Genomic DNA, 115,343 nt, shown 5'->3' with positions numbered 1-115,343 from the left:
TGACCTATAAATAGTAAAAAGCCTTGTCTTTTTACGACGAGGCTTTTTACTATCTTTTTTATATAATTTAATAGCTCATAATAGATGTTATGACATTTAAAGCCTGTTCCGAGTCCCCATAGAAATAGGCAAAAATCGCAATCATTACACCCGCAAGCATCACAGCAATGGCTACACGTATTGGTGAAATAGGTGCTTTTCCGCCTACTTTACCCGTTTGCCCATTTACCATAAACTGATAAACTTTGCTTTTATATTGGAAAGATGATAGCCAAATAGGCAACATAAGATATTTGTACGTAATATTATCATAAGTTGTTGAAAATTGAACATTCCTTACATGGTCTGCGCCACACTCAAAGCGAACTTTAGATGCAATTTGGGAACGAATATGGTCATGAATGTCTTGTTGGGCAATATTCCAACCATCTTGTAAACCTATACTATAACGCTCTGCTAAAAATCCAGATACATATTCTGGTTGATAGGATTTATTGTCTAATAAGTTAAATGGTTCGATTTTTCGCAACATATCATGGTCATAACGTGTTGATGCACTGACTAGTTGATCGTCTATAAATTCTTGGTAAAAACCTGAAGTCATATACCAATCGGTTTCGATTCTCGTTTCTCCATCTTTTTCTTTAATGACTCGGTCTATCCCATAACTTGCCGTATAATGAGAGCCTGTTTTCGTATCAAATGTCCAATAGGGTAGGTAGACTCCTTTAAAGGCATTTGGTTTTGCACTTATTTTTGCTGCACGTGGTGTAAAGATTCTTCTCTTTAACCACTTATGAAAGTTTACGCCTGCTTCCTTATCTGTAATTTGAAAAGTACAAACACCATTTGGTGCGAGTGTATTAACCGTTGAGGCTTCCATAACTTGATGAGAACCGCAATAAGGGCATGTGTCTGCTACTTGTAGTGCATCATAAACTGTTTCTGAACCACATTCACTACAACTAACAGTTTTCTTTTCAACTCCCCAGTCAAAATTCCCTCGTTTTTCAGCTGTATAAAAATCCATTTCTTGCGCAACTTGTTCTTTCTGGTCTTCTGGTTTTGCTATCTCTGTTTCATGACCACAATAGGGGCATGTTAGCTTACCGTTTTCCGGATTAAACTCGATGGATGCTCCGCAAGAAGGACATTCCGCATCAAAATCAATTTTTGCCTTTTTCAATTGTTCGGACATGCTTCTACCCTCCTATTGCTTATCTTGGTCATCAAATGGATCTCCACATTCTGGGCAGAATTTTGGTGGGTTGGTCGGGTCAGCTGGTTTCCAACCACATTTATCGCAAATATAGGTCGGTGTTCCTTGCGGTTTCTTTGTACCACAATTAGAGCAGAATTTACCTTTGTTTACAGTGCCACAAGTACAATGCCATCCTTCAGCAGTCGGTTTTGCTGTACCACAGTTCGAACAGAATTTCCCCGTGTTCTTTTGACCACATGCACAATTCCATGTATCAACAGATGGCTGATTTTGAGGTGCTTGTGGAGTGGTTTGGTTTTGTTGGGAAGCCATTTGATAAAGTTGACTAGCATTACCGCCACCAGCTTGTTGTGCCATGTTCATCCCCATGAAACCACCTAGAGCCCCATTTTCATTTTCAGCAGCTTTCATCATCGCTTCTGCTTGAGCACCTGTTAGTTGTGCAGCGCCCATTGAAGGATTTCTGAATACTGCATTCCTTTGGAGCTGTTTAATCATCGCTTCATCTTCTTCTGAAGCCTTTACAGAATTAATACCAAAGGTACCAACTGCAATTCCTCGTGATTCTAGCCATTTTTTTGATAGTACTTCATTTAGTGCTGACGCTAATTCTATCGTGTGTGCTGGAATTTCACTATAACGTACTCCAGATGCTGAAATTTTCGCAAATGCTGGTTGAAGAGCTGTCATTAACTCTGTTTTTAACTGACTGTCGATTTCGTCACGGTGATATTCACTTTGTATATTGCCGCAAACGTTTTTATAAAAAAGGAGCGGATTCACAATTCGATAAGAATATTCTCCGTGACATCTTATAGAAATATCAATATCTAATCCGATATTGCGGTCAATTACGCGGAAAGGAACTGGACTAGGGGTTCCGTATTTGTTACCCATGATTTCCTTCGTATTAAAAAAGTAAATACGTTGATCTTTTGGTGGTTCTCCGCCAAATGTAAAACGTTTACCGATTTCTTTAAATGTTTGGAGGATATTCTCTTTAAAATCCCCTTCATAGAATACAGTAGGCTCTGTTGAAATATCATATACATATTCACCAGGTTCTGAACTAACTTCAACAACTCTTCCTTGTTCGACAATCATCATGCATTGGCCTTCGTTGATAGCGATAATAGAGCCATTTGTGATGATGTTATCGTTACCTTTGTTTGAACCACGTTTTGTTTTACGCTTAACACCTTTAGTAACTAAAATTTCTTTGGATAATCCTTCACAGTAAAAATATTCGCGCCATTGATCTTCTAAAACGCCTTTTGCAGAGCCAACTCCTGCCTTTATCAATCCCATTCATAATCCCGTCCTTTTATGTAAATTAAAGTTGAAATATAATATATCCTTATTTTAGTACGATTAAGTAAAAATTAAGTTTCATTTTAATTCTATATTCTTGCATGTTGTATTTATTCATGTTTATAAAAAAAGCGTATACCAAATCTGGATACGCTTTTTACTACTAAGAAGAGATTATGCAATTTCTGATTTTAATCCAACGATAATTTTCCCCATATCTGTTATTAGTTTCACTTTAGGTTTACCGTTTCCATAAATGATTTTACGAGATTTTTGACCATAAATTTCAACTTTCCCCATATCCGTTTCTGCGCTGATACTACCATTTGTCATTTCTTGATCGGTAGATAATTGAATATGGCCCATATCTGTTTCTAAATGAAGTGAATGTTCAATTTTAGGTATGTACATTTCTATCCGTCCGTTGTCCGTTCTTGCATCAATTTCTCCAGCTAATGCTTCTAATTCAATCCGACCGTTATCTGTACGGAGTTTGGATGTATTGACATTGCTATTTGAAAACTCGATCCGACCGTTATCTGTTTCTGCATAAAGTGATGTGAAATGACATTGACTTCCCCATATCCGCCCATTATCAGTTTTAAATTCACCATCATTGGCTAAAACGTTATCTAATTCAATCCGTCCATTATCGGTTTCAAGCTTAACATTTTTTGATTGTAATTTTACTAGTTTGATAAAACCATTATTATTATGAACAGCTATATGATTGTATAACTTTTCAGGTATTTGTAATGTAACTGTCGCATCAGTGAATGCATTTACAGCAATTTTGAAAAACCAAAATTTACGGTGAAATCCCTCACGTTCAATATTCACATGGAGTACACCATCCAAATTCTTGACGTGGACATTCGTTTTTTCTTTCGAATCTATAATATTATAATAGAATTTATCGTCATTAGAAGGTTTAAGAATGACATTTGCGCCATCTGCCATTATTTTCACTTTCTGAAATTGCTCTGTATCAATTGGTTTCAGCTCTTCAGTTGGAACAAATTCTTCCTCAGAATAGGCTTTTAATAGTTCAGTTGCAATTTCTTCGGCAGGACCAAATGATGAAATGATTTCTTCAACACTTTTCCCTTCTTTTTTGCCGTTTTCAAAATAGTCTTTGAAATCTCGTATTATATCTTTTCGTTCCTTTGAATTTAGTTGTTTCAGTGCAATTTCAAGCTCTAGTAGATACTTTTTTTCGTTCATTAGTCATCCTCCTTAATAAGTTCCATTAACCCCTTTAATAAAAATGCATCCATTCTTTCTCCAAGTGCAGTAATTTGATAGTTTTCTTGGTAGACCTTCTAAGGGATCTTTGCAAATTTGTGATAAAGTAGTAAACTTCTTCTGTTAATCGCCTCAACAACAGAAAAACTGAACTAAACAAGTTCATATTCCTACATATCACCTTTGTCTAGTAATGCTAGTACACAGAGATCTAGTACTCTGTTCATTAATCAGTAGTATACTATTCGATATTATTCAATACAATAATACTTATCTCTTTTTATAGAAATTTCAAAATATTTAGTAGAAATTTATTCATTATAATAAAAAAAGCCCATGTTTACGTTTTTTCAAAACAAAGAACAAAGGCTTTAGTGGGTTAGGGGATGAATACATATTTATTTTCTAATCCATCTGTAAATCCTATTTCTAATTCGATTTTTTGATAATCGTCTCGTATATTAAATAGCGAAATAAGTTCTTCCTTTACATCGGAAGCGGGTGTTCCTTTATGGAGTTTAAGTTTAAGTAGTAATGGTTGGATTTTTGAAAAGGCCTCTTTTCCAATGATCTTCTTACTTGTTTGAGTATCTATCATTTCGGCTTCTATTCCAATTGATTTCTTTTCGTATACGATTTCGGTAGATTGGTTATTTTCGTAATTGATATTCAAGATAAATTTTTTGAACTGTAGTTCTTTACTTTCAAAGTTGTTGGATGACTTTGTATTATTAGATAGATTAACGGAATGATTATCTATAGCAGCTAACATTTGCTCTTTGTTTGTAGCATTTTCGTTGTTTTCACAACCTAACAATATGAATAATATGAATACTAAAGCCAGATAGTTTTTACTATTTATCAAGGAAACAGCTCCTTTCAGTTACTAAGCCTACTATTTCCTTTTCAAAATCGAATCATTCATTATTCAATAAAAATGCCTTAAAAACTGATTTAGAATCAATTTTTAAGGCATTGGTCATTAAGGGTGGAAAGTATATTCTTTTTCTACTCCATCAGCAAATTTAACATCAAGATCAATTTTCACATATTCTTCTTTAATATTAAAAACAGACAAAATTTCTTTTTTTACATCTTCATCAGTTGATTGCGAAGTGAAAGTTAGTTTTTTAAACAATGGTTCAAGTTCTGCATATGCTTCATTTCCTTCGATTTTTTGGTTTTTCAAATCATTTTTAACTGATGCTTCTGCTCCATCTTTTTCATTTTCATATTCCACTTTAAAGGATTGATTTCCTTTATAATCTACATCCAAATCAAATTCAGAAAACGCAAATGGTATATTATTCGGATCTTTTACAGACGAGTAATTATTATCACCAGATTGGTCTGCTTCAGTTGGCTTATTTGCGCCACTTTCTGATACTGGTGCGTTTTCACTTACATTTGTTGCATTATCATCAGTACCTTTACACCCAACTACCAATATTGACAAAAGCACTAACGTTAAAAAAATGTAGATTTTTTTCATATAAACAGCTCCTTTATTATAACTGTTTATAGTATTTCCAGAATTCATGGATTTTCTACACCAAATTTAAAATGAGTAATAATGTTTTCATCAAAATGACTACTTTGTATAGTTAAAATCCTGGTTAAAAGGTTTTAGGCGAATCATGACCTTCGCCTTTACTTCTTTTTTATAATTGATTGGTCCAAAGTCTCTGGAATCCATTGAATTATTCCGATTATCCCCCATTACAAAAATTTCACTTTCCCCAACTTTCACATCAAGATCTTTCGTCACCATTGGTTCTTTAATATATGGTTCGTCGATTTCTTTACCATTACGATAAAGTACATTGTCTTTAATCTGAATATGATCTCCGGGTAAACCAATTACTCGTTTTATGAACAAGTCATGACCTGCTACAATTTCTGCATCAAAACTCACGATATCATTATAATTAGGATCTCCGTAACTATATGCGAGCCGATTAGATAATAAATAATCTTCCTCGTGTAAACTGTTTTCCATACTATGTCCAATGACAATTTCAGGTGAGATGATAGCACGAAAGCTAATAACTAAACAAATCATGATCATGAATGTTAAGAAAAAATTCCGCAAGTCTTTCAATAATCCTGAAAATTTCTTCATTTTTCCGCCTAGTTTCTATATTGACTAATTTTTAATATAATAATCTATTTTTCAAAGTACTTTGTCAAACAATATTAAACAAAAAATAGAGTTGTTCGAACTCCATCAAAAAAGGGATACCTAAAATAGTATCCCTTTTACATGTTCATCTTACAATATTGCTGTTATTTCCACTCTTTTAATGTTTTTTCTAAAGTTACTTGGTTGGTCAATCGTTGGATTCCTTTAGATTCTTCCACAGCTTGTTCCATTTCTGATTGATAACGCTCTTTGTTGTTTTGTTTCTTTGCAATCACTGCTTCTATGCTGTGTTTCATCCAAGATTGATAAAATGGCTTATTTCGTGCAACTCCATATTTGCCAGCGAGTGCTTCTGCATAAGCTTGGTTATATGACTTTAACGGACCATTTTTCATGGAATCGGCAATTTTTTTAGCACCTGCGAAATCACCTAAACGAACTGCGCGTTGGAATTCATAATCCATGCGACCATCATGATTGTTTTTATTTTTTTTGATGAGTTTATCTAGTGCTTCTATTTCATCTTCTTTTGTTCCTTCTTTAATCGCTAATATATGTGCATATATAGGATTGCTTTTTTGGAAACGGACTTGACGTAAAATCGCATTTGTCTTTTTAGACGCAGTCATCGTATAAGCATAATAACCCACTACAGCGATTGCTAAAAAGATAAAGAACAGAAGCGAGTATGTTGTTGGAACATTAAGCCAAGTAAAAATCCCGCCAATACCTAGAATGATTACGTAAAATAATAAAAGTTTTAAAATATTCATTTCAATTCTCCAATACTATAAGAATGGTGGATAAACCATCTATTCTATCTTATCAATGACTTAAAAATTGAGCAATGAATAGGGTGCAAAACGGAATGCTTTTATTGTTATTTTGTTCATAATTCATACATACATATGATTATTAATGGAACCGTTTAGGAGGTATATAGATTAACAAGAAAAAGATAATTCTAATAGGTACGATTATATTAATAGTAAGCTGTTTTTCTTACTTGTTTAATTTTTTCTCCGAAAAAGAAAATATAACTCCCACGATTGCCGAAACAAAAGTAGCTACACAAAAGGACACTGGAAATATGGACGAAATGTTGAAGAAAATAACTAGCTCTAACTTCGAAGAGGACTTAAAAATTGCATTAAATCAACATGGTTATGATGCTGTACTTGCTGGCTATTCAATCTTTTCTTATGAAAATAAATCGGTATTACTTTATTTAAATAATACGAACGGAAATGAAAATATTAAATCGGAGATAAAGCAATTGGTGGATGAAGTATCAAATAATAATGGACTCGGTTTATTTAGAGTTGAGTTATCTTATAAAAAAAAATGATCAAGTCATTTTTAATCTTTTTCCTCATTTAAGGCCACTATAACAGTCATTAAGGTAGGAATGATAATAATAGAAGCAACTACACTCCAAATGACACCTTCTAATATTGCGTTATTCCCTTGTGCAATATGAATCGTTTCCCATACCAAAATAGCTAGCAATAAACTACTCATATTTTTAATAAAAGAAATCATTAATACACTTTGCTTTACTTCTTTTTCAATATTTGAATTTTTGATATCTATCGGAAAATAGTGCCAATCAGGATGTTTCTCCAAGATTTGAAGTGCAATCATGATCAAAAATGTAATCATCGGAAATAAAAACAACGTCCATTTCGATTCATACTGTAAGATTTCCATGCTCATCCCAAAGTATTTGGGTACTTCAGCAGGCAAACTAGACCAGTTAAATATTAAATACGCGCATGCTGCTACAAATAGACCCAATCCAATTGTATCCATGATATGCATAAGTGTCGTCTTTTGAAAGGAAAAAGCTGAATCTCGTTTCAAGTAAATCACACCTCTTGTTCATTTTTAAAAGAAAACAATTAGCCAATTACTTTTATCATGTGCCAAAAACACGCCTAATATGATTTTAATTTCCCATAAATTGTCCAGGAAATTGGACTTTATTCTTTTATCCTTCAAATCTCATTTCAATTCTTAGATATTCTTTTCATATCATGGTAAAATATGTTTCTATAAAGGAGGAATGATTGTTATGACAAACGAAACAGTAACACTAAATAATGGTGTACATATTCCAGCTGTTGGATACGGTACTTTTAGAGTAAAAGATAGTGATGAACTAGCTGAAATGGTGACGCTGGCTATTAAAGAAGGCTATCGCCATATTGATACAGCTCATATATACGGAAATGAAGAAAGTGTTGGGCGTGGTATCCAAAAAGCAATTGATGAAGGAATCGTAACGCGTGACGAATTATTTGTTACATCTAAAGTCTGGAATGATGGACTTTCATATGATGAAACCATTGCTGCTTATGAAGAAAGTATTCGTAAATTAGGTTTAGATTATCTAGATTTATATATTATCCATTGGCCAGGTCAAGATGATAATTACATTGAAGTATATAAAGCGCTTGAAGAACTCTATAACAGTAAACGTGTAAAAACAATTGGTGTAAGTAATTTTCATGTACATCATCTTGAAAAATTACTAGCAAATACAACAATCGTACCTGCCGTCAATCAAATCGAATTCCAACCACGCTTAACACAAGTAGAAGTTCGTGAATACTGTAAAAAACATGGCATTCAAGTAGAGGCTTGGTCACCACTTATGAATGGAGAAATTCTAAATGACCCTACACTCGTTGAAATTGCCGAAAAATATAACAAATCGACTGCTCAAGTTATTTTAAAATGGGATTTACAAAACGATGTTATTACAATTCCAAAATCAATGACACCTTCTCGTATTCGTGAAAATTTAGATATCTTTGATTTTACATTGACTGATGAAGATGTTGAAAAAATTTCTGCTTTAAATGAGGATTTCCATTATGGTGCTAATCCTGAAGTTTTCAATTTTAAATAATAAATAGAAAAATTAATTACTTGCTAGACTGTAGCTTAACTTTCTAAAAAGAGTTGCTACAGTCTTCTTGCATTTACCTATAATAGTGCTTTCGTTTTTAATACAAAAAGGCCCTTTAGACTAAGTAAATCCAAAGGGTAAGTATCGCATCTTTTTCTAAATACTTGGGTAGCTTAATAAAAATTTGTTATTTATCATTCTATTCTCTTCCAAATGCTTTCGTATCAATCTTTTTCTCATCAAGGAAGTCTTCTATTTTTTTCTGTTCCTTCCCATTTGCTATTTTAGAATTTTTAATTATTGCTCCAACGTTTATTTCTGGAAAGTCTCCATTATCATCTAGCATCTTATTGAGTTCATCAAGGGTCTCATTTACAGTAACAATATATCTGCTGATTCTTTTAGACTCTTCTAGATACCCTTCAGGTAATGTATTATTTAAAATATAGTCAGAAAAATTCTCATCATTTTCTTTTATAAGCTTGTTAATTTTGTCTAATTTCTCTCGTTCTTCTTTAGTTAATTCCTTTTCTTCATCAATAGCATCTTGAAATGGTTCACTAGCGTTTAATAATTCATCATGGCTATCTAGATAGGTTTTTATGCTTAATCTCATTTCCTCTTCATCAATTACACTATTTTGTTTATGAGAGGTAAAAATGGCACTGGGAATCTTTACATCCTGTATAGAAAGAACTTCATCATCTTCTGTAATGTCGATCTCAGTTACGCCCTCATGAGAACATGCACTTAATAAACATAAAATCAAGAAACTATAAAAAATCTTTCTAATAATAATCCATTCCCCTTTACTTTGTTTGTAAGAATCACACAAAAGACAACTTACTATAAATGATTGGTTATTTCTTTTGTTAGATTATGGACTCGCTTTAGATAGTAATTTCTTTTCTCGGAATCATTTATAAATGAGGTAAATAATATGGACAGCATTAAAGCCGTATCAAGTCTATAGATGCATTGTATGATTGCATTTGTATTTTGGATAATGTCTACATCTTTATATCCCTTTATAAATTCTTCTTCATTTAATTCTTTTGTTTCAAAAATCCTCATTAACTCCATAATTGGATTCCCTATAAATGAATTGTCCCAATCAATAATTGCATTAATCATTCCGTTTTCGCCTATTAGATTTGGTTGTCTAACATCAAGATGTAGTAAGCTGTTCTTTGTTTGAGCTGTATTCAGAATTTCTTCTAATTCTTGTGAGCTAGGAATGATAAAATTAGAATTTATTAGTTTGTTAAGTGAATCAACGCGTTCTGTTATTCTTTGTGAGACGATTTTACTTAACCTTTGCTCATTTTGATCTGCAATTGATAGTCCATGCAACGGAATTTTATGTATTTTAGATATGAGTTCCCCTATATCATAGGGAGGAATATCTTGACCATCTCCTGCTACAAAATCAGATACTATAAAGTTTATCTCTTTACTAAAATACAACTGATGAATTTTCGGTACGGGTATATGATACTTATGACAATGCTCGGATATGACTGCTTCTTTTTTTAATGAGATAATCCCACTTGAGTTCTTATCCATCATATTTTCTTCCAATCTCCAAGGCGTTCTTACTGCAAGTCTTCCTAAATTTTTCTCATGAATGAGGAATACGGCGTTTATAACACCACTACCTATTAAATTTATTTCTTCAATTTGCCAATTCAATTTATGGTTTAGAACATGTTTTATATCTACTCTTAACTTTTCTATTGTTTTAGTTGTTAATGCCATTGCACTAAACCCCTTTATTTTGCAATTAAGTTTTGCTCCAGAAGTAATTAGAATGTCCTCGTAGTTTTAAACTACTCTCTTACTATTCTACAAAAGACAACAAAAACCTTTCTTCCAATGCTTTTCTAGATCAAATTAAAAAGCCGAAAACAAATTGAATTTGTTTTCGGCCATTCGAATTGTAATAATTATTTTTGCTTTTCGACTACGTTTAAGCACCAAGTGAAGTTATCCCAAGCTGAATACCAGCCGTTGAAAAGTTCAGATGAATCATCCCAACGTACATCGAATTTCTTTTGTCCATCTACATCGACAATATACAATGCAAGAGTTTCGTCTGCTTTAGCAACAGCTAATTGCATACCGTTTTTGCTTTCCTCTTCAGTGAATGGTACATCCGAAATTGAACGTAGTTGTGCCTGTTCAAATACTTGTTTGTTAATGATTTTGTAATTCATAATAAACCTCCGATAAAACTTTCGCTTAAAATTTAGTTCCTACTTTATTTTATACCTAAAACTAGAACTATAATAGTATATCCTATTTTCACTCTACAATTAAAGAAATCATGAAAATAAATTGGATATTTCTATTAAAAATTTTGTGTTTTTAACTTTTTCTTGTCCATCAGTGCTAAATCCTAAGAAAACAGACATGAATGTGGTACAATAATGCACTAAATAGCGAAAGGGGTTTTTAATATGAAAGCACTTGTTTTCAATGAATTTGGAGATTCAACAGTTTTGCAATATACAGAAATTCCAAACCCTGAAATCCGACCAAATGAAGTCTTAGTTCGCACAAAAAGTATTGGGCTAAACTTTGCTGATATATATAGGAGAAAAGGAAATTATCATTTAGCTGGTGAACCACCTTTTATACTTGGTTATGAAGGTGCAGGTATTATTGAGGCAGTTGGCAAAAATGTATCACAAGTACAAGTCGGAGATCGTGTAGCATTCGCCGATGTACCTTTTGCAAATGCTGAACAAGTAGCAGTACCTTCTGAAAAGTTGATAGTATTACCTGAAGAAATCTCGTTCGACGTTGCAGCATCTATCCTTCTTCAAGGACTAACAGCTCACTATTTGACGAATGATAGTTATAAAGTGAAAGCAAATGATTCAGTAGTTATCCATGCAGCATCAGGCGGTGTTGGACAAAATTTAGTACAAATTGCAAAATTATATAATGCTAGAGTGATTGCCTTAACTTCTACAATGGAAAAAGGTAAGAAAGCGTTAGAAGTCGGTGCAGATATTGCTTTTACATATGATGAGGATTGGACACAATCTGTTATGAAATTCACAGATGGAAAAGGTGCAGATGTCGTTTACGATTCCGTTGGTTCCACTCTTGAAGATAGTTTTCAAGCAACTCGTATAGGCGGTACGGTCGTATTCTTTGGTATGTCTGGCGGTGACCCTGCCCCAATAGATCCTCGCATGCTGATGGATACTTCAAAAACACTGACAGGTGGAGATTTGTGGAATGTCCTTACTTCATTTGAAGAACGTCAAAAACGATCCAAACAATTATTCGATTGGATTATTTCAGGAAAACTTCAACTTCAATCCCCTACTGTCTTTCCCCTAGAAGAAGGTGCAAAAGCACATGATTTCCTTGAAAGCCGTAAGAGCACGGGAAAAATATTGTTAAAGCCATAATCTATTGTTAAAAGTCATATTGTAAATCTCGATATTAAATAACGAAAAGCCTAGGTCATTAAGAGACTTAGGCTTTTGTTATTCTATTAAAATCTAAAACACTTAATTAGTAGAAGTGGGAATATCTAATTTTCTCTAACAACGGTATGATTTGATCGTTTTCTTTATCATATTTCATATATAAATCGACTGTAGGTAATTCAAATAAATCAAAATCGATCACATTCAATCTCCCTTCCATCATTTCTTTATACACAATGGATTTAGGTAAAAATGCCATTCCTAAACCATCTCTCACAAATTGTTTTACGATGTAGCTTTGAGAAATTGACATGAAACGAACAGGATTTATATGTTTTTGCAATAACGGCTCGATTAATACCGCTTCTTTTAAATGTCCTGTAAATACGGGATACTTAGCAAATAAGTTTTCCAAGTCATAATAGCTCCCCGTTTCATCATCTTCGCGATCAGGAGGACAAACTAACTGCATGGGACTTGAAACGATTTTCTCCGCATGAATTGAACGATACATACTCTTTCCAATTCCAATGCCGATATGGGCGTTATTCGAAATCAGTTGCTCATCAATCATTTCTGATCCTTCAACAATGATACGAATATCAAACTCTGAATGCTCCATTAGAAATTGATAGATAATATGAGGTAAATTCGTCTCTGTTAATAAAGGTGATAAAACAACCGTTATTTCCGTTTTCTTTTGCTTTGAAAACAACTGTGTCATTCGTTTACAATCCTCTACTTTTTGTAGTATTTCCTTGGCTTGATTTAAAAAGAATTCCCCTTCCTCTGTTAAAGAAATTTTTGTATGCTCTCTTTTAAATAACTTTACTTGCAGACTTTCTTCTAACTGTTGAATATGTACAGTAATGCTCGGTTGAGAAATAAATAACGTTTCGGCTGCTTCTCGAAAATTCCCTGTTTCAGCTGCAACTACAAATGATTGAATCCATTTTAAGTCCATCCTACACCTCTGATTAAAAATATTAATCAAAACGATTTAATTTTATTAATTTTCTTAATATACAATCTATTTTATCATAAATAGTATAAAGTGAAACTTCAATCAAGAGGTGATTCCAACAACAAGAAATGATCTTTTACGGTCTGTTGGCAATTGTATGCCAATAAAAAAGGAAGAGGTGCTTAGAATGAATTCAATAAGCCAAGAATTTAATCGTTTTGCAGAGCATCAAGCGAAGACAAGTAGCCCGCTGTATTATTTCTGGAGTAAAAAAATTGCTCAAGATGTAGAGATGCTAAAAATGATAGCAAAGATTCCTGAAACACAGCCAAAGCCAAATCTGTTTTTTGGATCCGTTCAATATGTACTTTCCAACAAGGACGATGTATTAAAAAAATATGTACCATCCTTTACCGATAACCCTTTGCCAATTGAAGACAGTTACATCGCATTAAAAGAATTTGTAGAAAAATACCATACAGAGATTGCGCATCATTTTCATACAAAATACGTGCAAACAAACGAGGTCCGTCGTTGTACTTATTTATATCCTATTTTTAGTGAGATTGCACACAAAGTTCAAAAGCCATTAGTATTAGTTGAGATTGGTACTAGTGCTGGACTCTTATTGAATATCGATCAATATCATTATGAAATAAAGCAAGGAAATGAAACAATTCAATACGGAAATCCAACAAGTGAAGTGAATTTAAAATCCGAGAATCTTGGTAAACATATTGAAAATTGTCCGAACTTCCAAGTATCTGCACGATATGGTATTGATTTAAATATTATAAATTTAGATCATGAAGAGGATTATCTATGGATGCAATCACTTATTTGGCCAGAGCATGTTGAAAGACGTCAACTATTTCATCAATCAGCCAAAGTGAATCATGCTGTCAATAAAACATTACTAGAAGGAGATCTATTTACCATTCTTCCTTCAATTTTCCGTAATAGTACAGAAGAACAACAAATAGTCCTATTCCATACACATGTAGCCAATCAATTTTCTGAAGAATTAAAAGTAAACTATCAACAGCTACTGCTAGATTTAAGTAAAGAAAAGTCTATTTATCATGTATATAACAACATGTATGACACCGATTTACATGTAGATTATGTAGATGATGGGCATATCGAGCAAATTAAACTTTTACAAATGCCTGATGGACATGGGAAGTATTTTTATTGGTCATAGTATTCAATTTAACAGGAGGGTTTGTCCACATAGTGAATAGACCCCCTCAATTTAAATTTCCAGCATTATTATCTTGCTCCTGAAGCAATTTTGAAATGTAGATAAAACCGTAGAATGAAATGCCTGATAATCCCCATCCAATAATTTGCCTTATGATTATCCCTTTATCAAAAGCATCTACCCCGTATTTTTTAATAAGCCAAACCTTGATAGTCGCTAGTAGAACTTCCTTAAAAGTAAATCCGAAAGTAATCCACTTGAAAACTCGTAGTATTTTTTTCTGATAATATAATTTCTTCATTAATTTCCGATTATAGCCCTGCATCTCTACAAAATCGAGGGCAAAATATAAATAGAGTGGTCGATTTATAATGATAGTAGTAAAAGACAAAAAGCTTATGAAATAGGCGTAATATACATTATTCCATTGCAACTGCATAGCAGATCCCGAAAGAACATCTATCAATGTACCGACCACTAGATTGCTAATCATGAATAGGCCCAAAAAGTTTAGCTTTTTTAGAAGGATAAATCGAATAATACTATAGATGATTCCAGGCACAGAAGAAAGTAACATCGCATAATAATCACCGATATAGTTTCTACTAAAATGCCAAATCAATAACGGAAAACCAAAGTAAAATATCATATCAAATATAGGTATATTTTTTTGCAAAACTCCACCTCGCTATAAATAGTTATTAATTACATATTATCGTTTTTTGTATTTAATGGAAATAGATGAATATTAAAAAAGCATCTCAATTCAAAATACAAATTGAGACGCTTCGTTTTTTATAAAATTCCTTTAATAATTTTTCGATAATAACTAGATGTTAGAATCGCAAAGATTGAATAGAGTAGAATGTAGATGCCCATCGTCGTAAGTAATGGAACTACTAATTCTGTACCAAAGAAGTTCCAACCTGACTTAACAGCAAAATAGCTATGGCATAAGCCTAACAATAAAGGTAAACCGAAACTAAATAATTGTTTTCGATAAATCCCTCTCATCATTTCATCAGGTGAGAAGCCGATTTTTCGTAATGTTCTATAGGATTCGATTTCTTCTTCTGCTTCAGTCATTTGCTTAAAGTATAAGATACTTCCGGTTGCTAATAAGAAGGCAGATCCTAAAAATCCAGTGATAAAAATAAGTAGTCCCATATTTTCAAGAGATTGTTGATACATTTCTTTTTTAGGACTAACTTGAAGTAATGAAGTAACTCCATCTTTTTTGCCAATTTTAAATGTCCCATCATTTGTCGCTTTTTTGTATAAAGTAATGGCTTCTTTTAGTTGGTTTTCCTTTGGAATGTTATAACCCGTATAAGTTTTCCATAAAGTGCTTTTTTGAATTGATGGATCTTTTTTCAATTGGTTAAATAATTCATCTTGGATAATAATCGCAGGACTTCCGTAAGATATTTCCGCTGATATACTAGCTTTTTTCTCAATATCGATTAGTTTGAGTTTTTGCTTTGCTTTATCATGATAAAGGTTTTTCCTATTTTTAGAGGCATAAGATTTTTGAGGACGTCACTGTATCCTGTCAATACTGCCTCATCTTGCCCTAAGTGAAGCTTTGGAAATACTTTTTTTGCATCACTTTCTTTCATCACGATATTGTCCAAGGTAATATTAATTTGTGCTTCTTTACTTAAAGGCTTTTCTAGCAAAGTATTCGTATCAATTTGTACGTTTAATAGCTCAAATTGATATTTTTGAAAATGAATATTGTTAGATTTTAATGATTCTTCAAAGGTTTTTTCACCATTATGATTAAGAATCGCCAAATCATATGGCATATTTTGTTCTGTTTGAGAATCCGTTGAGTAATATGTGATATAAGATAGTGACAATATCGTTAATGCCATTGCAGTCATTAGAGTAATAATTGATAGTGATAATGTATTACTTTTCATACGATGCATAATTGGCGTTATTGCAAGTACATCGTTTAATGATAAATGCCCTCTTTTTGACATACGAATCATATTCATGATAAATGCGATGGAGTAGCGGAATACTAAGAATGTACCGATAATTACGCTTCCTAATATAAGTCCCATCTTCCTATACAAATCATTAGCAGAAATGGTTTTATCGATTGCGAAAAGAACAGTTGATAAATAGTAACCGTAACTGATTAGTCCAATCCCGATAATTCCTAAAATGATTTGGAAAAAATTCATCTTCTTCATCTTTTGGTCAGCTTTACTTGTCGCTTTAAATAAATCTAATAATGTAGTGCGATGAACCATCCACATCATTTGAAGTAATACGACGATAAATAATAGACCAAACACAAGCATTGTTTGGAACAAAGCTTCCGTTGAAAATTCGAGTTCGATTTCCCTTTTTGTATTAATCGCTTTTAAGAATAATAAGGCAAAAAATCGAGAAAAGAAAAATCCTATCAACATACCAATGGCTGATGCACCAACCCAAAGGATCAAGTTTTCAATCGTTAACATATATGAGATTGTTGGCTTTGGAATACCAATCATTTGATACAAACCAATTTCTTTACTACGTCTTTTCAAGAAGAGCTGGTTTGCATAGAAAACGAAGAAAAATACAATGACCAATAACAATACAGATCCTACTTTAAAGCCCATTTCAGCTTTTAAGCTAGAATAGGATAACTTCACAACAGCTGCATTATGCTGTAAGGTTACGAACGAAAAGTATAGAGCAGCACTAAAAATTAGTGCGAAAAAGTATAGATAGTAGTGTTTGATATTCTTTCGCATACTGCGTAATACAAGGGTACTAAGCTTCATAACCGTCACCGCCTAGAACGCCTTGCGTATTCATAATTTCTTGGAAAAATTGTGTGCGCGTTTTATCCCCTTTATAAACTTGAGTGAAGATTTGACCATCTTTTAGGAAAAGTACACGACTACAATAACTTGCAGCAACTGGATCATGCGTTACCATCATAATCGTTACATGATTGGCTTTGTTTAAAGTACTTAAGTTTTCAAGCAATGCTGAAGCTGATTTAGAATCAAGTGCACCTGTTGGTTCATCTGCAAACACAATACTTGGATGAATAATGAGTGCACGAGCTGCAGCTGTACGTTGCTTTTGACCACCTGATATTTCATTTGGATATTTTTTTAATAATTCTTGAATTCCTAATTGTGTTGCTAGTTGTTGACAACGAGATTCCGCTTCTTGTTTACTTGTCTTCCCTACGGATAAAGGTAACAGAATATTTTCCTTTACAGTCAAGGTATCAAGTAAATTATAATCTTGGAATATAAAACCCATTTCAGTTCGTCGAAAAGCTGATAATTGTTTTGATTTCATCTTTTGAAGTGATTGTCCATTTATTTCGACAATGCCTTCAGTTGGACGATCAATCGAGCAAAGTACATTCAATAAGGTAGTCTTACCAGATCCAGAAGGCCCCATAATCCCGACAAATTCCCCTGCTTCAACTTCTAAATCTATTCCTTTTAGTACTTCCTGAGCGAACAGTTTTTTACCATATATTTTTTTAATCTTACTAGCTTTTAATATGCTCATTTGATTCCCTCCTGCTTTTGTTAGTTATATTGTATAAAGAAATGGCAGCGGAATCGTTCGATTAACGTGACATTTTAACTGTGAACATGACATTTTTGTCACTTTGAGATCGTTTTGACGAACTCATCGGAATTTGGAAATGTTAATGTGAAATTACTACCCACATTCACTTTAGATTGTACTGCAATGGAAATCCCTAATTTTTTAGCTGCATTTTGTGCTAAATACAGTCCCATACCAGTTGATGCACTTTGTTTACGTCCCGTAGAGCCTGTAAATGCCTTTTGGAATATGCGTGGTACATCTGCAGGATCAATACCATCACCCGAATCTTGTATATGTAATTGTTGATGGCCCTCATCATCCTTTGTACCATAAATCGTAATGGTATCTCCTTTGTGACTATACTTCACGGCATTCGATAGAATTTGACGTATGATAAAAGATAGCCATTTTTGATCTGATAATATACTAACTTGAATATCATCTACATCGATTGCTAAGTTTTTGGCAAGACACCATGACATTAACTCTTTAATTTCTTTTGCCACCACTTTTTCTAAAGCTACTTTGTCTAATATCGTATCTTGTTCAATACTAGCAAGTCTTAACGTGTGTAAAGATTGGTCAAGTAAAAGGTGAATTCTTAGCCATTCAAGTTCTAATGATTTTCTCGTATCAATTGGTAAATCCTCTATGATTAACTTCATCGCTGTTAAAGGCGTCTTCACTTCATGAACCCATGCTAAATGCTGATCACGTTCTTCGGAAAATTGTATTGTTAACTCATTCTTATAACGTTCTAGTTCTAAGGTAGATTCGTTTAGTTTAGACATGAGCAACTCTTCGACACGATGGAAATTATTTGGCATATCAGCTATGTCTTTGACAAACTTCATCTCTTTAAAATATCGCCAAACAACGAACATTAAAAAGAAAAAGAGCAATGTAGCATTTAAATAAGTTGTAGAAACCTTCATAAACCCAACATCCAAATATAAAAGTAGGTTCATCCATAACATGCAAATAGCAAAAAATAGAATCCAGGAAAGTCTCTCTCTTAAAAATAACCAAATCAACTATTGCACATCCTTTGTAACAGCCATATACCCAAGACCTTTCTTCGTGACAATAACATCTTTCAAAGAAAGCTCCTCTAATTTACTTCTCAAGCGGTTAACATTTACTGTTAATGTATTATCATTAACAAACCGTTCGTCATCCCAAAGTTTTCGCATAAGCTCATCCCTAGAAACAATCTGATCCTTATGTTCTAAAAGGATTCGTAAGATGAACTGCTCGTTTTTGGTCAGCTCTATCGTTTTATTGTTTGTCATGATTGTACTCGTTGCATAATCAATTGTTGCACCATTCCAAAGTACATTCTCTATTTTTTCCTCTTTATAATCGTATGTACGGCGTAAAATAGCTTGTACCTTTGCTAGTAAGACATCCATATTAAATGGTTTTTGAATATAATCATCGGCTCCCATTTGCATAGCCATAACCATATCCATCGGTTGATCTCTTGATGACAAAAACAGGATAGGAACCTTTGATATTGCGCGTATTTCACGACACCAGTGGAATCCATCAAAAGCAGGTAATTGAATGTCTATAATAACTAGTTGTGGCTGAATAGTATGAAAAGTATTCATCACATTTTTAAAATCATCTGGCACCTCCACTTGCATATCCCATTGTAAAAAATGCTTTTGAATGATTTTTGAGATGGACTCATCATCTTCTATTAATAATAGTTTAAATGCCATATTAATGCTCCTTACTTATTATTTCTATCAATTATCATAACAAAACAATTAGAAGAGAGGGACATTTTTACAAAGTCACTACATATTTAGTTAGAATTTTTTCTAGACTGTACAACTATTGTTACAAAATATAAGAACATATATTCTGTTAAATTGTGGTTTTATGTTATAATATTGTAAGTTGAAATAGAAATGGGGAACGTAAATGTGTGTTGAAACAACGATAATTAATGAATTTAGTAAATATTCTTCTTGGCTAAATACATTAGAAGATATGGAAGAAACTTTATGGTCAAAACCTATAGCCAACGGTAAATGGTCTGTAAGTGAAATAATATCCCACATTATAAATTGGGATCAACATCTTTTATACGAAGTTATCCCTGCAGTTCAAAGTGGAAAGGGTATGGAATTTCCAGATTTTAATACCCATAATAAAACAGCGTCTAATTACGCTAAATCTGGCATATCAAAGTCAAAACTACTTGAAGAAGCAAAGAATACAAGGAAAAGACTTGTAAAGGAACTTAACGAACTTTCAAGCGAACTATTAAACAAATCAGTAACTTCAAACGGTGTAAGTCACTGTCCACATACTGGAACACCTTATTCACTTTTATATATTGTTAAGGAATTTATAGATCATGATCATCATCATAAAGGACAAATTATACAATTCCTAAAGAAAAACAACTTGGATTAATCAAGTTGTTTTCTTCAATTCCCTATTATGACTTCTAAAGTTGGATCATTTCTGAAATAAAAATTTATTTACTGCGCTATATCAAGTTCTAGGTAGATAAAAAGCACGAGCTCAGTACATTACTGACTCGTGCTCAAGGGGTATCTATTAAAAATATTATTTCTACTTTTATAAAATAAAGATTTTGATTAAATCATTTGATTTCGATGTAAGTTTGCTAGAATTCCGTCCCGCTCTACCAATTGATCATACTTACCACTTTCAGCGATACCATTTTTCGTCACAACAAATACTTGGTCTGCATTTCTAACTGTTGCTAGTCGGTGTGCAATTATAATCGTTGTGCGATTTTCAGAAAGCTCTTCAAGTGAGTGTTGAATGATTTTTTCTGTTTCAGTATCGAGTGCAGAAGTTGCCTCATCAAGGATTAGGATTGGTGGATTTTTTAGGAACATACGTGCAATCGCTAAACGTTGTTTTTGACCGCCTGATAATTTCACTCCACGCTCTCCAATTTCCGTTTCAAAACCTTGTGGCAACCCTTCTATCAATTCAAGTATATTAGCCTTACGTGCCGCTTCTTCGATTTCTTCGATTGAGGCATCTAACTTTCCATATGCAATGTTTTCTCGAACAGTACCTGTAAATAAGAAAACATCTTGTTGTACAATGCCGATATTTTCACGCAATGACCTTTGAGTCATCTTCTTAATATCAAGACCATCAATTGTAATGCCCCCACCTGTCACGTCATAAAAGCGTGGAATAAGGGAACAAATCGTCGTCTTACCAGCTCCTGATGGACCAACAAGCGCAACTGTTTGCCCTGCTTGAATCGAAAAATTGATATTTTGTAAAATAGGAAATTTGCCATCATAGCTAAAGTCAACTTCATGGAATGTAATATCCCCTGCTAATTGTTTAACAGCTATAGCATCCGGTTGATCTATCACATCAGGCTCTTCATTCAGCATATCTCGAAAACGTTTAAAGCCTGCCATCCCCTTTGGATACATTTCTAATAAAGCACTAATTTTATCAATCGGTTTTATCAATACATTTGTAAATAACACGAAACTAACGAGTTCACCATAAGTTAATGTACCTTTGAAGCTGTACCATGCCCCAACAATTAAAACGATTAGCGTTAATAGACGTGTTAAAAAGTAAATACTTGCATGTGTAGAAGCCATCACACGATAGGCAAATAATTTCGCATCTTTGAAAATACTATTTTGCTTTTCAAAGAGTTCCATTTCATGCGTCTCATTCGTAAACGATTTAACAACCCGAATCCCTGAAATACTGTCTTCTACCCGGCCATTAACATCAGCAATTTTACTGTACATCGTGGCCCAACCTTTGTTCATCAGCTTGTTACTTATAGAAATAACGAAAATTAGGATTGGCACCATTATTAAAACAATAAGTGCTAGTTGACTATTAATATTAAACATTAATAGAAATGCGCCAACAAACGTCATAATCGCAATAAAGAAATCCTCTGGGCCATGGTGAGCAAATTCCCCGATATCGAACAAATCATTCGTAATACGGCTCATAATATTACCTGTTTTCATATTATCAAAGAAGCGAAACGATTGCTTCTGCATATGATTAAATAGCTCTTGACGCATATCCGTTTCAATATAAATGCCAAGCTTATGTCCTAAATAATTGACGATATAATTTAATACGGTACTTAGTAAATATACTAAGAATAAGAGGAAACTAATTTTTGTGATTTCTCCCCATTCTCCTGTCGGTAATAGACTATCGATAAACCATTGTACCGCTACAGGGAATGCCAACTCTAAGATAGCAACAAAAATTGCGCTAAAAAAATCGATATAAAATAAGCGCTTATGTGGTTTGTAATATGAGAAAAATTGTTTCAGCATACAGATCCTTTCACGCCTATAGTAATCAACGATAAACATATAGGCTTGTTTATTTTTATGTAGCATCTTCCAGATTGTTCTTTGCATAATTCGCATTTTTCAATTACACATAATAAGCATAATTGCTAATATGCAGATTACGATAATTCAATAAAAAACGCAGCCAACGTTCTAGTCTAACTCATTAATGATAATATTTCTCAATTAAATATGTCAATAATATTTTATGGTTAGTATTGCTTTTTGTAAGTATATTTTGTATTAATTTCCCTTAGTGCCTATGTTTTTATTTTATATAGACTAGCGAGGCTTATAATTCTATGCAAAAATCTATAAAACTGTATTAATACAAAAAAGACAAAATTCATCTGTTACAAAAAAATCAAGAACTCAATTAGTTTGATAGAAATCCTTCTTATTCCTTCTATTACCTAGCTTTTAAGCTATGTCCATCAGACAAGACCAAAATAACCAAAAAGACTTTTAAAACCATAATATTGTAAACGTTTTCTTTTTCAGTATGATGTGAATAAGCGAGAAAATAACAGATAAATAGAGAAAGAAGGCGAAATAATGAAATTCAACTTTAGAAGTTTAACCTTTCAAGTAATTACAGCAATTATTATCGGTATTATTGTAGGGGCGATCTTCCCCGAATTAGGCGTTCAACTAAAAGTGTTAGCGGATATCTTTATTAAATTAATCAAAATGTTGATCGCACCAATTATATTCTTAACGGTTGTGATTGGTATTGGAAGTATGGGGAATTTAAAAAAGGTTGGTAAAATTGGTGGTAAAGCATTAATCTATTTTGAAGTGGTATCGACAATTGCTTTAGCTATTGGATTGGTTGTCGTTCATTTTGTAAACCCAGGTCATGGTTTGGATACTTCAGCTGCAAAAGGCGGCGATGTGTCTGCGTATACAACAGCAGCAGCTGAAACGGAGCAAGGACTTGTAGCATTTATCATGAATATCGTGCCTGATAATTTCTTCGGTTCTTTAGCAGCTGGTCAATTATTACCCGTCCTATTTTGTGCGATCCTTTTTGGTGTAGCGGCTGCTTCTCTTGGTGAAAGCGCAAAACCTGTTATTAAACTATTTGAACAAGTTTCGGAGATTTTCTTTAAAATTATTAATATGGTGATGAGACTTTCGCCTATCGGTGCATTTGGTGCCATGTCATACACAATTGGTAATTTTGGACTTGAATCCTTAAAATCACTTGGTCTATTAATGGCTGCTGTTTATATTACTATGTTCTTATTTATTGTTTTCATCCTTGGAGCAATTGCAAAATTCTATGGCTTTAACATTTTAAAATTTATCGCCTACATTAAAGATGAGATTTTCCTTGTTGTCGGAACTTCGTCTTCAGAGTCGGCACTTCCATCTATGATGAGAAAATTAGAGAATTACGGATGTTCTAAACAAGTGGTTGGTCTTGTGGTTCCAACTGGCTATTCTTTCAACCTTGATGGTACGTCTATCTATCTTTCAATGGCCGCGATGTTTATCGCACAAGCATATGATGTGCCAATGTCTATTTGGCAACAACTCACTTTACTTGGAATATTAATGTTAACTTCAAAAGGTGCTGCAGGGGTTACAGGTTCTGGTTTCATCACTTTAGCTGCGACATTAGCCGCTTTCCCGATGATTCCGGTAGAAGGTATCGCATTATTAATCGGTGTGGACCGCTTTATGTCTGAGGCACGTGCGGTTACTAATCTAATTGGTAACGGTGTTGCAACTGTTGTTATTTCGAAAAGTGAGAAAGAATTTGATCCTACTGGAGCACACAATAAGGTTGTTGATGAACCGGAAGTTAGTCCTTCAACAAGTCCAGAAATAACAGCATGATTTGCATGATAAAAACCGTTCTAGAAAGTGCTAGAACGGTTTTCTTATGGAATTCATCATATTTTCTTACCATGTAAACTTATACAATCGTTAAAATTTCTTTAAAATTATCAATGACATAGTTTGCTTTATTTAATTCCGTTTCTTGTGCAAAATCAAATCGAACACCAATGGATGTTAAATTATTGTCTAGAGCTGCTTTTATGTCCGAAGAACGGTCACCAATCACAAAACCTTCTGCAATCCCATTCTCACTTTTCACTAAATGCACAAGTTCTGATTTATTTCCTGATGGAATTACATCAATACTATAAAATCCATGTATAAAACGATTTAATCGAAACTGTTCCACAATTGCTTGTAAATATGGTATTTGCCCATTACTTGCTATGTATAAAGGGTATGTCTTTGATAATTGGGCTAATGTTTCTTCCACGCCTTCGTACAGAGCCCCATTCCCTTTCGTTATTTGTTGAATAAGTTCATCTAGAAACCACTGATTCGTATTGTTATGTACTTCCAAAGTATGTTGAGGACATAAAGTTTCCCACACAACGGGTAATGGGACCCCCATAATTTCACGATATTGATCTATCGGGGTTTTGTCGTGCCATAATTTTTTCATACGTAACTTTTCAAATGTAGCTTCAAGAGCAGGTTCTAATATTTTATTCGTCTGAAAAAGTGTACCATCCATATCAAAAATAAGAGAAGTAGTCATCTAAAATCTCCTTTGATTTTTTGTATTTTTACATAAAGAAATGTAATATAATAGAAAAGTAAAAATCTATATCGACCATGAAATGAGGTTATAAAATGTCTTCCAATCAACAATCTTCACAAAACTCATCTGAAAAGAAACAATATACGACTGAAGAAATGCTACAAGAAATTCAACGTCTAGCAGGCTTACTACAAAGATCCGATATTACAGAAGCTGAATATTTAAAGGAAAAAGAGAAATTGATCAATATGATGAAATAGAATCTCTTATAAATAACCAGGTTATGCTATTAACCTGGTTATTTTCTTTTAAGATGGTTTATTCAAAAGAGCTTTATATGTTACCCTACCCAATCTCGGTTTTTAATGGGAAACTTTAGTTTACATAATAAATTTATTTATAATATTTGGTAAATCTAATAAATCGTCCACCACATATTCTGCTTCTACATTGTTCCACTGAGTATTCTTCTTCCAAATGGCTATCATTCCAACATTTTTAGCTGCTTTTATATCATTTTCAAGATGGTCCCCAACATATACGCTTTCAAAAGCATTCACTTCTAGCTTTTGTAATGCCCTATGAAAAATTTCTGGATTAGGTTTTTTAATATTTTCCCACTCGGAAATTAAAATCGTATCCATAACTTTGTCCAAACCTAATGCAACGATATTATCCATCTGAAATTGACATTTGCCATTTGTAATAATGCCTAATTTATATTTTTGAGACTTCAAAAGATGTAACATCTTAAATAGATTAGGAAAAGCAATGCAATGATGATGAAAATTCTTTATATAATCATTTAACAATTCGTCAGCAGAAATATTTTGAATTTTAAATTCATCTACTAATTGCCTGTAAACTTGATCTTTCCATGTATAGCCATGATTATCTAATTCGATAAATCGATCTATATATAGTTGCTTAGGAATGTGATGAATGCAATTGCTGAATCGTTCATATTGATCGTTGATAAATGACATAAGGGACAAATCACGATTTAATAGCGTGCCATCAAAATCAAATAATATAGCTTTAATCAAATAGAACCTCCGAAGAAGGAACTCAATCCAAAATACTTAGTCAAAGGTACTTTTCGACCTTCTTTATCCCAATTATGATATTCCTTAAATAAAGCCTTCAGATCATGATTAGCATGCACTTCTACTAAATGCTTCACAGCAAGATAACTGCGCCAATAATCAAACATAATACTTGATAAATTACCTTTATATGTACTACTTCCAAAGTTATCTATTGATTGTTTTCCATATTGATCATTAAATGCTTCTACTAATTTCGTTTCTGCGTTCGTTATATCATTAAATTCTTTCTCATTTAACAGTATTTTACGAGGTAAGAAAAAACACATTCCCTCTTCGAACCAAATACTATCTTCTCGTTCATCTTCAAACTCATCCAAAAACAAATCTGAATGATGTGTTAGTTCGTGTGCTAATATGATAAATACTTGGTTTTCGGAAAAATTCTCGTAAAACTTTCGAACATTTGGAAGCTCTTTATTGTCTAATTGCTTTACAAGTATCTTCCTCCATGTTTCTATATCTGGTGACATATATATTAAGTTTTTATTTGTATAGGCAGGGATAGGTACTTCAGAGAACACTGTAGTTGCTAATTCTTCATTCGTCCATAAAATTCCCTTTGGTAAGTCCTTCAAAGCATATTCACTTTCAAGTATTTGTTGATATTCCTTTAATTTAATTGCAAATCGTTGTATTGTATCTTGGTATTTTTTATATTCTTCAATACTTTCAAATGCAAAGATATGTTTCATGATTATATTGCCCTCCGCAATGAATGAACATTCTAATTTTTTAGTTTATTAGTAATCTAAGTATCCAACAAAAAAACTCCAACGTTACTGTTACTATTCCTTTTCTAAATCTACACTTGGCGCTACTAAACGAATATTATTTTGCATTCTCCTCACTCCATATCTATTAGATGATAAATTACAAAATCTTAGTCATGTTATACCAAACTTCCCCACCATGCTCTGATTGAGAGATTCCGTTATTTACGTACCCGTGTTTTTCGTAAAATGGGATTAACCTTTCTAAGCATGTTAATGTAACAGCTTTGCGATTCTTACTCTTTGCATCTGTTTCAAGATGAGTTAATAATGCTGTTGCAATTCCTTTTTTTCGATGCATTGGATGTACAGCTAAACCTAATATACTTTGAACTCCACCCGTTTTTGGATTTTCTTTTGTTTCGCTAAATAAATCGTCTGTAATATAATCTCTTTCCATCACAGGACCATTAACAAAGCCAACGATTTCTCCATTGTCTTCAGCTACAAAAAAGCTATCTGGAATCATACGAATTCGATTGACAAAAGCAACCTCTGTTGCAGCCTCTTCTTTTGTGAAGCTTAAGTTTTCGATTTCTATTAAACGGTCTAAATCTTCTATTGTTACTTGTCTAATATTCAAAGTTACATGCACCTCAAGTTGTTTTTTATCTATTGTCTATCAAAACCCACATTTTGTAAATAGATGAGTGAATTTCTTAATGAAAACGCAAAAAAACACCTAATCATCATCACTGACAATTAGGTGTTTCGAGTATTAGATTATAAAACTTTCTCTAAGAAGTCTCTTGCACGTTGTGTTGATGGGTTTTTGAAGAATTCTTGAGGAGCTGCATCTTCGATTAAATGGCCTCCATCTAAGAAGAATACACGGTCCGCTACTTCACGGGCAAAGCCCATTTCATGTGTAACGATTAGCATCGTCATACCTGTTTTTGTTAATGATTTCATAACATCTAGAACTTCTTTAACCATTTCTGGGTCAAGTGCTGATGTTGGTTCATCAAATAACATAATATCTGGTTCCATTGCTAACGCTCTTGCGATGGCAACACGTTGTTTTTGACCACCTGATAGACGGTTTGGATATTCGTCTTTTTTATCAAATAAGCCAACTTGTTTTAACAGTTCTCCACCACGTTTTTCAGCTTCAGCTTTAGATAATTTACTTACTTTCATAGGAGCATATGTTAAGTTCTCCATTACGGTTTTGTGTGGGAACAAATGGAAGTGTTGAAAAACCATACCGACTTTTTCGCGAACTTTCATCAAATTCGTTTTTTTCTCCGTGATATCTTGTCCGTTAATAATTATCTTACCGCTCGTTGGCATTTCTAGTAAGTTGATACATCTTAAAAAGGTAGATTTACCAGAACCAGAAGGACCAATGATTGCAATAACTTCGCCATCTTGAATTGTTGTTGAAATGCCTTTTAGCACATCGTTTTTGCCGTACGACTTGTGCAAATCTTGTACATTAATCACTGACTCTCATCCTTTTCTCAACTAATTTACCAGCATAAGATAAAATTAGTACGATAATATAGTAGATTACCCCTGCAATTAGCAATGGTTCTATATAGTGGAATGTTGCACCACCGACAATGTAGGCACGACGCATGACATCAAGAGCACCGATTACTGTTACAATTGCAGACTCTTTTGTTAATGAAATAAATTCATTCATAAGAGCTGGAATAATATTTTTTAATGCTTGTGGTAAGATAATATCTTTCATCATGCTAGCATAAGAGACACCTAGAGCTTGAGCTGCTTCGCTTTGCCCTTTATCAACTGCCATGATACCACCACGGATAATTTCTGAGATATAAGCTGCTGAATTTAATGAGAATGCTAGAATTGCAGCAGGCATAGGTTGAATATCAACATTTGGGAACATTTGTGGAATTCCCATGTAAATAATGATTAATTGTAAAACAAGTGGTGTACCACGGAATACGGAAGTATAAAAGTCAGCTAGCCATTTAAGTGGCTTAATGCCACTTAATTTGACTAGTGATAGTAAAACTCCAAGAATAAAACCGAGGACACACGCAATTGCAGCAATTTCTAATGTAACGACGATCCCTTTAAGAATATAGGGAATCGAAGGTATAATTGGCGTGAAATCCAAATTCATTTATAGAACCTCTTTCCCTTATTAATCGACTTTGAACCATTTAGCTTTCATTTTATCAATTTCTCCAGCGTCATCTAATTCTTTAACAGCTTTGTTGAATTCGTCAACTAATTTACTGTCTTTAGAGAAAGCAGCTGCTTTCTTTTGATTTTCAACGCCTTCAATGTTTGAGTATTTTAAATCATTATTTTGTTTCACATAGTTTTTAGCGACGATATCTTCAAGGACAATTGCATCAAGTCGACCAAGTTTTACTTCTTGGATTAGCTCAGGTACACGGTCACGAGTTTCAACTTTTACGCCATTCACTTTATCTTTAATAGCATTAGCTGTGTCTTCTTCAATAGAAGATACTTGAGCGCCAATTTTTTTACCTTTTAAATCGTCAATGCTTTTAAAAGTTGTGTCTTTTTTAGTAATGATAAAATCTTGTGTATCATAGTAAGAATCAGTAAAGTCTACTACTTTTGCACGTTCTTCGTTTGGTGTAATACCAGCCATTGCAAAGTCTATTTTTTTAGCTTGTACTGCTGGGATTAAACTGTTGAATTCCATATCTTGAATTTTTAGTTGGTATCCCATTTTCTTTGTGACTGCATTTGCTAAGTCTACATCAAAACCAATAATTTCATCTGATTTAGCAGAATCAATGTATTCAAATGGGGCAAAGTCTGCTGATGTTCCCATTACTAATACTTTTTTGTTTTGATTATCATTGTTATCTGTTGCAGTTTTATCAGAATTAGATCCACATCCAGCTAGTGAAAGTGATAATACAGCTGCTGCTGCAAATAACCATTTCTTTTTCATGTTGAAAAACTCCATTCTATTGTTGTTATATATATTCTTTCATTTGAGTGTTTTAAGTATCTGATTTTCATACGGGTATACTACAAATAATGAATATATATTAATTTAGTTTTATAAATATAATAACATAAATATTTTAAAACTAAAGTCCTTTTCATAATAATGTGCAATTTTTTTTGATTTATGTTTCACAAAAGTATAATTTATGTCGAAAAAATATCGTCTTTTATGAGATTTTTGTCGCATTTTCTTATTCCTCGGGTAATATTTTTAAAATATTTCCTGTACTTTTATCTCTTTTTATAGGTTAATACTTACATCTAAAGTAATGCTAGTCCCATCGTTTACCCAATTTATACTGTGCTAGCAAACATACCTCAATTATAAATAAACTGACAACAATATATTTTCCACCCTCAATAACAATTGTTCTTGCATTTCCCAATAAACTTATTGCCGGTAGATGGATTGTAAAGTTTACATACATACCAAAAGTAAAATTCCGAACCCATTGAGTTGGATGATAAATGAACAGAGCGTCCTTTATACCAAATTGTTGAATACGAAAAATACTTCGAGTTCCTTCTATACTTTCTACAATGAAAAACACAATCGTCACGAATATCCAATAATAGATGAGCCATTTCCCTGAAGAATTGAATGTTACTATTAATGCTAAACCGGTGATTGATAATCCACCATGTATCGTGCAATTTGTCATTTTCCAATTTAATATTACAGTCTTTAGCGTATTTTTCATCAAATAGAGACTGCGCCCGATCAACATTAAGCTAATCACATAAAATGTGGCACCAACAACGATCAATAAGAACGCAAATTCAATAGGAAATTCCGCTTTGAATATCGTTTCTCCTCCTATTACTAAAGATTGCGTTGATACACATGATAATACGATAACGCCATTCAATTTTTCTATAAATTTTGGTTTTCTTATATAAATTGAATAATTCCGTATAATAATTCCTAAATAAAACAACCAAATTAGAAAATCGATGATATAAAGTCCAATGCTTACAGTCGTTAAATGTGGAAAATGATAAGTTATATTCAATATGATGACGGATGTTGCTGCAACCCAAGTTCCTATTGTGAAACTGTTAATCGGATCTTTTAGATGATTGTTATAAAAAGCCCCCTTTTTTATATCCATTAATAATAACGAAATAATACATCCATAAGCACCAAATAATAGTATTGCCAAAGAAGTTTCAATTCGCTCATTATAAAAAGCGAATTTTTGAATTAAACCAATCTGCATAATTCCAAATGCCATTATGATTGCACCTGAATTTGTTGGAATTGAATGAACTCCTTTACGTATAAAGAGTTGTATTAATATCCAGGTATACAGAATGAAAAAAACGAAATAATACATTTAAACACGACCTTTTAAAAGTTACATCATTCATTATAGCGAAATATAATCATTTGTTAATCAGAAATTAAATATGCATAAAAAAACCCCTATTTCTCAATGTATTTCACATTAAGAAATAAGGGTTTGGGATTGTTACCTTCAGAATTATTTTACTTTAAACCATTTAGCTTTCAATTCGTCAACTTTTCCTTCTTTAGTAAGCTCATCCAATGCTTTGTTAAATTCAGCAGTTAACTTACTGTTTTCTGGGAATGCAGCTGCTTTTGATTGGTCTTCTTGGTCTTCAATTATATAGTAACCAAGTTCTTTATTTTGTTTTAAGTAGTTTTCAGCAACAATATCTTCTGTTACTAATGCGTCGATACGGCCTAATTTAACTTCTTGTATTAATTCTGGGACACGGTCACGACTTTCAAGTTTCACGCCTTTAATCTCTTTAGCTAATGATTTAGCTAAATCTTCTTGGATAGAAGAAGTTTGTGCGCCAATTTTTTTCCCTACTAAATCGGCATCTGATTTGATACCACTATCCTTTTTGACAACCATGTACTCTTTTGTATCGTAGTAAGATTTAGAGAAATCAACTACTTTATCACGATCTTTATTAGGTGTCATACCAGCTAATACGAAGTCCACTTTATCAGCTTGTAATGCCGGGATTAAACTATTAAATTCCATATCTTTTACTTGTAATTTATAACCCATTTTTTTAGTTGCTGCTTTGGCAAGGTCAATATCAAAACCGATAATATCGTCAGATACTTTTGCATCAATGTATTCAAATGGTGCATAATCTGCTGCTGTACCCATTACTAATACTTTTTCTTCTTTTGTATTATCTGCTGATTTGTCGGAACTGTTTGAACCACATCCTGCTAATGATAGTGATAATACTGCTGCTGCTGCGAATAACCATTTTTTCTTCATTTTCATGTTAAAAACTCCCTTATTTCAATTCTTCTTTGTATTTTTGTATAGCGTTATCTAACATTGTTAGTCCATCATCAATTTGTTCTTTTGTAACAGTAAGTGGTGGAATCATTCGGATTACTTCCCCTTCGTTCCCGCAAAGGTAGAAAAGCACCCCTTCTTCTAATGCTAAATCTAGGATTCTTTTTAAAGCTTTTCCGTCTCCAAGTCCAGTTTCTGCATCAATGACGTCGATTCCTATCATTAAACCTGTTGCACGAACTTCTCCGATACAATCGTATTTATCTTGGATTTTCTTAAGTTGTTCAACCGCATATGCTCCAACTTCTTTAGAGTTTTCAACAAGATGTTCTTCTTTGAAAACTTCGAGTGTAGTAAGTGCTACTGAACAAGCAATTGGATTTCCTCCAAATGTAGTACCATGAGAACCGATTGGCCATTTTTTCATTAGTTTGTGACTTGCGACTGTTGCACTTAGTGGAAGACCTGAGGCAATGCCTTTTGCGATGGCCATAATATCTGGTGTTACGCCAAATGTTTGGGCTGCAAACCATTCACCAGTTCGTCCAAAACCTGTTTGCACTTCATCAAAAATCAATAATATTCCATATTGATCACATATTTCACGGATTTTTTGTAACCATTCTTTTGGTGGAATGACATAACCACCCTCACCAAGAACAGGTTCTACAATTACCGCTGCCACTTCTTCTGGTGTTACTTGATGTTTGAATAATTGGTTAAAATCGTGTTCTAGCTTGTCCACTACATATTGAATTGGGTCTTGACCCATTGGTGCTTCTTTCACATTTGCATATGGTATTTGATAAGACAGATGTGATGGTTGCATAAATTTACGATATTTTGCTTTCGAAGTGGTTACACCAAGTGCACCCATTGAGCGTCCGTGGAAACAACCTGTAAAGGAAATCACATATGGACGTTGCGTTGTGAATTTAGCAAGTTTTAAAGCACCTTCAACGGCTTCCGTTCCACTATTTCCATAAAAGAAACAATCTAAATCTCCTGGAAGAATTTCACCAAGTTGTTTGGAAAGTTCTAAAATTGATTCATACATGATGACCCCAGATGGTCCATGGATCAATTGATCAGCAGCGTCTTTAATGCTTTGCACGATTTTAGGATGACGGTGTCCTGTATTAGCAACTGCAATTCCTGATGTAAAGTCTAAATATTTTTTACCGTCTGCCCCGTAGTAGTAACAACCTTCCTCTTTTACTACAGGTAAATTTGGGTGATCTTTAGCCATACTTGGTGCTAAATAATTCCCCATATTGTCATATAAATCGAGCCAACTTTCCATCGTAATTCCTCCAATAATTTTTTGAAAATAATTAATTTAATATTTATACATATATTATCATAAATATTAAAAAGGTAAATAGTTTTTTAAAAATAAATATATAAATTTCTTTGTTTTTTATAATTTTTAGGTATTTATATACCTCATTTTTCTCTAAATAGAAATATTTAGTTTAAATAAATTATGGATATTTGACAATTTCGAATAATTTCTATATTAAACACATATTCATTGTGAATTTTTATACAAAAAAACAGGATTGCTGATAATCTCAACAGTCCTGTTTTTTCTTTGAAATTAAAGTTACGCATTAAAAATCTTATTTATTTCCCTACAGTGAGTAGCATTTCACGGATTGTTTTACATGCAACTGCAGTGGAAGCGCCGGATGGATCATAAGATGGTGATAGTTCAACAACATCGGCTGCAACGATATTGTTTAGTTTTTGCAATTGTTGAATACCGTTTAATAATTCGTTATACGTAATCCCCCCTGGTTCTGGTGTTCCTGTACCTGGAAATGTTCCGGGATCAAGTACGTCTAAATCAATGGTTATATATATAGGAAGATTCTCTAATTTTTCTACAATTTTTCCCAAAGTATTGATTGTGAACCGCTCCATATAAGTATGTTCCTTCGCCCATTCGAATTCTTCTTTTAGACCTGAACGGATACCAAACTGAAAGATTCGTCCATCCCCTAAGAACTCATGACAACGTCTTATAATTGAGGCATGAGAGAGTTTTTCTCCCATATAGTCTTCACGTAAATCGGTATGTGCATCTATATGAATTACATGTAAATCTGGATACTTTTCATAGACTGCTTGAATAGTTGGATAACTTACTAAATGTTCTCCTCCAACCATGACGAATTTTTTGTCATCTGCAACAATTGAACGTGTATAAGATAAAATTGCATCCATTGTTTTTTGTGTATTTCCGAGCGGAAGTTCTACATCTCCACTATCATAAATCGCCATATCCTCTAAATCTCGCTCCAGATATGGTGAATATGTTTCTAAACCATATGAGTCTGGTCGAATTGCTTGCATGGCAAAACGTGTGCCTGGTCTAAAACTTGTCGTACCATCAAACGGAATACCGAAAAGTACAAGGTCTGATTCTTCATACTGATTGTCGCATCCTATGAATGTTGAAACATTTAATGATTTATGTTGCATTTATAATTTACTCCTTCATTTGCTTGATGGTATTCTTCTACTTTTCTTATTCTTTTACTACGGTTATATGATGTTCAAGCGCTGATTCTGTTAAAACATTTCCAAAAGTCTGAGAATAATAATGATACTGCTGAATGACATCCTCAGATATCAATTCCCCAGGAATAACAAGCGGAATGCCTGGAGGATAAATCATTAACAAATCAGCACTTATTTTACCAAGCGCCCTATCAATAGACATTAGTTCATGCTCAGCATAATGGGCATCTCTTGGACTTAACAATAGAATATTGGCATGTGTTGAGGTGACACTTGTAGAATAGATAGGTGTTTTTCTGCTATATAGTCGATCTATCTCTCGCAAAGCCCATACTAATTTTTTTAAAGAATTTTCATCATCTGCTGTTGTGATGACTGCCATAACGACATATCCTTCAGCAAGTTCCATTTGAATCTGGTATTTTTCTTTTAATAATGTGTAAACCTCAAAACCTGTTAATCCGCTATCATTTACACGTATTACAAGTTTCGTCCAATCATAGGATTGCATATTATGTTTTTTCACAAAATCTTTTTTCAGTATTTCAAAACAAGTATGTTGTTCGATTTCGTGGATGGCTCTCTCCACTAGTGGTTTTAATGCTTGATAGCGTTTATATCCATAAAGTGCAAGTTCATGTCTTGCAACATCTAAAGAACTCATAAGCAAATAATTCGCACTAGTTGTTTGGATCATGTTCAATGTTTTTTGCATAGTTTTCGCTGAAATACGCCCTTCATTTAAAAGCAAAATTGAACTTTGGGTTAATGAACCACCTGTTTTATGCATACTCATGGTGACGATATCAGCACCAGCAGTGATTGGATCTATTAGCTCCGGCATAAATGGTAAATGTGCCCCGTGTGCACTATCTACGATAACAGCTATATTGCGATCGTGTGCTAACTTGCAAATTGTTCGTAATTCGTTCATGGAGCCAAAATAGGTTGGATATGTAACTAAAATTGCTTTTGCCTCCGGATATGCAGAAAGTGTTTTTATGACATTTTCAACTGAAATGCCATGTGAAATGCCGAAATGTACATCCACTTCAGGTTCGATAAATACAGGTTTTGCCCCACTCAATATTAAGCCATTCATAACTGATTTATGACAATTTCGCGGTACGATTAATACATCATCTGGTTTACAAGTAGCTAATATCATCGCCAATATCCCTGATGTTGTACCATTTACTAAAAAGTATGCGTGGTCTGCACCGAAAGCATCTGCCGCAAGTTGTTGTGCTTCTTTTATGACTGATTGTGGATGGCTAAGAAGATCTAACTCTTTCATAGAGTTGACATCCATTTTCATCGTCATTTCACCAAGTATATTTTTTAAAGGACTAGCCTGTGCGCCCATTTTGTGTCCTGGAACATCAAAAGGTATTGTATTTCTATTGGCATAATGGACAAGCGCATCAAATAATGGCATTTTTTCTTGATCTTTCGGTAACTCACTCATACGTAGCTGTTCTTGAATGCTGTTCATTATTCAATACCCTCCTCAATTGATTTGTGAAGTAATCTTGAATAATGTACATTCGTTAGCTTTTTTATAGAATAATGCAATTTTTGAGTAGACCCTTTTTCAATAAAATGATTCCTTGGTAAATTAAAAACAGTCAATATTTATCACTCCTACTAAAAAATGTCATTTTTAGCATAGAAAAAAGCTCTCCAACCATTAGAAGGAAAGCTTCGATATAATATCAACTGCTTATCCTCTTATCGTTCACAAAACTTTGTACATTTTGCGCTCAGGTTGAGCCCCAACGTCTGATAAAATAATCAGACAGGTTTGCCACCGTATCCTAGACCCCTCGTCTCAACGGTTACTAATAAGAGCAACTTTATTTATGCTGAAGCTAATATTAATGGAATTTATACAAACTGTCAAACCCTTTTTATAAAAATTTCAAAAATTCTATTATTAATTATTTTATTTTTTCGCAATTTTTTAGAAACCTCTAAAACTGTATTATAAATATTCGGTTTGATGTTTCAATATATAACATCCCACGTTTTTAATGTAAAATCATCTTTTAAAATAATACAGTATAAATCATCTTTCAATCTCTGTACTATATGCAAGAAAGTGTTAAAAGTTTTCTTGAATAAATTACAAAAAGATGCAAATTCAATGATACTGAATCTGCATCTTTTTAGATTTATAACTTTATATAATTGGACAAATGATCCATTTCATAAAAATTTGTAAGAAATTTTTTTATTCTATCAAATATTGTACTTGATCTGCATAGGTTAAGTCAGATGGATTCCATTTTCTTAATTGGCAATCGACAACTGTATAAGGAATGCCCATTTTTTGAATAAATTCAGCAAATTTTTCATCTAACCATGGCGGAGTCCAAGCTCCAGAACGGCAAATATGAATTGCTGAAATCTTCTCCTTAGGCTGCAAATCATTTAGCTTTGGATATTCGATATGAAAGCGCTTATTCATTTGTTTAAAGTACTCAGGTTTTTCAGCAGTGTACGGTCCATAAACAATATGTGCCTCATCTACTTCATTGTTTTTTAACAATTTTCCGAGCCAGTTTGCGCAATTTAATTCAAAATCAAGTGATGGTAATCCTCCGTAGCCCAAATCTGAATGAGCATCGAAAAGGTAAACATCATCACAGTTAAACTCATGCGCGATTTTATAAGATAGTGCATGTGAGTCCGAAACATATACATGTATATGAGAGTCAAACTCGAAAATTTCTTTCATTTCGCGCCAAAAGTTGTCAACCTCATTAGAAAGCTCATATCGTTCTTGAATGTCTTTACCTTGTGCTTTCAATTGAAAGTAACGCTTATACCATAAATCGTTTATTGTTCTTTCATTTTCAATACATGATGAACCGTTTTGATTGTCTAAAGAAATAAAATAATCCCAATCTATTGATAATAAACTGTTTCCCATTATGACCACCTCTATTAAGTTAAATCACAGTTTATCTTAAAGTGTTCATAACATAATTGTAGTTCTACATAAATTTTATGTCAATTTATCCATTTACTATCGAAACTGAGGAAAACAAAACAGATGACCTAAATCTTTTTAGATCATCTGTTTATAATATGAAATGTGTATAAATTTTTAGATTAAGTAGGATGGGATTAGTCGTTGATGGTAATTTTATGTTCATAAAGCTCTCCTGGGAATTCAATGGATAGGAACGATAACAATGATCGGCTTAAATCACGTGGAATGCAAAAGTGGACATTATTGATATGGATATGTCTTCCCAGCTTATAAATACTTTCATAAAGAGAATCTTTAGAATGATGGTCTACCTGTTGCCCCATCTTAGAAACAGACTCCACAACATAATGCATATTATCCTTATAGATGTTGAGTTTTAACAAAGAACCACTTCCTTTTCAAATTTTCTATTTAAATTAAATTAAATAGTAATTATATTATATCATAAAGCAGCATAATTATGACACAAATAAGATTTTTGCATTATAACGTTCAAAATTAATTTGAAAGTAATCCTACAACTTTTACTTATAGGTATATCCAAATAAAGCAGGGAATCCCACCTTTAGCTTTTTAAAACATAGTAAGAAAAATTAAATCTACAGATACAAAGAGTACAAATCCAACATACTGGTTTGTACTTTTACTTTTGGCTATAATCGCGCATATCGTTCATAGACATCCTGCAAATTTTCACAACCAATTTTTTTGGCCTTTTCAATATAGAGACTCCAAAGTTCAGCCGTTAAGCGAGCGTCACCTAATGCATGGTGACGATTGATGATTGGAATATCATTATATGCACAAAAATCTTCTAGTTTAATCATATTTAGGTCACGCTCCACTATTTTAAACAAAAATGCTGTATCAACAATTCTATATTTAAAAGGTGTTCTAAAATAATGATTGCTTGCATATTTCATAAAACTTCTTTCATGATTCGCATGGTGAGCAACTAGTGTAGAATCTTTTACAAATTCGAGGAATTCAAGTAATACATTAGAAGCTGGAGGAGCAGCTTTAATGGCTTCGTCTGTAATTCCCGTTAGTTTCACGATTTCAGGTGGAATTTCTTTTTCTGTATACATGAGTGAATAGTATGTTTCATCTAGGAGAATTTGCGATCCATTCATCTTTACTGCACCGATGGATAATATTTCATCTCCCTTTTCGGGATAAAAGCCTGTTGTTTCGATATCGAAAACAACTACCTTTAGTTCAGTTAAAGGGATTCCTAACGCTTCTTCTGGCTGTATTTCTTTTTGCAATCCTCTTAAAAAGGCAATTTGTTGAGCGTTTTGCACTTCCCCTAATCCACCTGTATTACGTTTTCCTTGTATAGATCTTAGTAATTGCTGAAATGGTTCAAAAACCATATTTAACACCCTTTTTCAATAAGTTCGATTACTTCATCATGAATTCGAATTCCCGTTTTAAGAATTTGTTTAATCTGTTTTTTCTCCGCTTTACTAAGTCCTGCAATTTTTAGATAGTGCGTATCAAAATAATCATCAACTTTAAATAGTGAGAGTCGATACTTTAAAAGAAGTTCAAAATTGTCATTGCAGTTTCTTAATAAATTAGTATACTTTTCTTTTTTTACTAGTTCGGAAATACGTGATAATGTTGAAGTTTCGTAAATGCCTTCTTTAATCGCCAATATTCGAATGGCATTAACGTATGGTACAAAGGCAGAGTACTTTAAATCTATGCACCCTTGATATGGACCGTAACGTTCTACTAATATTTGCCCCAAAGGTCCAATTGTATTTTTTAGATGCATAATATTTGCCATAAACCGTTTTAAAAGATTAGGTTGTTCCAATTGATATTTGTAAACAACACTTTTCAACTGATTAATATATAGTGTTTCACCTACAAGAACTCTTGCATCATAAAAAATTTGCAAATACCGGATAGCTTCCCAACTTTCTGATTCCATCCATGTTAGTAATTGTTCTTTCCAACTTTTCAAAGATTTACACCAAAGCGGATTTGAACTCATGATGTAGCCTTTACAATACGGATAGCCAACTAATGCAAGACCATCTGAAAGTTCTTCTCCAAGAGACTTAAAATAGGTACGGCATTCTTCAGTATCTTCCACATAAATCATTCCGTGATCTTGATCACTGATAAAACCTTGTTCGAGCCTTCCCCCACTTCCAGTTATAAACCACGAAAAAGCACAAGGCGGCAATCCTTTTTGTAAATTAACGATTGCCACCTCTAATACTTTTTTCATAACCTGATCATGAAAAGCGTTCAGACCAGAAAGATCTTCCTTGTATTTAGAAATATTTTGTTCTTTCCAAATCTTAATCGATTTGTATGTTAACACCCCAGTGTCCAACAAAAGCACTTCCTTTTGTTAAGTAGCCTAGCTATTAAGCTTTTTACTTATGAACTAACATGAGTTTTACTAGCAACAACATTTGCTTCTTTCGATAATTTATCCATTTGTTCTGGATAACCATAGCTACCATGTTCACTAATGTCTAAGCCCATAATTTCTTCTTCTTCAGATACACGAATTCCTCCCATTACTTTCTTCATAACCCAAAGGATTGCGAATGAAACGACAAATGCGTATAATCCAGAAACAGCTACACCCATAAATTGAACACCTAGTTGGTCAAAACCACCACCGTAGAACAATCCAGGTTTACCAACTGAAGCAAGTTCTTTTGTCGCAAAGAATCCTGTTGATAATGTACCCCAAATACCAGGAATACCATGAACTGAAACAGCGAAGATTGGATCGTCGATTTTTCTTTTTTCTAAGAAACGTGCACCATAGAAAGTTAAAATACCAGCGATAAAACCAATTACGACTGAAGCCCATACATCAACGAATGCACATGACGCTGTAATCGCAACTAACCCTGCTAACGCACCATTTAAAATCGTTGGAATATCAGGTTTACCTAATACAAACCAAGAGATTAAAGTTGCTGCTACCGCACCTGCTCCTGCAGCTAAGTTCGTGTTAAGAGCTACAAATCCGAAGAATGCACCATCTACTGATACAGTACTACCAGCGTTAAATCCAAACCAACCAACCCAAAGGATTAGAACTGCTAATGCAGTATATACTTGGTTGTGACCCGCAATGTTATTTGATGAACCATCTTTGTTGAATTTACCAATACGTGGTTTTAATAGAATTGTTGCTGCAAGAGCTGCCATCGCACCTGTTAAGTGAACTACTGTAGAACCGGCAAAATCTTGTTTACCATGTTCTGCTAACCAACCGCCACCCCAGATCCAGTGAGCAATAACGGGATAAACTAAAATTCCAAAAAGAATGGTGAAGACTACATAAGCTGAAAACTTCGCACGTTCTGCGAAACCGCCAAGAGCAATTGTCACGGAAATTGCCGCAAATGCTAATTGGAATACAAAGAATACTGTTGTAGCAAGACCTCCTTCTTCAGGTTTAGCTAAATCACCTGAGTAGAAAAAGTCTGTCATACCTACTAAGAAGTTTGCGTTACCACCGAAGATCAATCCATAACTGAGTGCCCAAAATACTATTGATGCTAAACCAAAAGTGAAAATTGTTTTACCAGCTACGTGCCCCGCATTTTTCATTCTTGTGGAACCGGCTTCTAATAATATAAATCCACCAATCATAAAAATAACTAAAATTGCCGCTACCATCGTCCACAAGCTATTCATCAGATACATTGCATCCATGAACATCAACTCCATTTCTTATGTTATTTTTCTAAACAAATGCACGTTAGGTTTTATAACATGTTTGCTATTAATCTTAATTTTACACATAAATGATTAATAGTCAATACAATTTTCTGAATTTTTTAAAATAATGTAATGTTTTCTAACGCGATATTGCATAAAACGCTTTCATTATAAATTTTCAATATTTTGTATTTTATCTTTGCCATTCGCCTCAAATTTTGAATATATCTTTAAAGGTTTAGTGAATCGATAGTCATCTTATTATATATTTTAGAAGAAGACTAACTCTCTTTTTTCCTCATTAGAAGTCACATCTTTACGTTGGAATCAAAAGCACCTATTAGTTAAATAGGTGCTTTATAACATATTGCTGACAATCCGTACGCTTTTTTTATTTCACAATTACACTTTTCAAATCATCTGCTTCAGTAGGATGCGGCTTGTAATTTTCCACGTTACTTCTTGCACCTACTATAGGCGTTGAATGAACCAGCGGTAAAACAGGCACAATTTCACGTAAACGATTTTGTATTTCTCCATAAATTTCTTCTCGTTTCGTTTCATCTGTCGTAGAACGTGCTTCTGCTAACCAGTTTTGTATCTTCACATCATTTAGTTGGGAATTATTCAAAGATCCTGATTCATCAAAGAATAAGGATAGCAAATTATCCGGATCCCCATTATCACTTGTACCTCCAAGTAAAAATAACTGTGCTTCACCTTTTCTCGTTTTATCTAAATAAGTTGCCCATTCATACGTAACAATCTTTGTTTTCATCCCAATAGTTTCTAAATTCTTTTGGATTGCTTCTGCAACTTTTTGTCCATCAGGCATGTATGGACGTGGTACCGGCATTGCCCATAATTCTACTACTTTACCGTCATACGAAGATTCTTTTAATAATCCTTTTGCCTTCTCTACATCGAAAGTATATGGCTCTGTATTTTCGTTATAGCCAAGAGAAGTCGGTTGTAAGGGGTTTTTTGCTTCTGTCGCTAATCCCTCAAAAAAGCTACTTACAATTGCTTGACGATCAATTGCTAAACTAACAGCTTGCCTTATTTTTGAATCATTAAGCGGTTTTTGAGTCATCGTCATTCCTAAATACCCCACATTAAACGAAGGCCTTTTTAGTAATTGTAGATTTGAATCTTCTTCAATACGCTTATGATCACTTGGACTTAAGCCATCTGCAATATCAATTTCACCTGTTACCAAACTATTTAATCTAGCAGCGTTGTCTGGCAATGTACGGTAGATTAACTTTGTCACTTTTGGATATCCATTTTGCCAGTAATCTTCATTCTTTGTAAGTTCAATTGAATCATTTCGCTTCCAACTTTTAAATTTAAATGGTCCAGTTCCAACAGGATTTTCACCGAATTTATCTCCTTCTTTTTCAATAGCCGATGGACTTGCAATTGAAAATGCTGTCATTGCCAAATTATTTAATAATGCTGCAGAAGGTTTTTTTAACTTTATTTCGAAGGTATGTTCATCTAATGCTTTCACCGTATCAATAATATGGTTTTTATCATCTACAAAACCCCCAAACATATCACCGTAATATGGAAATTGATCAACAGTGCCATTCATCCAACGCTCAAAGTTTTTGACAACTGCTTCTGCATTAAAAACTGTTCCGTCGTGAAATTTAACACCTTCTTGCAGGGTGAATGTATAGGTCAACTGATCTTCAGATATTTCCCATTCTTTCGCTAAGCTTGGTTTAATCGATGTATCATCTTCCCCAAATTGTACGAGCGTTTCATAAATATTACGAGCTACCTTAAACGATTCACCGTCTGTAATCGTAATTGGATCAAGAGAAACTGAATCGGTGCCCCGGCCATAAACAAGAGAACTTTCTTTCGAATCTGCGCCTTTGTTTCCGGTATCTTTATTCCCACAAGCACTCAAAACAATAACCCCTAACACCATAAAAATGTACAATAACACTTTCTTCATACTATTCCCCCTTTTAAAATACTGAAATTTCAGAATATAATATCTATTATACATAATAGAATTATAGATAGAAATCTCTAAACCAAAAAAGCAGCTATTAGGCAGCTGCTTTTTGTCCTGTTTCTATTTGAATTTTATCTTTCTTCATTTTCCATAAATAATATAAAGTTATCAAAAGACTACAAGCTCCAAAACACATTACCATATTTTCAAGTCCTATGAGATCTAATAATGCACCTGTTGACAATAAAACGATTTGAAATGAAGTGCGATCTAACATATTGCGAAAAGAGAAGAAACGACCATGAAACTCTTTTGGCACTTGTTGTTGGAATATCGTCATGACAGTTGGGTAGAAACACCCTACTGAGAAACCTACTAAACCAAATGTTATAAGGGATAAAATAGGAATATGCGCGAAATGAAGCAATAATTCAGCGGCTCCAACGATAAACAATGCAAAGAATAATATGTGATTTGTTTTCCACTTTAAACCGATATATTTAATAACAAACGATCCAATCATAAAACAAACCCCTTCGACTGTATAAATAAGCCCTTTAATCGAAGATGAATCTTGAATTTCACTAATAGAAATAACGAGTAAATTAAATGACCCTAAAAATAAAACAGGGATAAAAGACAAAATAAGTGTATATTTAATGCCCGGATCACGTTTTAATAATGGGAATACTTCTTTAAAATTACGTTTAGCATCCTTCTTAGCCGTTTTTTGAAGACTTTCTTGCGTGTTGGGTAGTTTCAGCATAAAAGTAAATAACAACATGACAGAATACGCTACCATCGATATCACGTACAGTGCACTAAGTGGTGCATATACAAGAACTAAGCCTGCAAGTGCAGTACCTGCTACCCTTGCAATTGTTGAGATATTCATATCCCAGCCGTTTAGTTGAAGTAAATCCTTCTCCTCTACAATTAGCGGCAAACAAGCTTGTAAGGCTGGAAAATAAAATGCAACTGCAATTTGTATAGTGATTAGAAAAATAACCATCCACATAATAGAGTCTGTTGCTAACGCTATAAACATAAACACTATACTTACTATACGGGCAGCACTTGAATAAATCATTACTGTTTTTTTGTTAGATTGATCAATAATTCTTCCTGCCATTGGCCCTACTAAAATCCCTGCAAATAATCCACTTGCTAAAATAAGAGATTTCATAAAATCAGACGGTACTTTTTCTTGCATAAATTCTAAGTTTCCAATGATTCCTGCCCATAATCCTAAACCTGCAATCAACTCACCGCTCAAAATAATCCAAACATTGCGATTTTTTAGCATACTTTCACCTCCAAAAAAAGAAAGGAACTGATACCAGTTCCTTTCATAACTCTTAATGATATTGTAACTTAATTCGAATATTTAGACTACCTAATGTTTTTATGATTTTTTTGCATCAATTGCAGGAAGTTTTTGAACGTGAATAATTTCGCCGTCTGTATCAACATCCACTGCATAGGAACCATTTGAAAATCTGTCGGCCAATCGATAGTGACCTTCTCGAAGTTCTTCTTGAATTCCTTTTTCAGTAGTAAGTTGAATTCCTTCCCCTTCTTCAACATAAACAACAGCACAAACTCTATGTGGGTTTTTCTTTAATTCACGTAAAGTAAGAACGCCTCGTAATGCGCGATTACCTGTTTCTACTTCATCTAATGCCATCTTCTTCACTGCCCCGCGTTGAGTCACAATCATTACTTTTCCTTTGTGATGTTCGGGAATAACATTAGCAGCTTGAATATAATCATCATCTTTTAAATTCATTGCTTTAACACCAGCTGTTTTAATGCCGGTAACTTGTACTTCATCTAGCTTGAAGCGAATTGCATAACTACAATAAGTTGTTAGATAAACTTCAATTGTCGGTTCTACAATGTCAGCAAAAATAACCAAATCATCTTTCTTAACTTTCATCATTTTCAATGGTTTTGTATATCTTTGGACAAAGAAGTCAGCTAATGCCGTTCGTTTAATTTGTCCATATTTTGTAATCGTTAGAACGTATTGATCCGCTTTAAAGTCTGTTACGCCACAAGCATTGATAATATTTTCGTCTGCATCAAGTGGCACAATACTTGAAATATGCTGTCCTAGGTCTTTCCAACGAATGTCTGGTAACTCATGCACCGGTTGGAAAATATAATGCCCTTTATCAGTGAACAGCAATATGTGCTGTTGTGTATTTAACGTAGATTCAAACAATAAATGGTCAGATTCCTTCATGGCAATATCCTTACCATTCGAAGCATTATATGAACGAATACTTGTACGTTTGATATAACCATCTTGCGTAACTGTAACAACTACATCTTCACTAGGAATAAGTGCTTCCATATCTAACTTAATATCTTCAATTTTCTCTTGTATCACTGAACGTCTAGGTTCAGCAAATCTTTTCTTAATATCTTGCAATTCTTTTTGAAGTACTTTTACTAATTTGGCATCACTATCTAAAATACTTTGCAGTTCAAGAACTTTCTTGTGTAGCTCATCTTGTTCTTCTTGCAATTCAGTAATATCAGTATTAGTTAAGCGATACAATTGTAACGAAACGATTGCTTCGGCTTGAACTTCCGTAAAGGCAAATTTTTGTATTAAATTGTTTTTTGCGTCTTTTTTATCTTTGGAAGAACGGATGGTGGCAATAACCTCATCCAAAATCGATAATGCTTTCATCAGACCTTCAACAATATGTAAACGATCTTTTGCCTTTTTTAAGTCGAATTTCGAACGTCTAATAACTACTTCTTTTTGATGATCGATATATGCATCTAAAAGAAGTGGTAAAGTCATCATCGTTGGACGACGATTGTAAATGGCAATCATGTTGAAGTTATAAGTTACTTGAAGATCTGTGTTTTTCAATAAATATTTTAGAATTGGTGCACCGCTAATATCCTTTTTCAGTTCAACAACGATACGTAATCCTGTACGGTCAGATTCATCACGAACTTCTGCAATTCCCTCTAAACGTTTATCAAGGCGCATTTCATCCATTTTCTTAACAAGGTTAGCCTTATTCACATCGTAAGGTATTTCAGTGATAACAATTTGTTCTTTCGATCCTTTTAATTGTTCAATTTCTGTTTTAGCTCGAACAATTATTTTTCCTCTACCTGTTTCGTATGCCTTTTTAATGCCCTCGATACCTTGAATAATAGCACCAGTAGGGAAATCTGGACCTTTAATCACAGTCATTAACTCATCAATTGTTACATTTGGGTTTTTCAAACGCATTAAGACTGCATCTAATACTTCAGCTAAGTTGTGTGGAGGAATATCGGTAGCATAACCAGCAGATATCCCCGTAGAACCATTTACTAATAGATTTGGGAAACGTGATGGTAATACAGTTGGTTCCATGTCTTGGTCATCGAAGTTAGGCACTAAGTCAACTGTTTCTTTTTGAATATCACGTAACATTTCAGCAGAAATAGTAGAAAGTCTTGCCTCTGTATAACGCATTGCTGCTGGTGGGTCACCATCTAAAGAACCATTATTACCATGCATTTCGATCAGTACATGGCGTGCTTTCCAATCTTGGCTCATACGAACCATGGCTTCGTATACGGAGCTATCACCATGTGGATGATAGTTACCAATTACATTACCTACTGTTTTAGCAGATTTACGGAATGGTTTTTCATGTGTATTTCCTTCCATGAACATCGCATATAAAATACGACGTTGCACGGGTTTAAGTCCATCTCTTGCATCTGGAAGAGCACGGTCTTGAATAATATATTTACTATATCGACCGAAACGATCACCGATGACTTCTTCTAAAGGCAAGTCTTGATATTTCTCTGACTGTGTCATTTAAGCTCTTCCTCCTCTTGTTGAATAAAATCACTTTCTAAAATGTTGTTATCTTCTTCTAAACCAAAATCTACATGTGATTCAATCCATTTACGACGAGGTTCAACCTTGTCCCCCATCAATGTCGCTACGCCTTTTTCTGCGCGTTCCACATCATTAATCTTAACGCGTACTAATGTACGAGTTTCTGGATTCATCGTAGTTTCCCAAAGTTGGTCGGCATTCATCTCACCAAGACCTTTATAGCGTTGTAAGATATAACCTTTACCGATTTTTTTAATGGCTTTTTGTAAGTCTTTTTCTGTCCAAGCATATTCCACAACTTCTTTTCGTCCAGTACCTTTTGATACTTTATAAAGCGGTGGTAGTGCAATATACACTTTCCCTGCTTCTACAAGCGGTCTCATGTAACGGAAGAAGAATGTTAATAATAATACTTGGATATGCGCACCATCGGTATCAGCATCGGTCATGATAATGACTTTATCGTAAGCTGAGTCTTCTACATTAAAATCAGAACCAACACCCGCACCTATTGCATGTATAATCGTTGAAATTTCTTCGTTTTTCATAATGTCTTGCAATTTAGCTTTTTCCGTATTGATAACTTTACCTCGAAGCGGCAAGATTGCTTGGAACGTACGGTCACGTCCTTGTTTCGCAGATCCACCGGCAGAGTCACCTTCGACAAGGTACAATTCGTTCTTGGCAGCATTTTTAGATTGTGCTGGTGTTAACTTTCCAGATAAAATTGTACTTTGTTTTTTTGACTTTTTACCGTTTCGGGCATCTTCTCTTGCTTTACGTGCTGCTTCACGAACTTGTTGTGCACGAATAGCTTTGCGGACAAGTGAAGCACTTAACTCAGCATTTTCCTCTAAAATGTACATTAACTTTTGAGAAATTACAGCATCAACTGCTCCACGTGCTTCTGAAGTACCTAGTTTTCCTTTTGTTTGACCTTCAAATTGTAATAGATTTTCAGGAATACGAACGGAAATTATGGCAGATAGGCCTTCTCGAATATCTGAACCATCTAAGTTTTTATCTTTTTCCTTTAATAGACCAATTTTTCTTGCGTAATCATTGAATACTCGAGTCATTGCTGATTTTGTACCAGTTTCGTGTGTTCCACCATCACGAGTTCGAACATTATTGACGAATGACAAAATGGTTTCAGAATAGCCATCGTTGAATTGGAATGCAAATTCTACTTCAATATCATCCTGTGTACCTTCTACGTATTTAACCGGATGAAGAACATCTTTTTCCTCATTCAAATATGCTACAAACGCTTCTATACCATTTTCGTAATGATATACTTCATGACGTTCTGTAGCTTCTTCGATTAACTCTATTTTTAAATTTTTCAATAAGAATGCGGATTCGCGTAGTCGTTCTGCTAATGTGTCAAAATTATAATTTGTTGTAGAAAATATCGTAGCATCTGGTTTGAAATGTATAAATGTACCTGTTTCTTTTGTAGAACCTATTTTCTCTAATGTTGTTACGGGCTTTCCACCATTTTCGAAACGCATACGATATTTACTTCCATCACGATGGATAATTACTTCTAACCATGATGATAATGCATTCACGACGGATGCACCTACACCATGTAATCCACCACTTGTTTTGTAGCCACCTTGTCCAAATTTCCCACCTGCATGTAATATGGTGAAAATTACTTCTGGAGTTGGTTTACCTGTTTTATGCATACCTGTTGGCATACCTCGTCCATAGTCACGTACACTAATGCTTTGATCAGCGTGTATTTTTACAATGATATGATTACCAAAACCAGCTAGTACTTCATCCACAGCATTATCGACGATTTCATACACTAGATGGTGTAAACCTCTACCATCTGTTGAACCGATATACATACCTGGACGTTTTCTAACTGCTTCTAATCCTTCTAGTACTTGAATATCATCTTCATTGTAAGACGTGATTGTCTGTTTACTTGTCAAAAAAATTCCCCCTAAATACAAACACCCGTTCTACTTCTATTCATATTAAACACAAACTTTAGAACTGTCAACTTCTTGCATTTTTATTTACATACAGCATTTATTGTATCAAACGTTGAAACGAAAAGAAAATAAGAATATTATTATAAAGAAGAAATAAAGTTGTTGTATTGTGTATTCTAGCGAATTCATGATAAACTATTAGTACATTATAATAGTACCAACTACTAAGTAAGAAGGAGTTTTTTATGATTATTTTTCTAGTTTTGGTTTTAGCCTATTTAATAGGATCTATTCCTTCTGCGCTATGGATCGGACAAATATTTTATAAAACAGATATTCGTAAACATGGCAGTGGCAATCTAGGTGCAACAAATACCTTCCGTGTGTTAGGAAAAAAAGCGGGTATTGTTGTAATGGTTATGGATATTTTAAAAGGAACAGTTGCTACCCTTTTACCAACATTAGCTATTTTCGCAGACAGTGGCTTGCATCCTCTTGTCGCTGGACTTGTAGCAGTATTCGGTCATATGTTTCCGATTTTCGCCGGTTTTAGAGGTGGTAAAGCAGTTGCAACTTCAGGCGGTATGCTATTAGGTTATCACTGGCCACTCTTTATTTTACTAGTCATTGCCTTTTTAATTTGTTTAAAATTATTTAAAATGGTTAGTCTTGCATCTATTTTTGCAGCTGTTGTTGCATTTATCTACGCACTTATCTTTGCTATTTTGGAAAAAGAATATTTGCTATTATTTATTGTTACAATACTAGCTGTCTTTATATTTTATCGTCATCGTTCCAATATTTCACGTATAAAAGATGGTACAGAACCAAAAGTAAATTGGTTATAACAAGTTTTCCAGAGGAGAGCTCACATGAAAATTGTCATTACAGAACAAGCTTTAAAGTGGTTTTATGATGAAATGAATGCGCAATCGGGTGATTACATTCGCTTTTACGCACGTTATGGGGGCTCTAATCCTTTTCATACAGGGTTTTCACTTGGTATGAGTAAAGATGATCCTCTTACCCCATCCATTGTTTTACAAAGAAATGGAATAACATTCTTTATCGAAAAAGATGATGAATGGTTTTTTAATGACCATGATTTGATCGTAGATTTTGATGAAGAGATCGATGAATTGAAGTACGAATATAAACAATAACAAACAAAAAGCATGCTAATAGCATGCTTTTTGTTTTGGACAATATTATTGTTGGATTTCTGCAATTTCTTTATATTTATTAAACCATACTTCATCCACACGATTAAAAGGAACGGGTCGAAAACTTTCTTTTTTTACAACTATATGTTCAGAAGTTGCAGTTGCAGCAACAGTTCCATCGGTATGTAGGATTTCATAAGCATATACGGTACGTAAACGATCTTGTGATTTAACCCATGTACGTATAATGGCTTTTTCTCCATATCGCATCGCTGCCTTATAACTAACATTGATATTCATAACTGGAGAAAGATAACCATCCTCTTCAAATTTTGTAACAGAAAATCCAAGATCGTGAATCAACTGTGTTCTTCCTAATTCCAACCAAATGACATAGTTCGCATGATATACTACCCCCATTTGGTCCGTTTCTGCATATCGAATTTCTATTTCTTTTTCACTTACAAACATTTCTTTCACCTCTTCTTCAGTATAGCGGACTTTCTATAAAAAATCTTATTGTTTACACTGATATGCCAGGAATCTCAAAGAGAATATTAAAGGTAATTGTTAATTAAACTAAGATAGTTTAATCGAAGAAGGTTTTAACAGATGATTTCTCGAAGTTAGTATTATGTTGTACACAGGAGGTTATATGATATGACAAATGCACTTTTAAAAGGTGTTGAGGGAATTTTTATCCCCGTTAAAGATCCTGCAAATTCAGCAATATGGTATGGGGATATTCTTGGATTCAAACTAATTTATATCGAAGAAGAGGCTGCAGTAATGAGGATTGGCGAACACTCTCAGACGGTAGTATGCCTGGTTAGAACGCTAAATCCCCAACCAATGAATTTTCCAGAAAATAAGTTTGGAGTAAGTAAATATTATAACTTTATTCCCAATGATGACATAGAAGAAATTCATAAACATTTAGTCTCAAAGAAAGTAAAAGTAAACCAAATAAGTGGAGATGAGAATACTAAATTTTTCACCTTTTACGACCCAGACGATAATCCTTTAGGCGTTTGTCAATAGTACGAGCCTTTCATTAATGGGATGATGTTAAATGACATGGGGTGGAACATCCTTTTTGTTGCCCTACCACATTTTTACTCCATACAAAAAACAAAGACAGGAATTTTTCTCCTGCCTTTGTTTTTAATCTAGCTTTTAACTACCTTGAGTTTTTCAATTCAATTTTATTTACTTGCCTCTTTCGATCCAAATAGACCGATAGATTTGTTTTTGTTCCAAACACTAGTCCAGTAGCGATGCGGAACTGGTCCATTCCCTGCGTATGGTGCGATTTCGATTGTTAAACCTGGTTTCTTTTGATTTAAAATAAACCAATCTGCAGAAGAACCTGATCCACGATAATACATTGGTGGAACTACTGAATATCCTGTTATTCTTGCCACATTTCTAGCTAATTTTAAATCTCGTTTGTAGTTAGAACCTTTTTGGAAGTTAAACCAATAAACAATTTGTCCTGATGAATGGTATGATAAGTCCATTTTAAAATGATGACGTTGTACAAATGCTTTTAAAGCTTGTGCTTCGGGTTCTGAGAATGCACTTGGCCCTTTATAATTCATGAATGATTTCGGTGTGTATGCTAAGTATTTCCACAAACCATCGAAGTTGCGGTTCAAATCAACCCCACGGCCATTTGCTTTCCAGCGATTGAAATTATTGCTACCATGATTATATTTTTTCAAAGTAGATTTATATTTAGGATCCATAGAATTGATGCCTTTTTGAACTAAGGTTACACCATCTGGGTTCATCATTGGTACAAACCAAATACTTGTCTTATTTAATGTACTTTTTACATTATACCCAGCGAAATGTGCTCCTTTACGGTACGCTACTGTATAATTATCTATCATTTCCATTAAAACGTTTGTTGTCATATGTTCTCTAGCATGTATGGCACCATCCATTAAAATTTCCTTTTTACCATTCCCAACTCGTAGTGCATAAATAGATCTACCTTGTACTGATTTTCCTATTTTTTCAATCTCAGTGAATTCGGGGTATAACTGTGCTATAACACGAAGGTAATAATTGTACCTACCATACGTAATACTTTTCTTAGGGTTTACCATATTTGAATGGTTATAGTACTTAAGATTTACATAACCTGATTTACCCATGAAATTGATAATACCCTTATTCCCTTTTAAGCCTTTAAGGGTAATTGATTGTCCTTTTAAAATAGTCCCGATTTTATTTCCCTTAGAAGAATAAACATAATTCGTTGAGCTTACCTTTAATGTGACTGGGTACACTTCTTTTACTAATTTACCTAGAGAAGCAGACTTTTCAGTAGGTATTGTTCCTTTTTTAGGTATTGCATATCTTTGTGAGCCAATTTGGATTTGATGGTAATTCGTTGTCGATTTAGTAACCTTTACAACCGCACCACTTTTTAGTGTACCAATTGTTTTGTATTTACCCTTGATGCTCTGATAGACTTTGATAGATTTAGTGGCAACTTCAACATTGCTATTCTTTTTATAATTGAGATTCACTTGACTGATTGGAATATATCCTTTTACACCAGCAACTTCAACTACATAATAGTCATTAACTATATCTAAAACATGGAATTTTGAAGCTGTTGTTCCTTCTAGTAGAGCGTCTGATTGGTTATTATTTGATGCATAAACAGTAAATTTACCTTTTGTTTTAATCGTTAAATGACGCTTTTCTACCAATTCTTTTGGTTGTTCTTCGGAAGCTGTTAAATTGTCGATTTTAACCCAATATGTATTCCCGCCAATCTGTACTTCAGCATAATCCTTGTTGCTCGATTGCTTTACATTGTATGTATATTGGCTTACAGGTAAAGATAGATGAGTGAATTCTAGTGTTTCTGGCGTGACAAGCTCAACAGATGATAATACTTTAGCAAATTGAAGTTCTTGTTGCTGTTCGTTTGTTTCATCTGTAATGGTAGTATCATTTTCATTAATAGTATTTAATGATGTACTTGTTCCATCGTTATGATCCTCTGCGTTTGCATTAACAGAAAATAAAGTCATACCTAAAATGAAACTTGCAGAGTATAATACCTTTCGTTTGTTCAGTTTTATTTTTCTCATTTAAAATATCGCCTCATTTTTATTTATATAGTAATAATATATCATAAAAACATTCCATTTTTACTAAAAAAATACACGTGCACAAAATTTTGTGCACGTGTAAGGAGTATTACCTATGATTAACTTATTTAGCTAATTTGTTACGTAATACCATTTGTAGGATACCGCCGTTACGGTAGTAATCTACTTCCACTTCTGAGTCGAAACGAGCAAGTGCTTTGAATTGTTTTGTAGAACCATCTTTAGCAGTTGCTGTTACAGTTAAGATATCACGAGGTTTAACACCTTCAGCGATGTTAACTGCAAATGTTTCTTCACCAGTAAGGCCTAGAGATTCAGCGTTTTGACCATCAACAAATTGTAATGGAAGAACACCCATCATTACTAGGTTAGAACGGTGGATACGTTCGTAAGATTCAGCGATAACTGTTTTAACACCTAGAAGGTTAGTACCTTTAGCTGCCCAGTCACGTGAAGAACCCATACCGTAATCTTTACCAGCAAGTACTACTAAACCTGTGTGGTTTTTAGCGTATTTCATTGCTGCATCATAGATGTATTCCACTTCGCCTGTTGGCCAGTAAGTAGTGAAGCCACCTTCTGTACCTGGAGCGATTTGGTTACGGATACGGATGTTTGCAAATGTACCACGCATCATTACTTCGTGGTTACCACGACGAGAACCGTAAGAGTTGAAGTTACGTGGTTCTACACCGTTTTCACGTAAGTATTTACCAGCAGGAGTATCTTTACCAATTGCACCTGCAGGAGAAATGTGGTCAGTTGTAATAGAATCACCAAATTTAGCTAACACACGTAAGCCAGAAAGTGTTTGGATATCTTCTGGTTTAGCAGATAAGTGTTGGAAGAATGGTGGGTTTTGGATGTAAGTTGATTTGTCATCAAATTCATATAATGAGTCAGATGAAATTTCAATTGCATTCCATTTTTCGTTTGCGTTGAATACTGTTTCATATTCTTTTTGGAATAATTCACGAGTAACAACTTTAGAAAGTACTGCGTTTACTTCGTCAGCTGATGGCCAGATATCATCGAAGAATACGTCTTTACCATCTTTGTCTTTACCGAATGAATCTTTACGTAGGTCAACATCTACAGTACCAGCTAATGCATAAGCAACAACCAATGGAGGTGAAGCTAAGTAGTTAGCTTTTACTAATGGGTGTACACGACCTTCGAAGTTACGGTTACCAGAAAGTACAGATGTTACGAATAAATCGTTAGATCTGATTGCATCTTCGATTTCAGGAAGTAATGGACCTGAGTTACCGATACATGTAGTACAGCCGTAACCTACGATGTTGAAACCAAGTTGATCAAGGTATGGTTGTAAACCAGCGTCTTTTAAGTAACCAGTAACAACTTTTGATCCTGGTGCCAATGAAGTTTTAACCCATTTAGGAACTTCTAAGCCTTTTTCAACAGCTTTTTTCGCAACAAGACCTGCAGCGATTAAAACGTAAGGGTTTGAAGTATTTGTACAAGAAGTGATTGCAGCAATACCAACAGCACCTGCTGGGATTTCTACATCGCCATCTGCAAATTTAGCAGTTGCAGTTTTAGTGAATTCTTCTTCAGTTAAACCGAAGCCTTGAACACCAGCTGGAGCAACTACTACTTCGTGGTAGCGTTTTTTCATTTCAGAAAGTGGAATCAAGTCTTGTGGACGTTTTGGACCTGAAAGGTTTGATTCGATATCTGCTAAGTTGATTTCTACAACGTCAGTGTAAGTTGGTTCTAATTCTGGGTCAAAGAACATGTTGTTTGCTTTTAAGTAAGCTTCAACAACTTTGATATGTTCTTCGTCACGACCTGTTAAACGCATGTAATCAAGTGATACATTGTCAATTGCGAAGTAACCACAAGTTGCGCCGTATTCAGGAGCCATATTAGAGATTGTTGCACGGTCAGCTAAAGGAAGTTCAGGTACGCCAGGTCCGAAGAACTCAACGAATTTACCTACAACACCTTTTTTACGAAGTTCTTGTGTAACTTTAAGAGCTAAGTCAGTAGCTGTAGAACCACTTGGAAGTTTACCAGTTAGTTTTACACCAATAACTTCTGGAATTGGGAAGTATGAAGGTTGTCCAAGCATACCTGCTTCGGCTTCGATACCACCAACGCCCCAACCAAGAACGCCTAGACCGTTGATCATTGTAGTATGAGAGTCAGTACCTACAACTGAATCTGGGAAAGTTTCGAATGTACCATCAGCATTTTCGTTTACATGTACAACTGGAGCTAAATACTCTAAGTTTACTTGGTGAACGATACCAGTTGCTGGTGGAACAGCACGGAAATTATCATATGCAGTTTGAGCCCATTTAAGGAAGTTGTAACGTTCTGCATTACGTTCAAATTCAAGATCCATGTTAGCTTGTAAAGCTGAAGAGTTACCGTATTTATCAACTTGAACTGAGTGGTCGATAACTAAATCAACTGGAATTGCAGGGTTGATTTCGTTAGGGTCGCCGCCCATTTCTTTCATAGCTGTACGTAGTGATGTTAAATCAACTACTACTGGTACACCAGTGAAATCTTGAAGTACAACACGAGATGGTTTGAAAGGTACTTCAGCATTTGCATCTGAATCTTTACCCCATTTAGCCAAATTGTCTACGTGTTCTTCTTTGATTACGTAACCATCATATTGACGTAATACTGATTCTAATAATACTTTGATTGAATAAGGAAGGCGTGATACTTTTGCAACGCCTGCTTCTTCGATTGCAGCTAAACGATAAAAGTTATAAGTTTTACCGTTAACTTCAAATGAAGAGCGACTGTTATGCAAGTTTTTGTTTGCCATTGTTCGGTTCCCCCTCTAATTAACTTATGAAAAGGCTTAAATAATTGAGCTACTTTTCTCCACACACAATAATAAGCGATTATTATACATAAGTAAATAACATTAAAATTATACTTTGTTATAAATTTTTTGAATGACCTTTAGTTAAGAAAGCGTTTTCGATGAATTTCATCGGGAATTTTACACATTTTACTTAATCCTGTAAATTTATAACGATTTCTTGCAACTAATTGGTAAAAATAATTGCGAATTGAAACCGGCACTAATTTAAAAATAAGAAGAATGATAAAAGGAAATTTTAATTTCCTTACTATTAAAAGTATTGCATCGGATTCAGTTAACACTTTTCCATTTTGATAAACAACGACAGAATCCAGATTTTGTGTTAAATCTTGTGGCAATAATTTTGCAGCTACTTCCCCTTGTAAGGAAGCGAAACTCAAAGAATGTTTCCGCTCATGTTTTAAAACAAATTGAACGGATTGTTGACAAAATCCACAGTCTCCATCATAGAAAAAAATTGAATTCATAACATCCTCCCTTCTTTCTATAGTAAAAACATTCCTTCTTTTTAATCGTGCATCTCTAGAGGATTAGTGTGGATATAAAATTCCGTTTGGGTCATTCTAATGATTACACAGACAGAGATGCTTAAAACACTTTTTTAAAATATCCAACTTAGGCTTAGCAATTTCCGAGAATTTATTCACATTATTGGTCGGTTAAAACAATATATGTCGCGTGTATTGGTCCGTGAACACCGACAACTAATTTCATCTCTATATCAGCGGAATTACTTGGTCCTGAAACAAAATCTATTGCAGATGGTAAAACTTCTCCATTTTCTACACGCTTCGTTAAGGCTTCGGAAACTTGAGTCATGCGTGGAACGATTGTACTTTTTTTCACAATAGCTACAAAATTAGTCGGTAATAGCCCAACTGATTTACCATGATGTTGGTTAGAATATAATACAACTGTACCAGATTCAGCTAAAACGTTCTCTGCAAAAGTGATACCGATATTCGCTTTCTCTGCATTTTGAATGTTTTGCTCTGCTAGTTCTTCTTTCCAAAGATGCACGTCGTAACCTTTTTCAATCCACTGATCATTATAAAGGTTTTGTAATTGGTATTGTTCAAATCGTGGATCTTGCCACATCGATATGGAACCACCATTATAATTTTCAACTACTTGATCTAATATTTGTGGTAATTGACTCGCTGTTGTTTTGATAACATCCGTATGAATGTTCTTGCATTGTACTTCAAGAATTGCAAGTAGTTCATCATTTGTTAATCCTTCATATCCCTTTTTTTGAGGAGCATATTTCCAATTTCTTTCTGGCTTTTTGGATGTATTAACAGGACGGCCAAGTGATTGCCCAATAGCTGTTAAAAATTCTTCACGGTTTTGAATCATTTTTTGTCACTTCCCTTTTCATGTTCTTTAAACCAGTCTCTTAATCGTTCTTTTTTAGGCGCTGGGAAGTCACGTATTTCGGTCCAAGCTTTTAACGGTCCTGGCCCTTTTGAAATTTTACCATTTTTTGCAATTGGCGAGATAACTCTAGAAGCGATTTTAGCACCCGTTGCGTATATAGAACTTGAAGAGCCGCCTAAACTAAATGCTTTCATCAACATCGCTTCTGAAATTGGTGCTTTCCCTTCAATTTCAACAATTCTTTCGCGATGTTTTAAAAGTAACTCGTGTAGTGGGATTTTAACAGGACATGCTTCCGAACAAGCTCCACAAAGAGATGATGCATATGGTAATTCTTTATGTTGATCATAACCGTCAAGTAACGGTGTTAGAACTGCTCCGATAGGGCCAGAATAGATTGAGTTATAGGAATGTCCGCCAATGTGTCGATAGACTGGGCATACATTAACACAAGCAGCACAGCGAATACATTGTAAAATGGATTGGAAGTCGGTTCCTAAAATATCTGAACGACCATTATCTACAATGACTAAATGAAAATCTTCTGGTCCATCCGTTTCACCTGGTTTACGTGGACCAGTAATGACATTGACATAACTAGGTAATTTTTGACCTACTGCACTTCTAGTAAGCATATTGACTAAAACTTCTAATTCTTCAAATGTAGGTACGATTCTTTCCATACCCATAACTGTTATTTGCGTTTTTGGAATAGTCGTTACCATCCCTGCATTTCCCTCGTTTGTCACAAGACTAATCGAACCAGATTCTGCAACGGCAAAGTTACATCCTGTAATACCAACATCAGCTGTTAAAAAGTCGTTTCTTAGTATAGAACGAACGTGTCTTGCTAGATCTGCTGCTTCAGCAGGTTTTTCTGGATCGTACCCTAGCTTGTCAACAAATACATCTTTTACTTGATGCGCATTTTTATGTAATGCTGGTGCTACAATATGTGAAGGCTTATCATGATTATCAGTTTGTAGAATATATTCGCCTAAATCCGTTTCAACAACATTACATCCTATATCTTCAAGTGCTTCGTTTAAGCTAATTTCTTCTGTTACCATCGACTTCGATTTAACAATTTTCTTAGCATTCTTTTCCTTCACCACTTGTTGAATATAATCTGTCGCATCTTTTGGTGTTTTTGCAAAAAATACATGACCACCAGCTTTTTCAACATTGTCAGCTAACTCGTTTAGATAATAATCTAGATTATTGAGAACATGTTGGCGAATTTCTTCTCCATGGTTTCGCCATTCTTCCCAATCGCCTAATTCTTCTGCTGCATTTAGACGACCTGTTCTTAAACGATTTTGAGCGGATACAACTGCACCTCTCATAAATGTATTTTTTAAGTTTTCTTCAACGTTATCTTTAAATTTTTGATCGTTATATTTGATAGACATATAGTTTCCTCCCCTCTTTAATGATGATTAAGTACTTCCGCAATATGCATTACTTTTACATTTTCCTCGCGACGTTGCATACGACCTCCGATATTCATCAAACAACCACCGTCTGCACCGATTAAATAATCTGCACCAGTTTGCAAAGTACAGTCTACCTTTTCATCAACCATTTGTTCGGATATATTGCCCATTTTCACTGAGAATGTTCCGCCAAACCCACAACAATTAAAACTATTTGGCAAATCTACCATTTCTAGTCCATCAACGTGACTTAATAGTTTTCTTGGCGATTCAGAAACACCTAAAAGTCTAGTCATATGACATGATGGATGGTAAGTAGCTTTTCCTTCTAACTTTGCACCTACATCCTCTATTTTTAATACATTGACGATAAAATCGGTCAATTCATATGTTTTTGCTGCGACTTTTTTTGCTTTTTCAAAATATATAGGATCATCTTTGAATACTTTTGGATACTCTTTGAACATGAATGCGCATGACCCAGATGGTGCTACAATCACTTCTGCATCTTCAAAAGCTTCAATCATTTTTTTCATTGGTTCTTTTGCGTTCTTTACATAGCCTGAGTTATAGGCAGGTTGCCCGCAACAAACCTGACCTTTAGGGAATACAACTTCACAGCCTAATCTCTCTAATAGTTCTACTGTTGCTTTCCCCACATCCGTTTGAAACATATCTACTATACATGTTGCAAATAATGAAACTTTCATTAATAATCCCCCTTCATTGGACGTACAGTCATCAGATGACCTTATCCATGTATAATATAGTACACTTATAATTTAATATTTTCAAACTATTTCGGTAATAGAATCAATTCTATCAATTAGGTAGATTTAAGTGAATTATATACTTAATTTAGTAATTAAATCTCTTTTGAAATGTTGTCATTTTAAGCTATTTGGTGAGTGTAAGAACATTACTCTATTTTGTGTTTATTTTTAGAATGATTTAGTTTTGAAGGACTGTGCTTGTTTTTGAAGTAGCTTTGAGAGCTAGCGGATGTTTTTCCATAACTCTTGGAATCTATCCAAATAATTTTATAGATAAAAAAAGAGCTACTCATTGATTAGAGTAGCCCCCATTTCTCTTAGATTGTCTATAAGAAAAATCCGCCAATTACTAATCCTACAACGATTACGAAAACAGGATGGATTTTAAATTTTTCAAGTGCTATATAACTTATAACGCCTAAGATGAGCGTCACTAGAATACCAATAGATTGTCTAGACGTATTAAAAAAATCAAATGTTAACTGTGCCATTAATACAGTTATTGCTGGTAATACAAAAGTAGACAAGCGTTTTACACGAGCGGAATCTCGGTATCGATTTAAAATATTTAATAGTAGAATCATGATAATAAGCGAAGGCGCAATGGTAGCAAATAAAGCAATAACCGCACCAATAATCCCTGCTTGTTCGTAGCCGATGTAGCCTGCCATTTTTGTAGCGATTGGACCAGGTAGAGAGTTTCCGAAAGCTAATGCATTACTAAATTCATGATTGGTCATCCAGCCATACTTATCTACGACATCATGTTGAATTAGTGGAATTGTTGCTGGGCCTCCGCCATATCCTAATATATTACAGATAAAAAATGATAAAAATAATTGCCAATAGATCAAGATTCATGACCTCCTTTTACAGGAAGTACTAATGATAGTACGAGCAATATTCCAATAACAATGCCAGGATGTACTCCTAATAATAAAATACCAACTGCACTAGGGATTAAAATAATCAATGCAATCAGCCAGCCTAATTTCTTATATGACTTTTTAAGAAAATCAACTGTCATTCCTAACATCATCGCTGCTACGATTGGCACGACACCTTTTGTCATGCTTTCTACAAAGCTAAATTTTGAAAACTGTGTAAGTGATGCCAATAGGATAATCATTGCTAAAACAGTCGGTAACACGGATGCTATTAAAGCATTCAAGCATCCCCAAATTCCACCCATCCGCTTTCCGATATATCCTGCTAATTTAGTGGCAATTGGCCCCGGTAAAGTATTTGCGATTGAAACAACATTCGCAAATTCCTCATCATCCATCATTTTATATTTTTCTACTACTTCTTTTTGTATAAGCGGTATTACAGATGGCCCCCCACCAAACGCTAAAATACCAGAGCGGAAAAAGGCGATGAATATTTCTTGTTGTTTTCCCATATTGGCCTCCTTAATAACCTATTGCAATGCCGTCACCTCTAGGATCAGCCCCTCCATATTTCACTTCATTTTCTGCAATCCATATAGCACCTGCATGGCCCATAACTTCTGTAAATGGTTCAAGAATCTCGATTTCATGACCTTTTGATAGCAAATCATTGATGGCATTTCCAGTTATACGGGATTCTAATTTTAAAGTGTTGGAAGCGGCTCCCCATGTCCTTCCGTACAAAAACCGTGGTGCTTCGATTGCTTGTTGAACATTCATCCCATAATCAATGATACGTGTTACAAGCATTGCTTGTGTCTGAGGTTGACCTTCGCCACCCATCGTACCGTATATTAGTTTTGGCTTTCCATTATGTAATAACATAGCAGGATTTAATGTATGAAATGGTCGTTTTCGCGGTTTAAGTGCATTCAGATGATTATTGTCTAATGAAAAGAAGCTCCCGCGATTTTGAAGCAACACTCCTGTTCCTTTTGGAATAATGCCTGAACCAAATTCATGATAAATACTTTGGATAAAGCTTACAGCATTTCCTTCATCATCAACAATCCCCATCCAAACAGTATCACCTTTTGGATCGAGTTTCACTAATGCTTGTGGCTTTTCGCTTGATTTAATCTGATCAGCATATAGCTTACCACGTTTTTTACTTAATAATTCATCAATTGGTATATTTGTGAAATCTGGATCGGTTATATAATCATCTCTGTCTCTAAATGCACACTTAATCGCTTCCACTAAGTAATGGTAGTATTCCCCACTCCCCTCTTCTACATTAGATAAGTCTATATTTTCAAGAATATTTAATATTGATAAAGATGCTAAACCTTGAGTATTTGGTGGTAAATTGTAAACTTGATACCTTCGATAATCAACTGATAATGGGTCTACAAAATCGGCACAGTGTGCATGAAAATCTGCCTCCGTTAAAATGCCACCTTGTTCTTTTAAATTTTTAACTAAATTCGCTGTAAAATCACTTTTGTAAAAATAGTCCGCACCAAATTGCGCTATATTTTCTAATGTATCTGCGAGATCACTTTGCTTCATAATTTGACCTGGCTCATACGCATTTCCATTGTTTAAAAATATTCTGCAAAATTCATCAAAGCGCCCTAATGCTCGAAACTCTTGATCACCTGGATCTAAATTGACTTTTGTCCAAGAACTTTGACTAGGAGTAACCGGAAAGCCATCTTTTGCATAATGTATGGCCTCACTTAATAATAGGTTAAACTGCAATTGTCCACCTATTTCTTCTTTGGAATAATCATACGCTTTTTGCCATCCAGCGATTGCTCCAGGTACTGTATTTGCTGCAAGAGGCCCTCGAGAAGGAATCTTATCAAACCCCTTTTTTTGATAAAATTCAATAGAAGCATTTTCACTTGATCGACCACTACTATTAATCGCCTTCAATTCACCTTTTTTTGCATTGTAGATTAACCAAAAGTTGTCTCCTCCAATACCATTCATATGAGGATAAACAACTCCTATTGTTGAAGCAGCAGCAATCATAGCTTCAACTGCATTTCCCCCTTGTTTTAAAATAGATAATGCAGCCTGAGAAGCTAAATAATGTGGCGTAGTCACCATTGCAGACTGTCCCATTGCCGTTGAACGGTATTGTAAAGTCATCTCCAAACACCCCTTAGTTAATTTATTTATTTGAAGTAAACTTACCTTCTTTCGCACCCGATAGATGTTGAGCGACGAATTGTAACAATGATCGATCAAAATGTTTTCCAGCTATTAGGGATAGTCCAATAGACAATCCATCATTTGTTTGAATTGGTATTGTGACTTGAGGTAATTCCGCTAGACCTGCTATGGAGTTGATCTTTAATGCTTGTGCTCTTGTTTTTTCGACAGATGAAGCATCTTCTCCTTTTAAAGGAGCGGCAGTAGCTGTAGTTGGTACGATTAAAATCGTATCATTACTTAAAATCCCACACATTTTGAGTATAATTTCATTTTGTTTTCTCTTTGCAGCTTCATAGTCCTCTTTCGTCACTTCACTTGCTTTCTTAAAACGATCAGCTATGGCTGGTGCAAACGGTGGATTGTATTTTTCAATCCATTCCCCATGAATATCCCAAGCTTCTTTTCCTTGAATGGTTTTAAACAAATTTGTCCATTCAGATAAGTCACCTTCTGTAACATTTATGTACGTTTTTTCAAATGGAAGATTTTCTACAACGTCTTTAAGGATTGTTTGATAAGGTTCTTGTACAAAACTCCAACATTGTTCCTCTAACAAAATTTTATCTATTTTAGGAGTTGTCGCCTTAGGTAAAAGAATGTCCCCCACTTTTATAAGTGTTTCTAAATCTCGTGCCATCCATCCCACCGTATCAAAACTTGGGGCAAGTGGTATGACTTGCTCAATTGGTACGTCATTGTGGGAAGGACGCATTCCGTATACCCCGCAATAAGATGAAGGTAATCGTACGGAACCACCTGTATCTGTCCCTATCGAGAAATCTACGAGACCTGCTGCCACAGCAACTGCAGAACCACTAGAAGAACCACCTGGAATCCGATTCATGTCAATAGGATTTACCGGTGTCCCATAATGTATATTTTCTCCATTTAGGCTGAACATCAATTCATCCGTAATCGTTATACCCGAAAGAGTTGCTCCCTCCTCTAATAACATGGTTAAAGCTCTAGCTGTTTTATTGGAAGGGGCATGAGTTTCAAACCATTTAGGATTACCTGCTGTATTCTTGTAGTCTTTTATGTTATAAACATCTTTCACTGCAAATGTTAAATTATCAAGTTTCCTACTAGAATGTGGTTTCAAAGTAAATTCTTCATTTATAAATGCACCATAATCCATACAGCCCAACTCCTATAATTCATTTTATAGCATTAATTGTAATAAATTCTAACATGAATAACATTAGAAAATGTGTAAATTTACAATATCTTAATTAGTTATTTTATACAATTTTCTGAATTTTATATAGAGCAAAAACAAGCCATGAAAATTTTAGAGATTGAGAAATTTTCATGGCTTTCATTTTTAAGATGTTATTTGATTATATACTTTCATAATACTAGTTTATAAAGCTTTTCTAAAACGCAACTCGATTTGCTTCAAATTTTTCGATTGCATCTTCATATTTGAAAGTGAGTGCGATTTCATCCCAGCCGTTAAGTAACATTTCTTTATAATATGGATCGATATCAAAGTGATATTCTTTTCCGTCAGCTGTTAAGGTTTGCGCTTCTAGATTTACTTCAGCCTCTAGTGCGGATTGTTCACCTTTTGCTAATAGCTCTTCAATTTCTGGTACTTTTAATTCGATTGGTAAGATACCATTCTTGAAACAGTTATTATGGAAGATATCTGCGAAGCTTGGTGCTACGACTACATTAAATCCATAATCTAAAATTGCCCATGGTGCATGTTCACGAGATGAACCACAACCAAAGTTTTCATGTGCCACTAGGATTTTAGATCCTTTATATTGCGGTTGATTTAAAACAAAGTCTTCAATCGGGTTACCATTTTGGTCGAAACGCCAATGGTAAAAGACATACTGTCCAAAACCTGTGCGTTCGATGCGTTTTAAAAATTCTTTTGAAATAATTTGATCGGTATCGACATTTTTTCGATTTAAAGGAGTGATTACACTCTTTACAACATTAATAGGTTCCATATTTTACGCCTCCATCACACAGGTACATTCATGATTTCACGAACATCTACAAAATGACCAGCAATTGCAGCTGCTGCAGCCATTGGTGGACTGACTAAATGCGTTCTTGAACCTGCACCTTGTCGTCCTTCGAAATTACGATTTGAAGTTGAAGCACATCTTTCACCTGCTGGAACTACATCCTCATTCATAGCTAGACACATACTACATCCTGATTCACGCCATTCGAAACCAGCTTCTATGAAAATCTTATCTAATCCTTCTTCTTCCGCTAGTTTTTTCACTGAATATGAGCCCGGAACAACGATTGCTCGAACATTTGGATGAACGTGTTTACCTTGAATCACTGCAGCTGCAGCGCGTAAATCGTGTAAACGGGAGTTCGTACAAGAACCGATAAACACGTGTTGAATTTCAATGTCTGTTAACGGTGTACCTTCTTGTAAATCCATATAAGTTAGTGCTTTTTGTAATGATTGTCTATCTGATTCATCTTTAAAATCTGAAGCATACGGAACGGATTTTGATATCCCACTACCCATTGAAGGATTCGTTCCCCATGTCACAAATGGTTCAATTTCTGAAGCTTGAATAACAAGCGTTTTGTCATATGTTGCATCCGCATCAGATGCTAAAGATAACCAGTATTGTTTAGCTTCTTCAAATTTTTCACCTTGTGGGGCATAGCGACGTCCTTTAATATAGTCAACAGTTATATCATCAGGGCTGATCAAACCCGCTTTTGCTCCAGCTTCAATCGACATATTACAAATTGTCATACGTTCTTCCATTGACAACTTATGAATAGCGTCACCAGTAAACTCAACGATATGTCCAGTACCTACATCGATACCAAATTTAGCGATGATGGCAAGAATAATGTCTTTAGCTGTTACACCAAAGCCAAGCTCGCCTTCTACATGTATTTGCATCGTTTTAGGTTTACTTTGCCATAGTGTTTGAGTAGATAAGACATGTTCTACTTCACTCGTACCGATACCAAATGCTATAGCACCAAAAGCACCGTGAGTAGATGTATGTGAATCCCCACATACAATTGTTTTACCTGGTTGTGTTAAACCAAGTTGTGGTCCAATTACATGAACTATCCCTTGATCTGGGTGACCCATATCTGCTAATTGAATGCCGAATTCTTCACAGTTTTTAGCTAATGTGTTGATCTGTGTTTTCGCAATCGGATCATTGATAATAGGTAAATTACGCGTTGGTACGTTATGATCCATCGTTGCAAAGCAAAGATCTGGTCGACGTACTTTGCGATTATTTAGGCGAAGTCCTTCAAAAGCTTGAGGTGAGGTAACTTCGTGAATTAAATGAAGATCGATGTAGAGTAAATCTGGTTTACCATCCTCATGGTATACTACATGTTGGTCCCATACTTTTTCTATAATATTTTTCCCCATTATTCTTCACCTTTTTCCTATATATAAGTAGTCATAATACTATCTGAAACAAAACTAGTATCAAGCTCATTTAGTACTTTTTCTGTCCATTCATTGGTTGTAAGTGAACGGCTTCCTGGTGTTGCAAGATCAGCAGTATAGTAGCCATCACTGTATACTGCGTTTACTGCACGTTCAATTTCTGCAGCCTCTTCATGTAAACCAAATGAATAGCGAAGCATCATCGCAACAGATAAAATCGTTGCTGCTGGATTTGCAATTCCTTTTCCTGCAATTTCAGGTGCAGAACCGTGGACTGGTTCATATAAACCGAAATTATCAGAACGAATACTTGCAGAAGGAAGTACTCCAAGTGATCCAGTAATAACTGATGCTTCATCACTTAAAATATCGCCAAACATATTTTCTGTGACAATGACATCATATGCACCTGGGTTTGTAATAAGCTTCATAGCAGTTGAGTCGACTAAACTATGCTCAACTTCTACCTCTGGATATTTTTCTTTTTTCTCATCCACAATTTGTCTCCATAATCTAGAAGTATCAAGTACATTAGCTTTATCAACAGAAGTAAGCTTACCTTTTCTTACTTTTGCTAATTCAAATGCATTTTCAACAATTCGTTCAATTTCAGGACGGCTATATACTAGGGAATCTAACGCTTCATCGTTTGTGCGTTGTCGGGGTTCACCAAAATATAAACCTCCTGTTAACTCTCGAACAATTAGTAGATCTACTTTATTTACTAAATCATCTTTTAGAGGAGAAGATTTTATGAGAGATGGAATCGCCTGTACAGGACGAAGATTTGAAAATAGATCAAAATGCTTACGAATACGAAGCAAGCCTTTTTCAGGTCTTAGTTCAGCTGGGTTATGATCCCATTTTGGACCCCCAACTGCGCCCAAAAGTAGCGCGTCGCTTTGTTCGCATAACTCAATTGTTTCTTTTGGAAGTGGATCTTCATGTTGATCGATTGCTGCACCTCCAATCGTTGCGTAAGCGATATGAAATGTATGTTGAAATCTTTTTCCTACAGCTTTTAATACTTCTACAGCTGAAGCAACAACTTCAGGTCCAATACCATCACCGGGTAAAACCGTGATTTTCTTTTCCATAATATCTCCCCCTCAAATACTTAACCTTTTAACATAATAGATAAAGAAAATATTCTATTAAATTTACTTAAAGAAGCAAGAGACCTTGCTTCTTTAAGGTTTGTTTTCTATTTATAAAGCTTTTTAGTTTAAAAGCAGCTTCTTACGCTTTTGTGCCTACTGTTTCTTTGTTTACTTTTTGGCCAACAAATGGCATCATGCCGCGTAGTTCTTCTCCAACTTTTTCGATTGGATGTTTTGCTTCAGATTCTTTAATAGCGTTATATTTTGGACGACCTGTTTCGTTTTCTTCAATCCATTCTTTCGCAAATTTACCGTTTTGGATATCTGTTAAAACAGCTTTCATATTCGCTTTTACATCTTCTGTAATTACGCGAGGACCTGATACATAATCTCCCCATTCAGCAGTATCTGAGATTGAGTAACGCATGTTACAGAAGCCTCCTTCGTAGATTAGGTCTACGATTAACTTCATTTCGTGTAGACATTCGAAGTAAGCACTTTCTGGTTCATATCCAGCTTCAACTAATGTTTCGAAACCAGCTTTGATAAGATGTGTTACACCACCACATAAAACCGCTTGTTCACCGAATAGATCTGTTTCTGTTTCTTCTCTGAATGTTGTTTCAAGTACACCAGCACGAGCGCCGCCAATACCTTTTGCATAAGCAAGACCAATTTCTTTTGCTTGACCAGTTGCATCTTGGTATACACCTACTAAAGCGGGAACACCTGCTCCAGATACATATGTGCGACGTACTAGATGTCCTGGACCTTTAGGAGCTACTAAGAATACATCTACATCAGCTGGAGGTACGATTTGTTTGTAATGGATGTTGAAACCATGTGCGAATACTAAAGCATTACCCGCTTCAAGACCTGGAGCGATTTCTGCTTCGTAAACTGCTTTTTGTTTTTCATCTGGAAGTAAGATCATGATTACATCAGCTTCTTTAGCAGCTTCTGCAACTGATTTCACGTCAAGTCCATCATTTTTTGCTTTTTCAGCAGATTTCCCTGGACGGATACCTACGCGTACATCAAAACCTGATTCTTTAAGATTTTGTGCATGTGCGTGACCTTGAGAGCCGTAACCAATGATTGCGATTTTCTTTCCTTCTAGTACTTTCTCGTTGATGTCTTGGTTATAATACAATTTTGCCATTTTAATTTCCCCCTGAATTGTTTTTGTTTTTTATATTTATTGTAAAATCGAAAGTTGCGGTAATGGTTTTACTTGAGCATCACGAACAAATGCTGTGGCTCCTGTTCGTGTCAACTCTTTAATACCATACGGGCGAATCAATTCGATAAATGCATCAATCTTTTCTGGATTACCAACAATTTGATATGTGATGACATTTTTGCCCATATCAATGATGGATCCTCGGAAAGGTTCAACAATTGAATTGATTTCGGGACGCAAATTCGGTGGAGCAACAATTTTAATAAGTGCTAGTTCTCTCATAACGATTGCTTTTTCAGTAATGTCAGTGACTTTAATGACATCGATTTGTTTAGATACTTGTTTTACAAGTTGTTCAATTTTTGCTTGATCTTCCACATTGACGATAAACGTCATTTTGGAAATGCCTTGTTGTTCTGTATGACCTACAGTGATACTTTCAATATTAAATTGGCGTTTCATCAATAAGCCAGTAACCCGGTTTAAAACGCCGCTTTGGTTAATAACCGTAACAGTGATTACTCTTCTCATCCTTTTTTCACTCCAATCATTTCAGATAGTCCTTTACCTGGTGCTACCATTGGATTGACTAATGTCAATTCTTTTACGCGACAGTCTACCAATACAGGTTCATCTGATTCGATTGCTTTTTTAAATACAGATTCAACATCTTCCACTTTATCTACTTTGTATCCTTTAATACCATAAGCTTCAGCAAGTTTGACAAAGTCTGGCTGTACAGGCATTAAGGAAGAAGAATAACGTTCTTCGTAGAAAGTTTCTTGCCATTGACGTACCATACCTAAGCAACTGTTATTTAAGATGAATATTTTCACCGGTAATTTGAACTCTTTTAGCAATGCAAGTTCTTGTATTGTCATCTGGAACCCTGCATCACCAACGATGGAAATAACTGTTTGATCAGGATGAGCAAATTGAGCACCAATTGCTGCTGGGAAACCAAAGCCCATTGTTCCTAAACCACCTGATGTTACCCAATGATGGTCTTTTTTAAATTGATAATATTGAGCAGTCCACATTTGATGTTGACCTACATCGGTAGTAATAATAGCTTCACCATCAGTAAGGCGATGAATCGTTTCAACTGCATATTGTGGATAAATCGCTTCATCTCCATCTTCACCGTACCAAAGTGGATATTGTTCTTGGCATTCGTGTAAATATTCATGCCAAAGAGTTAAATCTTGAGCTTCAAATGGTTGTTCCAACAATGATCGTAATGCTTCTTTAGCATCAGCTACAATTGGAATTTCAGTAGGTACATTCTTACCAATTTCAGCCGGATCAATATCGATATGAATGACTTTTGCATTTGGAGCAAATTTCTTAAGATTACCTGTTAAACGGTCATCAAAGCGAGAACCAATATTTAATAGTACATCGCAATTATTGATAGCCATATTAGCTGTAAATGTTCCATGCATACCTGCCATTCCAAGGAAAAGTTCATGATCTCCATCAATGCTACCAAGGCCCAAAAGCGTATTAACTACTGGGAATTTATATTTTTCTACAAATTCAGTTAATTCTTTTGATGCATCAGCTGCTAACACACCCGCTCCAACTAATACGACTGGTTGTTTTGCTTGACTAAGCAATGTTACGGCTTTTTTAATTTGCAAATAGTTTGGATGTAAAGTTGGTTGATAGCCTGGCAAGTTGATTGTTGCTTCTTGTACTGCATCTACATCAAAAATGGCATTTGCAATATTCTTTGGAATATCAACGACTACAGGTCCTTTACGTCCAGTTGAAGCTATATGAAAAGCTTCTTTGACGATTCTTGGTAGGTCCTGAACATTTTTCACTTGATAATTGTGTTTTGTAATCGGTTGAGTAATTCCGATAATATCCGCTTCTTGGAAAGCATCCGTACCAACAACAGTTGTCGCAACTTGACCTGTAAATACAACGAGTGGTAAAGAATCCATCATCGCATCAGTGATACCCGTAACTAAGTTAGTAGCACCTGGTCCAGAAGTCGCAATGACTACCCCAGGTTTCCCTGATACTCTTGCATAACCTTCAGCTGCATGAATAGCACCTTGTTCATGGCGAGCAAGTATATGCTTAATCGGATTACGGTAAATTGCGTCATATAATGGTAAGACGGCTCCACCTGGATATCCGAATATTATTTCAACATCTTGGTTTTGCAACGATTCGACAAAAATCTCTGCACCCGTTTTACTGGCCTTACATTCTTGATCAACTTCTTGATCAGTTGCAGATTGTTGTTTCTTTAGTGGAACTTGTGCATTCATCATTGAACTCCTCCCTAGGAAATTGATTTTTTAAGAAATAAAAAAGCTTTTTCATCCACGCAAAAAAAGCCTGTTGCGTAGGGATGAAAAAAGCTTCCATGGTACCACCCTATTTTATAGTCATTTAAAGACTACCTCATGAATAGATCACTCTATTCTTTACTTAACGAGCACAAAAGAATGCGCCCGTAGCCACCTAATTGCAATGCGTTTAGTAGCTCACTCCGAGGGGATGTCAGTATTAGTTGTATCATCGGCTCTCAGCAACCCGACTCTCTGTAAATACAAGGTTCTAATACCTTTAACCTCATCAACGTTTTAACAATATTCAATTTTAGAAAGAATTATATTTTCATAACGCCGCCAGTAGAAGCGGAAGTAACGAGTTTTGAATAACGAGCTAGATAACCTTTTTTAATCTTTGGTTCAAATGGTTTTAATTTGGATTTTCTTTCAGCTAAAACTTCATCAGAAACATTTAACTCGATTGTTCTATTAATCAAATCGATTGAAATCGTGTCTCCATTTTCGACTAACGCAATTGGACCACCGTCTGCAGCTTCTGGTGAAATATGACCGATGGAAATACCACGAGATGCTCCTGAAAAACGTCCATCTGTAATAAGTGCAACATCTTTACCTAAGCCCCGACCCATAATGGCAGAAGTTGGTGCTAACATTTCTGGCATCCCTGGTCCACCTTTTGGACCTTCGTAACGGATGACGACAACATGACCTTTTTGCACCGTTCCATCATCGATTCTTGCTTGTGCTTCTTCTTGCGAATCAAATACGATTGCTTCACCAGTAAACTCTTTAATAGATGGGTCAACTGCACCTACTTTAATAACGGCGCCGTCTGGAGCGATATTACCAAATAGAACTGATAAGCCACCTACAGGACTATATGGATCATCTTTTGTACGAATTACTTTCGTATTTGTTATTTCATGTCCTTTTACCTGTTCTTCAATCGTTTTACCTGATACTGTAATCCGATCTTTATGAATAGCACCTGGAATCTTACATAACTCATTAATAATGGCACTTACGCCTCCAGCAAGATGAACGTCATGCATAGAGTAGTTTGATGCAGGCATTATTTTCGCTAAGTAAGGGACACGTTTTGCGACTTTATTGATATCTTCGATGTTGTAGTCGATTTCAGCCTCATGTGCAATAGCCAATGTATGTAAAACTGTATTTGTAGAACCACCCATCGCCATATCAAGTGCAAACGCATCATCAATTGTTTCTTTCGTAATGATGTCACGAGGTTTGATGTCCTCTTTAATCATTCTCACTAAATGTTTTGCCGCTTCTTTGATCAATTCATATCTTTCTTCCGAAGTAGCAACAATTGTACCATTGCCAGGTAATGCCATACCTAACATTTCCATTAATGAGTTCATAGAGTTCGCTGTGAACATCCCTGAACAAGAACCACAAGTTGGACATGCACTTTCTTCAATCTCTTTTAGCTTTTCTGCAGTCATTAAACCACTTTTATATGAACCTACACCTTCGAAAACGGAAGTTAATGATAACTGTTCACCAGTTGAAGAAACGCCTGCTTCCATTGGTCCTCCTGATACAAAAACAGATGGTACATTTGTACGAACAGCTGCCATTAACATGCCTGGTGTGATCTTATCGCAGTTTGGTATGTAAAACACACCGTCAAACCAATGGGCATTGATAACTGTTTCGGCTGAATCTGCGATTAACTCACGACTTGGCAATGAATACCGCATTCCGATATGACCCATTGCAATACCGTCATCCACACCAATCGTATTAAATTCAAATGGAATACCACCAGCTTCACGGATTGCTTGTTTGACAACTTCACCAAATTTTTGAAGATGAACGTGTCCTGGAATAATATCAATATATGAGTTACAAACTCCGATAAATGGTTTATCTAAATCTCTTGTTTTAACACCTGCAGCATATAGAAGACTGCGGTGAGGAGCACGATCGACTCCTTTTTTAATCATGTCACTTCTCATGTGAAACGCCCCTTATTTTACTGTAGCTTCTTCGTATACTTTGACGCCCTCTTTTTCAACGATATCACGGAAACCTTTTAAAATATCATTTGTTACTTTACCTGGTTTTCCATCGCCGATTATTCGACCATCAACATTTACGACTGCGATGACTTCAGCAGCTGTTCCTGTTAGAAAGACTTCATCAGCAACATATACATCATGTCTTGTAAATACGCCTTCTTCAGCGACATAACCTCTTTGTCTTGCAACTTCTAAGATGGCATTACGTGTAATACCTTCTAGAGCACCAATATAACCTGGCGGTGTCACCAACTTATTTCCTTTTACGATAAAGATGTTATCTCCAGAGCCTTCAGCAACATAACCTTCGTCATTCATCATCATTGCTTCGGAAACACCAGCTTGTGTCGCTTCTAGCTTTACAAGAATATTATTTAAGTAATTCAATGTTTTCGTTTTTGGACTTAAGACATCGGAACGATTCCGTCTACTTGATGCTGAAACAATTGAAATACCCGTTTCATATAAATGCGGTGGGAATAATGCAAGCGGCTCTGCTATAACGATTACACTTGCTACCTTACATGTAGATGGATCTATTCCTAAGTTTCCAACACCACGTGATACAATTAGGCGAATGTATGCACTTTGTAACTGATTCGCTTTTAAAGTATCTTTCACAATTTCTGTCATTTCTTCAATTGTGTAAGGTATATCTAATAATATTGACTTTGCTGATTCATATAATCGAACTAAATGTTCATGTAAGCGAAAGACGTTACCATTGTAAGAGCGAATCCCTTCAAATACACCGTCTCCGTATAAAAAACCATGATCATAAACAGAAATTTTAGCATCTTCCTTTTTCACTAAATTTCCGTCAAGAAAAATAAATTGCTCCCCCACACTCTCACTTCTTTCTGTAATGTACAATAATCTGTTTTTCAGCTATTCGCTTAAAACATTTATTAAATTGTTGCTATCATAGTACGTATTCTGAATGAAGTCAACACTATTTTTTGAATTGTCAATTAATTTAGAATTTTTGTAACTGATTGAATGCGTTTTCATTCCCTATAAATAAATATATTTCTTACTTTTGCTCAAAAATAAATTTTTAGAAAAATTTATAAATTGACTTAATTTCGAATATTTTAGATGACATTGTTCCGGTAGTTTTCACACAATTGTGTCAGTTAGCCTTTAGATAAATGATTTAAAATAGTCAGTGACAAATACATTTTCAGGATCATATTTCTCTCTTATTTTTAAAAACAACGGGTATTCAGGATAAAGTTCTAGTAATCTATCTTTCGTTAAATCATTCAATTTCCCCCAATGAGGTCTGCCACCATACTTTTTCATCAAGGATTGAACCCATCTAAAATAATCTTTTTCATCCATGCCTTTATACATATGGAAGGCTAAATAAGCACTTTCTTTCCCTTGTGTTGGGCTTAAAATGCCAGATTCCCCCATCATTGTTCTACATTCTATTGGGAAATGGACTTTGAATGGATGGGATTTTAAAGTGAAATGAATTTCTTGCATACACTCTTGGAAATTTTCTAAAGGAATTGCATACTCCATCTCTAAAAACTTTACATTTCTAGCTGAAGGGAAGATTTCGTAACATAATCCTTCTTTAATACCGGTAGGAACTGTTTTTGAAGCGAGGAGACTAACCCATTTGGTCATTTTCGGTTGTCTTTTGCATAATTCTGATGCGATGAATAATAAACCATTTTCAACTATATTGGTTTTTAAATCTTCTATTTTTTTGGATGTTCTCGGTTGTTTGACGATAGGAATTTGATCCATAATCTTTACTTGTATCTGTTCTTCTCCGGGAAAGTAATACCACTCTACATGCCGATGTTCACGAATCATTGTGCTCCATAGCTGACTTCCTTCTGTAAATGGATAATGCATTGATTGGTATTTTAAACTATAAAGAGGAACTGTTTTGATTGTTACTTTTACAAGCACACCTAAAAGTCCAAGTGAAATGTGTAAAGCTCGAGATAAATCGTCATCACCTCTCGTATGTTCATGGTAATTACCTAGACCATCAACAAATCCCCATTTGACGATTTGGCTTGATAAAGAGCCTAAGGTAACACCCGTACCATGTGTTCCAGTTGAAATAGCCCCTGCAATTGTTTGTTGTTGAATATCCCCCATATTCTCAAGTGCTAATCCAAACTGCTCCAAAATCGGGCCAATCTCGTATAAGTATGTTCCGGCCCAAAAAGTGGCTTCGTTCGTTTCTTGGTCGATTTCTATTAATCCTCTCATATGATGAAGTGAAATGGCTACGTCATCAGGCTTGGCAACAGGGCTAAAAGAATGTGCAGCACCGGTTACACGGATTGTCTTATGTTGTTTTTGTGAATTCCATATGAGATTGGATAATTGTTTTACATCACGAGGAAGTAAAGTCTGTGATGGCTCTCCTTTCACATTTCCAGCCCAATTTTGCCATTTACTCGTACCTACCGAATCCTTTACAAAAAACATTGCCCATCCCCCCTGTACGTTTTGAAACTATTGATATGCTGCCCATTTCTAACGGCCTCAAGTTTCGTAAATCTCTCGCATAATTCCCCGGCTTTGGCATGGCGGAAGTATAAGGTATCGCCTAATTTGAGCGTTTCTTTTGTAATCACTTTCAGCGGTGTTTGGACTTCCCCTGCACCTTCAAGTGAAAAATATTCGAACTTGCCTTTTTCATATAATACAGGTTGTTTATCAATGCTTATAGCTCCTGAAGCGATATAACCACCACCATGACAAACGACTACATTTTCTTCTGGATTTCTTGTAATACGCAAAGCAAAACCAGCAGCAGGACGCAAATTCAACGCACTATACTGGTCAAACAATGCCGGATTAAAAAAGGCGGAACCTACTGTAATTTCTGTTACCTCTGGACACTGCGAAGTAAAATCGATACTTCCTGATCCACCACCATTTACAAATTCTAGATCACCTGTTACCGATAAAATGGTATCTACTGCTTCATTTCTAAATTTGGCAACTTGCTTTCGTGACCTTTTTTGAAGTTGTTGAATAATTGGCCTTTTCCATTTTTGAATAGGTACATCACCTACACCAGCCAACTGGGCTTCATACCCCATGACACCATTAATCTGTAAATGTGATAGTTTTTGAAGTGAGTCTAGCAACTCTTTTAGAACCTTAATAGTTTTTATAGATGATCGCCTCGTACCAAAGTAGATAATCGATGATTCTATTGAAAGATTAATATCAATACAAATGCTAATCTCCAAATTCTCCCGCTTCGCTAACGCATTCAACCATTTTGCTTGCCGAACATCATCGATCATAAAACATACATCATAACCCTTTTTTATATAATCAAATATTGGCAATACGCTATTCTCTTCCCAAACAGGATAGCCAATAAGCAAATGATCAAAGCCATTTTCTAATAAATAACAAGTTTCACTTGCTGTAAAAGTCATGAATCCTGAAACATTTTCAAGTTTTTCATATATATAATTTAAAACCTGTATGGAGCGAATAGATTTTGTTGCAATACGGACTTTTTTGTCTCGAACACGCTGATTGATAAATTTAATATTGGTATCAAGTGCCTGCATATCAAGCCAAGCAAATGGCCTTTCTAAATGTTGAAAAGCTTTGTCAAATACCTGCATAATAGTCACCCCTTTGGACATAAATAACAAAATGCCCCTTCTTAGGCGAAATGTGTTTTTCCGTCGAAGAAGGAGCATTTATTTGTCTTTATCATCATTGGTTAACTAATATGGATCTCCCAAAAGTCAAAAGCAATATTAAATACAAAAATTGTATGAAACAAAACAAAAAGAAGAGCCTGTTTGTTATATTTTTTCTTTAAAGATTGATCCATATACTGACAACTCCCTTCAACTTTTTCTGAATTATAATACAATATTCTATAAATTACAAAATATTTCTGCTTTTTGCTTTTTTATTATTTTTAGGTTAAATTTTTCTATTATGTATATCATGATATATGTAAAGACAAATATGAGGTGATTAAATGAAGAAAGCTTTGCTTGTAATTGATTATACTGTGGATTTTGTTGCAGAAGATGGTGCCTTAACATGTGGGGAACCTGGGCAACTACTTGAAAACAATTTACTGAAGCATATTATGCAATTTGCACAACAAGAAGAACTCATTATTTTCGCTTGTGATTTACATGATGAGGAAGATCCATATCATCCAGAAACTAAACTTTTCCCACCACATAATATTCGCGACACAAAAGGGAGAGAGCTCTATCATACTATTCAACAATGGTATGAAGAAAATAAGGCGTTACCGAACGTCATTTGGCTCGATAAGACTCGATATAGTTCTTTTGCTGGTACAAATTTAGAGCAACTTTTACGAGAACGGAATATAAATGATATTTATCTAACGGGTGTGTGCACGGATATTTGTGTGTTACATACAGCAGTGGACGCTTATAACAAAGGATTCCATACATTTATTTACGAGGATTCTGTTGCAAGCTTTAACCAAGGTGGGCATGAGTGGGCAATAGGTCATTTTAAAAATACATTAGGAGCCACTATTCTATAAGATCAAAAAGGTATCAACTAGTTGTTCATTCTAGTTGATACCTTTTCATTAATGTGTTTTAGATTGTTTTTTAGTGATTAAAATAGCTAATACGAAACCAACGATTGCAAAAACAAGTGCACCAGTATATACCGAACGAATTCCACTTGCTATGATATCGATAATTTGATTGATTTGTTCAGAAGAAAAAATTGAATGGTCAAATGAGCCATTTAGATTAATATGTTCAGCACCCAACTTCGTTAATTTTCCGCTTGTCGCCGTATTGAATAGTACGCCAAATATAGCTGCGCCAATTGATTGGCTAAACGTATTAATAAATGAATTTAAACCGATTGCTGTTCCTAATTGTTCTCTTGTAGTTGAAGCTTGTACAACAATAATGAGCATTGGTGCTATAAAGCCCATTCCTAGCCCTAGAATCCCAGTTGCTAGATAAATATAAATTGGAAGAGTAGTAGCCGATAAGAACATTAACATCGTTGTTGCAATTACCAAGAAAACTGTTCCAATTTGAATGATGCTTTTATTTGCAATTCTACCTACTAGATTACCTGATAATATAGCCCCAACGGTCCACATAACTGAAACAGGTGTCAACATTAACCCTGCTTGTGTCGCATTTTTCCCTAAAACAGATTGGGCATAGATTGGTAAGTATGCAGAAACACCAATGACAATAGCCATACAAAACAATGTTAAGCCGTTTATAACATTTAACCGTTTATTTTTAAATAATGAGAGCGGAATGATTGGCTCAATAGCTTTATTTTCAACAAAGATAAATAACCCTATAAATATAATTGCAATTACATAATAGATAATTTGAGAAGTTGTAAGCCACTGTTGTGAATTACTACCAGCTATAAGTGCATACAGTAACGCTACCATACCGATTGAAAAAACAAGCGCCCCTGCATAATCGATTTTACGTGATTGAATTTTCCGTTCTTCTTGATAATATTTTGCGATTAGTAAAATAGCTCCTAAACCAAATGGAATGTTTAGCAAAAAGATAAAATGCCATGTCAATTGGTCAACGATAAATCCACCGATTAAAGGTCCGATAATACCGGAAACTCCCCAAACCATACTAATATACCCTTGTCCTTTTGCACGAGCTTTCTCTGTATCAAAAAGCTCCCCTACTATAGTCAACGTAATCGGTAAGATTGAACCAGCGCCAATCCCTTGTATCGCTCTAAAAACGATTAATAATTCCATAGATGTCGCCAAGCCACAAAGTAGTGAACCGATTAAGAAAATACTTATACCTGTAATAACCATTTTCTTACGACCAAATAAATCGGCTAACTTACCAAAAATGATCGCAGATATGGCGGAAGTTAATAGATATGCGGAATAGATCCAACTGATTAACTCAACACCAGAGAGATCCGATGTAATACTGGGAATGGCTGTAGAAACAATTGTCCCCTCTATCGCAGCCAATGCAGTCGCTAATAATACTGCTATAAAAACTTTATTCATGCAAAAACCTCAATTCTTAAATCCTATTTCCATTATTAACAATTATTAATGATAACATGAAATCTTAATATAACATAATTTTGATATTTTTTGTCTAGTAATTCATAAACATATTTGATAATATAATAACCAGTTATTTCTAATAATACCTTTGGAATTAGATTACAGTATTATTCTGAAAGATTTGGTAGGTTTATATTTTTAACCTATGCTATATCATTTATTGGAGGCATACATATGTGGGAAGATTTTAAGAAGTTTGCTTTAAAAGGAAATGTTCTGGATTTAGCAGTAGGGGTTATTATTGGTGGAGCTTTTGGTAAAATCGTAACTTCATTGGTTAATGATATTATTATGCCCATCGTAAGTTTATTAATAGGAGAAGTAGATTTTAAAGAATTACATTATCATAATATAAAGTATGGCAATTTCATACAAAATACAGTGGACTTCTTTATCATTGCATTTTCTATTTTTATTTTTATTCGTTTAATATCAAAACTAAAATTTAAAAAGAAACAAGAAGAGGTAGTAGAAGAACCAGCACCGACTGAAACAACTGAAGATTTACTAAAAGATATCCGTGCTTTACTGCAAGAAAAGAAATAATTTAAGTTCTTGTACAAAAGTAAAGGGAAATTGCATAACGCAATTTCCCTTTTTTGTGGTCAAGAACTTTTATGTCCGACCTCTTATTGTTCTATTTGCGGTCTTCAATAATAGTTTCCATATCAACTGCGATTGTGTCGTATGGAACATCTTTATATCCGCTATAATTCTTAACAACTACTCCATCCTGATTGACTAGGAAGAAGCTTGAGCCGTGAATTACTTGGTTTGAATTTGGATCATCTTTTACCAATGTTTTAAAAGATTTTAAAGCGAATGCAGAAATATCATCTTGTGAGTAGCCAGTAAGAAGATCCCATTTTGAATCATCAGCTACAGGATATTGACCTAAATATTTTTTTAGTCTTGCAGGTGTGTCGGTATCAGGGTCTACACTAAACCCAACGATTCTGTAATCTTTTAACCCTTTTTTCTTAAATGATTCTTGGATTTCTGTCATATTACGGGTCATAGGTGGACAAACCGTTGTACAGTTCGTAAAGATAAACATAGCTAACCATGGTTTTCCTTTCAAACTGTCTTTTGATACTTTGTCACCATTTTGATTTGTATAAGAAAAATCTTGCACTTTCCAATCTGTTTCTGCTTTAAATTTCTCACTGCCTCCACAAGCAGATAACAGTACTGATAAAACTAATACTAAAGATGCTATGATCAATCTATTTTTCACTTTGTATGTCACTCCTCATCTGCATCCATCTTATCGAATTGTACCACATTTTACAAGCACACTGTGTGATAGCTTTAAGACAAATTTGTGAAACAGATGATTATGTTATTTTAAGTTCAGTAAAGCATCGTGAATTGCTTGGAGTTTGGTTTCAACTCGGTGCATTAAATAGAATGACACAAATATAGGAAATCCTATTTCTTGAATTAGAGTAACCCATTCTTCCATCACAATCCCTCCTTCCTATATCCCTCAAAAGTTATTAATTCTAAAAAAACTGCCTAATCTATCCAACAGATAGAATAGGCAGCTTCTTCATTTACGCTTTTAATTCTGTAACATTACGTTCTACATATCGGGCACCAACAATTTCAGAAAGTGGTGACCCTTCAATTTCAAATACATTATTAGATAGAATTGTGTTCATCACTTGATAAACTTCTGCAGTTGTTAAATTGTCCTTTGGTGTATCAATACTCAAAGAACAATTTGCTCCTCCTGCCGTTTTAAATTGTAATTGTAAAACTTTTGCCATTTTGTTTCCTCCCTCCTATTCCTGATTTAGTTTTTAGTTTAGTTTTGAATGATTTCTTGGGTTGTTACACCAGAACCAATCCATTGAAGATCATAAAGACCAGCAAGTGCAGCCCCTACTGTAGCCAAGTTTTCAATTGAAGCTTGTTCAGAAACATTTTGATATGTTTTTGTTTTTTCCATCACTTGGCCTTTTTCATTTAACCCTAGCGAAAACTTTAAACGAAGAGTTGCTTTTTCAAATGTCTTTGACGCCATTTCTATCACCTCTCTTTCACCTATTACATAGATTCAAAATTTAAAAAGCGGACAAAGGGTGCAATTTTTTTCGTTACATTTTATAATGATAGAGAGGTGAATACTGTGTTAAATGGGCCATTTTTGTGGTTTATATTATTTTGGGTAGTTGTACTAATCGGTACAATGGCAATAGGCGGTTTCTTCATGTTCCGCAAATTTTTAAAATCTATGCCAAAAGATGACGGAAAATCCACATTAGATTGGCAAGATTATTATGTAAATAAGACATTAGATTTATGGCATCAAGATGAAAAAGATCTATTAAACGAATTAGTAAGCCCAGTTCCAGAACTATTCCGTGATGTTGCAAAACAAAAAATCGCGGGTAAAATTGGCCAACTGGCATTAGAAGAAAAGGCAAAGAAGATTGATGTAGATTTAATCATTCGAGGATACATAATCGCTTCACCGAAACGCGATCATAAATTCTTACGTAAAAAGTTAAACCAGATGAAAATTGATGTTACGCCTTATGAAGATTTACTTGATTAGAACACAGAAAAACGGTACTTTTCCATTTGAAAAGTACCGTTTTTTCATTAGCTATGTTGTAATTTCTTTTCTAATTTCTTGTATTGTAATAACATCGCAATACGCCATGGTAAAATCATAGAGAATGCTAAGATCCAGAACATTCCACCAAGTTCCCCTAAATGGAAAGAACCACTTAAGTATACTTTTGCAACTGTTCGGATGATTAATAATCCTATTAAAATAAAGAAAAATGCTTTAGAAGGCTTTAAGAATACATCATCATCAACAATCTCAAATTTAGATGTTGCTATGAGAACAGTCGAAAAGATTACACCTGCTAAAACCGCTTCCAAAACTTGTGGCCATGGTACTCTGAAATAATCAAAGCAAAACATTAATGCACCTGTTGACATAGCAATTGGGGGTATAATGATTTTCTTCGCATTAGCCGGTCTTTTCGCTGATTTTGAACGAATAATCATCATCATAATACCCATGAAAACAACAGCTACTGTAGAGCCTACCAACATATATTGAGAAGGAATTGAACTTAACATAAAACAATCACCTATCTTTGAAAAAAATTATTCTATCATTTGACGTATCGTCGTCTCTAAACGTTCCCTCTCAAAAGGTTTAGTTATAAAATCTTTTGCACCGTTTTTTAATGCTTGTAAAATAACTTTTTGTTGACCTAATGCAGTAACAATACAAATCTTCGCATTCGGGTCATCTTTTATAATTTCTTTTGTTGCATCTAACCCGGACATTACCGGCATTGTAATATCCATCGTAACAACATCGGGTTGCAATTTAAAATATTGTTCAATTGCTTGCTTACCATTTTCAGCTTCTCCAATTACGTCGAAGCCTGTTTCTTGAAGCATTGTTTTCATCGAATCACGCATAAACAATGTATCGTCTACTACTAAAACTGTTGGCAACATTTTCACCCCATAATTTTCACTTTTTAAAAGCCTTGGAAACCGCCAAAAATTGGTGTTAAAATTTGGTTCAGATAAGTCATGCCATCAAAGAATAAAATAATCCCAACAACAATCATTATATAGCCGCCAACCTTAACAATTTTTTGGCTATTTTTTCGAATCCAGTTCATCCGAGAGATAAAGAATGAAAGGACAAAGAATGGGATAGAAAATCCAAGTACGTAAGCTAACATATACCAGATTGCAGAATCTGGATTAGTTGTGCCTAGTGCGATAATTGCTGCTAAAATCGGCCCTGTACATGGTGTCCATCCTGCTGCAAAAACAAGTCCGATTAACATCGAACCCAAATACCCTGAAGGTCGATTTTTAAATTCAAACTTACGATCCTTCATCAGAAACTCTGGTGTGAAAATTCCTGTAATAACCAGTCCAAATACTACTATTAAAATACCGCCAATTTGGCGAATCAACTCGTCATATTGAACAAAGAAACCTTTCACAAACGACGTACTAAAACCCAATGTGATAAATATTACCGAAAAGCCCAGTAAAAAAAATAGCGTGTGCAATATTGCTCTTTTTTGCAACATTCCTTTTTCGTTTTTTAACTGATTAAATGATACGCCAGTTATGTATGAAAGAAATGCTGGATAAAGAGGCAATGTACATGGTGAGATAAAACTTAAAAAACCTGCACCAAAAGCAAAGAATAAATTTATATCCGTATTCATATGCAGATGTCTCCTTATAATTACTACTACCATGTTACCAAACTATACACAATAATTCTCATTTTTTAACTGTGACAAATTCATGAACATTTATTGTACTCTAAATTATAAGTTTAATTGGTACAAAATGCGAAAGATTTTGATTACTGAACATTCTATTTTAATTGGTGTAAACTTTCTAAGAAAGTTTTTCGTGGATCTGCTTTATATGTTCATTTTTCACTTGATCAGATACATTTGTATACTTTTGTAATTTTGTATAGATTGTATATACAGGAATTCTATTAGATGAAGTACTATTTTTATACCTACTTAATAGATTTTTTCTTTTGATTACTTGAACATTTTGGGATGTAACCTCGATTGATTTTAAAGTACAACGGTCACTAAAAATGATTAATGAAGAAAATATTTCTGTTGGTAGATTAGAAAGGAGCTTTTGTAATGCATTTACATGAGTTCTATTTTGTTTTACTGGATTGTAAAATTTAAATTTCTTCCCATTCTTGAAAACTTGAGTCCATTTATAATCTCTTTCTCGCCCATAAATCCAGCCGCTATAATTTTTAGATTCTATCACATATATTCCACTTTCATGGATAAATAGAATATCAATTTCCGTTAAGCCCTCCCCTTTTGCTTTTGGGATATACAAATTTACTAAAGTTTTATGTATACCAGGAATCTTTTGCAATTCATTTACAATCCTATATTCTCCGTAAAGTCCCGTATTAAAACGAACTTTCCAAAAAGACGCGTTAGTTATTTGCTTATAATAACTTTTTTCAAAACTCATATATGAAATAAATAAAAGAATTAAAATAGTAGTAATTATAATAATCACCTCTTTATATAGTCAAAATATATCATTACTATATACCAAACTATATGTAAAATAAAGGTTATTTATAATTATTTTTACATACCATTCATTTTTTTAATTCAAAAAAGCCAATTCCCCTCTGGAAATTGGCTTTTTCTGTTAGCACACTATGTATGCTTTTTTAATGGAATTAGTCCCCCTCTGTGGACGGCCTTCCATAGTAGAGCAGAGCAATCGATTTTAGCTTAATTTTTCTTTTGCGTTTGCAATTTGGATTTTTACTTGATCGAAGCCTGTTCCACCAAGGGAATGACGACGTTTAACAGCTGCCTCCGGTGCTAATACATCGTACACATCCGCTTCGATTAGATTACTTGCCTCTTGCAAGTCCTCAAGAGGAAGGTCTAATAAGTAAATTCCGCGTTGTATGCAAAGGAATACTAATTTACCTGTTACTGCATGTGCTTCACGGAATGGCATACCTTTAGTAGCCAAGTAATCCGCAAGCTCAGTAGCATTTGAAAAGTCTTGATGAACTGCTTTGTTCAAAGTATCTGTTGAAACAGTCATCGTGCGAACCATACCTTCAAAGATTTTAAGTGCTCCTACAATCGTATGAAGTGTATCGAACATACCTTCTTTGTCTTCTTGCATATCTTTGTTATACGCAAGTGGGATACCTTTTAGGACAGTTAATAAGCCCATTAAATTACCGTATACACGACCTGCTTTCCCACGTATCAATTCTGCCATATCAGGATTTTTCTTTTGTGGCATAATACTTGAGCCAGTTGAGAAAGCATCGTCTAATTCGACAAATTTGAATTCTTCACTTGACCAAAGGATAATCTCTTCAGCAAATCTTGATAAATGCGCCATTAATAATGAACTGTTACCTAAGAATTCAACGATAAAATCGCGATCACTAACTGCATCCATACTGTTTTGATACACATTAGAGAAGCCCATTAGTTTTGCGCTTAACTTACGATCAATTGGGAATGTTGTTCCAGCAAGAGCCCCTGCTCCGAGTGGAGAGATATCTATACGTTTAACCGACTCGTTAAAACGTTCTTTATCTCGTTCCAACATCCAAAAGTAAGTCATCAAGTAATGCGCGAAAGAAATTGGTTGCGCTCTTTGTAAATGTGTATATCCAGGAGCTAATGTATCGATATTCGCCTCTGCTTTTTCGACAATTGTTTCTTGGAATTTTGCAATGAGTTCAACGACTTCTTTTACTCTCTTTTTCAAGAATAAATGCATATCTGTTGCAACTTGGTCATTTCGACTACGGCCTGTGTGAAGTTTTCCTCCCACAGGACCGACTAAATCGATGAGCATTTTTTCAAGATTCAAATGAATATCTTCATTTGCTACTGAAAATGTAAGTTCGTTATTATGTGCTTTTACTTTTAGTTGTTCTAGGCCATCTTTGATCGTGTTGACTTCTTCTTTACTAAGAATTCCGGTTTCGCCAAGCATTGTGACATGCGCAATGCTACCCTCTAAATCCTCTGTAACAAGCTGTTGGTCAAACCCGATGGATGCCCCAAATTCATCTACCCATTGTTCGGCAGATTTTTGGAAACGGCCTCCCCAAAGTTTACCACTCATGCTTGCACCTTCTTTACTCCTTTGTTATTAACCATTGCATTAACTTTTGTAGGAAGACCGAATAATTCGATAAAGCCTACTGCAGAAGCATGGTTGAACTCATCATCTTTTGTATAAGTAGCTAATTTTTCATCATATAATGAGTTTGGTGATTTACGTCCTTCTACAATCGCATGACCTTTGAATAATTTCACACGTACTGTACCATTAACGAATTTTTGTGTTTCTTTTAAGAATGCTTCGATTGCTACACGTAATGGTGAGAACCATAAACCATCATAGATGATTTCAGTAAGTTTTTTCTCAATGATTGGTTTGAAGTGAGCTAGTTCTTTTACAAGAGTGATATCTTCAAGTTCTTTATGTGCAACAAGTAAAGTATGAGCACCTGGAACTTCGTAAACTTCACGAGATTTAATACCAACAAGTCTGTTTTCAACGTGGTCGATACGGCCAACACCATGTTTACCAGCTAGTTCATTTAATTTTAAGATTAAATCTGCTAATTTATATTGAACACCGTTAAGTGCTACTGGAACACCTTGTTCGAATTCGATTTCAACAACATCTGGTGTATCAGGAGTATCTTCAAGTGCTACTGTTAAATCATAAGCATCTGCTGGTGGAGCAGCCCAAGGATCTTCTAAAATACCACATTCGTTTGCGCGACCCCATAAGTTTTGGTCAATTGAGAATGGGCTGTCTAAGTTGATAGGAATCGGAATATTTTTAGATTTTGCATATTCGATTTCTTCTTCACGGCTCCATGCCCATTCACGAACTGGTGCAAGAACTTCTAAATCTGGATTTAAAGATTTGATAGATACTTCGAAACGAACTTGGTCATTCCCTTTACCTGTGCAACCATGTGCAACTGCAACTGCTCCAGTTTTTTCTGCGATTTCTACTAATTTTTTAGAGATTAGTGGACGAGATAATGCAGAAACTAAAGGATATTTTTGTTCGTACCAAGTATGACCTTGAAGTGAGATTAATGCGTATTCTTCAGCGAATTCGTCTTTTGCATCTACGATATAAGATTCAACTGCACCAACTTCAAGTGCTTTCTTTTGAACGAATTCTAAGTCTTTACCTTCACCAACGTCTAAGCAACAAGCTACTACGTCGTAACCTTTGTCTTTCAACCATTGGATTGCAACAGATGTATCTAAGCCGCCTGAATAAGCTAACACTAATTTTTTTGCCATTTTGTATTCCTCCATGTTATTACTGTATGTTTATACGGTGTTTCTTAATATTTATGCATTTATCTTAACATGGAATAAAAATGAATACAAGTGTATTTTCTTGCATTTTTAAAAAACTTTTAAATTGGCAATAGATTTCTATATTTTTATAAATAAAGTGAAAATTCTTTCATTTTATTTCGTTCAAAAATCTCTATATATCAGCATTACCAGAACCTATCCCCTACTTTTCGACTCTTTCCATTTAGTCTTCTGTTATGTAACTTTTTATGAATAAAAATCTATAAAACGACTTTGCATACGATACAAAGTCGTTCATGTATTTACTTTACTTATTATAAAGCGATTATATAAATTTATTTTTGTTGATTTGTTCATAAAGACGCTCAATCATTTCATATGGAAATTACATTAGAGTTTAAGAGAATTAATTTTCATAAAAATTGTAATTAACATGCATAAATATGAATATCCTTTACTTCTTATTGAAGAACGGTTTGCCAAGTTTTTCTATAATGGTTGGAGCTAGTGCATATAATTTACTGGAAATCCCCATATAGCTCGGTAAGTTGACTTCTCTCGTTTTTTTCCCGATTGTATGAATGGTTGCACTTGCCACTTTTTCAGGATCTAACAATATATGTTTCATCGCTTGTCTATAAGATGCTGTTCGATCGGCATGGTCTATGAATGGTGTATCTATCGGACCTGGGTGTATAACCGTTACGCCAATATGATATGGAGCAAGTTCCATACGTAAAGCATTTGTGTAACCAATGATTGCATGTTTTGTTGCTGCATAAACAGAAGCCTTTGGTGTAGCTACCTTTCCTGCTTGCGATCCTATGAAAATAAGTTGACCTTGGCCTTGTTCTTTCATTTTTTTAGCGATATATTTTGTAAGCAACATTGGGGCTTGAATATTGACATTTATCATGGCCAACAGGTCCTCGTCATCCATATCTATTGCGTATTCAAAAGTACCGATTCCTGCTGAAAAAATTGCAACATCTAGTTGTGGTAGTTGTTGCAACAGATTTTTTACGCCCTCTACAGAGTCTAAGTTGCTTTCGATGACTAAGATATTCTCTTTCGCCAATTCGCTTAATACTTTTTTATTTCTTCCGGTTGCAATTACTTGATGGCCTTTTTTGGCTAATTTCTGTGCAATTAAGTAGCCCACACCTGATGTCGCACCGGTTACGAGTATCCTTTTACTTTTTGACATACCAAAACACACCATTCTCATCTTGCTCTTCCTTCACTAAATCCACATCCATTAAATAATCCATTTGCCCAATTGTTTGAGATAACGTTAAGCCTAGTTGTCTTTCATAAAGTGCAGGGAATATCTCCATATTGATTTCAAAAATTGTTTTAGGTCTATCTTCAAGTAAATGTAATACCTTCATAGCCCGTAAATTTTGTTTTTCAAGTCTTGCATGCACTAACTCATGTACATTTGTAATTTCCTCTCCATGGCCACTGTAGAGCTTTTCAATAGGCATCGTTAACAATTTTTTTAGTGATTCGTTATATTGAAGTAACGATTTAGCTCTTTTAGCTTTAGGATTAAGCGGCGGTTCAATAAGCGGATTGGAAGATATATTCGCCAATAAAAGATCTCCGCCTATCATTACTTTCTTCTCTTCATGCCAAAAAGCAAGATGACTTTGTGCATGCCCTAACGTTTCTATCGCAACAAGACCTTTATGTCCTGGAATTTCATCACCATCATGTATAATCCCTGTTAATGCTCGCTCACCAAGCAATTCTAAAGAACGTGTCATTTTTTTTGCCCAAGTAAAGTATTTTTCTGGTACGCCTTCTTCTTTCATCCGGTCAATATAAAATTGATAATGCGAGTCGATAAACAATGGGTCTCGACGAAGCCATGCATCTACATAAACATGCCCTAACACTTCAGCATTAGGAAAAGCATCAATCCATCCAACATGGTCAGGGTGATGGTGTGTTAATATAACTTGCTCAATATCTTCCATCTGATAACCTGCATTTTTCACACCTATTTTAATAGCTTCTAATGCTTCAGGTGTTTTTGTTCCTACATCAACTATTGATAGTGCATCGTCTTTTATAATAAATGAATTTACTGTACCTTCTGGAAAAGGTACAGGTGATATAATTTTATGAATCATCATTAGTCCCCTTTTAAATGAATATCAATTCATTATATTGTACAGTTATTTTTAAAAAACGTCACCTTTTTGCATTGACAAATTACGTTAGATTTCATATACTCATTTTTACATATATTAAGCTAAGATGAAGACTAGTACAAATTAGACTGGTTTCTAGAGAGTGTGATCATTGGCTGTAAGTCACATAACTAGTTATTTGGAACCTACTTCGGAGCTACTGTGCAAACACGGTCGTAACTCTGCGATAAAGAGGAAATGAAGTTGTGTTACGTTATGTAACAAAACAAGGTGGTACCGCGGAATCAAGCATTTTCGTCCTTATTTAGGATGAAGATGCTTTTTATTTTCCTTTACGGAACATTATTTAGAAGATGAGTAATCGTCAAACTAGCTTTTAAGAGCTAGAAAAAATAGGAGGCGACCAAAGTGGAAACAATTGTATTTGCTGGTGCTGGCTCAATGGCTGAAGCATTAATTCATGGCTGGGTTAAAGAAGGTGTTGTTTTGCCCAAAAGCATTTATGTTATGAATAAATCAGATCAACAAAAACTTCAACGATTAGCTGATACTTATGGCGTACAAATTGTTTGTGGAAGTCGCGATATAGTGAAAAAAGCTGATTGCTTAATATTAGCAATGAAACCAAAAGATATTCAGCATGCAATGGAAGATTTAGCACCATTCTTGCCATCTAATACAGCCATTTTATCCGTAGTAGCCGGTGTATCCATGAACACAATCGAAGCATCTTTAGGAAAAAGACCAATCGCACGAATTATGCCTAATACTTCTGCCACAATTGGGATGTCTGCAACAGGTGTTGCATTTAATCCATCCGTTACATCTTCATTGAAAGATGAATTTATGCATATGCTTGAAGCAATTGGATTAGTAATTGAAGTTCAAGAAGATGAATTACATGCAGTAACTGCTTTATCAGGAAGTGGCCCTGCATATCTTTATTATTTAGTTGAAGCATTCGAACAAGCAGGTATGAAATTCGGTTTAAATCAAGAAGTCGTGCGTAAATTAGCGGTACAAACGATTGCAGGAGCAGCTGAAATGTTAAAACAATCAAGCGAAGAGCCAACGGAATTACGCCGAAAAGTGACAAGTCCTGGAGGTACAACTGAAGCTGGTATTCAAGCTTTAGAAAAGTATCATTTTATAGATGCAATTGATGCATGTATTCAAAATGCAGAAGCAAAATCTCGCGAGCTTGCTTCTATTAAGACAAAATAAACTTCTAACGAATATTCATCAACTAAAAAGGCCTGTAAATTCACGAAGAATTTACAGGCCAAATTTTAAAAGTAAACAATTGTATTGTTTACTTTTTTTGTTTTAGTTGTCTAGTTGATTTAGAACGACTAGTGAATACTGCTAGCAATAAGAAGAAACCTGCGATTGTGAAGTACAATCCAGAATGGTTTGCTTCAACACCAGTTTGTGGTAGTGTATCTTGTACAAATTTTGCTTTACTAGTTTCAGTAGAATTTTGTTGTTCATCTGTTGAATTCGATGTTGTCGTATAAGTAGACGAATTTGTTTGCGCAATTGAAGTTTCAGCATTTGCCGTAATACTAGGTGAAAAGTTAAAACTAATTACAAAAACACTTAGCATTAGAACAAAAATATATTGTTTAATCATTTTGTTTCCCCTCGATTATAAAGATTAAATAATAAACTGGAATATTTTTATCCCGTCGGTACATTATATACCTTTATCTCCATTTTAACTATAAAACTTTACGAATTCTTTACTGATTTTTTTCAAATTAAGGCTTTTTCCTTAATATTGTGGGCGTATAATTAATATTTTTGATTAATATACACAAATAGTTGGTTCTTTATGGAATTCCAATTCTATATTTCTAAATTAGATTCAAAAATAGTATTTTTTATAGCTCTATTTGTAGAGAAACTTAAAAATAATTAAAGCCAGTTGTATCATTTAACCTATTAAATATTTATTTTATGATAAATTTCGTATGGCTGTATCCTTCTTTGCTTTTTTTCACCTCTAATAATGCGGGCATTGCTTCTTTTAATTCTGAAACGTGTGAGATAATACCAACCATTCTACCTGTATTTTGTAACTCGATTAATGTATCAATGGCTTTATTCAATGCTTCTTCGTCAAGAGTACCAAAACCTTCGTCGATAAACATCGTGTCTATTTGGATATTTCCTTGGAAAGATTGGATCACATCCGACATTCCAAGAGCAAGTGACAAGGATGCATTAAACTTTTCACCGCCTGATAATGTTTTAACGTCACGGTTTTGCCCTGTATATGCATCATAGACATCCAAACCAAGACCACTTTGTTTACCTCTCGCTTCTTGTCGGTCGCTTCGGATTAAACGATATTGACCATTAGAGATTGGCTTCAGACGTTCATTTGCTGCTTGAATAATCTGTTCCAAATATTCGATTTGTAAATAACGTTCAAAAGAAACTTTTAACTGATTTTGTCCGCGAAGTAAATCATATAAATCAATGATTCTAGAGCATTTTCTTTCTAGCTCAATTATTTCAGTACTTATTTTTTCAATGTCTGTTGCTAGTTGTATAGCATCTGCAAGGTATTTTTTCGTCTTATGAAGTTCATCACTAGCTTCGATCAGTCTTTGACGAAGCTGTTCTAATTGTTGTTCTAACACTACTTCATCTTTTAGATTCTTATCTGCGAAATCAGTGGCTCCCTCTTTTAACTGTTCTTTTAAAGCGTATTTTTGCTTCATATATTCTGTATGTTGCATCTCTAATCTGTCTATTTCTGCTTGTTGAAGACGAGCAGCTTGATAATCACTACCCTTTGCAAAACCTGCAGATAAGACGGCATCTTTAAATCGATTTTGAGCTGTTTGCAAAGCTTCTTCCGCTTCTTGTTTGCTCTTTTCTGCACTTTTAATAGATGCTTCTAAAGATATGACTTGTCTTTGTTTTAAGTCCGCTTGTTGTTGTGCATATTCAAAGCGTTTTTTTAACTCTTTTTGAGTAGCCGTTCTTGTTTCGATTAACAGATGAAGAGCTTGTAATGATGAAATAGATTCTGGAATTTCTTTTTGTATACTTGTCAATTTTGCTTGAGCTTTATAGAATTTTTCTAAATGTGTATTTTTTTCGATAACAAATTGTTGTTGTTTTTGAGTTTGTGCATCTAATTGCGTTTCAACTTGTTGTTTTAGTTTTTCGATTTTTTCAAATTCATTTTTTAACTTTTTAAGTTCCACTATTTCTTTTTGGAGTTGTTCATACTGCGCGATGATTTGTTGACCATCTTTTGTCTCTACACCTAAATGGACTAACTTTTCTTCCAGTTGACTTAGTTGTTGTTTACTTGCTTGCACTCTACCATGCAGTTCAAAGTATTGGTTTGTCGCTAGTTCTGCTTGTGATTTCAACTTAGATAATTGTTGTTCACTAATTTCTTCTAGATGTTTTGTTTGAAGTGAATGGTGGTTAAGACTACCACAGACAGGACAAGGTTCCCCATCCACAAGTTGTGCAGCTAAAATACTTGCCTGGTTACTGATCCATTTTCCTTCTTCTTCTTTATAGCGAGCATTATATTCGTTATATAGACGTTCTTTTTCAGACTCTTGCACTTGAAGTTGTTTTAATAGGCTCATTTGTTGTTGCCAGTTTTGCCAAGCGGTTGTTTTTTCTCTCAAAGATAGTAGTTTATCGTTTTTTTCATCAAACAGATTCAATTGTTGCGTTAAATTTGTACTAGTTTGTAGATATTGAGATTTTAGGTGCGTTAAATTTTCAACTTCTTTATTAAATGCGTCTAATGCCTTTTCATCTTGATCAATAATTTTTTGTTGCTGTTTTAACTCACTTTCAGCTGTTTGTAATTGTTTAAACTTATCTTCAAGATTTTTCAATGAGGCAATTTCTATTGTAAGAGCTTCGATTTTAGGTTGCTCTATTTTTTCATGTTCAAATTGTTGTACGGCCTGTTCGAACGATTTTTTAGCAGTTTGATAAGACGCTTGTAATTGTTCGAGTGCTTGTACTTTTTCTTTCTTCACGTGGACATTCTCATAATACCGTTCTTCTAATGGGATTATATGACTCGCTTTTTTTGCATCCTCAATCTTTTGCTGTATTTCATCAAACAATTTAGATTGCTGTTCCAACAAAGTGAGTTGTTGTTCTTTTTCTTGATAGGCACGCAACCTCTTGTTAAATTCCTTTGTTTCTAATACGATTTTTTGTTGCTTTTCAACTTCAAGCGTACTATTTTGATAAATTCCTTCTTTTTGTTGAACTTCAGTTGAATAGAAATGTTGTTCTTCTTTTAGCCCCTCTATTAACTGGTACATATTCACATGTTCTGCAGATAGTACTTGTTGTAATTGGGATTCACGCATAGGAAGTGAACTTTTAACACGTTCAATATAAAGTTGCTGTATAGAATTGGCGCGCGTTAAAGCCTTTTCAGCTTCGTCTTTCTTCGCTTTTAAGCGATCTGCCAAGTGACGATAAGAATCTGTTTTGAAGATTTTACGTAGTATTGCTTCTTTGTTTTCAGTTTCCGAAGTTAGTAATTTTCGAAATTCTCCTTGTGGTAACATCACAATTTGCTTGAACTGATCTTTTGAAAGGCCAATAATTTCTTCCATCTTGCGATTGATCTCTGTAACTTTTTGTGACTCAACAACAGGCTTTTCTTCATCACCAATAATTTCGACAAATTCCAACTTATCTCCGGTTGCACTTTTGTTGCCACTTTTTTTATGGGCAAGTTGACGTAAAATACGATACGTTTTCCCTTTTATAGAAAAGATTAATTCCGCAGATGTATGAATATCTTCACTAGCAAAGTCACTACGTATTTCTTTAATCTCCGCACGATCTTCCCCACTTGCAGCCCCGTACAATGCAAAACAAATACCATCAAAAATGGTCGTTTTACCTGCTCCGGTTAAACCGGAAATCACGAATATCTTATGCTCCCCTAGTTTTCGAAAATCAATTGTTTCTGTATCTTTATACGGACCAAAGGCAGTTAGTTTTAATTGTAATGGTTTCATGAATGTTTCACCTCAACTTCGCGTTTTGCTAATAACTCTTCCTGTAATATTTCTTGGAAAAGCAAGATCGTTTGCTCATCAGCACTTTTGCCTAAGATTTCTTTATAGAAAGATTTAAATAAGGTCATATCATCCATTTTTTGTCGGGATTCTATTTCTTGTTCTACATTGCTATAATCCTTTAATATCACGCGTTCTACATGCATAGCATTTGGATATACTGAACGGATTTTTTCCATTGGTGAAATAATTGGCGTATCATCTAATAGTTTTACGAAGACATAATCTTCGCTTTTAGGTGATTTTAAAATCTCATCCATTGATTTTTCTACTGTTCTAAGTTCTCGTTTAGGTACTAATGGTTTTTTAGTTACTTCGATTGATCCATCTGCAGCCAAATCAATGATAAGATAACCCTTTTTATGCGTTTCTTCTGAAATAGAATACTTTAATGGCGAACCTGAATAACGAATTTTTTCTTGATCTACAAAATGGGCTTGATGTAAATGCCCAAGCGCTGTGTAATGGAATGGCTCAAAAAGCTTCGCATCGATACATTCCGAACCGCCGATTGATAATGGTCGCTCTGCATCAGTATTATTCTCTTCTTTTACTCCATCCTTCGTCACAAAAGCATGTCCAACTAATACATGTCTTGCACTTGGATCTAATGATTCGACAACATGTTCGAGAATTTTCGCCATGGCATCTTGTTGCGTTTTGACTGTATCATCCCCATAAATGTAACGGACATGAGATGGATCTGTATATGGTATTAAGTGAAAATGAACTTCACCAAATTCATCGTTCAAAACAACTGGTTTTAACTCTTTTGATAGATTTCCTATAATATGAAGACCTTTGGCATCCATGAATTGTGAACCAAAGTGAATACGTCCAGGGCTATCATGGTTACCCGCAATCGCTACTACCGGAATTTCACGTTTAATCGCAATTTCAGAGAAAATATTATCTAATAACGAAACAGCTTCAGTTGGTGGAACTGAACGATCATATAAATCACCTGCTATAACAACTACGTCCGGCTTTTCTTTGTCGATTTCTTGTATAAATTGAGATAAAATATAAGCTTGGTCTTCTATCATCGATACACCTTGAACTAATTTACCTAAATGCCAATCAGCTGTGTGAAAAATTTTCATATTATCACTCCATCCCTCTAAATCTATTGTAATAATTTTATCATAAAAGCTATAAAAGAACGAACGTTCGAGAGATAAACTTTTAAACTCACCGAATACAAACTATGCAAAACCATTTAAAAAGGGCTATAGGTCAAATTGATCCTACAAGCCCTGTAATATTAACCGTTATATTGTGATGCTGTATATATTAATACGACTGCGATAACGATTGGCACGACAATCAGCATCAACAATCTCCATACTTTATAATACAATTCTGAAATATGACTACCTTGTAGAAATTCACTCTTCACCAAATTTTTATCCATCTTATGGATGATAAAAATAGCGATTAATAAATTCCCCAATGGTAACAGAATATTACTTACTAAATAATCTGTTGCATCAAAAATACTCTTTCCAAATATCGTCATATCACTCAACGAACTTGAAGATAATGCCGCTGGAATTGATGCAAGAAAAACAATAACACCAATACTCCATGCGATTTTCCGTCTAGCATTTGGCCATTTTTCTACCAATGCCGCTACAATAATTTCATATAAACTAAAAGATGAAGTTAATGTCGCGAAAAGGAACAGCAATAAAAAGATTGCAAAGAATAATTCACCGAACGGTAACTTTCCAAATACAGCAGGTAAAATCATAAAAAGTAATGGTGGCCCTGCTTCCGGTTTAAAGTCAAGCGCAAAAACAGCTGGGAATATAGCTAGTCCTGCAAGTAATGATACGAAAATGTTCATAATCACTACGGAACCCGCTGAATAAGGTAAACTTTCATCTTTTTTTAAATAAGAACTATACGTAACCATACAAGAAAAACCAACAGCTAATGCAAAGAATGATTGTCCCAATGCATATAAAATGGATTCACCTGTAATTTTAGAAAAGTCTGGTGACAAGAAAAATTTAACACCTTCCATTGCCCCATCTAATGTTAACGAACGAACCACTAAAATGATAAAGAAGATAAATAATAGCGGCATCATTACTTTATTTGCTTTTTCGATACCATTTTGAACACCTAAACTAATAACTAATACGTTGAAAAGTGTAAAGAATAACAATCCAACAATTGTAATCCATGGGTTTCCTGTAACCATTCCAAACAATTCAGCTGGATCATGTCCTGATTGAATAACATTCCCCAGTAATGCCTTACCAGTATAAACAGAAATCCAACCACCAACAACGCTATAAAATGATAGTAATAAAAAACAACCTATAACACCTAATTTACCGATCCATGTCCATAAAGATTTCGGCGCTAAGGCTTTATATGCACTAACAGCTTCCCGATTCGTACCACGGCCTATGATAAATTCCGAGATTAACATCGGTAATCCGATTAATATCGTAAAACATACAAATAATAAGAAAAATGCACCGCCACCACTTTGCCCTGTTACATAAGGCAATTTCCAGATGGCCCCAAGTCCAATCGCTGCTCCCGCGGACGACAAAATAAAACCCAATTTTGTTGACCACTGATTATTATCCTTGTTCAAAAAAATTCCTCCGATTCTCTACTCAGCTCATCTCATCAATTCAAAACGATTGAAGAGTTTTTACACGTTATCTATTTTAACATGAATTTATACTTATTTTGCATAAAAATTTAAGTCGTAAATAGAAGAATTTAGGACTGATTTTATGGAACTTTTTTAGCTAATGAAAAATCCAAACTATAATATGAAATTCTATTTAAGATTTCACATTTGTTTGGATTTTCTTTTTATTCATATTCTATAGAATTATCATCTTACTTAAAATTTTGTATAAAAGGTGCGAACTTTTAATGTATATCTTCTAAATTTTTAGTTTTGTGTTTCGTTCCAGACGGCGCTTTCCGCGGGCTTGGCTTCAATCTCCTCGTCACTCCGTTCCTGCGGGGCTTTCAGCTCAAGCTATTCCCGCAGGACATTGAATTGGCTTCCTCGAAATTACACCGCACGAAGAAAATGTGAATACATTTTCGAGGATCGCCGTCCTTCACTTCACACACTCCATTCTAAATGATGATCATCATCGATAGTCGTATGTTCTAAAGAAAGACACTTTACGAAATTAATTCTATTAAATTCAATTATTTAGATTTAGCAAGACTAATTTCTTCTGTCCTAGCCTCAATTTTAGCAAAATATTCAATATTCAAGATTTTATGGAGCAAATGTCTTTTCTTTTAAGTAATTCAAGATTTATGCATGTAGCTTATTTTTTTTTACATTTTCAGACCAATCTAACTCGTCTAAGAAATGTAATGTATCTGCAAACACTTTTTCACGTTCTTTGCCAAGCGTAATAATGTGGCCTGAATTATGATACCAAATAAGTTCTTTGGCGTCTGTTTCAACAGTTTCATATATATATGGAGCACTTTCTCGATAGATAGAATCATCGAGTTCTCCTTGTAAAACAAGTGTTGGTGCATGAATTTCTTCAATTTCTTCAGAAGTATGTTGTATCATTTTTTGAACTTCTACAATTGCTTCACGCGGTAATTCTTTTAATGCTTCTAATTCTTCAGCAATTTGTTGTTCATCTTTTCCTTCAAACTGTTTATAGACTTTAGCATAATTATATAAACGTTCGAATAATCCTTCTTTTGTTCTTCTTTTAATAGGTGCGCACATTGCGACAACCCCTTTTACAGGGAACTCTGCACCTACTTTTAATGTAAAAACACCACCTAATGAAATTCCAACTACCGCTATTTCTTCATAACCTAAATCTTTTAAATGATGGTATCCTCTAGTAACATCTTCCCACCAATATTTTGCACCATATTTTAATATCTCTTCTGGACTTACACCATGTCCACGGTACATTGGCGCATGGCATGTATAACCTTGCTTATTTAAATATTGCCCTAATTTCTTGACGTCTTTTGTACTGCCTGTAAAACCATGTAGTAGTAAAATAGCTCGGTGATCTCCCTCTAATGTAAAAGGTTGCGGTGGTAATAGCTTCATATTTTGAACTCCTTTTTATTTTGAGTACCCATTTTAGCATTTCCCTCTAGATAGATAATATAATTTGTCAAATAAAAAATTCAGAAATTTTAAATTTTATTTGTAGGTGCTCAATTTTTGTTCACATTTTATATTACATACAGACTAACACCTTTTACTTATAATGTACACTATATTATCTAAGAATCTATTATGCATTTTTGTAATGATTATAATGTCTAAAACGTTGTTATGATAGGCTTTTAGAAATTTTGGACTAAAATCCATTTTTTATTTTTAAAAAAGCAAATGATTTCAATTTCGTATCGTTAGTTTGTGATTATTCATATTAATAATGAGTCATTTTTCATAAGATTATTCACATTAAAAAATACGAATATTTTTTGAATTGTACAAGTAAATAATTCGTTATATCATTACGTTTATTTTAAGCATGCTTCTTCTACAAGGCTTATATACAAATAGATAGGAGCATTTCAATAATATAGTAGAAATATTGAAAGGATTTCTAATGTTCATATTTTTGATTATCCCTTGTCAATAGTTTCATGATTCTAACATACTTCTACGTAAACTATATCTGAATATTTTATTTTTAAAGTCAATAATTTTCACTATAACAGCACTTTCTGTTATATAATAGGTATAAGTTATTATATAGGGGGATACGCATGAAAGTTTTAACAACAAGATTAGTAAAAGAAGAAGCGAAAATTGTTTATCAAGAAACTGCTGGCTTAGCGATTATAACTATTCGACGTCCTCAAGCTAAAAATGCATTAACGGCAAAAATGTGGGATGAATTACGAAGAATCGCTTTAAAGGCATTAGAAAATCCAAAAAATAAAGTGTTAATCATCAGAGGATATGGACAACAATTTACAGCCGGTTCTGATATTAAAGAATTTAACTCGATTTCTTTAGAGAAAGCTGAAGAAGCATTTGTTCATATGGAAAAAACGATTTCTACGATTGAACGATTACCACTTCCAACAATCGCAGTGATCAATGGACCTGCAATGGGAGCTGGCCTTGAATTAGCACTTGCTTGTGATATTCGCATCGGTTCTGATAAAGCAAAACTAGGGATACCTGTTGGTAAATTAGGCATTACTTTAAACAATAAGTTTGCTGCACGTTTAGTCAATCTTATTGGTCCAAGTATGACAAAGGATTTAGTATTTACAGGAAAGACATTGAAAACAGAAGAAGCATATCGCGTTGGTATGTTGAATTATGTTACTTTAGAAAAAGACTTGGATCGTTATGCAATTAGACTTGGTAAATTAGTGGCTTCGATGTCCCCTGCTTCTGTTTTAGCAGTGAAAAAGTCCGTTCAAGAATGTATTGATTCTGCACCTGTACTTTGGAAAAAATCTACACCGTTTGTAGATGGAAATGATTTTCCTGAAGGCGTTCGTGCTTTTGTTGAAAAAAGAACACCACAGTTTAAACGATTGTCTTAAATTCAATTCGCATTTTTATAAAATCAGCATTTCTATGCTTGAAAAAAAGAACCGGCAAAGAGTACAGTTCACACCTTTTACTCTTTATGTCGGTTCTTTATTTTATCCATAATGGACTGAAATAATGGTTAAGTTAATAGTTTTTAGTTCTAATTCAAACGCCTGATCAAAGGCTTGAAACACTTTTTGTTGCAATTCTTTCAATTGAAGCGCTCGATTTAAATGTATAGGGCCTTGTAGAGCTATGCTAATGGATGTAGTGGGTACCGGTAATAATTCAAACTGTACTTTTAAAACTTTATGAACGATTTCTTCCATTTCACAAGCCTCTTGTATAGCTCGTACAAAAGTTTCTTTATCTACATGACCGGTGGCTTGATGAAAGTCTGGTTGAACAATAGTCGTTTCACCAATTTTGACTCGTTTTTGCGAAAAAATTTCAAAACCCCTTTGAATAATTCGTTTTACTAGGTTTTGTTCAACCTCTATAACGGGTATAGGCATAATATGCTTACCTTCCGTTTTACGAATAAACTTTGCTAATTTCATCTCGCCAGTAGATTTTAAATCTTCAATATGATAATAATGCTGGATTTCCCCAAAAGCCAATCTCTGTGCAATTTTATGAGTCATTCTATCAGATGTACCTAATAGTAAAAGTTTATCAAGTTGCTCGTTTTTAATAGCATCTTGTACCTCTTTCAGATGATCATCATCTGAAAAAATAGCCCTCTTCACTGCTCTAAGTGAACTTTTTTCAAATTTAGCTGATATACCTGCTATCTTCTTACCATTTACGATAAAAAGTCCATCATCAATAATGCCAGCTATGTCATGATCATGCGCAAACGACAACGCAGCTGTACTCTTTCCTGTTCCACTTGGACCACTTAACGAGTATATTTCCAAGGTGTAATCACCTACCCTTATGTATGTAAAAAATTTCTGATTAAAATCACTGTCTTTCTATCAGTCTATACGGTTCTTATTTTTGTTGCAAATTATAGTGTTTTAAAGTTCTCATTCTCAACATAGCTCAACTCATACCTCAACAACCTATCATCAAAAATGAATGGGTAATAATTACAGAAAAAGTAGAGATTATTAAATTTAAGTATATAATTTATATATAGGTTTGTTAGATACATAATAGGTAAATCTACAGGAAAAGAACTTAGGAGGTTTCACAAATGAATAGTAAAAATTTGCGTAAAGGTTTAGCTCTTATCTTAATACCTGTAGCATCAGGGGCGATACTCTTGTCAGGTTGTACTCAAGAAGAAACAAAAACAAATAAAACAGCAGAGGTATCAAAAACAGAAAGCAAAATCAACATTTTCAATAAAGAGTCTTTTGACTCCGTTGAAGATATGAGAGAAGCATTTAAACTAGTAAACTTTAAATATGCTTCTGATCCTATTACATTCATCTTGAAAGAGTCGATCGCTTTGAATTGGGGTACGGAACCTACTGACGCAGAAATTAAAGCTTTTGCAAAGATATTAGAAAAAACGGAAGGTACTCAAGATTTATCTGCTAAAGACATCTATGCATCCGTGAAAAAGCTACTTCAATTAAAATCTGGTACTGTACCATTCTTTAAAGAATATTACGGAGAGAAGTTTGACAACGTTAAAGTCAATAAGACCAATATCTATGGTTTAACGCTAAGTGGAAGTGAGGATGTTTTAAACGAAAAGACAGCACATAAAGCGAGTCAATTGTTACTAATGAAAGGCAAAACACTTGAGGAAAACATAAAAGCAGTTAAAAAGAGTCCATATGCAGATGATATCAATGTTGAGGAATACAATGCTATTACGATGAATGTAGCTTATTTAGAGTCAATTGAGCGTTTCCCTGAAGATTTAGATGCACTTTTAGATATGAAAGGGATAGGAGATATGGTTTTTCTAACTGAACCTCAAGATGAAGATGAAAATTATGTTCCGAATAACTTAGCATTTTTAATGACACATCAAACGACTCTTGATGATTCTTATTTAGATTTATTAAAAATTGCAACATTAATAAATAATGATATAGAACAACAAGGATTCCAAACTTTCTATAAGAACTTGATTGAACATCTTATAGATAATGGCGTAACAGTCGATAAAGAAACGAAAAAAATGATAGATAAAACGATAACTTTACTAGCCGATGGATATAAAGCAAAAGAAGGAGAAAGTGAACTAACTGAAGAGCTAAAATATGTCTCTGAATACGATTTTAATCAGTTACTAACTTTGTATTACACAACTGAAGATGCCTATACTCAAATAAGCGACCTACCAGTCTACAAAGAAAAATTCCAATAGTAGTGGTATCAAAATAAGGATATCTTATTAGACATAAAAGTATTTTAGTAACTCCCCCTATGAAAACTAAAAAAAAACCGAAACGCTGTTATACCAACGTTTCGGTTTTTTTCGTTATTTCAATTTAAAGCAGTCTTTATTTATACTTTGAATTGTTGCGTAAGTTCTTGTAAATCGACTGCTTTCTTACTTATTTCTTGAACAACACTAGACATTTCTTGTAGAGTCGCATTTTGTTCTTCGATTGATCCAGATATAGCATTTGTAGATTCAGCTGATTGAACAGATTGGTTAGATATATCCTCAACAGATGCTGTAACTTCTTCTGATGCTGCTGACAGTTGTACAGAAGTTGAAGTCACTTCTTCTAAACGATTTGTCATTTTATCCACTGAATCATAGATATGACCAAACGCATCTGTTGCATTTGTGATAATATAAACGCCTTCTCGAACATTCGTTAAGTTACTTGATACCGATTTTGCAACAATTTCTGTATCTTCTTGAATAGTACTAATCAGTTTGACAATTTGTTCTGCTGAATTTTTTGATCCTTCAGCTAATTTTCGTACTTCATCCGCAACGACAGCAAATCCTTTACCGTGCTCTCCTGCTCTTGCGGCTTCAATGGCTGCATTTAATGCCAAAAGATTCGTTTGTTCCGAAATATCTGTGATTGCTTTTGTCATTTTTTGAATTTCACTAGCTTGATTTTTTAACCGTGTGATTAATTCATTTGTTTGATTTGTTGTATCCGAAATAACTTGAATTTGTTCTTTAGCAACATTTAAAATTTTACCGCCATTTTCAGCAAGTTCAGAAGCTTGCTTTGCTTCTTGGAAAATAGATTGTGAACTTTCAGCTATCAATTGAACACCAGCAGAAGTTTCATGCATAGCTTTCGCTGCATCTTGAGCAATCTCTGCAGAATCCGTTGCTCCTTTAGAAGTTAGTTCAACACTATTTGATACTTCATCTGCAGCGTTTGAGATTTCTTCAGTAGAAGCTGACAATTCTTCGATTGAAGCTGATAATTGTTGTGAACTTTCCCCTATGCGATTAATAATCGTTTGTAAGTTCTTTTTCATTTCATTAAATGATGTTGCTAATGTGCCCAACTCATCTTTTGACTTAATATGAATATCTGGATGCGTTAAATCTCCGGATGCAATTTGTTTCGCACTTTCTACAACTTTCAATAATGGTTTTACAACAATTCTTTTAACACGTTTAATAAATAGAAGTGCCGTTAACATTCCGAAAATAGAAATGATAAACGAAATAACATTTGCAACTAATACATCATGACTAGCATCTGCTTTGGCAGCATCCAATTCTTTTTGTTGGAATTTTTCAATTGCATTAATGTTAATCATTAAGCTTTGATAAGCTGATTCAGCATTATTCAATTCTAGTATTGCATCTTCATCATTTCCCGAATTTTTATATTCTATTATTTTATCTACTGTTTCATTATAACTTGCCATTGTTGCACTCATTGATTTTGTATAATCTTTTAGGGTTTTTGAATTTTCACTTTTTTGAAGTTGATCAATGAGTTTTGTAATTTTATCTTGATAACCAACTAGTTTTTGAGAATTCGATGCACTATTCTCGATGATAAATCCTCTTAAATACAAACCTTCACTTGAGAGATTCGCTTTAATCTCACTAACATCTTTAATACTTTGTACATTTTCATTTATAACCCCGTTAAATGATTCTAAAACACTACTCATTCGATTATAGTTGACACATTCTAGAATCATTATGTACACAAATAATATGATAAAACCCATACTAATTTTCTTTTGCACAGACATAATTGAATACCCTCTCCCCAATATAGATTAAAAAATCAAAAAATTCCTTCGAGTTATAATATTAGAAAAATATTTTGGGAATCTAATGACACACTTCTATAATAGCATTATTATACCAGAAAATGTAATGAGATTATATTACTAAATAACTTGTTATTATCGATTATTTTCCATTAATAGACGAAACTACCTAGTATAATTGATATATACTAGGTAGTCACTGTTTTAATTTTTTGATATTTTATAAAAATTATCTTTCATCTACTTGAAATTCCATTTTTTAACTTTCTCAAGAAAAATAACCCTCAATATATTTCTTTTCAAGATATAACTTTACATAGCGAATACTTTCTTTAGAAAGATTACTTGTCCCTTCTCGGATTAAATCTCCATAAGGCACCCCATCGACCATGCGTATTACCCCTTCAAAAGGAATATTATTTTCTGCATCAAAACCTTGTATTTTGATAAAACAAGTAATTGTTCCATGAAATGAATAATCTACAATCATCACTTGATGGCTCATGCCTTTTGCCCATCCTTTTGTTGTTTTACTATTCGTTTTCGATAAGAATTAAGTTGCCATATCGTCAATAAAACAGCAATCCATAAAAAAGGCTCATTTGCATTAAAGCCTACTGAAGATACACCACCAAATAGTGGTAAAACTAAGATTAAGGCGACTAAGTATGTCATGACGACTACTTCTATATAAAAATGCACCATTTTACCATTACTAGCTGGTGAGAAAACACTAAACATTAACAGTCCAATGCCTACTACAATCCAAAGCCAATTCGGCAGGAACCCCCAAATTTCCCACACTTTAAAGAAATCAAAACACATTAATAAAGTGGCACCTAAAATCCCACTCAATAACTTGATAGCATTCAATCCATAACACTCCTTTGCTATAAGTTTAGCATAGGAGCACTTATCGTACATTAGTTATAGTTATAGTTACTTTTATTTCTAAATATGGTGTGCCTATTTTGACATACATAACTTCTTTAAATATAGAGCATGAATCAAATTCTTCCTACTGTATAAACAATCTAATATTCGACAACATTAGAGATATCACTACAGAAGATGATCACTATAGTAGAGCTTCCATCTGAGGGTTTGTAAGCTTTGTCATTGAAGTATTTTTCCCTACTGATGTTTTTGTTTCACTAGTGAGACCTTTACAGGCAGTGATTCGCAACGCTGGGTGCTCTTACTGCCACTGCCAGTTAATGCAAGATAAAAGGAGGATTTTCATAGCATGAATATTGCAGATCGTCTAATTATAATTGGATTTGCATGTATTGTAATTGTTATATTAGCAATTATATTTCTTATTTTGTACACACTTATATTTGATCGCAATCAAAAAAGACATGCGATTTTAAGAAATTATCCAATGCTAGGTCGGATTCGTTATTTTTTTGAAAAGATTGGTCCAGAAATGCGGCAGTATTGGTTTAATGGAGATTTAGAAGGAAAACCTTTTTCTAGAGTAGACTATGAGCATATCGTAAAAGGTGCAAAATATATGCGAGAAGTAGTCGCTTTTGGTTCGAAACGTGATTATGAAGAAGAAGGATTCTATGTTCGTAATGCTATGTTTCCGAAGTTATCAGAAGAACTGAAATACGATCCAGATGTTAGCGTTAAAACGAAAAGATATTTACTCTTAAAAGACCCCCTATTTACTCAAAGAGATGAGAAATGGTCAGTAGAAGAAACATCTGCTTATTTGTTGCATGATGATGATGCTATTACAATTGGACCAAATACTGAACATCCATTTGTCGTCAAAAGCCTTGTCGGTATGTCCGCAATGAGTTACGGTTCTCTCGGGGATCGGGCTGTGACTACATTATCAGAAGGACTAGCTTTAGCAAAAGGGACTTGGATGAATACTGGTGAAGGTGGATTATCTCCCTATCATTTAAAAGGTGGGGTGGATATCGTTATGCAAATTGGTCCTGGCTTATTCGGCATTCGTGACAAGAATGGTGATGTCGATTGGGAAGAGCTAAAAAGGAAAAGCGAGATCCCACAAGTCAAAGCATTTGAAATAAAACTCGCTCAAGGTGCGAAAACCCGCGGTGGACATATTGACGGTGAAAAAGTATCACCTGAAATTGCGGAAATAAGAAAAGTAGAGCCTTATAAATCCGTAGACAGTCCAAATCGTTTCCATCAATTTCATGATGTTAAAAGCATGGTATTATTTATCGAAAAGATTCGAAAAGTTACTGGCAAACCAGTTGGTATGAAGCTTGTTGTAGGTGGAAATGACAGCATTAAAGAATTAGCGAAGTACATGAAGGAATCTGGAAAAGGTCCTGATTTTATAACAGTTGATGGTGGTGAAGGTGGTACAGGTGCTTCCTATCAAGAACTAATCGATAGTGTTGGATTACCGATTAAGTCTGCTTTGCCTATTCTCCATACCACTTTAACGAAATATGGCGTTAGAGATCGCGTAAAGATTATTGCTTCCGGTAAATTATTTACACCAGACCGAATCGCTATTGCCATTGCAATGGGTGCAGATCTCGTCAATGTAGCAAGAGGCTTCATGATTACTATCGGATGTATTCAAGCGATGAAATGTAATTCTAATGCATGTCCAGTTGGTGTTACTACTACTGATCCTGACTTACAAAAAGCCCTTGTCATTGATGAAAAGAAATATAGAGTTGTCAATTACTTAATAACACTTCGAAAAGGCCTATTCCGATTAGGAGCTGCTGCTGGCTTGGATTCCCCCGTTCACTTCAAGCCTGAACATATCATGTTCAAGGATGATAGGGGTGTTATTATATCTTTAGATACGATTTTGAAGGATATTCAACGACAAATTAGTTAGAGAATGATGGATTAACTCTAAAAAAAAACCGATTTCCTAATGGAAATCGGTTTTTGATATGTTGCGGCTTAGTATGCTAAACCGTATAATGCTTTGATGTGTGATAAGTAACGGATGTTACTTGCTTCTTTCATCAATGATGCTGGTAAACCTTTAAGTTCAGTGTTATTTGCACCTACTGTTGCGACACCGTCTTTACGTCCTAGTGAAGCTAGAGTACCAGAGTTTACTGCACTAAATACTTTCATAGGTTGACCTTTAAGTTGAGCGAATAGGTTATAACCTGCAGTTTCACCCATTTGCCATGCAACTTGAGCTGTTGGTGCATATAATGGACGAGCACCTTCTTCAGGAATTAATACTGAAGAATCCCCAACTACAAATACGTCAGCGTGAGATGTAGATTGTAAGTATTCGTTGATTGTAGCTTTACCACGGTTTACTTCTAAACCAGATTCAGCAACTACAGGAAGTGCAGCTACGCCACCAGTCCAAACAAATGTATTTGCTTCGATTACTTGGCCGTCTTTAAGAGAGATTTTGTTACCATCTACAGCTGTTACAGGTAGACCTGTTAAGAATTCTACACCACGTTTTGCAAGTGATTCAGTTGCACGTTCGATAAGTGTATCTGGTAAAACTGGTAGAATTTTTGGACCAGCTTCTACTAATTTAACATTAAATTCGTTGAAATCTACACCGTATTTTGCTGCAACTTTTGGCATGTTGTCGATGATTTCACCAACAAGTTCAATACCTGTTAAACCGCCACCGCCGATTACAATTGTACCGTCTGCAGGGTCTTTTGTTTCAGCATATGCTTTAATTTTTGACTCAATATGTGCATTGATATGATTAGCATCGTTAACAGATTTAAGTACCATACTGTTTTCTTCTAGTCCTGGGATACCAAAGTATCCAGTTTGGCTTCCTAGAGCTACTACAAGGACATCATAAGATAGAGATGATCCATCATCTAATTTAACAAATTTGTTATCTGGTGAGATTTCTGTAACTTTTGCAATTTTAAGATCAATTTCTTTCCCTTTGAAGATTTTTTCTAGAGGGAATGCTACAGCTTGTTCTTTAATAGTTCCACCAGCTAAACGGTGTAACTCAGTAATAATTTGGTGAGTTGGGAATTGGTTGACAACAGTAACTTCTGCATCTTCTTTTGTTGCATACTTGCGGAAAGTTAAAGCAGTTAATACACCACCGTAACCAGCGCCTAAAATGATGATTTTTTTTGACATAGTTAAGCCTCCATAATCAGTAATGATGTAATGACTATTTTAAATTTTTATGTTCTTCGTTCACTTGAAGAAAAGCATTCGCAAAACGGAATAATTGTTGTACTTGTGGTTCTTTTAGTAATCGAAGCATACCAAACAGACCAATTGTTTCAGTACTTTCTTCAGCGCGATCTTTTGCTTCAATTGCAGTAGCAGCTAAGTTTTTAGCTGAATTTACAACTGGAGTTGCAATTTCTCCTACAGCACCGACGATATCATTTTTTAACACTTCATCAGTTGATAATGATTGTGCTAAATCATAAATTTTAGTTAAAGTTGTCATCATTTCAGTTAACTTAGGTAGTTCGTTAACTAGAGCTGTAATAGATTCTTGTACCTCAGGTTTTAATAATTGATCCAATACATCAAGTTTTTCTTGGCTTACAGCTGGTTTTTCAGCTTGTAATTGATTAGTCACTTCTGACATATCCAATTCTCCTTTGCAATAACTTTTTACTTACTTCTTTTCAAATACACATAATCACAAGAAGCGATCTTTAACCGTCATCAGAAATACAATAGTTTGAAATTTTAATCTTGTTAGACTAAATTTATTCGATATTGCACTTTTTTATAGTGTTTTTCGACAAAACTATTGCCCCTTCGACGATAAAACTTTTACTTCTATCCTATAATCAGTGGGTTAAAAACACTTTTATAGTCTACAAATGAATAATACACCTTTCTTTTGAGAGAATCCATTGTTTCTTGTGAAAAAATACACAAACATCTGAATAGATTAGTTTTCAAACATAGTCATTCGAATATTTGTTCGATTCCGTCAGTGATCACATTAAAATAAACTATAAATTTTCAATAAATATCATATCAAAAAAATAAATTATTTAATAGTATTTATGTGGAAAATGATTTACTAGACTTAAAGATTCTGAAGTAATTCTTCAATCACCGAAAGCCTGTAAATACTAGTTTCACCGATTCACTGAGCATATCATTTGCACACCTAATATTTCTGATTCTCTATTGTTATAATTCATTTAAAGGATGCAAATCGAATTATTTTAGCATAATTATCACTAGAATATCTAACAAATATAGTGTTGTCTTTTTCACGATTCTCTATTCTTTAAAATGGATTATTCGAAATATTTTATCCACCAATGTATAAAACGCATTGAGAAATAACAGTATAAAAGGCTGGATTTTGGATTCTCGCTTCTTCACTAATTTGAAGTTCCATTTGAAAAACGTCATCTACTAAAGATGCTTTCCATTTTGCAATCACTCTGTCATCTTCTTCAAAAGTGGACCAATCTTCCATTTCTTTATGTATTTTCATCACAAAGTCATTGTTAGTAATCACTAAATCAGGTATTAAACGTTGCCACCCATCATATCCAATTGTATATTTTTCTTTCGTTTTTTCATCTATAGCTTCGAAGTGGATCTTGCCCTTCCTAGAAATCTTTTTACATGTAAAAAGAGGCTGTTGATCCTTGTCGTATGCTTTATAAGTCAAGAAGTATTTATTTTCTAAAAGACGATCTAATGCTTGTTTCACACGATTACCATAATCTCTTTGACAAGTAAAAAGTGCTTGTTCTTGCTCATTACGAACTGTGAATGCTTGCGTATCGTTGATCGTATTTGGATGTGTATATAAATAGCGTTTCATAAGGAACTCCTATCACTGAAATCTTTTCTATTAAAAACTATATACATTATAGAAGGACAAGTCCATTTTTTTAACAACAAAAGAATATAGAACAAAAAATTTTAGATAATAAAAAATCCGAATCAAAATGTGAAATTCTATTTACAGTTTCACATTTGTTCGGATTTTCTTTTTAAGGGGTTTAACTTTTAATTAATATACCGTTGTAATATTTAGTTTTGTGTTCCGTTCCGGACGGCGCTTTCCGCGGGCTTGGCTTCAATCTCCTCGTCAAAAACCGTGTGCTCCTGCATCGCTTCGCTAGCTTCGTCGCAGGACATTGAATTGGCTTCCTCGAAATTACACCGCACGAAGAAAATGTGAAAACATTTTCGAGGATCGCCATCCTCCACTTCACACATACTATTCTATATGATAATCGTCAATGCAAAATCTTATTCTTTCAAAGAGAGACTCTAAATAAAATCAATTTTATTAAATACAATTGTTCTTATCTAGTAAGGTCTAAATTATTTTGTCCTATCCTCTTATATAATCTCGCTTAAGCGTGAACTAGTTGAATTTTGTTGGCAACACGATTTGTAAGAATGCTTGTTGCTTTTGGAAGAACGGCAGAAAAAATAGGATTTAGAACTGGGCCAGCAAGTCCTCCTGCTTTCACTTCTAAATGACCTGTCATTTCCGTTTTATTTTCATCGATTGCTTTATCTTCAAAATAGCCATTTCCTGAAAATTTGTCAGTTAGACCTGTTAAATTAAAGCTGATTTTGTTTGGTTCTTCCCAGCCTGTAATATCAATTTGTACTTTAACTTCTTTTTTAAGTACACCAACATTTCCTGAAAATGTCCATGTAGATTGTTGATCATTGATAATTTGATGTTCGCGATAACCAGGTACTAAAGTCGCCCATTTTTCCATGTTACTTACGAAATCCCATACTTCTTTTTGTGGTACTTTCACTTCTACCGAATGTGATGCAGTTGCCATTATTATTCACTACTTTCTCTTTAGATTGATGTTCTATTCATTATACTATCATACTATTTTTAAATAGTATTAATAAACAGACTAAATACTTAAATTAATTGCGAATTTGCCCATTACCTGAGATAAAATACTTACTAGAAGTTAGTGCTGGCAATCCCATTGGGCCTCTAGCATGGAGCTTTTGAGTACTAATACCTATTTCAGCCCCATAACCAAATTCAAAACCATCTGTAAAACGAGTGGATGCATTATGATAGACAGCTGCTGCATCTACTGCCGTTTGGAACTTACCAGCATTGTCGTTATTCTCCGTAATGATGGCTTCTGAATGTTTCGTTCCGTATTTATTGATATGATTAATAGCTTCGTCAACATTCTGTACTATTTTCGCACTAAGTGCTAATGCTAGATATTCTGTTCCCCAATCACTTTCTGTTGCTTGTTTAATAGAACGATTTACTTGTTGAATGGTTTCATCACCGTAAATGGTAATTTCGGCATTTAGTAAAGTATCTATTAGCTCTTCTCCATTTTGGGCAAACCAGTTTTTATGGATTAATAGGCTTTCAGCTGCGTTACAAACGGAAGGTCTTTGTGTTTTTGCATTGATGACAATGTCTTTAACCATTTGAAGGTCTGCTGTTTCATCGATAAAGATGTGACAGTTCCCTGCTCCTGTTTCAAGGACAGGTACGGTAGCTCTTGAAACTACTAGATCGATTAAATTCTTTCCTCCTCGAGGGATTAGTACATCGATATATTGTTTTAAATGGAAAAGTTCCTCTGCCGCTTCATGACTCGTATTTTCGATTAATTGAACTGCATTGATAGGTAAAGTAGATTCACTTAACGCTTTATGGATAGAAGCTATCAATGCACGATTAGAATGGATGGCAGATGAGCTTCCACGTAAAATAACCGCATTTCCTGTTTTTAATGCTAAAGTTGCTGCATCAATAGTTACGTTAGGTCGAGCTTCATAAATCATGCCGATGACACCAAGGGGAACGCGTCTTTTTTCTATATGTAAACCATTTTCTTTTTCAATTTCTTCCAACACCTCACCAACAGGATCAGCTAATCCAACGACTAATTGGATACCGTCAATCATTCCTTTGATACGATCTTCTGTCAATAAAATACGATCTAAAACAGAATTTGAAAGACCTTTTCCCCTTCCGAATACTATGTCTTTTTCGTTCTCTTTTATGATAAATTGTTGATCTTTTTGTAGTTGTTTTGCGATTAACTGTAGCGCTTGGTTTTTTTCTTCTGTTGACTTTTGGTTCATTTCAAAACTTGCTTGTTTTGCTAACTGACCTTTTTCAAAGACTTCTGACATGTAGATTCCTCCTTAACTTCGTACCCATCGATCTCGATGTATGACTTCGATTGATGGTCCATCTATTTCACTAGTCTTTTTCCCCATCGAATGTTCTAGTTGTTCTGAGGAATATAGGACTTCGCCTCTTCCGAGTAACCCACTGATTCCATAGACTTCAACAACATCCCCTGTAGAAAATTCGCCATCCATATCAATAACACCTGCTGGTAACAGACTTTTTCCATGTTGTAATAATGCTATTTCAGCGCCTTGATCAATCGTAATTCTTCCAGCAACTGCAGAAAATTTAGAAATCCATTGTTTTTGACTATTGAGAATAGGCAATTCTTCTTTTTCGATATATGTGCCATCTCCATCGCCATTTAAAATGGCCAATAGTTTATCTTCCCCTGTACCTTTACCTATAAAAACTTTAACGCCTAAATCATATGCTGTTTTGGCCGCTAATATTTTCGATTGCATGCCACCTGTACCAACTTTTGAACCCTCAGCAGTCGCAAAGCCTAACTGTTCATCTGTAATTTCGGTTAATCGATTAATACGAATTGCATCTGGATTTTTTTTAGGGTTGGCATTATAAAGTCCGTTAATATCCGTTAAGATGATTAATTGATCTGCATGTACTAACCCACTTACTAAAGCTGATAACATGTCATTGTCACCAAATGTTAATTCTTTAATAGAGACTGTGTCATTTTCGTTGATAATCGGTAATACAGAACGTTCAAGCAATTCTGAAAGTGTTGCATATGCGTTTTTGTAACGATCTTTTTTCGAAAAGTCTGTTCTTGTCAATAAAATTTGAGCAGTGACAATGTTATAATCACTCAATTGTTCAGTATAAGATTGGACAAGCAGACTTTGTCCAACAGCTGCTGCAGCTTGCTTACCTTTAAGTGTAACGGGTCTTGAAGAATAACCTAGTTTTCGAAATCCGCAAGCAACTGCCCCTGAAGAAACAAGGATGACTTCGTGTCCTGCTTTTTTCAATTTTGCAATGGCTTTTATATGATCATGAAATTTTACTTGATCAATCTCTCCTTTTGCATTTGTCAGAGAGCTACTTCCTATTTTTACGACGATTCGTTTCTTTTCCATCGTATAATCCTCCTAATAAAAAAACCCTTTCCATCCTTAAAATAAGGACGAAAAGGGAACTCTTCGTGGTACCACCTTAGTTGAATATCTAAATCGATATTCCACTCATTCCTCATAACGCTTGAGACTGCGCCTAGTTTTGCTAGGAGCTATGAAGTAGGTTCTGTATGGTTTTGTTACAATGTCTTTCAGCCGGTGAACACTGCTCTCTATTACAAAAGTGACATACATACTAGTCTTCAATTCGCTTTATATTTACATATAAGGATGCATCAGATTATCTTGAAAGTCAATAAATTTAACTAATTTTCTTAAAGTGTTCGATATTTTTTCAATGACCAAATGTTTAACAGAATAAATATAAATGCAAAAGCTATTAACACAGACAAATCAATCCAAGTATCTTGTAGACCATACCCTTTATACATAACTTCTGTTATTGCATCCGAAGCATAATACAATGGCATGATTCGTCCAATATTGATCAACCAATCAGCCATTCCATCCATTGGAAATAATCCTGTAAAAAAGATTTGCGGCACAATTACTAATGGTATAAATTGGACCATTTGAAATTCAGAGGATGCAAAACTAGAAAGTAAAATCCCAAGTGACAGTGCTACTAAAGCTACACATAGGTTGATCAACAGTACATGCCAGATAAAAAGGACAATCCACTAGAGATAGCCCTTTTTAATTCTTATGAATAAATACCCTTAAAGACTTAGTAGTTTTACTGATTGAGTTTTGACGGGTTTTCTTTATTAGTTGGCTTGCCTTTATTTTCGTTATCATTTTTTGCTTTAGCTTGATCATTCTGCCCAATTACATCTAAATCATCTGGACTCAGGTCGTAACCAGCACCATATTCTTCACGGTTTACTTTATTTTTCTTTTTGTTTTTCTTAGCCATAATGCTCACCTCCAAATATAGAATGCCTTCTATTTTCTTTTCTATACTTAGAGGAAATCATTAGAAAATTGGACAAGGGGTAAGTTCTATAAAGAACTTACCCCTTGGATTATTGTTAGCTAATTTATCAAATCTAATTTCAACCCTATCATCCGGGGAATATTACGAGAAAATTTCTTTCTTGCCGCGGTAAAATTCCACTGGAAAGCTTTCTAACTTAAGCAACGTAAACCCTACCTTCTTTTACGTCCTTGTGACCCCAAAGTCACGCCAGTGTGAATAAGTATGATTAAAAACAAATAGTAGAATGCCAATACCTTCTAAACTAGCTAATCAGCATATGTATTATTATCGCATATTCTAAGGGTTTTGTCTAGTAAGATGATTGAGTATACATAGTTTCCTTAGCTCATGCTTATTTTAGTTGAGTTGAAATTTTTTTCTGAGTGATGCGAATCTTGGCCTGAGTGATGTACATTCTGCTTGGAGATGCAAATCAATAAAGACCTGCTTCTCCATCAGATTGAAATCGGATAAAGTTCACCTTTCAATGCAAAAGAAACCTTACCAGTTTCTTCAGAAATAACGATGACCATTGCATCACTTTTTTCCGATAAACCAATAGCTGCACGATGTCGTGTTCCTAGTTTTTGATCACCTACAAATAGGTTTGTAAGTGGAAGTACATTTGCTGCTGATTTTATTATATTTTGTTTCACTAATACAGCACCATCATGTAAAGGGTTTCCTGGATAAAAGATTGATTCCAACAAGGAATGTGTTAGTTCCGCGTTTATTGAAATGCCCGGTTGTATAAGTGATGAGAGTGAGTCTTCCCGTTGGATAACGATTAATCCACCTTGTCTTTTTTTCGATAAATTTTGTGCACATATAGATATTTCAGTATATTTTTCTGTAAATGGTGCTAAATAGCAGTTTAAATAGAAGGTACCTGCTTTCACTTCAATCTCACTAAATTTATCTTTTACACTTTCAAAATTTCCGAGAAGACAAAATTCATCTCCATTGTCCATTTCTTTCAAACTATTCTGTAGTACCGCAATGACTTGTTGAATATCGTCTCTCAATAATTTCTCCATCGGCGTAAAATCGCAATTACAATTATTCATGAGCAAACATCTCCCTCAACTTTTTTCAACTGCTTTATTATGGCTCTTTGTAAATAGTTGGGGTGGGGACACAATTCTCCACCCTTATCCTATTGTGTTACCTATATCTTTATATT

Annotated in this window: 109 protein-coding genes, 1 pseudogene and 3 other annotated features (1 of these 113 running past the window's edge); of the genes and pseudogenes, 18 read left to right on the top strand and 92 right to left on the bottom strand. The window is 34.5% G+C overall.

Features of this window, described 5'->3' with window-relative positions:
• A protein-coding gene (locus Q0977_RS03340) for a YbjQ family protein (RefSeq protein ID WP_299510598.1) crosses the window boundary here: on the top strand, window positions 1-14 show its 3' end. 301 nt of this gene lie to the left of the window's left edge; the window shows 14 of its 315 coding nt (coding positions 302-315); its start codon lies off the left edge, out of view; its stop codon occupies window positions 12-14.
• 53 nt (window positions 15-67) lie between these two features.
• Here the strand turns inward: Q0977_RS03340 and Q0977_RS03335 are convergent, their stop codons facing one another.
• The 7 genes from Q0977_RS03335 to Q0977_RS03305 form a co-directional block, all read right to left on the bottom strand.
• A complete protein-coding gene (locus tag Q0977_RS03335) occupies window positions 68-1,198 on the bottom strand; it encodes a hypothetical protein (RefSeq protein WP_119415891.1) in 1,131 nt (376 codons plus the stop codon).
• 12 nt (window positions 1,199-1,210) lie between these two features.
• Window positions 1,211-2,530 (bottom strand): SPFH domain-containing protein, encoded by a 1,320-nt coding sequence (locus Q0977_RS03330; protein ID WP_299510595.1) that lies wholly within the window; start codon window positions 2,528-2,530, stop codon window positions 1,211-1,213.
• A 177-nt stretch (window positions 2,531-2,707) separates the two neighbouring features.
• Entirely contained in the window at window positions 2,708-3,757 is a 1,050-nt protein-coding gene (locus tag Q0977_RS03325; protein WP_299510593.1) for a DUF4097 family beta strand repeat-containing protein, read from the bottom strand.
• A gap of 400 nt (window positions 3,758-4,157) precedes the next feature.
• A complete protein-coding gene (locus Q0977_RS03320; RefSeq protein ID WP_119415888.1) occupies window positions 4,158-4,643 on the bottom strand; it encodes a YusW family protein in 486 nt (161 codons plus the stop codon).
• Window positions 4,644-4,760: 117 nt separating this feature from the next.
• Window positions 4,761-5,270: a YusW family protein gene (locus Q0977_RS03315; RefSeq protein WP_299510588.1), complete on the bottom strand. Its 510-nt coding sequence runs from the start codon at window positions 5,268-5,270 to the stop codon at window positions 4,761-4,763.
• A 99-nt stretch (window positions 5,271-5,369) separates the two neighbouring features.
• Complete coding sequence (gene lepB / locus Q0977_RS03310) at window positions 5,370-5,900, bottom strand: signal peptidase I (protein ID WP_119415886.1); 531 nt, start codon at window positions 5,898-5,900, stop codon at window positions 5,370-5,372.
• Between the two features lie 164 nt (window positions 5,901-6,064).
• Window positions 6,065-6,694: a hypothetical protein gene (locus Q0977_RS03305; RefSeq protein WP_119415885.1), complete on the bottom strand. Its 630-nt coding sequence runs from the start codon at window positions 6,692-6,694 to the stop codon at window positions 6,065-6,067.
• A gap of 233 nt (window positions 6,695-6,927) precedes the next feature.
• On the opposite strand from Q0977_RS03305, the gene Q0977_RS03300 reads away from it, so the two are divergent.
• Entirely contained in the window at window positions 6,928-7,269 is a 342-nt protein-coding gene (locus Q0977_RS03300) for a hypothetical protein (protein WP_299510584.1), read from the top strand.
• Window positions 7,270-7,280: 11 nt separating this feature from the next.
• On the opposite strand, the gene Q0977_RS03295 is transcribed toward Q0977_RS03300, so the two are convergent.
• Window positions 7,281-7,784: a DUF1648 domain-containing protein gene (locus Q0977_RS03295; protein ID WP_119415883.1), complete on the bottom strand. Its 504-nt coding sequence runs from the start codon at window positions 7,782-7,784 to the stop codon at window positions 7,281-7,283.
• 202 nt (window positions 7,785-7,986) lie between these two features.
• Here Q0977_RS03295 and Q0977_RS03290 point away from each other — a divergent pair, with 202 nt between their 5' ends.
• On the top strand, window positions 7,987-8,835 hold the full coding sequence (locus tag Q0977_RS03290; protein WP_299510580.1) for an aldo/keto reductase: 849 nt from the start codon (window positions 7,987-7,989) through the stop codon (window positions 8,833-8,835).
• Window positions 8,836-9,034: 199 nt separating this feature from the next.
• Here Q0977_RS03290 and Q0977_RS03285 read toward each other — a convergent pair whose 3' ends face one another.
• The 3 genes from Q0977_RS03285 to Q0977_RS03275 form a co-directional block, all read right to left on the bottom strand.
• Entirely contained in the window at window positions 9,035-9,670 is a 636-nt protein-coding gene (locus Q0977_RS03285; RefSeq protein ID WP_299510578.1) for an NDxxF motif lipoprotein, read from the bottom strand.
• Between the two features lie 11 nt (window positions 9,671-9,681).
• Entirely contained in the window at window positions 9,682-10,593 is a 912-nt protein-coding gene (locus tag Q0977_RS03280) for a phosphotransferase family protein (RefSeq protein ID WP_299510576.1), read from the bottom strand.
• 188 nt (window positions 10,594-10,781) lie between these two features.
• On the bottom strand, window positions 10,782-11,051 hold the full coding sequence (locus tag Q0977_RS03275) for a hypothetical protein (protein WP_124218535.1): 270 nt from the start codon (window positions 11,049-11,051) through the stop codon (window positions 10,782-10,784).
• Between the two features lie 243 nt (window positions 11,052-11,294).
• Here Q0977_RS03275 and Q0977_RS03270 point away from each other — a divergent pair, with 243 nt between their 5' ends.
• Entirely contained in the window at window positions 11,295-12,260 is a 966-nt protein-coding gene (locus Q0977_RS03270; protein WP_124218536.1) for a quinone oxidoreductase, read from the top strand.
• A gap of 106 nt (window positions 12,261-12,366) precedes the next feature.
• Here Q0977_RS03270 and Q0977_RS03265 read toward each other — a convergent pair whose 3' ends face one another.
• Window positions 12,367-13,245 (bottom strand): LysR family transcriptional regulator, encoded by an 879-nt coding sequence (locus Q0977_RS03265; RefSeq protein ID WP_299510573.1) that lies wholly within the window; start codon window positions 13,243-13,245, stop codon window positions 12,367-12,369.
• Window positions 13,246-13,432: 187 nt separating this feature from the next.
• Between Q0977_RS03265 and Q0977_RS03260 the strand changes: the two genes are divergently transcribed.
• Complete coding sequence (locus Q0977_RS03260) at window positions 13,433-14,449, top strand: DUF2332 domain-containing protein (protein WP_299510571.1); 1,017 nt, start codon at window positions 13,433-13,435, stop codon at window positions 14,447-14,449.
• A gap of 46 nt (window positions 14,450-14,495) precedes the next feature.
• On the opposite strand, the gene Q0977_RS03255 is transcribed toward Q0977_RS03260, so the two are convergent.
• The 6 genes from Q0977_RS03255 to Q0977_RS03230 all read right to left on the bottom strand — a co-directional run bounded on the left by Q0977_RS03255 (window position 14,496) and on the right by Q0977_RS03230 (window position 19,758).
• Window positions 14,496-15,125, bottom strand: coding sequence for a VC0807 family protein (locus tag Q0977_RS03255; RefSeq protein WP_299510569.1), 630 nt, complete (start codon window positions 15,123-15,125; stop codon window positions 14,496-14,498).
• Window positions 15,126-15,244: 119 nt separating this feature from the next.
• Complete coding sequence (locus Q0977_RS03250) at window positions 15,245-15,826, bottom strand: FtsX-like permease family protein (protein ID WP_299510567.1); 582 nt, start codon at window positions 15,824-15,826, stop codon at window positions 15,245-15,247.
• A gap of 86 nt (window positions 15,827-15,912) precedes the next feature.
• Complete coding sequence (locus tag Q0977_RS03245; RefSeq protein ID WP_299510565.1) at window positions 15,913-17,235, bottom strand: FtsX-like permease family protein; 1,323 nt, start codon at window positions 17,233-17,235, stop codon at window positions 15,913-15,915.
• On the bottom strand, window positions 17,225-17,986 hold the full coding sequence (locus Q0977_RS03240; RefSeq protein WP_299510563.1) for an ABC transporter ATP-binding protein: 762 nt from the start codon (window positions 17,984-17,986) through the stop codon (window positions 17,225-17,227). The genes Q0977_RS03245 and Q0977_RS03240 overlap by 11 nt, the downstream gene beginning before the upstream one ends.
• A 98-nt stretch (window positions 17,987-18,084) precedes the next feature.
• The gene (locus Q0977_RS03235; protein ID WP_299510561.1) at window positions 18,085-18,966 is read right to left on the bottom strand and encodes a sensor histidine kinase; all 882 of its coding nucleotides are present in this window, start codon (window positions 18,964-18,966) and stop codon (window positions 18,085-18,087) included.
• Window positions 18,967-19,065: 99 nt separating this feature from the next.
• Window positions 19,066-19,758, bottom strand: a complete 693-nt coding sequence (locus Q0977_RS03230; RefSeq protein WP_299510559.1) for a response regulator transcription factor — start codon at window positions 19,756-19,758, stop codon at window positions 19,066-19,068.
• Window positions 19,759-19,963: 205 nt separating this feature from the next.
• Here Q0977_RS03230 and Q0977_RS03225 point away from each other — a divergent pair, with 205 nt between their 5' ends.
• On the top strand, window positions 19,964-20,461 hold the full coding sequence (locus Q0977_RS03225; RefSeq protein ID WP_299510557.1) for a DinB family protein: 498 nt from the start codon (window positions 19,964-19,966) through the stop codon (window positions 20,459-20,461).
• Window positions 20,462-20,649: 188 nt separating this feature from the next.
• Here Q0977_RS03225 and Q0977_RS03220 read toward each other — a convergent pair whose 3' ends face one another.
• Window positions 20,650-22,362 (bottom strand): ABC transporter ATP-binding protein, encoded by a 1,713-nt coding sequence (locus Q0977_RS03220; RefSeq protein ID WP_119415872.1) that lies wholly within the window; start codon window positions 22,360-22,362, stop codon window positions 20,650-20,652.
• A 573-nt stretch (window positions 22,363-22,935) separates the two neighbouring features.
• Between Q0977_RS03220 and Q0977_RS03215 the strand changes: the two genes are divergently transcribed.
• Complete coding sequence (locus Q0977_RS03215; RefSeq protein ID WP_299510554.1) at window positions 22,936-24,225, top strand: dicarboxylate/amino acid:cation symporter; 1,290 nt, start codon at window positions 22,936-22,938, stop codon at window positions 24,223-24,225.
• A gap of 79 nt (window positions 24,226-24,304) precedes the next feature.
• Here Q0977_RS03215 and Q0977_RS03210 read toward each other — a convergent pair whose 3' ends face one another.
• Window positions 24,305-24,946, bottom strand: coding sequence for an HAD hydrolase-like protein (locus Q0977_RS03210; RefSeq protein ID WP_119415870.1), 642 nt, complete (start codon window positions 24,944-24,946; stop codon window positions 24,305-24,307).
• Window positions 24,947-25,041: 95 nt separating this feature from the next.
• On the opposite strand from Q0977_RS03210, the gene Q0977_RS03205 reads away from it, so the two are divergent.
• Entirely contained in the window at window positions 25,042-25,209 is a 168-nt protein-coding gene (locus Q0977_RS03205) for a hypothetical protein (protein WP_158582353.1), read from the top strand.
• Window positions 25,210-25,329: 120 nt separating this feature from the next.
• Here Q0977_RS03205 and Q0977_RS03200 read toward each other — a convergent pair whose 3' ends face one another.
• The 20 genes from Q0977_RS03200 to parE all read right to left on the bottom strand — a co-directional run bounded on the left by Q0977_RS03200 (window position 25,330) and on the right by parE (window position 49,107).
• Window positions 25,330-25,995, bottom strand: a complete 666-nt coding sequence (locus tag Q0977_RS03200; RefSeq protein WP_119415869.1) for an HAD family hydrolase — start codon at window positions 25,993-25,995, stop codon at window positions 25,330-25,332.
• Complete coding sequence (locus tag Q0977_RS03195) at window positions 25,992-26,750, bottom strand: hypothetical protein (protein WP_119415868.1); 759 nt, start codon at window positions 26,748-26,750, stop codon at window positions 25,992-25,994. The genes Q0977_RS03200 and Q0977_RS03195 overlap by 4 nt, the downstream gene beginning before the upstream one ends.
• A gap of 178 nt (window positions 26,751-26,928) precedes the next feature.
• The gene (locus Q0977_RS03190; protein WP_299510544.1) at window positions 26,929-27,411 is read right to left on the bottom strand and encodes a GNAT family N-acetyltransferase; all 483 of its coding nucleotides are present in this window, start codon (window positions 27,409-27,411) and stop codon (window positions 26,929-26,931) included.
• Between the two features lie 140 nt (window positions 27,412-27,551).
• A complete protein-coding gene (locus Q0977_RS03185; RefSeq protein ID WP_299510542.1) occupies window positions 27,552-28,274 on the bottom strand; it encodes an amino acid ABC transporter ATP-binding protein in 723 nt (240 codons plus the stop codon).
• Window positions 28,267-28,929: an amino acid ABC transporter permease gene (locus Q0977_RS03180; RefSeq protein WP_119415865.1), complete on the bottom strand. Its 663-nt coding sequence runs from the start codon at window positions 28,927-28,929 to the stop codon at window positions 28,267-28,269. Before Q0977_RS03180 ends, Q0977_RS03185 begins: the two co-directional genes overlap by 8 nt.
• A 21-nt stretch (window positions 28,930-28,950) precedes the next feature.
• A complete protein-coding gene (locus Q0977_RS03175; protein ID WP_119415864.1) occupies window positions 28,951-29,739 on the bottom strand; it encodes a transporter substrate-binding domain-containing protein in 789 nt (262 codons plus the stop codon).
• Window positions 29,740-30,070: 331 nt separating this feature from the next.
• Window positions 30,071-31,033, bottom strand: coding sequence for a hypothetical protein (locus Q0977_RS03170; protein WP_299510538.1), 963 nt, complete (start codon window positions 31,031-31,033; stop codon window positions 30,071-30,073).
• Between the two features lie 249 nt (window positions 31,034-31,282).
• A complete protein-coding gene (locus Q0977_RS03165) occupies window positions 31,283-32,065 on the bottom strand; it encodes a transporter substrate-binding domain-containing protein (protein ID WP_119415913.1) in 783 nt (260 codons plus the stop codon).
• Between the two features lie 19 nt (window positions 32,066-32,084).
• Window positions 32,085-33,392 carry an aspartate aminotransferase family protein gene (locus tag Q0977_RS03160; RefSeq protein WP_119415862.1) on the bottom strand — a complete coding sequence of 436 codons (1,308 nt, stop codon included), beginning with the start codon at window positions 33,390-33,392 and terminating at the stop codon, window positions 32,085-32,087.
• A gap of 323 nt (window positions 33,393-33,715) precedes the next feature.
• The gene (gene speB, locus Q0977_RS03155; protein ID WP_119415861.1) at window positions 33,716-34,576 is read right to left on the bottom strand and encodes an agmatinase; all 861 of its coding nucleotides are present in this window, start codon (window positions 34,574-34,576) and stop codon (window positions 33,716-33,718) included.
• 46 nt (window positions 34,577-34,622) lie between these two features.
• Complete coding sequence (locus Q0977_RS03150; protein WP_299510532.1) at window positions 34,623-36,110, bottom strand: aminotransferase class I/II-fold pyridoxal phosphate-dependent enzyme; 1,488 nt, start codon at window positions 36,108-36,110, stop codon at window positions 34,623-34,625.
• 738 nt (window positions 36,111-36,848) lie between these two features.
• The gene (locus Q0977_RS03145) at window positions 36,849-37,550 is read right to left on the bottom strand and encodes an arginase (RefSeq protein WP_299510530.1); all 702 of its coding nucleotides are present in this window, start codon (window positions 37,548-37,550) and stop codon (window positions 36,849-36,851) included.
• A gap of 197 nt (window positions 37,551-37,747) precedes the next feature.
• Window positions 37,748-37,996 carry a hypothetical protein gene (locus tag Q0977_RS03140; RefSeq protein ID WP_124217056.1) on the bottom strand — a complete coding sequence of 83 codons (249 nt, stop codon included), beginning with the start codon at window positions 37,994-37,996 and terminating at the stop codon, window positions 37,748-37,750.
• A gap of 270 nt (window positions 37,997-38,266) precedes the next feature.
• On the bottom strand, window positions 38,267-38,989 hold the full coding sequence (locus Q0977_RS03135; RefSeq protein WP_299510526.1) for an exonuclease domain-containing protein: 723 nt from the start codon (window positions 38,987-38,989) through the stop codon (window positions 38,267-38,269).
• Between the two features lie 2 nt (window positions 38,990-38,991).
• Window positions 38,992-39,966 (bottom strand): DUF294 nucleotidyltransferase-like domain-containing protein, encoded by a 975-nt coding sequence (locus Q0977_RS03130; protein WP_299510524.1) that lies wholly within the window; start codon window positions 39,964-39,966, stop codon window positions 38,992-38,994.
• 47 nt (window positions 39,967-40,013) lie between these two features.
• Window positions 40,014-41,312: an ammonium transporter gene (locus tag Q0977_RS03125; protein ID WP_299510522.1), complete on the bottom strand. Its 1,299-nt coding sequence runs from the start codon at window positions 41,310-41,312 to the stop codon at window positions 40,014-40,016.
• A 397-nt stretch (window positions 41,313-41,709) separates the two neighbouring features.
• Entirely contained in the window at window positions 41,710-43,287 is a 1,578-nt protein-coding gene (locus Q0977_RS03120) for an ABC transporter substrate-binding protein (RefSeq protein WP_119415742.1), read from the bottom strand.
• 97 nt (window positions 43,288-43,384) lie between these two features.
• On the bottom strand, window positions 43,385-44,596 hold the full coding sequence (locus Q0977_RS03115) for an MFS transporter (protein ID WP_299510520.1): 1,212 nt from the start codon (window positions 44,594-44,596) through the stop codon (window positions 43,385-43,387).
• Window positions 44,597-44,695: 99 nt separating this feature from the next.
• Window positions 44,696-47,134, bottom strand: coding sequence for a DNA topoisomerase IV subunit A (parC, locus tag Q0977_RS03110; protein ID WP_299510518.1), 2,439 nt, complete (start codon window positions 47,132-47,134; stop codon window positions 44,696-44,698).
• Window positions 47,131-49,107, bottom strand: coding sequence for a DNA topoisomerase IV subunit B (parE, locus tag Q0977_RS03105; protein WP_299510516.1), 1,977 nt, complete (start codon window positions 49,105-49,107; stop codon window positions 47,131-47,133). The genes parC and parE overlap by 4 nt, the downstream gene beginning before the upstream one ends.
• 248 nt (window positions 49,108-49,355) lie before the next feature.
• Here parE and plsY point away from each other — a divergent pair, with 248 nt between their 5' ends.
• Both plsY and Q0977_RS03095 read left to right on the top strand, forming a co-directional pair.
• Window positions 49,356-49,958, top strand: coding sequence for a glycerol-3-phosphate 1-O-acyltransferase PlsY (gene plsY / locus Q0977_RS03100; RefSeq protein WP_119415738.1), 603 nt, complete (start codon window positions 49,356-49,358; stop codon window positions 49,956-49,958).
• 24 nt (window positions 49,959-49,982) lie between these two features.
• Entirely contained in the window at window positions 49,983-50,273 is a 291-nt protein-coding gene (locus tag Q0977_RS03095; protein ID WP_119415737.1) for a HesB/YadR/YfhF family protein, read from the top strand.
• Window positions 50,274-50,318: 45 nt separating this feature from the next.
• Here Q0977_RS03095 and Q0977_RS03090 read toward each other — a convergent pair whose 3' ends face one another.
• On the bottom strand, window positions 50,319-50,744 hold the full coding sequence (locus tag Q0977_RS03090; protein ID WP_119415736.1) for a thioesterase family protein: 426 nt from the start codon (window positions 50,742-50,744) through the stop codon (window positions 50,319-50,321).
• 189 nt (window positions 50,745-50,933) lie between these two features.
• On the opposite strand from Q0977_RS03090, the gene Q0977_RS03085 reads away from it, so the two are divergent.
• On the top strand, window positions 50,934-51,314 hold the full coding sequence (locus tag Q0977_RS03085) for a VOC family protein (RefSeq protein ID WP_299510509.1): 381 nt from the start codon (window positions 50,934-50,936) through the stop codon (window positions 51,312-51,314).
• 164 nt (window positions 51,315-51,478) lie between these two features.
• Here Q0977_RS03085 and Q0977_RS03080 read toward each other — a convergent pair whose 3' ends face one another.
• From Q0977_RS03080 to Q0977_RS02985, 20 genes are all read right to left on the bottom strand, one after another.
• On the bottom strand, window positions 51,479-53,386 hold the full coding sequence (locus tag Q0977_RS03080; RefSeq protein ID WP_299510507.1) for a M14 family zinc carboxypeptidase: 1,908 nt from the start codon (window positions 53,384-53,386) through the stop codon (window positions 51,479-51,481).
• 124 nt (window positions 53,387-53,510) lie between these two features.
• A complete protein-coding gene (acnA, locus tag Q0977_RS03075) occupies window positions 53,511-56,216 on the bottom strand; it encodes an aconitate hydratase AcnA (protein WP_124217050.1) in 2,706 nt (901 codons plus the stop codon).
• Window positions 56,217-56,356: 140 nt separating this feature from the next.
• Window positions 56,357-56,746, bottom strand: coding sequence for a thiol-disulfide oxidoreductase DCC family protein (locus tag Q0977_RS03070; RefSeq protein WP_299510501.1), 390 nt, complete (start codon window positions 56,744-56,746; stop codon window positions 56,357-56,359).
• Between the two features lie 181 nt (window positions 56,747-56,927).
• Window positions 56,928-57,638, bottom strand: coding sequence for a lactate utilization protein C (locus Q0977_RS03065; RefSeq protein WP_299510499.1), 711 nt, complete (start codon window positions 57,636-57,638; stop codon window positions 56,928-56,930).
• Window positions 57,635-59,071, bottom strand: coding sequence for a LutB/LldF family L-lactate oxidation iron-sulfur protein (locus Q0977_RS03060; protein ID WP_299510497.1), 1,437 nt, complete (start codon window positions 59,069-59,071; stop codon window positions 57,635-57,637). Before Q0977_RS03060 ends, Q0977_RS03065 begins: the two co-directional genes overlap by 4 nt.
• A gap of 17 nt (window positions 59,072-59,088) precedes the next feature.
• The gene (locus tag Q0977_RS03055; protein WP_124217047.1) at window positions 59,089-59,805 is read right to left on the bottom strand and encodes a (Fe-S)-binding protein; all 717 of its coding nucleotides are present in this window, start codon (window positions 59,803-59,805) and stop codon (window positions 59,089-59,091) included.
• Between the two features lie 389 nt (window positions 59,806-60,194).
• Complete coding sequence (locus Q0977_RS03050) at window positions 60,195-60,722, bottom strand: chromate transporter (protein ID WP_299510494.1); 528 nt, start codon at window positions 60,720-60,722, stop codon at window positions 60,195-60,197.
• Window positions 60,719-61,270, bottom strand: coding sequence for a chromate transporter (locus Q0977_RS03045; RefSeq protein ID WP_299510492.1), 552 nt, complete (start codon window positions 61,268-61,270; stop codon window positions 60,719-60,721). The genes Q0977_RS03050 and Q0977_RS03045 overlap by 4 nt, the downstream gene beginning before the upstream one ends.
• A gap of 10 nt (window positions 61,271-61,280) precedes the next feature.
• Entirely contained in the window at window positions 61,281-62,918 is a 1,638-nt protein-coding gene (gene ggt / locus Q0977_RS03040) for a gamma-glutamyltransferase (RefSeq protein WP_299510490.1), read from the bottom strand.
• 22 nt (window positions 62,919-62,940) lie between these two features.
• The gene (locus tag Q0977_RS03035) at window positions 62,941-64,122 is read right to left on the bottom strand and encodes an amidase (protein WP_299510489.1); all 1,182 of its coding nucleotides are present in this window, start codon (window positions 64,120-64,122) and stop codon (window positions 62,941-62,943) included.
• 238 nt (window positions 64,123-64,360) lie between these two features.
• The gene (gene leuD / locus Q0977_RS03030; RefSeq protein ID WP_119415724.1) at window positions 64,361-64,948 is read right to left on the bottom strand and encodes a 3-isopropylmalate dehydratase small subunit; all 588 of its coding nucleotides are present in this window, start codon (window positions 64,946-64,948) and stop codon (window positions 64,361-64,363) included.
• 14 nt (window positions 64,949-64,962) lie between these two features.
• Entirely contained in the window at window positions 64,963-66,372 is a 1,410-nt protein-coding gene (gene leuC / locus Q0977_RS03025) for a 3-isopropylmalate dehydratase large subunit (RefSeq protein WP_124217043.1), read from the bottom strand.
• A 17-nt stretch (window positions 66,373-66,389) separates the two neighbouring features.
• Window positions 66,390-67,490 carry a 3-isopropylmalate dehydrogenase gene (leuB, locus tag Q0977_RS03020; RefSeq protein ID WP_299510485.1) on the bottom strand — a complete coding sequence of 367 codons (1,101 nt, stop codon included), beginning with the start codon at window positions 67,488-67,490 and terminating at the stop codon, window positions 66,390-66,392.
• Window positions 67,491-67,632: 142 nt separating this feature from the next.
• Window positions 67,633-68,655: a ketol-acid reductoisomerase gene (gene ilvC / locus Q0977_RS03015; protein ID WP_299510483.1), complete on the bottom strand. Its 1,023-nt coding sequence runs from the start codon at window positions 68,653-68,655 to the stop codon at window positions 67,633-67,635.
• A gap of 36 nt (window positions 68,656-68,691) precedes the next feature.
• Window positions 68,692-69,207 (bottom strand): acetolactate synthase small subunit, encoded by a 516-nt coding sequence (gene ilvN / locus Q0977_RS03010; protein WP_124217042.1) that lies wholly within the window; start codon window positions 69,205-69,207, stop codon window positions 68,692-68,694.
• Entirely contained in the window at window positions 69,204-70,961 is a 1,758-nt protein-coding gene (ilvB, locus tag Q0977_RS03005) for a biosynthetic-type acetolactate synthase large subunit (protein ID WP_119415748.1), read from the bottom strand. Before ilvB ends, ilvN begins: the two co-directional genes overlap by 4 nt.
• Before the next feature lie 76 nt (window positions 70,962-71,037).
• Window positions 71,038-71,284, bottom strand: a binding site (T-box leader).
• Between the two features lie 21 nt (window positions 71,285-71,305).
• Window positions 71,306-72,973, bottom strand: coding sequence for a dihydroxy-acid dehydratase (ilvD, locus tag Q0977_RS03000; RefSeq protein WP_119415719.1), 1,668 nt, complete (start codon window positions 72,971-72,973; stop codon window positions 71,306-71,308).
• 12 nt (window positions 72,974-72,985) lie between these two features.
• Complete coding sequence (ilvE, locus tag Q0977_RS02995; RefSeq protein ID WP_299510479.1) at window positions 72,986-73,882, bottom strand: branched-chain-amino-acid transaminase; 897 nt, start codon at window positions 73,880-73,882, stop codon at window positions 72,986-72,988.
• Window positions 73,883-74,179: 297 nt separating this feature from the next.
• Window positions 74,180-75,496, bottom strand: a complete 1,317-nt coding sequence (locus Q0977_RS02990; protein WP_299510477.1) for a D-arabinono-1,4-lactone oxidase — start codon at window positions 75,494-75,496, stop codon at window positions 74,180-74,182.
• Window positions 75,484-76,659: an alanine racemase gene (locus Q0977_RS02985; RefSeq protein WP_299510475.1), complete on the bottom strand. Its 1,176-nt coding sequence runs from the start codon at window positions 76,657-76,659 to the stop codon at window positions 75,484-75,486. Before Q0977_RS02985 ends, Q0977_RS02990 begins: the two co-directional genes overlap by 13 nt.
• 368 nt (window positions 76,660-77,027) lie before the next feature.
• On the opposite strand from Q0977_RS02985, the gene Q0977_RS02980 reads away from it, so the two are divergent.
• A complete protein-coding gene (locus Q0977_RS02980) occupies window positions 77,028-77,576 on the top strand; it encodes a cysteine hydrolase family protein (RefSeq protein ID WP_299510473.1) in 549 nt (182 codons plus the stop codon).
• A 48-nt stretch (window positions 77,577-77,624) separates the two neighbouring features.
• Here Q0977_RS02980 and Q0977_RS02975 read toward each other — a convergent pair whose 3' ends face one another.
• Entirely contained in the window at window positions 77,625-79,067 is a 1,443-nt protein-coding gene (locus tag Q0977_RS02975; RefSeq protein ID WP_299510471.1) for a DHA2 family efflux MFS transporter permease subunit, read from the bottom strand.
• Between the two features lie 237 nt (window positions 79,068-79,304).
• Between Q0977_RS02975 and mscL the strand changes: the two genes are divergently transcribed.
• Window positions 79,305-79,676: a large conductance mechanosensitive channel protein MscL gene (mscL, locus tag Q0977_RS02970; RefSeq protein ID WP_299510469.1), complete on the top strand. Its 372-nt coding sequence runs from the start codon at window positions 79,305-79,307 to the stop codon at window positions 79,674-79,676.
• A 91-nt stretch (window positions 79,677-79,767) separates the two neighbouring features.
• Here mscL and Q0977_RS02965 read toward each other — a convergent pair whose 3' ends face one another.
• The 4 genes from Q0977_RS02965 to Q0977_RS02950 all read right to left on the bottom strand — a co-directional run bounded on the left by Q0977_RS02965 (window position 79,768) and on the right by Q0977_RS02950 (window position 81,159).
• The gene (locus Q0977_RS02965) at window positions 79,768-80,367 is read right to left on the bottom strand and encodes an SCO family protein (RefSeq protein ID WP_299510467.1); all 600 of its coding nucleotides are present in this window, start codon (window positions 80,365-80,367) and stop codon (window positions 79,768-79,770) included.
• 105 nt (window positions 80,368-80,472) lie between these two features.
• Window positions 80,473-80,595 (bottom strand): YvrJ family protein, encoded by a 123-nt coding sequence (locus tag Q0977_RS02960; protein WP_119415712.1) that lies wholly within the window; start codon window positions 80,593-80,595, stop codon window positions 80,473-80,475.
• 91 nt (window positions 80,596-80,686) lie between these two features.
• Window positions 80,687-80,902 (bottom strand): DUF2922 domain-containing protein, encoded by a 216-nt coding sequence (locus Q0977_RS02955; protein ID WP_124217036.1) that lies wholly within the window; start codon window positions 80,900-80,902, stop codon window positions 80,687-80,689.
• A gap of 38 nt (window positions 80,903-80,940) precedes the next feature.
• A complete protein-coding gene (locus Q0977_RS02950; protein ID WP_119415710.1) occupies window positions 80,941-81,159 on the bottom strand; it encodes a DUF1659 domain-containing protein in 219 nt (72 codons plus the stop codon).
• Window positions 81,160-81,264: 105 nt separating this feature from the next.
• On the opposite strand from Q0977_RS02950, the gene Q0977_RS02945 reads away from it, so the two are divergent.
• Window positions 81,265-81,693, top strand: a complete 429-nt coding sequence (locus Q0977_RS02945) for a DUF2621 domain-containing protein (protein ID WP_119415709.1) — start codon at window positions 81,265-81,267, stop codon at window positions 81,691-81,693.
• A 47-nt stretch (window positions 81,694-81,740) separates the two neighbouring features.
• Here Q0977_RS02945 and Q0977_RS02940 read toward each other — a convergent pair whose 3' ends face one another.
• From Q0977_RS02940 to Q0977_RS02905, 8 genes are all read right to left on the bottom strand, one after another.
• A complete protein-coding gene (locus Q0977_RS02940; protein ID WP_299510455.1) occupies window positions 81,741-82,232 on the bottom strand; it encodes a CcdC family protein in 492 nt (163 codons plus the stop codon).
• A 27-nt stretch (window positions 82,233-82,259) separates the two neighbouring features.
• The gene (locus tag Q0977_RS02935) at window positions 82,260-82,622 is read right to left on the bottom strand and encodes a response regulator (RefSeq protein ID WP_299510453.1); all 363 of its coding nucleotides are present in this window, start codon (window positions 82,620-82,622) and stop codon (window positions 82,260-82,262) included.
• Between the two features lie 23 nt (window positions 82,623-82,645).
• Window positions 82,646-83,356, bottom strand: coding sequence for a cytochrome c biogenesis CcdA family protein (locus Q0977_RS02930; RefSeq protein WP_299510451.1), 711 nt, complete (start codon window positions 83,354-83,356; stop codon window positions 82,646-82,648).
• Window positions 83,357-83,534: 178 nt separating this feature from the next.
• A complete protein-coding gene (locus tag Q0977_RS02925) occupies window positions 83,535-84,152 on the bottom strand; it encodes a nuclease-related domain-containing protein (protein ID WP_299510727.1) in 618 nt (205 codons plus the stop codon).
• Between the two features lie 267 nt (window positions 84,153-84,419).
• Window positions 84,420-85,796, bottom strand: coding sequence for an argininosuccinate lyase (gene argH, locus Q0977_RS02920; protein ID WP_299510449.1), 1,377 nt, complete (start codon window positions 85,794-85,796; stop codon window positions 84,420-84,422).
• Window positions 85,793-87,004: an argininosuccinate synthase gene (locus tag Q0977_RS02915; protein WP_124217035.1), complete on the bottom strand. Its 1,212-nt coding sequence runs from the start codon at window positions 87,002-87,004 to the stop codon at window positions 85,793-85,795. Before Q0977_RS02915 ends, argH begins: the two co-directional genes overlap by 4 nt.
• 475 nt (window positions 87,005-87,479) lie before the next feature.
• On the bottom strand, window positions 87,480-88,232 hold the full coding sequence (locus Q0977_RS02910) for an SDR family oxidoreductase (RefSeq protein ID WP_124217034.1): 753 nt from the start codon (window positions 88,230-88,232) through the stop codon (window positions 87,480-87,482).
• On the bottom strand, window positions 88,219-89,163 hold the full coding sequence (locus Q0977_RS02905; RefSeq protein ID WP_299510442.1) for an MBL fold metallo-hydrolase: 945 nt from the start codon (window positions 89,161-89,163) through the stop codon (window positions 88,219-88,221). The genes Q0977_RS02910 and Q0977_RS02905 overlap by 14 nt, the downstream gene beginning before the upstream one ends.
• Before the next feature lie 115 nt (window positions 89,164-89,278).
• Window positions 89,279-89,489 (top strand) — a binding site (T-box leader).
• Window positions 89,490-89,592: 103 nt separating this feature from the next.
• On the opposite strand from Q0977_RS02905, the gene proC reads away from it, so the two are divergent.
• Complete coding sequence (proC, locus tag Q0977_RS02900; RefSeq protein WP_299510440.1) at window positions 89,593-90,408, top strand: pyrroline-5-carboxylate reductase; 816 nt, start codon at window positions 89,593-89,595, stop codon at window positions 90,406-90,408.
• An 88-nt stretch (window positions 90,409-90,496) separates the two neighbouring features.
• Here the strand turns inward: proC and Q0977_RS02895 are convergent, their stop codons facing one another.
• The 5 genes from Q0977_RS02895 to Q0977_RS02875 all read right to left on the bottom strand — a co-directional run bounded on the left by Q0977_RS02895 (window position 90,497) and on the right by Q0977_RS02875 (window position 98,352).
• On the bottom strand, window positions 90,497-90,817 hold the full coding sequence (locus tag Q0977_RS02895) for an LPXTG cell wall anchor domain-containing protein (protein ID WP_299510438.1): 321 nt from the start codon (window positions 90,815-90,817) through the stop codon (window positions 90,497-90,499).
• Window positions 90,818-91,136: 319 nt separating this feature from the next.
• Window positions 91,137-94,214 carry an SMC family ATPase gene (locus Q0977_RS02890; RefSeq protein ID WP_299510436.1) on the bottom strand — a complete coding sequence of 1,026 codons (3,078 nt, stop codon included), beginning with the start codon at window positions 94,212-94,214 and terminating at the stop codon, window positions 91,137-91,139.
• A complete protein-coding gene (locus Q0977_RS02885; RefSeq protein WP_299510434.1) occupies window positions 94,211-95,377 on the bottom strand; it encodes an exonuclease SbcCD subunit D in 1,167 nt (388 codons plus the stop codon). Before Q0977_RS02885 ends, Q0977_RS02890 begins: the two co-directional genes overlap by 4 nt.
• A gap of 161 nt (window positions 95,378-95,538) precedes the next feature.
• Window positions 95,539-96,888, bottom strand: a complete 1,350-nt coding sequence (locus tag Q0977_RS02880) for a sodium-dependent transporter (RefSeq protein ID WP_299510432.1) — start codon at window positions 96,886-96,888, stop codon at window positions 95,539-95,541.
• Window positions 96,889-97,578: 690 nt separating this feature from the next.
• Entirely contained in the window at window positions 97,579-98,352 is a 774-nt protein-coding gene (locus Q0977_RS02875) for a carboxylesterase (protein ID WP_119414954.1), read from the bottom strand.
• Between the two features lie 671 nt (window positions 98,353-99,023).
• On the opposite strand from Q0977_RS02875, the gene Q0977_RS02870 reads away from it, so the two are divergent.
• Window positions 99,024-99,818 carry an enoyl-CoA hydratase/isomerase family protein gene (locus tag Q0977_RS02870; RefSeq protein ID WP_119414955.1) on the top strand — a complete coding sequence of 265 codons (795 nt, stop codon included), beginning with the start codon at window positions 99,024-99,026 and terminating at the stop codon, window positions 99,816-99,818.
• Between the two features lie 102 nt (window positions 99,819-99,920).
• On the opposite strand, the gene Q0977_RS02865 is transcribed toward Q0977_RS02870, so the two are convergent.
• Window positions 99,921-100,727, bottom strand: a complete 807-nt coding sequence (locus Q0977_RS02865; protein WP_299510427.1) for a hypothetical protein — start codon at window positions 100,725-100,727, stop codon at window positions 99,921-99,923.
• A 281-nt stretch (window positions 100,728-101,008) separates the two neighbouring features.
• Here Q0977_RS02865 and Q0977_RS02860 point away from each other — a divergent pair, with 281 nt between their 5' ends.
• Window positions 101,009-102,139 (top strand): hypothetical protein, encoded by a 1,131-nt coding sequence (locus tag Q0977_RS02860; protein ID WP_299510425.1) that lies wholly within the window; start codon window positions 101,009-101,011, stop codon window positions 102,137-102,139.
• A gap of 140 nt (window positions 102,140-102,279) precedes the next feature.
• On the opposite strand, the gene Q0977_RS02855 is transcribed toward Q0977_RS02860, so the two are convergent.
• The 3 genes from Q0977_RS02855 to Q0977_RS02845 form a co-directional block, all read right to left on the bottom strand.
• Window positions 102,280-103,962: a methyl-accepting chemotaxis protein gene (locus Q0977_RS02855; protein ID WP_299510423.1), complete on the bottom strand. Its 1,683-nt coding sequence runs from the start codon at window positions 103,960-103,962 to the stop codon at window positions 102,280-102,282.
• Window positions 103,963-104,251: 289 nt separating this feature from the next.
• Window positions 104,252-104,488 carry a hypothetical protein gene (locus Q0977_RS02850; protein ID WP_299510421.1) on the bottom strand — a complete coding sequence of 79 codons (237 nt, stop codon included), beginning with the start codon at window positions 104,486-104,488 and terminating at the stop codon, window positions 104,252-104,254.
• Complete coding sequence (locus Q0977_RS02845) at window positions 104,485-104,856, bottom strand: hypothetical protein (protein WP_124218759.1); 372 nt, start codon at window positions 104,854-104,856, stop codon at window positions 104,485-104,487. The genes Q0977_RS02850 and Q0977_RS02845 overlap by 4 nt, the downstream gene beginning before the upstream one ends.
• 373 nt (window positions 104,857-105,229) lie before the next feature.
• Here Q0977_RS02845 and Q0977_RS02840 point away from each other — a divergent pair, with 373 nt between their 5' ends.
• Complete coding sequence (locus tag Q0977_RS02840; protein WP_299510418.1) at window positions 105,230-106,825, top strand: FMN-binding glutamate synthase family protein; 1,596 nt, start codon at window positions 105,230-105,232, stop codon at window positions 106,823-106,825.
• 68 nt (window positions 106,826-106,893) lie between these two features.
• Here Q0977_RS02840 and Q0977_RS02835 read toward each other — a convergent pair whose 3' ends face one another.
• From Q0977_RS02835 to cdaS, 9 genes and pseudogenes are all read right to left on the bottom strand, one after another.
• Window positions 106,894-108,078: an NAD(P)/FAD-dependent oxidoreductase gene (locus tag Q0977_RS02835; protein WP_299510416.1), complete on the bottom strand. Its 1,185-nt coding sequence runs from the start codon at window positions 108,076-108,078 to the stop codon at window positions 106,894-106,896.
• Window positions 108,079-108,112: 34 nt separating this feature from the next.
• Window positions 108,113-108,544 (bottom strand): DUF1641 domain-containing protein, encoded by a 432-nt coding sequence (locus tag Q0977_RS02830; protein ID WP_119414963.1) that lies wholly within the window; start codon window positions 108,542-108,544, stop codon window positions 108,113-108,115.
• A 684-nt stretch (window positions 108,545-109,228) separates the two neighbouring features.
• Complete coding sequence (locus Q0977_RS02825) at window positions 109,229-109,753, bottom strand: hypothetical protein (protein ID WP_119414964.1); 525 nt, start codon at window positions 109,751-109,753, stop codon at window positions 109,229-109,231.
• A 541-nt stretch (window positions 109,754-110,294) separates the two neighbouring features.
• A complete protein-coding gene (locus Q0977_RS02820; protein ID WP_119414965.1) occupies window positions 110,295-110,741 on the bottom strand; it encodes a CoxG family protein in 447 nt (148 codons plus the stop codon).
• Between the two features lie 94 nt (window positions 110,742-110,835).
• The gene (locus Q0977_RS02815; RefSeq protein WP_299510409.1) at window positions 110,836-112,083 is read right to left on the bottom strand and encodes a glutamate-5-semialdehyde dehydrogenase; all 1,248 of its coding nucleotides are present in this window, start codon (window positions 112,081-112,083) and stop codon (window positions 110,836-110,838) included.
• 12 nt (window positions 112,084-112,095) lie between these two features.
• Window positions 112,096-113,184 carry a glutamate 5-kinase gene (gene proB, locus Q0977_RS02810; protein WP_124218073.1) on the bottom strand — a complete coding sequence of 363 codons (1,089 nt, stop codon included), beginning with the start codon at window positions 113,182-113,184 and terminating at the stop codon, window positions 112,096-112,098.
• A 40-nt stretch (window positions 113,185-113,224) separates the two neighbouring features.
• Window positions 113,225-113,438 (bottom strand) — a binding site (T-box leader).
• Between the two features lie 57 nt (window positions 113,439-113,495).
• Window positions 113,496-113,846 (bottom strand): annotated as a pseudogene (locus Q0977_RS02805) (ABC transporter permease); the annotation flags it as partial.
• A 71-nt stretch (window positions 113,847-113,917) separates the two neighbouring features.
• Complete coding sequence (locus Q0977_RS02800; RefSeq protein ID WP_119414969.1) at window positions 113,918-114,097, bottom strand: hypothetical protein; 180 nt, start codon at window positions 114,095-114,097, stop codon at window positions 113,918-113,920.
• A 518-nt stretch (window positions 114,098-114,615) separates the two neighbouring features.
• Entirely contained in the window at window positions 114,616-115,227 is a 612-nt protein-coding gene (gene cdaS, locus Q0977_RS02795) for a sporulation-specific diadenylate cyclase CdaS (RefSeq protein WP_124218072.1), read from the bottom strand.
• Window positions 115,228-115,343 lie beyond the last annotated feature (116 nt).

The sequence above is a fragment of the uncultured Rummeliibacillus sp. genome (assembly GCF_934216135.1).
GTDB lineage: Bacteria > Bacillota > Bacilli > Bacillales_A > Planococcaceae > Rummeliibacillus.
This window is presented reverse-complemented; position numbering and strand designations above follow the sequence as displayed.

Excerpts from the sequence above, each read along its gene's own strand:
- Q0977_RS03335 (WP_119415891.1), bottom strand. The coding sequence starts at position 1,198 with ATGTCCGAACAATTGAAAAAGGCAAAAATTGATTTTGATGCGGAATGT.
- Q0977_RS03330 (WP_299510595.1), bottom strand. The coding sequence starts at position 2,530 with ATGGGATTGATAAAGGCAGGAGTTGGCTCTGCAAAAGGCGTTTTAGAA.
- Q0977_RS03325 (WP_299510593.1), bottom strand. The coding sequence starts at position 3,757 with ATGAACGAAAAAAAGTATCTACTAGAGCTTGAAATTGCACTGAAACAA.
- Q0977_RS03315 (WP_299510588.1), bottom strand. The coding sequence starts at position 5,270 with ATGAAAAAAATCTACATTTTTTTAACGTTAGTGCTTTTGTCAATATTG.
- lepB (WP_119415886.1), bottom strand. The coding sequence starts at position 5,900 with ATGAAGAAATTTTCAGGATTATTGAAAGACTTGCGGAATTTTTTCTTA.
- Q0977_RS03305 (WP_119415885.1), bottom strand. The coding sequence starts at position 6,694 with ATGAATATTTTAAAACTTTTATTATTTTACGTAATCATTCTAGGTATT.
- Q0977_RS03290 (WP_299510580.1), top strand. The coding sequence starts at position 7,987 with ATGATTGTTATGACAAACGAAACAGTAACACTAAATAATGGTGTACAT.
- Q0977_RS03280 (WP_299510576.1), bottom strand. The coding sequence starts at position 10,593 with ATGGCATTAACAACTAAAACAATAGAAAAGTTAAGAGTAGATATAAAA.
- Q0977_RS03275 (WP_124218535.1), bottom strand. The coding sequence starts at position 11,051 with ATGAATTACAAAATCATTAACAAACAAGTATTTGAACAGGCACAACTA.
- Q0977_RS03270 (WP_124218536.1), top strand. The coding sequence starts at position 11,295 with ATGAAAGCACTTGTTTTCAATGAATTTGGAGATTCAACAGTTTTGCAA.
- Q0977_RS03265 (WP_299510573.1), bottom strand. The coding sequence starts at position 13,245 with ATGGACTTAAAATGGATTCAATCATTTGTAGTTGCAGCTGAAACAGGG.
- Q0977_RS03260 (WP_299510571.1), top strand. The coding sequence starts at position 13,433 with ATGAATTCAATAAGCCAAGAATTTAATCGTTTTGCAGAGCATCAAGCG.
- Q0977_RS03245 (WP_299510565.1), bottom strand. The coding sequence starts at position 17,235 with ATGAAGCTTAGTACCCTTGTATTACGCAGTATGCGAAAGAATATCAAA.
- Q0977_RS03240 (WP_299510563.1), bottom strand. The coding sequence starts at position 17,986 with ATGAGCATATTAAAAGCTAGTAAGATTAAAAAAATATATGGTAAAAAA.
- Q0977_RS03235 (WP_299510561.1), bottom strand. The coding sequence starts at position 18,966 with ATGAAGGTTTCTACAACTTATTTAAATGCTACATTGCTCTTTTTCTTT.
- Q0977_RS03230 (WP_299510559.1), bottom strand. The coding sequence starts at position 19,758 with ATGGCATTTAAACTATTATTAATAGAAGATGATGAGTCCATCTCAAAA.
- Q0977_RS03225 (WP_299510557.1), top strand. The coding sequence starts at position 19,964 with ATGTGTGTTGAAACAACGATAATTAATGAATTTAGTAAATATTCTTCT.
- Q0977_RS03220 (WP_119415872.1), bottom strand. The coding sequence starts at position 22,362 with ATGCTGAAACAATTTTTCTCATATTACAAACCACATAAGCGCTTATTT.
- Q0977_RS03215 (WP_299510554.1), top strand. The coding sequence starts at position 22,936 with ATGAAATTCAACTTTAGAAGTTTAACCTTTCAAGTAATTACAGCAATT.
- Q0977_RS03210 (WP_119415870.1), bottom strand. The coding sequence starts at position 24,946 with ATGACTACTTCTCTTATTTTTGATATGGATGGTACACTTTTTCAGACG.
- Q0977_RS03205 (WP_158582353.1), top strand. The coding sequence starts at position 25,042 with ATGTCTTCCAATCAACAATCTTCACAAAACTCATCTGAAAAGAAACAA.
- Q0977_RS03195 (WP_119415868.1), bottom strand. The coding sequence starts at position 26,750 with ATGAAACATATCTTTGCATTTGAAAGTATTGAAGAATATAAAAAATAC.
- Q0977_RS03180 (WP_119415865.1), bottom strand. The coding sequence starts at position 28,929 with ATGAATTTGGATTTCACGCCAATTATACCTTCGATTCCCTATATTCTT.
- Q0977_RS03175 (WP_119415864.1), bottom strand. The coding sequence starts at position 29,739 with ATGAAAAAGAAATGGTTATTTGCAGCAGCAGCTGTATTATCACTTTCA.
- Q0977_RS03170 (WP_299510538.1), bottom strand. The coding sequence starts at position 31,033 with ATGGCATTTGGAATTATGCAGATTGGTTTAATTCAAAAATTCGCTTTT.
- Q0977_RS03165 (WP_119415913.1), bottom strand. The coding sequence starts at position 32,065 with ATGAAGAAAAAATGGTTATTCGCAGCAGCAGCAGTATTATCACTATCA.
- Q0977_RS03160 (WP_119415862.1), bottom strand. The coding sequence starts at position 33,392 with ATGGAAAGTTGGCTCGATTTATATGACAATATGGGGAATTATTTAGCA.
- speB (WP_119415861.1), bottom strand. The coding sequence starts at position 34,576 with ATGCAACATAAATCATTAAATGTTTCAACATTCATAGGATGCGACAAT.
- Q0977_RS03150 (WP_299510532.1), bottom strand. The coding sequence starts at position 36,110 with ATGAACAGCATTCAAGAACAGCTACGTATGAGTGAGTTACCGAAAGAT.
- Q0977_RS03145 (WP_299510530.1), bottom strand. The coding sequence starts at position 37,550 with ATGGGAAACAGTTTATTATCAATAGATTGGGATTATTTTATTTCTTTA.
- Q0977_RS03135 (WP_299510526.1), bottom strand. The coding sequence starts at position 38,989 with ATGGTTTTTGAACCATTTCAGCAATTACTAAGATCTATACAAGGAAAA.
- Q0977_RS03125 (WP_299510522.1), bottom strand. The coding sequence starts at position 41,312 with ATGGATGCAATGTATCTGATGAATAGCTTGTGGACGATGGTAGCGGCA.
- Q0977_RS03120 (WP_119415742.1), bottom strand. The coding sequence starts at position 43,287 with ATGAAGAAAGTGTTATTGTACATTTTTATGGTGTTAGGGGTTATTGTT.
- Q0977_RS03115 (WP_299510520.1), bottom strand. The coding sequence starts at position 44,596 with ATGCTAAAAAATCGCAATGTTTGGATTATTTTGAGCGGTGAGTTGATT.
- parC (WP_299510518.1), bottom strand. The coding sequence starts at position 47,134 with ATGACACAGTCAGAGAAATATCAAGACTTGCCTTTAGAAGAAGTCATC.
- plsY (WP_119415738.1), top strand. The coding sequence starts at position 49,356 with ATGATTATTTTTCTAGTTTTGGTTTTAGCCTATTTAATAGGATCTATT.
- Q0977_RS03095 (WP_119415737.1), top strand. The coding sequence starts at position 49,983 with ATGAAAATTGTCATTACAGAACAAGCTTTAAAGTGGTTTTATGATGAA.
- Q0977_RS03090 (WP_119415736.1), bottom strand. The coding sequence starts at position 50,744 with ATGTTTGTAAGTGAAAAAGAAATAGAAATTCGATATGCAGAAACGGAC.
- Q0977_RS03085 (WP_299510509.1), top strand. The coding sequence starts at position 50,934 with ATGACAAATGCACTTTTAAAAGGTGTTGAGGGAATTTTTATCCCCGTT.
- Q0977_RS03080 (WP_299510507.1), bottom strand. The coding sequence starts at position 53,386 with ATGAGAAAAATAAAACTGAACAAACGAAAGGTATTATACTCTGCAAGT.
- acnA (WP_124217050.1), bottom strand. The coding sequence starts at position 56,216 with ATGGCAAACAAAAACTTGCATAACAGTCGCTCTTCATTTGAAGTTAAC.
- Q0977_RS03070 (WP_299510501.1), bottom strand. The coding sequence starts at position 56,746 with ATGAATTCAATTTTTTTCTATGATGGAGACTGTGGATTTTGTCAACAA.
- Q0977_RS03065 (WP_299510499.1), bottom strand. The coding sequence starts at position 57,638 with ATGATTCAAAACCGTGAAGAATTTTTAACAGCTATTGGGCAATCACTT.
- Q0977_RS03060 (WP_299510497.1), bottom strand. The coding sequence starts at position 59,071 with ATGTCTATCAAATATAACGATCAAAAATTTAAAGATAACGTTGAAGAA.
- Q0977_RS03055 (WP_124217047.1), bottom strand. The coding sequence starts at position 59,805 with ATGAAAGTTTCATTATTTGCAACATGTATAGTAGATATGTTTCAAACG.
- Q0977_RS03045 (WP_299510492.1), bottom strand. The coding sequence starts at position 61,270 with ATGGGAAAACAACAAGAAATATTCATCGCCTTTTTCCGCTCTGGTATT.
- ggt (WP_299510490.1), bottom strand. The coding sequence starts at position 62,918 with ATGACTTTACAATACCGTTCAACGGCAATGGGACAGTCTGCAATGGTG.
- Q0977_RS03035 (WP_299510489.1), bottom strand. The coding sequence starts at position 64,122 with ATGGATTATGGTGCATTTATAAATGAAGAATTTACTTTGAAACCACAT.
- leuD (WP_119415724.1), bottom strand. The coding sequence starts at position 64,948 with ATGGAACCTATTAATGTTGTAAAGAGTGTAATCACTCCTTTAAATCGA.
- leuC (WP_124217043.1), bottom strand. The coding sequence starts at position 66,372 with ATGGGGAAAAATATTATAGAAAAAGTATGGGACCAACATGTAGTATAC.
- leuB (WP_299510485.1), bottom strand. The coding sequence starts at position 67,490 with ATGGAAAAGAAAATCACGGTTTTACCCGGTGATGGTATTGGACCTGAA.
- ilvC (WP_299510483.1), bottom strand. The coding sequence starts at position 68,655 with ATGGCAAAATTGTATTATAACCAAGACATCAACGAGAAAGTACTAGAA.
- ilvN (WP_124217042.1), bottom strand. The coding sequence starts at position 69,207 with ATGAGAAGAGTAATCACTGTTACGGTTATTAACCAAAGCGGCGTTTTA.
- ilvB (WP_119415748.1), bottom strand. The coding sequence starts at position 70,961 with ATGAATGCACAAGTTCCACTAAAGAAACAACAATCTGCAACTGATCAA.
- ilvD (WP_119415719.1), bottom strand. The coding sequence starts at position 72,973 with ATGAGAAGTGACATGATTAAAAAAGGAGTCGATCGTGCTCCTCACCGC.
- Q0977_RS02990 (WP_299510477.1), bottom strand. The coding sequence starts at position 75,496 with ATGTTTTTTGTAAAGGATTCGGTAGGTACGAGTAAATGGCAAAATTGG.
- Q0977_RS02985 (WP_299510475.1), bottom strand. The coding sequence starts at position 76,659 with ATGCAGGTATTTGACAAAGCTTTTCAACATTTAGAAAGGCCATTTGCT.
- Q0977_RS02980 (WP_299510473.1), top strand. The coding sequence starts at position 77,028 with ATGAAGAAAGCTTTGCTTGTAATTGATTATACTGTGGATTTTGTTGCA.
- Q0977_RS02975 (WP_299510471.1), bottom strand. The coding sequence starts at position 79,067 with ATGAATAAAGTTTTTATAGCAGTATTATTAGCGACTGCATTGGCTGCG.
- mscL (WP_299510469.1), top strand. The coding sequence starts at position 79,305 with ATGTGGGAAGATTTTAAGAAGTTTGCTTTAAAAGGAAATGTTCTGGAT.
- Q0977_RS02960 (WP_119415712.1), bottom strand. The coding sequence starts at position 80,595 with ATGGAAGAATGGGTTACTCTAATTCAAGAAATAGGATTTCCTATATTT.
- Q0977_RS02955 (WP_124217036.1), bottom strand. The coding sequence starts at position 80,902 with ATGGCAAAAGTTTTACAATTACAATTTAAAACGGCAGGAGGAGCAAAT.
- Q0977_RS02950 (WP_119415710.1), bottom strand. The coding sequence starts at position 81,159 with ATGGCGTCAAAGACATTTGAAAAAGCAACTCTTCGTTTAAAGTTTTCG.
- Q0977_RS02940 (WP_299510455.1), bottom strand. The coding sequence starts at position 82,232 with ATGTTAAGTTCAATTCCTTCTCAATATATGTTGGTAGGCTCTACAGTA.
- Q0977_RS02935 (WP_299510453.1), bottom strand. The coding sequence starts at position 82,622 with ATGTTGCCAACAGTTTTAGTAGTAGACGATACATTGTTTATGCGTGAT.
- Q0977_RS02930 (WP_299510451.1), bottom strand. The coding sequence starts at position 83,356 with ATGAATACGGATATAAATTTATTCTTTGCTTTTGGTGCAGGTTTTTTA.
- Q0977_RS02925 (WP_299510727.1), bottom strand. The coding sequence starts at position 84,152 with ATGAGTTTTGAAAAAAGTTATTATAAGCAAATAACTAACGCGTCTTTT.
- argH (WP_299510449.1), bottom strand. The coding sequence starts at position 85,796 with ATGAGTGGTAAACTTTGGGGAGGCCGTTTCCAAAAATCTGCCGAACAA.
- Q0977_RS02915 (WP_124217035.1), bottom strand. The coding sequence starts at position 87,004 with ATGGCAAAAAAATTAGTGTTAGCTTATTCAGGCGGCTTAGATACATCT.
- Q0977_RS02910 (WP_124217034.1), bottom strand. The coding sequence starts at position 88,232 with ATGTCAAAAAGTAAAAGGATACTCGTAACCGGTGCGACATCAGGTGTG.
- Q0977_RS02905 (WP_299510442.1), bottom strand. The coding sequence starts at position 89,163 with ATGATTCATAAAATTATATCACCTGTACCTTTTCCAGAAGGTACAGTA.
- Q0977_RS02895 (WP_299510438.1), bottom strand. The coding sequence starts at position 90,817 with ATGATTAAACAATATATTTTTGTTCTAATGCTAAGTGTTTTTGTAATT.
- Q0977_RS02890 (WP_299510436.1), bottom strand. The coding sequence starts at position 94,214 with ATGAAACCATTACAATTAAAACTAACTGCCTTTGGTCCGTATAAAGAT.
- Q0977_RS02885 (WP_299510434.1), bottom strand. The coding sequence starts at position 95,377 with ATGAAAATTTTTCACACAGCTGATTGGCATTTAGGTAAATTAGTTCAA.
- Q0977_RS02875 (WP_119414954.1), bottom strand. The coding sequence starts at position 98,352 with ATGAAGCTATTACCACCGCAACCTTTTACATTAGAGGGAGATCACCGA.
- Q0977_RS02870 (WP_119414955.1), top strand. The coding sequence starts at position 99,024 with ATGAAAGTTTTAACAACAAGATTAGTAAAAGAAGAAGCGAAAATTGTT.
- Q0977_RS02860 (WP_299510425.1), top strand. The coding sequence starts at position 101,009 with ATGAATAGTAAAAATTTGCGTAAAGGTTTAGCTCTTATCTTAATACCT.
- Q0977_RS02855 (WP_299510423.1), bottom strand. The coding sequence starts at position 103,962 with ATGTCTGTGCAAAAGAAAATTAGTATGGGTTTTATCATATTATTTGTG.
- Q0977_RS02850 (WP_299510421.1), bottom strand. The coding sequence starts at position 104,488 with ATGAGCCATCAAGTGATGATTGTAGATTATTCATTTCATGGAACAATT.
- Q0977_RS02840 (WP_299510418.1), top strand. The coding sequence starts at position 105,230 with ATGAATATTGCAGATCGTCTAATTATAATTGGATTTGCATGTATTGTA.
- Q0977_RS02835 (WP_299510416.1), bottom strand. The coding sequence starts at position 108,078 with ATGTCAAAAAAAATCATCATTTTAGGCGCTGGTTACGGTGGTGTATTA.
- Q0977_RS02830 (WP_119414963.1), bottom strand. The coding sequence starts at position 108,544 with ATGTCAGAAGTGACTAATCAATTACAAGCTGAAAAACCAGCTGTAAGC.
- Q0977_RS02825 (WP_119414964.1), bottom strand. The coding sequence starts at position 109,753 with ATGAAACGCTATTTATATACACATCCAAATACGATCAACGATACGCAA.
- Q0977_RS02820 (WP_119414965.1), bottom strand. The coding sequence starts at position 110,741 with ATGGCAACTGCATCACATTCGGTAGAAGTGAAAGTACCACAAAAAGAA.
- Q0977_RS02815 (WP_299510409.1), bottom strand. The coding sequence starts at position 112,083 with ATGTCAGAAGTCTTTGAAAAAGGTCAGTTAGCAAAACAAGCAAGTTTT.
- proB (WP_124218073.1), bottom strand. The coding sequence starts at position 113,184 with ATGGAAAAGAAACGAATCGTCGTAAAAATAGGAAGTAGCTCTCTGACA.
- Q0977_RS02800 (WP_119414969.1), bottom strand. The coding sequence starts at position 114,097 with ATGGCTAAGAAAAACAAAAAGAAAAATAAAGTAAACCGTGAAGAATAT.
- cdaS (WP_124218072.1), bottom strand. The coding sequence starts at position 115,227 with ATGAATAATTGTAATTGCGATTTTACGCCGATGGAGAAATTATTGAGA.